This window comes from Flavobacterium sp. CG_9.10, from assembly GCF_015752245.1.
GTDB lineage: Bacteria > Bacteroidota > Bacteroidia > Flavobacteriales > Flavobacteriaceae > Flavobacterium.
On record NZ_JADOVD010000005.1, the window covers coordinates 57,672 to 173,014 of the forward strand.

107 protein-coding genes and 5 tRNA genes (2 of these 112 cut by a window edge) are annotated in these 115,343 nt (G+C 34.1%); 63 read left to right on the forward strand and 49 right to left on the reverse strand.

Going from position 1 to position 115,343, the window contains the following annotated elements:
• On the forward strand, window positions 1-169 hold the final stretch of the coding sequence (locus IWX84_RS05595; protein WP_196849767.1) for a T9SS type A sorting domain-containing protein. It extends 2,630 nt beyond the left edge of the window; 169 of the gene's 2,799 nt are visible here — the last part of the coding sequence; the start codon falls outside the window, past its left edge; its stop codon occupies window positions 167-169.
• Between the two features lie 63 nt (window positions 170-232).
• On the opposite strand, the gene IWX84_RS05600 is transcribed toward IWX84_RS05595, so the two are convergent.
• The 10 genes from IWX84_RS05600 to IWX84_RS05645 form a co-directional block, all read right to left on the reverse strand.
• Window positions 233-1,066, reverse strand: coding sequence for a class I SAM-dependent methyltransferase (locus tag IWX84_RS05600; RefSeq protein WP_196849768.1), 834 nt, complete (start codon window positions 1,064-1,066; stop codon window positions 233-235).
• A 91-nt stretch (window positions 1,067-1,157) separates the two neighbouring features.
• Entirely contained in the window at window positions 1,158-1,532 is a 375-nt protein-coding gene (locus tag IWX84_RS05605; RefSeq protein WP_196849769.1) for a GxxExxY protein, read from the reverse strand.
• A gap of 73 nt (window positions 1,533-1,605) precedes the next feature.
• The gene (map, locus tag IWX84_RS05610; RefSeq protein WP_196849770.1) at window positions 1,606-2,424 is read right to left on the reverse strand and encodes a type I methionyl aminopeptidase; all 819 of its coding nucleotides are present in this window, start codon (window positions 2,422-2,424) and stop codon (window positions 1,606-1,608) included.
• Between the two features lie 42 nt (window positions 2,425-2,466).
• The gene (locus IWX84_RS05615) at window positions 2,467-3,855 is read right to left on the reverse strand and encodes a TolC family protein (RefSeq protein WP_196849771.1); all 1,389 of its coding nucleotides are present in this window, start codon (window positions 3,853-3,855) and stop codon (window positions 2,467-2,469) included.
• A complete protein-coding gene (locus IWX84_RS05620; protein ID WP_196849772.1) occupies window positions 3,855-5,201 on the reverse strand; it encodes an HlyD family secretion protein in 1,347 nt (448 codons plus the stop codon). The genes IWX84_RS05615 and IWX84_RS05620 overlap by 1 nt, the downstream gene beginning before the upstream one ends.
• A gap of 2 nt (window positions 5,202-5,203) precedes the next feature.
• Window positions 5,204-6,871, reverse strand: a complete 1,668-nt coding sequence (locus IWX84_RS05625) for a peptidase domain-containing ABC transporter (protein ID WP_196849773.1) — start codon at window positions 6,869-6,871, stop codon at window positions 5,204-5,206.
• A 45-nt stretch (window positions 6,872-6,916) separates the two neighbouring features.
• On the reverse strand, window positions 6,917-7,588 hold the full coding sequence (locus IWX84_RS05630) for a TetR/AcrR family transcriptional regulator (RefSeq protein ID WP_196849774.1): 672 nt from the start codon (window positions 7,586-7,588) through the stop codon (window positions 6,917-6,919).
• Window positions 7,589-7,723: 135 nt separating this feature from the next.
• On the reverse strand, window positions 7,724-9,241 hold the full coding sequence (gene gpmI, locus IWX84_RS05635) for a 2,3-bisphosphoglycerate-independent phosphoglycerate mutase (RefSeq protein ID WP_196849775.1): 1,518 nt from the start codon (window positions 9,239-9,241) through the stop codon (window positions 7,724-7,726).
• 141 nt (window positions 9,242-9,382) lie between these two features.
• A complete protein-coding gene (locus tag IWX84_RS05640) occupies window positions 9,383-11,800 on the reverse strand; it encodes a DUF5916 domain-containing protein (RefSeq protein WP_196849904.1) in 2,418 nt (805 codons plus the stop codon).
• A gap of 200 nt (window positions 11,801-12,000) precedes the next feature.
• Window positions 12,001-14,388 (reverse strand): DUF5916 domain-containing protein, encoded by a 2,388-nt coding sequence (locus IWX84_RS05645; RefSeq protein ID WP_196849776.1) that lies wholly within the window; start codon window positions 14,386-14,388, stop codon window positions 12,001-12,003.
• Between the two features lie 188 nt (window positions 14,389-14,576).
• Here IWX84_RS05645 and IWX84_RS05650 point away from each other — a divergent pair, with 188 nt between their 5' ends.
• The 3 genes from IWX84_RS05650 (at window position 14,577) to IWX84_RS05660 (ending at window position 16,037) form a co-directional block, all read left to right on the forward strand.
• Window positions 14,577-15,299: a murein L,D-transpeptidase catalytic domain family protein gene (locus IWX84_RS05650; RefSeq protein ID WP_196849777.1), complete on the forward strand. Its 723-nt coding sequence runs from the start codon at window positions 14,577-14,579 to the stop codon at window positions 15,297-15,299.
• A 541-nt stretch (window positions 15,300-15,840) separates the two neighbouring features.
• Window positions 15,841-15,913 (forward strand) — tRNA-Gly (locus tag IWX84_RS05655).
• Between the two features lie 48 nt (window positions 15,914-15,961).
• A tRNA-Gly gene (locus IWX84_RS05660) sits at window positions 15,962-16,037 on the forward strand.
• Window positions 16,038-16,174: 137 nt separating this feature from the next.
• Here IWX84_RS05660 and pepE read toward each other — a convergent pair.
• The gene (pepE, locus tag IWX84_RS05665) at window positions 16,175-16,882 is read right to left on the reverse strand and encodes a dipeptidase PepE (protein ID WP_196849778.1); all 708 of its coding nucleotides are present in this window, start codon (window positions 16,880-16,882) and stop codon (window positions 16,175-16,177) included.
• A 216-nt stretch (window positions 16,883-17,098) separates the two neighbouring features.
• On the opposite strand from pepE, the gene IWX84_RS05670 reads away from it, so the two are divergent.
• From IWX84_RS05670 to IWX84_RS05700, 7 genes are all read left to right on the forward strand, one after another.
• Window positions 17,099-17,821 carry a carboxypeptidase-like regulatory domain-containing protein gene (locus tag IWX84_RS05670; RefSeq protein WP_231385424.1) on the forward strand — a complete coding sequence of 241 codons (723 nt, stop codon included), beginning with the start codon at window positions 17,099-17,101 and terminating at the stop codon, window positions 17,819-17,821.
• Window positions 17,808-18,536: a carboxypeptidase-like regulatory domain-containing protein gene (locus IWX84_RS05675; RefSeq protein WP_196849780.1), complete on the forward strand. Its 729-nt coding sequence runs from the start codon at window positions 17,808-17,810 to the stop codon at window positions 18,534-18,536. Before IWX84_RS05670 ends, IWX84_RS05675 begins: the two co-directional genes overlap by 14 nt.
• The gene (locus IWX84_RS05680) at window positions 18,526-19,281 is read left to right on the forward strand and encodes a carboxypeptidase-like regulatory domain-containing protein (RefSeq protein ID WP_231385425.1); all 756 of its coding nucleotides are present in this window, start codon (window positions 18,526-18,528) and stop codon (window positions 19,279-19,281) included. The genes IWX84_RS05675 and IWX84_RS05680 overlap by 11 nt, the downstream gene beginning before the upstream one ends.
• 302 nt (window positions 19,282-19,583) lie before the next feature.
• On the forward strand, window positions 19,584-20,087 hold the full coding sequence (locus IWX84_RS05685) for a DUF6702 family protein (RefSeq protein ID WP_196849781.1): 504 nt from the start codon (window positions 19,584-19,586) through the stop codon (window positions 20,085-20,087).
• Window positions 20,088-20,152: 65 nt separating this feature from the next.
• Window positions 20,153-22,396: a M1 family metallopeptidase gene (locus IWX84_RS05690; protein ID WP_196849782.1), complete on the forward strand. Its 2,244-nt coding sequence runs from the start codon at window positions 20,153-20,155 to the stop codon at window positions 22,394-22,396.
• Window positions 22,397-22,506: 110 nt separating this feature from the next.
• Window positions 22,507-22,833 (forward strand): twin-arginine translocase TatA/TatE family subunit, encoded by a 327-nt coding sequence (locus IWX84_RS05695; RefSeq protein ID WP_196849783.1) that lies wholly within the window; start codon window positions 22,507-22,509, stop codon window positions 22,831-22,833.
• Window positions 22,833-23,402, forward strand: coding sequence for a phosphatase PAP2 family protein (locus tag IWX84_RS05700; RefSeq protein ID WP_196849784.1), 570 nt, complete (start codon window positions 22,833-22,835; stop codon window positions 23,400-23,402). Before IWX84_RS05695 ends, IWX84_RS05700 begins: the two co-directional genes overlap by 1 nt.
• Window positions 23,403-23,558: 156 nt before the next feature.
• Here the strand turns inward: IWX84_RS05700 and IWX84_RS05705 are convergent, their stop codons facing one another.
• Window positions 23,559-24,200 (reverse strand): O-methyltransferase, encoded by a 642-nt coding sequence (locus IWX84_RS05705; protein WP_196849785.1) that lies wholly within the window; start codon window positions 24,198-24,200, stop codon window positions 23,559-23,561.
• Between the two features lie 80 nt (window positions 24,201-24,280).
• Between IWX84_RS05705 and rlmN the strand changes: the two genes are divergently transcribed.
• Window positions 24,281-25,324, forward strand: coding sequence for a 23S rRNA (adenine(2503)-C(2))-methyltransferase RlmN (gene rlmN, locus IWX84_RS05710; RefSeq protein ID WP_196849786.1), 1,044 nt, complete (start codon window positions 24,281-24,283; stop codon window positions 25,322-25,324).
• Between the two features lie 53 nt (window positions 25,325-25,377).
• Here the strand turns inward: rlmN and IWX84_RS05715 are convergent, their stop codons facing one another.
• Window positions 25,378-26,262, reverse strand: a complete 885-nt coding sequence (locus IWX84_RS05715; protein ID WP_196849787.1) for a hypothetical protein — start codon at window positions 26,260-26,262, stop codon at window positions 25,378-25,380.
• 227 nt (window positions 26,263-26,489) lie between these two features.
• On the opposite strand from IWX84_RS05715, the gene IWX84_RS05720 reads away from it, so the two are divergent.
• The 5 genes from IWX84_RS05720 to dnaG all read left to right on the forward strand — a co-directional run bounded on the left by IWX84_RS05720 (window position 26,490) and on the right by dnaG (window position 32,763).
• On the forward strand, window positions 26,490-27,467 hold the full coding sequence (locus IWX84_RS05720) for a polyprenyl synthetase family protein (protein ID WP_196849788.1): 978 nt from the start codon (window positions 26,490-26,492) through the stop codon (window positions 27,465-27,467).
• Window positions 27,468-27,723: 256 nt separating this feature from the next.
• Window positions 27,724-28,284 carry an RNA polymerase sigma factor gene (locus IWX84_RS05725; RefSeq protein WP_196849789.1) on the forward strand — a complete coding sequence of 187 codons (561 nt, stop codon included), beginning with the start codon at window positions 27,724-27,726 and terminating at the stop codon, window positions 28,282-28,284.
• Window positions 28,271-29,011: a hypothetical protein gene (locus tag IWX84_RS05730; protein ID WP_196849790.1), complete on the forward strand. Its 741-nt coding sequence runs from the start codon at window positions 28,271-28,273 to the stop codon at window positions 29,009-29,011. Before IWX84_RS05725 ends, IWX84_RS05730 begins: the two co-directional genes overlap by 14 nt.
• A 48-nt stretch (window positions 29,012-29,059) precedes the next feature.
• Window positions 29,060-30,655: a hypothetical protein gene (locus IWX84_RS05735; protein WP_196849791.1), complete on the forward strand. Its 1,596-nt coding sequence runs from the start codon at window positions 29,060-29,062 to the stop codon at window positions 30,653-30,655.
• A 131-nt stretch (window positions 30,656-30,786) separates the two neighbouring features.
• The gene (dnaG, locus tag IWX84_RS05740) at window positions 30,787-32,763 is read left to right on the forward strand and encodes a DNA primase (protein WP_196849792.1); all 1,977 of its coding nucleotides are present in this window, start codon (window positions 30,787-30,789) and stop codon (window positions 32,761-32,763) included.
• Between the two features lies 1 nt (window position 32,764).
• Here the strand turns inward: dnaG and IWX84_RS05745 are convergent, their stop codons facing one another.
• Window positions 32,765-33,394 carry a response regulator transcription factor gene (locus IWX84_RS05745; protein ID WP_196849793.1) on the reverse strand — a complete coding sequence of 210 codons (630 nt, stop codon included), beginning with the start codon at window positions 33,392-33,394 and terminating at the stop codon, window positions 32,765-32,767.
• A 101-nt stretch (window positions 33,395-33,495) separates the two neighbouring features.
• Complete coding sequence (nadE, locus tag IWX84_RS05750) at window positions 33,496-34,287, reverse strand: NAD(+) synthase (protein ID WP_196849794.1); 792 nt, start codon at window positions 34,285-34,287, stop codon at window positions 33,496-33,498.
• A gap of 97 nt (window positions 34,288-34,384) precedes the next feature.
• Here nadE and gldB point away from each other — a divergent pair, with 97 nt between their 5' ends.
• Complete coding sequence (gene gldB / locus IWX84_RS05755; RefSeq protein ID WP_196849795.1) at window positions 34,385-35,341, forward strand: gliding motility lipoprotein GldB; 957 nt, start codon at window positions 34,385-34,387, stop codon at window positions 35,339-35,341.
• Entirely contained in the window at window positions 35,341-35,676 is a 336-nt protein-coding gene (gene gldC / locus IWX84_RS05760) for a gliding motility protein GldC (protein ID WP_073204010.1), read from the forward strand. The genes gldB and gldC overlap by 1 nt, the downstream gene beginning before the upstream one ends.
• A gap of 88 nt (window positions 35,677-35,764) precedes the next feature.
• Here the strand turns inward: gldC and yihA are convergent, their stop codons facing one another.
• The gene (gene yihA, locus IWX84_RS05765; protein ID WP_196849796.1) at window positions 35,765-36,385 is read right to left on the reverse strand and encodes a ribosome biogenesis GTP-binding protein YihA/YsxC; all 621 of its coding nucleotides are present in this window, start codon (window positions 36,383-36,385) and stop codon (window positions 35,765-35,767) included.
• A 26-nt stretch (window positions 36,386-36,411) separates the two neighbouring features.
• Window positions 36,412-37,188, reverse strand: coding sequence for an alpha/beta fold hydrolase (locus IWX84_RS05770; protein ID WP_196849797.1), 777 nt, complete (start codon window positions 37,186-37,188; stop codon window positions 36,412-36,414).
• Window positions 37,189-37,560: 372 nt separating this feature from the next.
• Here IWX84_RS05770 and mraZ point away from each other — a divergent pair, with 372 nt between their 5' ends.
• From mraZ to IWX84_RS05850, 16 genes are all read left to right on the forward strand, one after another.
• Window positions 37,561-38,034 (forward strand): division/cell wall cluster transcriptional repressor MraZ, encoded by a 474-nt coding sequence (mraZ, locus tag IWX84_RS05775; RefSeq protein ID WP_196849798.1) that lies wholly within the window; start codon window positions 37,561-37,563, stop codon window positions 38,032-38,034.
• Window positions 38,009-38,917 carry a 16S rRNA (cytosine(1402)-N(4))-methyltransferase RsmH gene (gene rsmH / locus IWX84_RS05780; RefSeq protein WP_196849799.1) on the forward strand — a complete coding sequence of 303 codons (909 nt, stop codon included), beginning with the start codon at window positions 38,009-38,011 and terminating at the stop codon, window positions 38,915-38,917. Before mraZ ends, rsmH begins: the two co-directional genes overlap by 26 nt.
• 14 nt (window positions 38,918-38,931) lie before the next feature.
• Window positions 38,932-39,279: an FtsL-like putative cell division protein gene (locus IWX84_RS05785; RefSeq protein WP_196849800.1), complete on the forward strand. Its 348-nt coding sequence runs from the start codon at window positions 38,932-38,934 to the stop codon at window positions 39,277-39,279.
• Complete coding sequence (locus IWX84_RS05790) at window positions 39,270-41,273, forward strand: penicillin-binding protein (RefSeq protein WP_196849801.1); 2,004 nt, start codon at window positions 39,270-39,272, stop codon at window positions 41,271-41,273. Before IWX84_RS05785 ends, IWX84_RS05790 begins: the two co-directional genes overlap by 10 nt.
• A complete protein-coding gene (locus IWX84_RS05795) occupies window positions 41,270-42,733 on the forward strand; it encodes a UDP-N-acetylmuramoyl-L-alanyl-D-glutamate--2,6-diaminopimelate ligase (protein WP_196849802.1) in 1,464 nt (487 codons plus the stop codon). Before IWX84_RS05790 ends, IWX84_RS05795 begins: the two co-directional genes overlap by 4 nt.
• Window positions 42,734-42,755: 22 nt before the next feature.
• The gene (mraY, locus tag IWX84_RS05800) at window positions 42,756-43,985 is read left to right on the forward strand and encodes a phospho-N-acetylmuramoyl-pentapeptide-transferase (RefSeq protein WP_196849803.1); all 1,230 of its coding nucleotides are present in this window, start codon (window positions 42,756-42,758) and stop codon (window positions 43,983-43,985) included.
• 1 nt (window position 43,986) lies between these two features.
• Window positions 43,987-45,318, forward strand: coding sequence for a UDP-N-acetylmuramoyl-L-alanine--D-glutamate ligase (gene murD / locus IWX84_RS05805; protein ID WP_196849804.1), 1,332 nt, complete (start codon window positions 43,987-43,989; stop codon window positions 45,316-45,318).
• Between the two features lie 70 nt (window positions 45,319-45,388).
• Window positions 45,389-46,678 carry an FtsW/RodA/SpoVE family cell cycle protein gene (locus IWX84_RS05810; RefSeq protein ID WP_196849805.1) on the forward strand — a complete coding sequence of 430 codons (1,290 nt, stop codon included), beginning with the start codon at window positions 45,389-45,391 and terminating at the stop codon, window positions 46,676-46,678.
• Between the two features lie 56 nt (window positions 46,679-46,734).
• Window positions 46,735-47,823 (forward strand): undecaprenyldiphospho-muramoylpentapeptide beta-N-acetylglucosaminyltransferase, encoded by a 1,089-nt coding sequence (murG, locus tag IWX84_RS05815; RefSeq protein WP_196849806.1) that lies wholly within the window; start codon window positions 46,735-46,737, stop codon window positions 47,821-47,823.
• Between the two features lie 36 nt (window positions 47,824-47,859).
• Window positions 47,860-49,209 carry a UDP-N-acetylmuramate--L-alanine ligase gene (gene murC / locus IWX84_RS05820; RefSeq protein ID WP_196849807.1) on the forward strand — a complete coding sequence of 450 codons (1,350 nt, stop codon included), beginning with the start codon at window positions 47,860-47,862 and terminating at the stop codon, window positions 49,207-49,209.
• Window positions 49,196-49,918 carry a cell division protein FtsQ/DivIB gene (locus tag IWX84_RS05825; RefSeq protein ID WP_196849808.1) on the forward strand — a complete coding sequence of 241 codons (723 nt, stop codon included), beginning with the start codon at window positions 49,196-49,198 and terminating at the stop codon, window positions 49,916-49,918. Before murC ends, IWX84_RS05825 begins: the two co-directional genes overlap by 14 nt.
• Before the next feature lie 6 nt (window positions 49,919-49,924).
• Window positions 49,925-51,310 (forward strand): cell division protein FtsA, encoded by a 1,386-nt coding sequence (ftsA, locus tag IWX84_RS05830; protein WP_196849809.1) that lies wholly within the window; start codon window positions 49,925-49,927, stop codon window positions 51,308-51,310.
• A 91-nt stretch (window positions 51,311-51,401) separates the two neighbouring features.
• A complete protein-coding gene (ftsZ, locus tag IWX84_RS05835; protein ID WP_196849810.1) occupies window positions 51,402-53,348 on the forward strand; it encodes a cell division protein FtsZ in 1,947 nt (648 codons plus the stop codon).
• 344 nt (window positions 53,349-53,692) lie between these two features.
• Complete coding sequence (locus IWX84_RS05840; protein ID WP_196849811.1) at window positions 53,693-54,142, forward strand: GatB/YqeY domain-containing protein; 450 nt, start codon at window positions 53,693-53,695, stop codon at window positions 54,140-54,142.
• Window positions 54,143-54,191: 49 nt separating this feature from the next.
• Window positions 54,192-54,265, forward strand: a tRNA-Arg gene (locus IWX84_RS05845).
• Window positions 54,266-54,388: 123 nt separating this feature from the next.
• Window positions 54,389-55,195 carry a zinc-dependent peptidase gene (locus IWX84_RS05850; protein ID WP_196849812.1) on the forward strand — a complete coding sequence of 269 codons (807 nt, stop codon included), beginning with the start codon at window positions 54,389-54,391 and terminating at the stop codon, window positions 55,193-55,195.
• A gap of 108 nt (window positions 55,196-55,303) precedes the next feature.
• Here the strand turns inward: IWX84_RS05850 and rpe are convergent, their stop codons facing one another.
• The 5 genes from rpe to IWX84_RS05875 all read right to left on the reverse strand — a co-directional run bounded on the left by rpe (window position 55,304) and on the right by IWX84_RS05875 (window position 60,612).
• Window positions 55,304-55,966 carry a ribulose-phosphate 3-epimerase gene (rpe, locus tag IWX84_RS05855; protein WP_196849813.1) on the reverse strand — a complete coding sequence of 221 codons (663 nt, stop codon included), beginning with the start codon at window positions 55,964-55,966 and terminating at the stop codon, window positions 55,304-55,306.
• A 470-nt stretch (window positions 55,967-56,436) separates the two neighbouring features.
• Window positions 56,437-57,300, reverse strand: coding sequence for an RNA polymerase sigma factor RpoD/SigA (locus tag IWX84_RS05860; RefSeq protein WP_007137700.1), 864 nt, complete (start codon window positions 57,298-57,300; stop codon window positions 56,437-56,439).
• Between the two features lie 164 nt (window positions 57,301-57,464).
• Window positions 57,465-59,606, reverse strand: coding sequence for a polyribonucleotide nucleotidyltransferase (locus tag IWX84_RS05865; protein ID WP_196849814.1), 2,142 nt, complete (start codon window positions 59,604-59,606; stop codon window positions 57,465-57,467).
• Window positions 59,607-59,755: 149 nt separating this feature from the next.
• Complete coding sequence (gene rpsO, locus IWX84_RS05870; protein ID WP_196849815.1) at window positions 59,756-60,022, reverse strand: 30S ribosomal protein S15; 267 nt, start codon at window positions 60,020-60,022, stop codon at window positions 59,756-59,758.
• Window positions 60,023-60,150: 128 nt separating this feature from the next.
• A complete protein-coding gene (locus IWX84_RS05875; RefSeq protein WP_196849816.1) occupies window positions 60,151-60,612 on the reverse strand; it encodes a GAF domain-containing protein in 462 nt (153 codons plus the stop codon).
• 74 nt (window positions 60,613-60,686) lie between these two features.
• On the opposite strand from IWX84_RS05875, the gene xrtF reads away from it, so the two are divergent.
• From xrtF to IWX84_RS05915, 8 genes are all read left to right on the forward strand, one after another.
• Window positions 60,687-61,235 (forward strand): exosortase family protein XrtF, encoded by a 549-nt coding sequence (xrtF, locus tag IWX84_RS05880; RefSeq protein ID WP_196849817.1) that lies wholly within the window; start codon window positions 60,687-60,689, stop codon window positions 61,233-61,235.
• Window positions 61,213-61,653, forward strand: a complete 441-nt coding sequence (locus tag IWX84_RS05885; protein WP_196849818.1) for an exosortase F system-associated membrane protein — start codon at window positions 61,213-61,215, stop codon at window positions 61,651-61,653. The genes xrtF and IWX84_RS05885 overlap by 23 nt, the downstream gene beginning before the upstream one ends.
• A 60-nt stretch (window positions 61,654-61,713) precedes the next feature.
• Window positions 61,714-62,544, forward strand: a complete 831-nt coding sequence (locus tag IWX84_RS05890; protein ID WP_196849819.1) for an ATP cone domain-containing protein — start codon at window positions 61,714-61,716, stop codon at window positions 62,542-62,544.
• 41 nt (window positions 62,545-62,585) lie between these two features.
• Window positions 62,586-63,941, forward strand: coding sequence for an MBL fold metallo-hydrolase RNA specificity domain-containing protein (locus IWX84_RS05895; RefSeq protein ID WP_196849820.1), 1,356 nt, complete (start codon window positions 62,586-62,588; stop codon window positions 63,939-63,941).
• Between the two features lie 53 nt (window positions 63,942-63,994).
• The gene (locus IWX84_RS05900; protein ID WP_196849821.1) at window positions 63,995-64,396 is read left to right on the forward strand and encodes an HYC_CC_PP family protein; all 402 of its coding nucleotides are present in this window, start codon (window positions 63,995-63,997) and stop codon (window positions 64,394-64,396) included.
• A 73-nt stretch (window positions 64,397-64,469) separates the two neighbouring features.
• Window positions 64,470-66,479: a TonB-dependent receptor plug domain-containing protein gene (locus tag IWX84_RS05905; RefSeq protein ID WP_196849822.1), complete on the forward strand. Its 2,010-nt coding sequence runs from the start codon at window positions 64,470-64,472 to the stop codon at window positions 66,477-66,479.
• Window positions 66,480-66,542: 63 nt separating this feature from the next.
• Entirely contained in the window at window positions 66,543-66,884 is a 342-nt protein-coding gene (locus tag IWX84_RS05910) for a heavy-metal-associated domain-containing protein (RefSeq protein WP_196849823.1), read from the forward strand.
• 297 nt (window positions 66,885-67,181) lie between these two features.
• Complete coding sequence (locus IWX84_RS05915; RefSeq protein ID WP_196849824.1) at window positions 67,182-67,862, forward strand: DedA family protein; 681 nt, start codon at window positions 67,182-67,184, stop codon at window positions 67,860-67,862.
• Window positions 67,863-67,940: 78 nt separating this feature from the next.
• Here IWX84_RS05915 and groL read toward each other — a convergent pair whose 3' ends face one another.
• From groL to miaB, 7 genes are all read right to left on the reverse strand, one after another.
• The gene (gene groL / locus IWX84_RS05920) at window positions 67,941-69,569 is read right to left on the reverse strand and encodes a chaperonin GroEL (protein ID WP_196849825.1); all 1,629 of its coding nucleotides are present in this window, start codon (window positions 69,567-69,569) and stop codon (window positions 67,941-67,943) included.
• A gap of 68 nt (window positions 69,570-69,637) precedes the next feature.
• On the reverse strand, window positions 69,638-69,913 hold the full coding sequence (gene groES, locus IWX84_RS05925) for a co-chaperone GroES (RefSeq protein ID WP_035670228.1): 276 nt from the start codon (window positions 69,911-69,913) through the stop codon (window positions 69,638-69,640).
• A gap of 137 nt (window positions 69,914-70,050) precedes the next feature.
• Complete coding sequence (gene secG / locus IWX84_RS05930; protein ID WP_196849826.1) at window positions 70,051-70,395, reverse strand: preprotein translocase subunit SecG; 345 nt, start codon at window positions 70,393-70,395, stop codon at window positions 70,051-70,053.
• Window positions 70,396-70,398: 3 nt separating this feature from the next.
• Window positions 70,399-71,250: a tetratricopeptide repeat protein gene (locus IWX84_RS05935; RefSeq protein ID WP_196849827.1), complete on the reverse strand. Its 852-nt coding sequence runs from the start codon at window positions 71,248-71,250 to the stop codon at window positions 70,399-70,401.
• Window positions 71,251-71,331: 81 nt separating this feature from the next.
• The gene (locus IWX84_RS05940) at window positions 71,332-71,835 is read right to left on the reverse strand and encodes an LptE family protein (protein ID WP_196849828.1); all 504 of its coding nucleotides are present in this window, start codon (window positions 71,833-71,835) and stop codon (window positions 71,332-71,334) included.
• A 71-nt stretch (window positions 71,836-71,906) separates the two neighbouring features.
• Window positions 71,907-73,166: a sigma-54 interaction domain-containing protein gene (locus tag IWX84_RS05945; protein ID WP_196849829.1), complete on the reverse strand. Its 1,260-nt coding sequence runs from the start codon at window positions 73,164-73,166 to the stop codon at window positions 71,907-71,909.
• Between the two features lie 85 nt (window positions 73,167-73,251).
• Complete coding sequence (gene miaB / locus IWX84_RS05950; protein WP_196849830.1) at window positions 73,252-74,697, reverse strand: tRNA (N6-isopentenyl adenosine(37)-C2)-methylthiotransferase MiaB; 1,446 nt, start codon at window positions 74,695-74,697, stop codon at window positions 73,252-73,254.
• A 575-nt stretch (window positions 74,698-75,272) separates the two neighbouring features.
• Between miaB and IWX84_RS05955 the strand changes: the two genes are divergently transcribed.
• The 9 genes from IWX84_RS05955 to IWX84_RS05995 all read left to right on the forward strand — a co-directional run bounded on the left by IWX84_RS05955 (window position 75,273) and on the right by IWX84_RS05995 (window position 85,709).
• A complete protein-coding gene (locus IWX84_RS05955) occupies window positions 75,273-75,500 on the forward strand; it encodes a hypothetical protein (RefSeq protein ID WP_196849831.1) in 228 nt (75 codons plus the stop codon).
• 154 nt (window positions 75,501-75,654) lie between these two features.
• The gene (locus tag IWX84_RS05960; RefSeq protein WP_196849832.1) at window positions 75,655-75,804 is read left to right on the forward strand and encodes a hypothetical protein; all 150 of its coding nucleotides are present in this window, start codon (window positions 75,655-75,657) and stop codon (window positions 75,802-75,804) included.
• Window positions 75,805-76,100: 296 nt separating this feature from the next.
• Window positions 76,101-78,629: a type I DNA topoisomerase gene (topA, locus tag IWX84_RS05965; RefSeq protein ID WP_196849833.1), complete on the forward strand. Its 2,529-nt coding sequence runs from the start codon at window positions 76,101-76,103 to the stop codon at window positions 78,627-78,629.
• A 4-nt stretch (window positions 78,630-78,633) separates the two neighbouring features.
• On the forward strand, window positions 78,634-79,785 hold the full coding sequence (locus IWX84_RS05970) for a formimidoylglutamase (protein WP_196849834.1): 1,152 nt from the start codon (window positions 78,634-78,636) through the stop codon (window positions 79,783-79,785).
• Between the two features lie 127 nt (window positions 79,786-79,912).
• A complete protein-coding gene (gene gldK / locus IWX84_RS05975; RefSeq protein WP_196849835.1) occupies window positions 79,913-81,319 on the forward strand; it encodes a gliding motility lipoprotein GldK in 1,407 nt (468 codons plus the stop codon).
• Window positions 81,320-81,369: 50 nt separating this feature from the next.
• The gene (gene gldL, locus IWX84_RS05980) at window positions 81,370-82,020 is read left to right on the forward strand and encodes a gliding motility protein GldL (protein WP_196849836.1); all 651 of its coding nucleotides are present in this window, start codon (window positions 81,370-81,372) and stop codon (window positions 82,018-82,020) included.
• Window positions 82,021-82,065: 45 nt separating this feature from the next.
• On the forward strand, window positions 82,066-83,613 hold the full coding sequence (gene gldM, locus IWX84_RS05985) for a gliding motility protein GldM (RefSeq protein WP_196849837.1): 1,548 nt from the start codon (window positions 82,066-82,068) through the stop codon (window positions 83,611-83,613).
• A 51-nt stretch (window positions 83,614-83,664) separates the two neighbouring features.
• On the forward strand, window positions 83,665-84,555 hold the full coding sequence (gene gldN, locus IWX84_RS05990) for a gliding motility protein GldN (protein ID WP_196849906.1): 891 nt from the start codon (window positions 83,665-83,667) through the stop codon (window positions 84,553-84,555).
• Between the two features lie 101 nt (window positions 84,556-84,656).
• Entirely contained in the window at window positions 84,657-85,709 is a 1,053-nt protein-coding gene (locus tag IWX84_RS05995) for an NAD(P)/FAD-dependent oxidoreductase (RefSeq protein WP_196849838.1), read from the forward strand.
• 2 nt (window positions 85,710-85,711) lie between these two features.
• On the opposite strand, the gene IWX84_RS06000 is transcribed toward IWX84_RS05995, so the two are convergent.
• Window positions 85,712-86,095 carry a DUF983 domain-containing protein gene (locus tag IWX84_RS06000; protein ID WP_196849839.1) on the reverse strand — a complete coding sequence of 128 codons (384 nt, stop codon included), beginning with the start codon at window positions 86,093-86,095 and terminating at the stop codon, window positions 85,712-85,714.
• Window positions 86,096-86,159: 64 nt separating this feature from the next.
• Here IWX84_RS06000 and IWX84_RS06005 point away from each other — a divergent pair, with 64 nt between their 5' ends.
• Complete coding sequence (locus IWX84_RS06005) at window positions 86,160-88,067, forward strand: ABC-F family ATP-binding cassette domain-containing protein (RefSeq protein ID WP_196849840.1); 1,908 nt, start codon at window positions 86,160-86,162, stop codon at window positions 88,065-88,067.
• Between the two features lie 167 nt (window positions 88,068-88,234).
• On the opposite strand, the gene IWX84_RS06010 is transcribed toward IWX84_RS06005, so the two are convergent.
• A complete protein-coding gene (locus IWX84_RS06010) occupies window positions 88,235-89,200 on the reverse strand; it encodes an App1 family protein (protein WP_196849841.1) in 966 nt (321 codons plus the stop codon).
• Between the two features lie 62 nt (window positions 89,201-89,262).
• Here IWX84_RS06010 and IWX84_RS06015 point away from each other — a divergent pair, with 62 nt between their 5' ends.
• Window positions 89,263-90,132 carry a diacylglycerol/lipid kinase family protein gene (locus IWX84_RS06015; RefSeq protein ID WP_196849842.1) on the forward strand — a complete coding sequence of 290 codons (870 nt, stop codon included), beginning with the start codon at window positions 89,263-89,265 and terminating at the stop codon, window positions 90,130-90,132.
• A 14-nt stretch (window positions 90,133-90,146) separates the two neighbouring features.
• On the opposite strand, the gene IWX84_RS06020 is transcribed toward IWX84_RS06015, so the two are convergent.
• On the reverse strand, window positions 90,147-91,295 hold the full coding sequence (locus IWX84_RS06020; protein ID WP_196849843.1) for a GNAT family N-acetyltransferase: 1,149 nt from the start codon (window positions 91,293-91,295) through the stop codon (window positions 90,147-90,149).
• Between the two features lie 94 nt (window positions 91,296-91,389).
• On the opposite strand from IWX84_RS06020, the gene IWX84_RS06025 reads away from it, so the two are divergent.
• Window positions 91,390-91,668, forward strand: coding sequence for a 4a-hydroxytetrahydrobiopterin dehydratase (locus tag IWX84_RS06025; protein ID WP_196849844.1), 279 nt, complete (start codon window positions 91,390-91,392; stop codon window positions 91,666-91,668).
• A 56-nt stretch (window positions 91,669-91,724) separates the two neighbouring features.
• Here IWX84_RS06025 and IWX84_RS06030 read toward each other — a convergent pair whose 3' ends face one another.
• Window positions 91,725-92,207 (reverse strand): DUF1761 domain-containing protein, encoded by a 483-nt coding sequence (locus IWX84_RS06030; RefSeq protein ID WP_196849845.1) that lies wholly within the window; start codon window positions 92,205-92,207, stop codon window positions 91,725-91,727.
• A 180-nt stretch (window positions 92,208-92,387) separates the two neighbouring features.
• Here IWX84_RS06030 and IWX84_RS06035 point away from each other — a divergent pair, with 180 nt between their 5' ends.
• Window positions 92,388-93,242, forward strand: a complete 855-nt coding sequence (locus IWX84_RS06035) for a leucine-rich repeat domain-containing protein (protein ID WP_196849846.1) — start codon at window positions 92,388-92,390, stop codon at window positions 93,240-93,242.
• Between the two features lie 239 nt (window positions 93,243-93,481).
• Here the strand turns inward: IWX84_RS06035 and IWX84_RS06040 are convergent.
• Window positions 93,482-93,554, reverse strand: a tRNA-Met gene (locus IWX84_RS06040).
• Between the two features lie 34 nt (window positions 93,555-93,588).
• Window positions 93,589-93,661, reverse strand: a tRNA-Met gene (locus tag IWX84_RS06045).
• A 118-nt stretch (window positions 93,662-93,779) separates the two neighbouring features.
• Here IWX84_RS06045 and era point away from each other — a divergent pair.
• Complete coding sequence (gene era / locus IWX84_RS06050) at window positions 93,780-94,661, forward strand: GTPase Era (RefSeq protein ID WP_196849847.1); 882 nt, start codon at window positions 93,780-93,782, stop codon at window positions 94,659-94,661.
• A 299-nt stretch (window positions 94,662-94,960) separates the two neighbouring features.
• Here era and IWX84_RS06055 read toward each other — a convergent pair whose 3' ends face one another.
• On the reverse strand, window positions 94,961-95,458 hold the full coding sequence (locus IWX84_RS06055) for a hypothetical protein (protein WP_196849848.1): 498 nt from the start codon (window positions 95,456-95,458) through the stop codon (window positions 94,961-94,963).
• 108 nt (window positions 95,459-95,566) lie between these two features.
• On the opposite strand from IWX84_RS06055, the gene der reads away from it, so the two are divergent.
• Both der and IWX84_RS06065 read left to right on the forward strand, forming a co-directional pair.
• Window positions 95,567-96,877 carry a ribosome biogenesis GTPase Der gene (gene der, locus IWX84_RS06060; protein ID WP_196849849.1) on the forward strand — a complete coding sequence of 437 codons (1,311 nt, stop codon included), beginning with the start codon at window positions 95,567-95,569 and terminating at the stop codon, window positions 96,875-96,877.
• 78 nt (window positions 96,878-96,955) lie between these two features.
• Window positions 96,956-97,747, forward strand: coding sequence for an SDR family oxidoreductase (locus IWX84_RS06065; protein WP_196849850.1), 792 nt, complete (start codon window positions 96,956-96,958; stop codon window positions 97,745-97,747).
• A 98-nt stretch (window positions 97,748-97,845) separates the two neighbouring features.
• Here the strand turns inward: IWX84_RS06065 and IWX84_RS06070 are convergent, their stop codons facing one another.
• From IWX84_RS06070 to IWX84_RS06095, 6 genes are all read right to left on the reverse strand, one after another.
• On the reverse strand, window positions 97,846-98,085 hold the full coding sequence (locus IWX84_RS06070) for a hypothetical protein (protein ID WP_196849851.1): 240 nt from the start codon (window positions 98,083-98,085) through the stop codon (window positions 97,846-97,848).
• A gap of 241 nt (window positions 98,086-98,326) precedes the next feature.
• The gene (locus IWX84_RS06075) at window positions 98,327-99,139 is read right to left on the reverse strand and encodes a TPM domain-containing protein (protein WP_196849852.1); all 813 of its coding nucleotides are present in this window, start codon (window positions 99,137-99,139) and stop codon (window positions 98,327-98,329) included.
• Window positions 99,139-99,576, reverse strand: a complete 438-nt coding sequence (locus tag IWX84_RS06080) for a TPM domain-containing protein (protein WP_196849853.1) — start codon at window positions 99,574-99,576, stop codon at window positions 99,139-99,141. Before IWX84_RS06080 ends, IWX84_RS06075 begins: the two co-directional genes overlap by 1 nt.
• An 88-nt stretch (window positions 99,577-99,664) precedes the next feature.
• The gene (locus tag IWX84_RS06085) at window positions 99,665-100,252 is read right to left on the reverse strand and encodes a LemA family protein (RefSeq protein ID WP_196849854.1); all 588 of its coding nucleotides are present in this window, start codon (window positions 100,250-100,252) and stop codon (window positions 99,665-99,667) included.
• A 12-nt stretch (window positions 100,253-100,264) separates the two neighbouring features.
• Complete coding sequence (locus IWX84_RS06090; RefSeq protein ID WP_035670311.1) at window positions 100,265-100,597, reverse strand: MerR family transcriptional regulator; 333 nt, start codon at window positions 100,595-100,597, stop codon at window positions 100,265-100,267.
• Between the two features lie 98 nt (window positions 100,598-100,695).
• Complete coding sequence (locus IWX84_RS06095) at window positions 100,696-101,673, reverse strand: M23 family metallopeptidase (protein WP_196849855.1); 978 nt, start codon at window positions 101,671-101,673, stop codon at window positions 100,696-100,698.
• Window positions 101,674-102,006: 333 nt separating this feature from the next.
• On the opposite strand from IWX84_RS06095, the gene alaS reads away from it, so the two are divergent.
• From alaS to IWX84_RS06115, 4 genes are all read left to right on the forward strand, one after another.
• Complete coding sequence (gene alaS / locus IWX84_RS06100; protein WP_196849856.1) at window positions 102,007-104,667, forward strand: alanine--tRNA ligase; 2,661 nt, start codon at window positions 102,007-102,009, stop codon at window positions 104,665-104,667.
• 241 nt (window positions 104,668-104,908) lie between these two features.
• Entirely contained in the window at window positions 104,909-105,679 is a 771-nt protein-coding gene (locus IWX84_RS06105; RefSeq protein ID WP_196849857.1) for a hypothetical protein, read from the forward strand.
• Window positions 105,680-105,811: 132 nt separating this feature from the next.
• Window positions 105,812-106,768, forward strand: coding sequence for a GSCFA domain-containing protein (locus tag IWX84_RS06110; RefSeq protein ID WP_196849858.1), 957 nt, complete (start codon window positions 105,812-105,814; stop codon window positions 106,766-106,768).
• 2 nt (window positions 106,769-106,770) lie between these two features.
• Window positions 106,771-107,391, forward strand: a complete 621-nt coding sequence (locus IWX84_RS06115) for a DUF4230 domain-containing protein (RefSeq protein WP_196849859.1) — start codon at window positions 106,771-106,773, stop codon at window positions 107,389-107,391.
• 59 nt (window positions 107,392-107,450) lie between these two features.
• Here the strand turns inward: IWX84_RS06115 and IWX84_RS06120 are convergent, their stop codons facing one another.
• From IWX84_RS06120 to IWX84_RS06150, 7 genes are all read right to left on the reverse strand, one after another.
• Complete coding sequence (locus tag IWX84_RS06120) at window positions 107,451-109,208, reverse strand: aromatic amino acid hydroxylase (protein WP_196849860.1); 1,758 nt, start codon at window positions 109,206-109,208, stop codon at window positions 107,451-107,453.
• Between the two features lie 389 nt (window positions 109,209-109,597).
• The gene (locus IWX84_RS06125) at window positions 109,598-110,731 is read right to left on the reverse strand and encodes an esterase-like activity of phytase family protein (protein ID WP_196849861.1); all 1,134 of its coding nucleotides are present in this window, start codon (window positions 110,729-110,731) and stop codon (window positions 109,598-109,600) included.
• Between the two features lie 68 nt (window positions 110,732-110,799).
• A complete protein-coding gene (locus IWX84_RS06130; RefSeq protein WP_196849862.1) occupies window positions 110,800-111,186 on the reverse strand; it encodes a group III truncated hemoglobin in 387 nt (128 codons plus the stop codon).
• Window positions 111,187-111,248: 62 nt separating this feature from the next.
• On the reverse strand, window positions 111,249-111,782 hold the full coding sequence (locus tag IWX84_RS06135; protein ID WP_196849863.1) for a DUF4136 domain-containing protein: 534 nt from the start codon (window positions 111,780-111,782) through the stop codon (window positions 111,249-111,251).
• A 49-nt stretch (window positions 111,783-111,831) separates the two neighbouring features.
• Window positions 111,832-113,868, reverse strand: a complete 2,037-nt coding sequence (locus tag IWX84_RS06140) for a urocanate hydratase (protein WP_196849864.1) — start codon at window positions 113,866-113,868, stop codon at window positions 111,832-111,834.
• Between the two features lie 233 nt (window positions 113,869-114,101).
• Window positions 114,102-114,290 carry a DUF5522 domain-containing protein gene (locus IWX84_RS06145; protein ID WP_196849865.1) on the reverse strand — a complete coding sequence of 63 codons (189 nt, stop codon included), beginning with the start codon at window positions 114,288-114,290 and terminating at the stop codon, window positions 114,102-114,104.
• A 269-nt stretch (window positions 114,291-114,559) separates the two neighbouring features.
• Window positions 114,560-115,343, reverse strand: partial view of a LamG-like jellyroll fold domain-containing protein gene (locus IWX84_RS06150; protein ID WP_196849866.1) — the 3' portion only. Its footprint extends 4,106 nt past the window's final position; the window shows 784 of its 4,890 coding nt (coding positions 4,107-4,890); the start codon falls outside the window, past its right edge; its stop codon occupies window positions 114,560-114,562.

Genomic DNA, 115,343 nt, shown 5'->3' on the forward strand with positions numbered 1-115,343 from the left:
TGCTAAGATTTCAGGAGAATTATTTGATATTATGGGAAAATCAAAAGCCAAAATTCAAATTAAAGATAATAGAGCTTCATTTTTTGTTAGTGGTTTAAATAAGGGAGTTTATGTTTTAAAAATTTATATAAATGGTAAAATAGAAAGCCATCAAATTGGAGTTAAATAAACCAATTTATTTATAAACTAAAAACCTGCTAAAGTTGAATTCAGCAGGTTTTTTTATGGTGAATTATTTAAAACAAACCGGGATAATTTCCCCTTTGGCCAAGCAATATTTTTCTACTAATTCGGGTGCAATTTTAGTGGTATACTCTTCTTCGATTACTTTAAAACCAATACTTCGTAATTTATCAAAATAATCGCGTCCATAAATCCGAACATGATCATATTGTCCGAAGATTTTGGCGCGTTCTTTTTGATCTGTGATTGTATCATCAGCAAAAGTAGTCGCTCTGGATAAATCTTGCGGAATTTGTAAAATGGCCATTCCGCCAGGTTTCAAAACTCGATATAATTCTTGCATCGCTTTGGTATCATCCGGAATGTGTTCTAAAACGTGATTACAAAGAATAACGTCATATTGATTGTCCTCGAAAGGCAAATCACATATATCCGCTTTTACATCGGCAAGAGGTGAAAATAAATCGGTTGTGGTATAATCCAGATTTTTTTGGTTTCTGAATAATTTATAGAAAGCTTGTTCCGGCGCAAAATGCAACACTTTTAATACTGAATTTATATCAGCATCTCGCAATTTAATTCGGTTTGAACTTGAATTAGGAGAACCTGAAATGAGTTCAGGTTTAAAAAAATCAGTTTGTTCATTCAAATACAACCACAATAAACGGTGTCTTTCCAGAGAAAGTGTACTTGGTGAAAGTACGTTGTTCCGTTGTGTTTCATATCCATAAGGCAACATCGATTTGAAACTTTTCCCATCAATAGGATCAGTGAATGTAGAACCTTTTAAAGTAAATGCAATGATAGGACGTGCCACATAACTCAACCTGATTAATAGTGGGCGAGGGATGGTATTAAGTATAAGTTTGAAAAGTTTTTTCACGATTTGGAAGTAAATTTAAACACGAATTTCACGAATTTTCACAAATTAATAAAAAATGAAAAACATGGATTTTATTAATTTTTGATTGTTGTTAAAGAATTATTCTGCGATATTTTAGGCTGTCTTCTCCAAAATTAACCAATAATCCTAGTTTATTTTGTGAAGCTGCCAGATAATTTAAAGTTTGTTTTATTTCACTACTAGTTAGACTTTGAATTGCTTTTAATTCCAAAATAATTTCATCAAAAATAATGAAATCTGCAAAATAATAACTCGGTAATATGGTGTCTTTGTATACTATGTTGTATTTAGATTCTCTATTATAAGGAATTTCATTTTTTTTTAATTCGTATTCTAAAGCATCGCCGTAAACAATTTCACTATGTCCTTTTCCAAGAATTTTATGCACTTCCATGCAAAGTCCAATAATCTTAAAAGCTTCTTCTTTTAAATAAAGATCGTCCATACAATTGAATACTTTAGTTTGTTATACCTGGTTTCATTTAAAGTTTAATTTGTGGAAATTGGTGAAATTCGTGTTATATTGTAAGAGGCTCTCTTCTAAATTCATCTTCTTCAGTACTCACAATTCCCAATGCTTTATATACATAGGCAAAAGTGGACAATATTTCTGGTTTCCCATCAATTATAGCTACATCATGTTCAAAATGCGCACTTGGTTTTCCATCAGCAGTAAGAATTGTCCAACCGTCTTTTAATTGTTTGATGTTTCTAGTTCCCATGTTAATCATAGGTTCAATAGCTACAACCATTCCTTCTACAAAAAGTTTTCCTCTTCCTTTTTTGCCATAATTAGGCATTTCAGGATCTTCGTGCATTTTTTGCCCCAATCCATGTCCCACTAGTTCTCTAACTACACCATAACCGTGCGCTTCTGTATATCTTTGAATGGCATTGCCAACATCTTCCACGCGGTTTCCAAGTTTTAATTCTCGGATTCCAACGTACAATGATTCTTTGGTTATTTGTAATAATTTTTTAGTTTCCGGAGCCACTTCGCCAATTTCAAAACTATAGGCATGATCGCCGTGGTATCCGTTTTTGTAAGCACCACAATCTACCGAAATCACATCGCCACTTTCTAATGGTTTGTTGTTTGGAATTCCATGAACTACTTGAGCATTTGGACTCATGCAAAGTGAATTTGGGAATCCATATAAACCAAGGAAACTCGGTTCGGCTCCGTGGTCACGGATGAATTCTTCCGCTAATTTGTCAAGATATAAAGTGGTAACTCCTTCTTTTATTTCAGAAGCAATCATTCCTAATGTTTTCGATACTATTAAGGCACTTTCGCGCATTAATTCTATTTCTTCACGTGATTTTACAATAATCATAATTCTTATTTTCAGTTTGCAAAAGTACAATTTTATAATTATTTAATCTGGATTGGCCATAATTTTAAAAAGTTCCGAATTGGATATATAAAATCGGTTCTCCAACGCTATTTTCGAAAGTTGTGCACTGATTAAATTATTTTCGCGGGTATTGATTAAAAACAAGGAACTTTCGCCAAAAGAAAACAATCTTTCCTCAGAATTCAACATCAACTGATTATCATTCGCCAAACTTTTGATTAACTCCTTTTGTTTCAAAAGCGATTCGATTTCGATTTTCTGCGCATTGATTTTATTGGTCAATTGCACTTTTTCTAAGTCTAATAAAAATTCGGTTTCCTGTACTTTGTATTTTGCCAATTTTAAGCTACCGCGTTCTTTTCTCAGAAACAAAGGAAAATATAGATCCAATCCAATTTTGTAATCCTTGAATTGATAATTGTCAATATAACTGGGTTCAGACAAATAGGAGTAACCCACATCAATTTTTGGTAAAAGCATATTGGCTTTTAATTTCTTTTCCACATTCAGTATGTCAATTTTACTTTGTAGCGCATTTATTTTTGGATGATTCAAGATGGAGAAATCTTGTTGCAACAAATCATTGGTTTTCAAACTTTCCTGAATCGTGAATTCCAATTGCGTTTCTGGAATCAGTTCATCGGATATTTCGAGCGGAATGTTGTTTTCCAACCAAAGAAAATTAGAAAGCTCTAATTTGGCTTTAGCCAATTTCAGATTAGCATCTTCCAAGTTCAAAATTCTGTTTTTTACAATAATTCCGGCTTCAATACTATCAATTGCCGGTTTGTCCCCTTGACTGATTAACGATTGAATTCCTTTAAACCGAATTTGTGCATTGCGATTGTATTCTTCATACAATTGCACTTCATTGAAGTTTTTCTTCCAATTAAAGTACGCTAGCGATGCGTCATACAAAACGGCAATTGCTTGCAGTTTCCTTTCGGATTGGCTTAGTTGCATTTGCATTTTTGCTTTTCGAACATCCGCCATTCTTTGATTGATAAACAATCCCTGTCCAAGCGGAACCGTTACTCCAAGCGAAGTCAGTCCTTGATTGGGCAGTGTGTTTTGAGGATTTAAATAAATTCCTTCATTGTTGTCAAAACCCGCTTTAATCTCAATTCCATACCAAGTTGGTATTTTGAAACTGCTGTTTAAAATCGAATAATATTCCTTGTCTTTGAATTGTTTTTTGCTGAAATCTACTTCGATTTTTGGATCAAATCCTCCGCGGGCCATCATCAAATTAGCTTGAGCTTTGTTGATTTCTAAATTGGCATTTTTTACTAATGGATGGTATTTTTTCACATAACCCAGAAACTCATTATAGGTGAGTTCTTTTGGTTTGTTTTCTTGTCCAAAAACAGAAAATCCAAACAGTATGAAAACTATAAATAGCTGTTTCATTATTTTTTTTCTTTAACGGTTTTGCTTGTTTGTTTATAATAATTGGGAGGGAATCCGTTTAATGTTCTCCATATTTCAAACCAGATTGGAACCGTATCAAGTAAAGCGATCGTTTGTGCTCCTGAACCTATGCTGATTTGTTTAGGCCATTTGTCCTCGTTTTTGTCTGGAGCGATTAAGACTCTGTATTTCCCGTTTTCACTGATGAAATTTTCTATGGCAACAACTTCACCTCCAAAAGTTCCGTATGACATATCAGGCCAGCCAGAAAAGACAATTGTAGGCCAGCCATCAAACCAAACCCTTACTTTTTCGCCTTTTTGAATCAATGGTAAATCAATAGGATTTACATAGGTTTCAACAGCAATATCGTATTGAGATGGCATGATGGTCGCAATAGCAGTTCCTTCTTTTATGGTTTCTCCAATACCGGATTGTAAAGCTCTATTTATGTATCCGTTTTGCGCCGCTTTGATGTAATACATTCCGTTACGAATACTGTAATTTGCATACTGATTCTCCAGTTTGTCCACTTGTGCTTCCGTATCGAATTTATTGCTTAATGCCGTGAATTGATCACTTTGTGCTTTTGAAACTTTTTCAGAATATTCCGCAACAATTCTATTTGTTTCTACTTTAGAATTGATATACTCATTTTTACTGCTTAATAATTTGTTTTCCTGTGTTATAATTTTCGCCTCAACTTCTTGAAGTTTTAGTCTTTTGTCTTCCACATCAGTAAGCGGTTTTAATCCTTCTTTATTGAGTTTTAGAGAGCGATTATACTGCGTGTTGGCAATTCTTATTTGTGTTTTTACTGCCACTAAATCCATACTGTCGCTTTTTATTTTCAAAAGCGATTGTTTAATTTTATTTTTCGCTTGTTCTAATTTTAATTCCTTTTCGTTTTCAATGGATTGAATTTGAGTAGAAAGGGTATTTACTTTAGAGTTGTACGACTGCACAGATTGTTTTTTTGCATTGACTTGATTTTTCGTGTTTTTCACTAGATTTGGATCCATGTATTCTTCTTTTATTTCTGAAATAAAAAGAATCGTATCTCCTTTATTGACAAAATCCCCCTCCTGAACATACCATTTTTCTATTCTTCCCGATATTACACTTTGGATGGATTGCGGTCTTTGGTTGGGTTTTAAAGTGGTTACAGCTCCTGTTCCCGAAACATTTTGTGTCCATGGTAAGAAAAGTATAATGATTCCCACTATTGAAACTCCTGCAATAATCTTATTTAAAATTTTATAATGAGGTCTGTTTTCTAAATTTTTCACCGTTGCATATCGATTTAGTGACTGCAATTTTGTTTTGTTATCAGATATGTTTAGCATGACTAATTGTTTTTTAAATCAAATTGAATAGCTCCGTTTTGAATGATGATTGTACGGTCGCATTTTGTTATCCAATACGGATTTTTTGAAGAAACAATAATGGTCCATTTGTTTTTTTCTGAAGTGATGAAATCAATTATTTCATTAGCTACTTTTTCATCCATAGTGTCAGTGGGATCTTCATAAAATAGTATTTTTGGCCTATGGATAATACTTCTGGCCAAAAGGATTTTCTGTGCATTGGAAGACGATAATTGCCTTCCTTCCGGAAAAATTTTCGTGTTCAACCCCTTTGGTAATGTTTTAATTAAAGATGTTAATTGAACACCAGTGATAGCCCACTTTAAATCTTCCTGACTTATATTTTTATCATTGAAAGTCAGGTTTTCTAAAATTGTTCCTTCAAATGGGGTCTCATCATTAATAATACTTCCTATTTGGGATCGATACTGCTTTAAATCAATCTTTCTAAAAGTATCGTCATTTATGAAAAATGAACCGGATGTGGGCTGCAACAAACCAGATAATATTCGGATAAGTGTCGTTTTTCCAGAACCATTTTCACCTTCAATGAATATTTTTTCTCCTTGATTAATTTTTAAAGAAATAGCACCTAATATAGTTTCATTTGAATCAGGAAATTTAAATTTTACATTTTCAGTTTCTAATGTAATGTCAGTGAGATAATTTAGATTTTCTAGATCCGTTTCTTGTATTTCCTCTAAATTCATGTCGGTTATCTGTCCAATTTTTTCGATGGAAGTTAAAACATCATAAAAAGTTTCTAAACCAATAATGATTTTTTCGACAGAGTTAATTACTAATAAAATAATGATTTCTGCCGCGACAAATTGTCCAATGTTCATTTGCTGACTTAAAACTAGAAAGCCTCCAATGGATAGTAAACTTGCCGTTATTATAATTTTAAAAATAATAAGTTGCGTAAACTGCCTTTTTATGACACTAAAATGTTTTTCACGATAAGTAAGATAATCAGCAACCAAACCATCATTTTTTTGTAGAGCAAAATTGTAATTAATTTCCTTTCGAAAACTAAAATTATTCCGAGCTATTTCTTGCAACCAACTTGCTATTTTGTATTTGAATTTAGATTCTTTTAAACTTGTTTCTAATCCAGAATGATACGAAAATTTGAAGATGAAATACAATAAAAACAGTAGCAGTATTCCAAAAACAATAAAGTAAGGATGATATAATGACAAGAGAATAATTCCAAAAGTAATTTGTAGCAATGCTGCTGAAAAATCAATTAGTAATTTTGACGTCCCCTTTTGAATGGTCATCGTGTCAAAAAAACGATTTGCTAATTCTGGAGGATAACTATCATATAATTCCTCGAATTTTATTTTTGGTAAGCGTGCCGCAAATTCAAAAGAGGACCGAACAAATATCTTTTGCTGCAGGTTTTCAGTGATTCGCAATTGCATTAAAGACAAAATCCCTACCAAAGCCACGCCAAAAACAACTAAAACAATAAGTACAATCCAAGAAGCACTTACTCTTCCTGACTGAATAAAATTGATAATAGCTTGTATTCCTAAGGGAAGCGATAAACTAATTAATCCCGCAAAAATGGCGTAGAAAAATATTTGGGAAACATCTTTTTTGTCTAGTTCCAGTAAATTGTAAAATCTTTTTAGTGGTGTCATATGTTTATGTGCAATGAGTTTATTTTATAATTTTAAAGTTACTATTTAGCTCAAAACCTTCTCTACAAGATCAATGTAAAAGTCAGTTGGCGAAATAGTTTGACTGCAATTAGTTATAGTTTTTAAATGATCCTTTAAAAAATGTTGATGTAATGCTCCTTCAACGATTGTGGAAACAAGTGATTTGGCAAAAGGATATTCGGGATTAACCTCATTTACAAAACCTACAATTCGATTAATCACCCTTTTATAAATAAGGAAAAAGCCTTCTTTATTTTCTTGATCTACTTCTTTAGTGTGTAATGTTTTTGTAAATTCAGCAATGATAATTTTGTTCAAAACTGCTTCATTGATGTGTTCCGTTTTGTGGTCATCATCCACTTTTTCGGTTACAATAGTTAATGCTTTCCTTAGTTTTTCTTTTGGATTACTGATGTTTGTTGTAGTAAAAACAAGTTTGTATTCCATCCAACTCCAATACCAAGAGGATAAATAAACCAATAATTTATGTTTATTTTCAAAGTAACGGTAGATAGAGCTTTCATTGGAACCTATTTTTTCTCCTAATTTTTTAAAGGTAAAATTATCAAAACCAATTTCATCTATCAAAAGGATGCTTTGTTCTATGATTTTTTTGCCCAAAGCAGAAGTTTCAGGGTCTTTAACGTAGATTTTTTCGTTGACTTGTATTTTCAGATTGGATAGGATTGTATTCATAAGTAATTATATTTCACGCAAAGATAACAGTATTACTATTAATTATGAAATTTTAACTTTTATTTATAAAAAAAGCTGCCTCAATTGAGACAGCTTCCATTTTAAATTATATAAGTTGTGGAACTACAATACCTTTTATAGTAACGAATGACAAGTCATAACGGCTGGTTTTTCAATTCCCATCAACGTTAATATCGTTGGAGCAATGTCTCCTAAAACACCATCGTGTATTTGTTTCAATTCTTTGTCAACCAAGATAATAGGCACCGGATTTGTTGTGTGCGCTGTGTTTGGACTGCCATCAGGATTAATCATGGTTTCGCAGTTTCCGTGATCGGCAATTACAATTGTAGTGTAATCATTTGCTAATGCTGCGGTAATCACTTTTTCAACACATTTGTCAACGGCTTCACACGCTTTTATTGCGGCACTCATGATACCGGTATGACCTACCATGTCACCATTGGCAAAATTAAGGCAAACAAAATCGACTTCTCCTTTATTGAGTTCAGGAACCAATGCATCTGCAAGTTCGAAAGCGCTCATTTCTGGTTGTAAATCATAAGTGGCCACTTTTGGAGAGTTTTTTAAGATTCGGCTTTCTCCTGCAAAAGGTAATTCTCTTCCACCTGAAAAGAAGAAAGTCACGTGTGGATATTTCTCTGTTTCGGCAATGCGAATTTGTTTTTTATTGGCTTTTTCTAAAACTTCTCCTAATGTTTCGGTAATGTTGTCTTTATTGTAAACGACTTTTATGTTCTTATAAGTTTCATCATAATTTGTAAGCGTTACATAATACAAATTGAGTTTATGCATGTTTTGCTCATGAAAATCTTCTTGCGACAATGCTTCGGTAAGTTCACGACCTCTATCTGTCCTGAAATTGAAGAAAATTACAACATCATCTTCCTCGATAGTGGCTAGTGGTTTATCATTTTCATCCACGATAACCGTTGGATTAATAAACTCGTCAGTTACATTGTTTAAATAACTTTCTTCAATTGATGCAACAGCATTTTTTGAATGTTTTCCTGTTCCGTTCACCAATAAATCATAGGCCAGTTTTATACGTTCCCAACGTTTATCTCTATCCATAGAATAGTAGCGACCAATTATCGAGGCAATTTTAACAGGAGTATTTGCGATGTAATTTTCAAGAAGCTGTATATAATTAACACCTGACTTTGGATCAACATCGCGACCATCGGTAAAGGCATGAACAAACACGTCTGTCAATCCGTATTGTTGTGTAGCATCAATCAATCCGCGTAAATGCGAGGTGTGAGAATGGACACCGCCATCAGAAACCAAACCTAAAAAATGTACTTTTTTGTGATTTTCTTTCGCATAAGTAAATGCATCCACTAGCACTTGTTCTTTTGCCAACGTATTATTGGCGACTGCCAGATTTATTTTAGGCAAATCTTGGAACACAATCCTTCCGGCACCCAGATTCATGTGTCCTACTTCACTATTTCCCATTTGCCCTTCTGGTAATCCTACATTCAAACCATCGGTTCGAAGTTGAGCGCTTGGGTAATTTTTGTATAAACTATTTATAAATGGAATAGTAGCATTATCAATTGCAGATACTTTAGGATCAGGAGATTTTCCCCATCCGTCCAATATCATCAGAATTACTTTTTTGTTCATTGGAATATATTTTAAGCAAAGATAAAGTATTTCTAAAAATGTTCGAATGATTCAAAACTACTATTATTCATTCGTTGCATAACGATAACATATAATGACAATTTTAATGCGTAAGAGGCTTTTTTTTAAAATTAACGCAAATTAGAATATGTTTTTTGCAGAATTGTAATCTATAAAATAACGAACACTGATGGAGAATACATGTTTTAGTTGGTCGTTAGTCAATAAATTAGTTACGTTTTTACCAAAATCCTTATTGATGTCCCGTTCAAAGTTGGCAGCATTGTTCCTATATAAAACCGAGACCTGACTTCCTGGGGCAAACCACCACGAATAAGATAAATCAGCATTCCAGGAATAGAAACTGGAGTTCTTGTTTTGGGTGTAATTCATGTAATCAGCCAGTCTTCCGTTTTGTTCCAATGATAAAAAGTTTTTATTTTCCGCATAAGACCAATATTGGCGTAAAGCGATATTAAAAGTCATTTTACTGTTGAGTGAATATTTTCCCGAAAGTGTGTTGGAATAAGTGAGTACGTTTCTATTGGCGAAGATAATAGCGTTTGGCGTCTCTGCATTCTGGTCCTCATCAATACTGTCTACGAAACCTTTATTGTTGTTTATTCTAAAAAAATTAAAATTGTAAACCAAAGAAAATTTGTCGTTGAAGCGATATCTGGGACCCAGCGAAAATCCCCTAGAATTTCTTCCGGATTCACTTAGTTTAGCATATGAAGTACTAACATCAACCGCAAATTTGTTGTTGTAATTGGAGGAAAAATAGATGTTAGTGCCAATTTTTTTTGGAAAAATTAAATATCTGTTTGCAGTTCGGGATTCATAATAGTCAAATGATTCAATAGGAATGGCATTCATACTTAAGCCAAAAGAATGGTTTTTTTTATTTGATGCGTTAATGTTAAAATTGATATTATTCCCTTGTATTTTCCCTGTCTCTTTTTGAAATTGCGAGTACATATTTAAATTCACATTAAAGGAATTGAAATATTTTGTTGAATTTAGAATTCTGTAATTCGTATTTCCGTAAAAACTGTAATAATTAGTTTCGAAATTAATGCCTAAATCATTGCTGTTAAAATCTTTAGAAACTACTTCTGTTCCAAAACTGTATCGATATTTCCCACTGGTTTCCCCAAAGTTTAAAGAGTAAAACAACCCTTTTTTATCTTCGGTATCGTTAATATAACTGTATTTTAAATTCCCCGAAAGATTATAGGTGTTTTTTGTAGTATTTAGATCCCAAACTAATGCCGATACATTTGCATCACGAAAACTTCCGTTTCGAGTTACATTGGTATTTATAAATGACACCGAAGAATTTTTATGAAAGCGTTGATCCAGTACTACTACATTGTAATTAGCATAAGGCTCGACAACCTCTTTTCTAATTTCCCCAGTGTTATTATTTTGTATTGTTGCGTAGGTTTTTTCGGTTACGGCGTTTAAAATTCCTATTCCTAAACCGTCTTTTGTTCTTCCCGAAATTTTCAACGCATTGATTAAATTTACGGTTGCAGGGTTATCAATAATTGTTTCAGTAGATGAAGCTGTTGGATAATTTGTTGGGCTTCCACCAATTCTTCTGGAATACAGTAGATTTCCTTTGCTGAACAAATCCGTGCCTTCGGTAAAAAAAGGTCTGTTTTCATTGAATTGTTGTTCGAAAGGACCTAAATTTAAAATTTTATCATCGTATTTTGTTTGACCAAAATCCGGAATAAGGATCATATCGAGCGTAAAAGCATCGTTTATTCCGTACTTTATATCTAAACCACGTTTTAGCGTGCCGTAGGTTTTTTGACCCTTACTGGCATTGACATAAAAAGAGGAGTAGGGCAAAAGAAAAAGACGCGTAGGTGTTTTTATATTCTCAATGCCTTCTAGTACTCCTGTCTGTTGCGTGAAAGTACCTAATTTTGAATCAATAAAATTCCAAGTGTATTTATGTTTGTCTCTTTTTATTTCTCTAAAAAAGTTGAGTCCCCATTTTTGTTTGTTTTCACTAGAAAATCTTAACGCTGCATACGGAATTCGCATTTCTACAACCCAACCAAAATCAGTAATTACAGCTTTGCTTTTCCATACCGCATCCCAAGAATAATCCTCACCATTTGAATCGGTTACGATACAATCTGCTTGGCCATCGGATGCCGAAACGTAAAATTGAAAATCTTGTTGACCATCATTAAAACCATTTATAAAAACCCCAAATAAGTCAGAAGTACCGTTATTATCTCTTTGCGTTATTTCTTTTAAGATTTTTTTAGGCTCATTATCATACATTAATGCGGCAACGTAAATCGCGTCATTGTCATATAATACCTTTATTTCGGTTCTTTTATTTTCGGGAATTGGCTTGCCATTATCGGGTTGAAACATGATAAAATCAGTAGCAATTGGAGCTGATTTCCAGATGTTTTCATCTATTTTCCCGTCAATGTTTATGTTGTCCGAAATGAATTTAGTTTGTAATACTTTTTTTTGGCTATAGCCAAGAATTGAAAATAGAAATACGCAGCAATAAAGTATTTTGTGCATCATTTTTTGATTGATTGTGATGATTGATGAAAATAGATTCAAAAAACCTAATTTCACTAATAGTCTATGCTTTTAAATATTTGTTACAATTATTTTGAATAAAAACGAATATTTACTTTACGGTAGGATTCATACGATTGAATAATTATTGTTTTTCGATCATATTTTGAAGAGATGAACTTGTAATCTGAAATTTAAAATTAGTTTTTTATCACATTATAATCAATAAAATAGCGAAGACTTACGGAAACCACATTTGTTAGATTGCCATTAAAAACACTTTTAAAGTTTGTAGATAAATTTTTCTCAACAGTGCTGGCTCTTTCAAGGGAATAATTTCGATACAAGAACGAAATTTCACTTCCGGGTGCAAACCACCATGAATAGGATAAATCAAAATTCCATGAATTAAAATTCCGATCTTTATTTTTGATATAATTAGGATTCGGAATTAAATAACCGTTGTTTTGGAGCGTGAAAAATTCATGATTTTGGGAATAGGACCAATAATATCTTGCGGTAAGATTGATTGTCATTTTATTGTTTAATGCATATTTACCCGTAAGGTCATTTTGTAATATTTCCCTGTTGCGTTCTGCGAAAATAATTCCGGCATTATCAAATGCCACCCATCCTATATCATTTTTTTTGTTGGTGTAATCTAATACATAGAATAAGGAAAATTTATCATTAAACCTGTATTTGGGACCAACGGCAATTCCGTAATTACATCTTTCTTTTTGGTCATATTTTTTAAAGCTTAAAGTAAAATCAAAAGTAAAAGCATTGTTGCGATTAAATTCTACACCTAAATAGGAGTTCACATTTTTAGGTAATTGTAAATAACGACCATCGACCCTAGGTTCATAAAAATCGTATGCTTCAAAAGGTTTGATATCTAAACCAAATTCGTAATAATTATTGTTCTTTGTCGTAGCTGCGATTGTTGGTTTGTACAGTCCTTCTTGTAGCTTTCCAGTTGTATTGTCAAATAATAAATTGAATTCATTTTGAAATTTGAAGGTGTTGAAATTTTTTGTAGGATTTAATATTCTGTAACTTAATTTTGTGTAAAGGTTATAGAAATTAGTATAATAATTTATTCCAAGGTCATTGTTGTCAAAGCTTTTTGAGGTATATCTCCCAGTAAAGGAATATCGATATTTTCCACTTGTTTTTGCAAAGGTTAATGCCGTCTTAAAGCCTGTATAATCTTCGATTGTGTTTATGGAACTGTATTTAAAATCACCAAATAAGCTATAAGTATTTGCTTTTGTATTCAAGTCAAATAATAGTGCGGAAACATTTGCGTCTCTAAATTCTCCATTACGTCTCGTATTTGTATTTACAAACGAAACAGATGAGTTCTGATTAAAGCGCTGGTCAAAAACTAATACATTATAATTCGTTAAGGGTTCAATAACTTCTTTTCTGGTTTCGTTGGTGTCATTATTTCTAATAGTAGCAAACGTTTTTTTAGTAATAGCATTCAAAAAACCAATTCCTAAACCTTTCTCCGTTCTACCTGATACTTTTACAGCATTGATTAATTTTACGCTACTAGGATAATTTGTGATTTCTTCGTTAGCTTCAATTTGTGGTTCTGTACTCGGTGCCCCACCAATTCTTCTGGAATAAAATAATCCGCCTTTATTAAATAGATCCGTTCCTTCAGTAAAAAAAGGGCGGTTTTCATCAAGTCTTTGTTCGAAAGGCTCGAGATTTAAAATAGCATTGTCAAATTTTGTCTGTCCAAAGTCAGGAACTAAAATGGCATCCAGTGTAAAGGAATCATTAATTCCGTATTTTATATCTAAACCAGCTTTGAATGTTCTGTCAGAAGCAAAAGCATCTTGTTGATGGTATGCTGAAATATAGGGTATTAAAAAAAGGCGGGTTGGAGTGTTAATATTTTCTATTCCTTCAAGGATTCCAGCTTGTGGAATTACTGCGCCAATCTTGGTGTCCACTCTATTCCAAGTGTATTTTTGAACATCGCGTTTTATTTCACGCATAAAATTGATGCCCCAAGTTTGTTTTTCAGCATTCGAAAATCGTAAAGCTGCATAAGGGATTTTCATTTCTACGACCCAACCAAAGTCAGTAAGGGTTGCTTTACTGTCCCAAATGGCGTCCCAAGTAAAATCTTCATTGTCTTCGGTTGCCAAACAATCCATTTGAACACCTGCTGAACTTACGAAAAATCTAAAATCTTGCTGTCCATCATTGAATCCGTTAATATAAACCGAAAAAACATCAGATACACCAAAAACATCGCGATTGGTTATTTCTTTTTTTATTTTTTCAGGCTCGTTATCGTATAATATAGCAGCAATATAAATGGCATTGTTATCGTACAATACTTTTACTTCTGTTTTTTTATCAGCACTAATTGGTTTTCCGTTATCAGGTTCGTACATGACAAAATCAGTGGCTACGGCGCTATTTTTCCAAATCTCTTCGTTGATTTTGCCGTCAATAGTAATGTTCTCATTTATGGATTTAGCATGAAGAACTTTTTTTTGGCTATAAGTTGTAATGTTGCAAATAATGAAAAAAAGCAAAGGCAAATACTGATATTTCGTCATAAATTAGGATTGTAAGCAAACAAAAATAACAAAATTAACATACAAAGTGATTATTTTGTGACAATAAACTCAATAATTAAGATGATTTTGCGTTCTATAAAGATTAAATTTATCTTAATTTTAGTTTCGACTGTATAATTTTGCGTACGTTTGCCATCTCAAATTAATGTTTAACTTAAAGCTATTCAATGATTTATAAGATATTCCCTGCAATTCTATTCTTGCTTTTTTCATTTACTCCAAGCAAAACAAATTTTTCTGAGCCAAAGAGCATTAAACCTGCAGTTTATGCTAAAGTAACAACCTCTAGCATAGATGCTAAGATTGAAATGGTTTACAGTAGTCTGCATTCCAACCAATTTGGCTTGCCTAAATTGGAAAGTTTCACGGAAGCCCTGAAAGGTTTTTATTTGTTGAAAGAAAAAGGATTAGTTCAAAAAGACATTTTGACTTTAGTAGATTTTAGTTTGTCATCGAGTACCAAAAGACTTTGGGTAATCGATTTGACAACAAATACTATATTGTATAACTCTCTTGTTGCACATGGAAGAAATACTGGCGATGATTTTGCTTCTTCTTTTTCCAACTCGGCAGAGTCTTTTAAAAGTAGTTTAGGGTTTTACTCAACAGGTGAAATTTATAACGGCAAACATGGAATGTCTCTTAAGCTTGATGGATTAGAAAAGGGTGTAAATGATAATGCTAGAAATAGAGGCGTGGTTATGCATGCTGCGGATTATGTTTCTAATTCATTTGTAAAGAGCAACCATAGGTTAGGAAGAAGCCAAGGTTGTCCTGCTATACCGGTAGAGTTATCTAAGGATATCATCAATGCGATAAAAAACAAATCATGTTTGTTTATCTATCATCCTTCAAGAAGTTTTAAATTGAGGTCGGAATTAATTTCCTGATTTTTTTGAACATAATAAAATATTCTCGAATATTTTCGATTTAAAATGGTATACTATTTTTAGTATGCCATTTTTTTTTATCAAAAAAAAAGTATCGCTCACAATGAATAATGAATGCTTTATCTAATCCTTTCGTTCTATAATTTTTCAAAGTGCTATTCCTCGAATTAAATAGCGATTTTTTGTTCGAATAATACTTTGAAATTCTTATAAAACGAGATTACTCCTGCTACTTGCTCATTGTGTAAACCAGCATAATGAAGGGTGGTCTCTAAATTTCAACCATCAAAATGACAACTTTTCAGTTTGAATTACAAGTTGGTCTGCTGAAAAAGTTTCTTTTGCAGCTATTTCTTAGCTGTTTTACATTTTTTTTCAAAATAATTTTTCTGCAATATAAAGGTATAATAATTTCATATTAAATTCTTTATGTATAAGAGATGCTTTATTAAAAGGCTTTTGGAAGTGAGTTTGTGATTTTTTTCAAAAAAAAAACTTGCATTGAACCTATTTTATTCTCTATATTTGCACCGTTGTTAATGCGAAAGTAGCTCAGTTGGTAGAGCTCCAGCCTTCCAAGCTGGTTGTCGCGAGTTCGAGCCTCGTCTTTCGCTCTAAACCTCAAATTTTTGGTTTGAGGTTTTTTATTTTATTGTTTTAATGCGAAAGTAGCTCAGTTGGTAGAGCTCCAGCCTTCCAAGCTGGTTGTCGCGAGTTCGAGCCTCGTCTTTCGCTCCAAAAACCTCAAACTTTTGTTTGAGGTTTTTTATTTTAAAGTTGTGCGAGAAGTTTATCCCTTGAACGAAGGGATACGGGAAGCCTCGTCTTTCGCTCTTTTTAAAAAACCGTCTCATTTTACAACAAGACGGTTTTTTTTATTTTATAAAACTTAAATCGGTTCCGCTTTCTAATTCTACCGGAATTTGGTTTTGTCTAAAAAGCCGGGCTGATAAATTCCCTTTCAAAATAATTGTTGACCCTTTTACATCTAGCCAACTTCCTTCTCGCAGTCCCAATACAGGAACCGAGTTGAAAGCATGAAATTCTTGTATTCTGGTTTCGCGAGTTTCCCCCATATGTTTCGATTGAACATCGGCATCTAGATAATGAGGATTCAAATTAAAAGGAATTAGTCCCAAAGTTTTAAAACTTGGCGGATAAACAATAGGCATGTCATTAGTGGTTTGCATCGTTAATCCACAAATATTGCTTCCTGCGCTAGTTCCTAAATATGGAGTCCCGTTTTTCACCGTTTCTGCAAGAACGATCATGCTGTTGTTTTTGTACAATTGGGATACCAATAAAAACGTATTGCCACCACCGGTAAAAATTCCTTCCGCGTTTTGGATTGCTGATGCCGCATTTTCAAATTCATGAATTCCTTTCACGGCTATATTTATTTTGGCGAAAGCCAAAGTAACTTTTTCAGTGTAATCCTCATGTGAAATACCTCCGGGACGTGCATAAGGAATAAAAAGAATTGTTGCGCATTCCTTGAAATGTAACTGTAATTCAGGTAAAATATAGTCTAAATAGTCTCCACCGTGAAGAGTGGAGGTACTGGCGATAATGCTGTTTTTCATTTTATGTGGTAATAGATAGTTTTGGGATAAAGATATTAAATCATGCTTTTTAAAGTTGCTTTCTTAAGTTTTTAATTAACATATTTTTACCAAGTCATTAGTAATTAATTTAGAATATAGTAAGATACTTTTACTGAACTACAATTATTGGAATTTGACTGTAAACTGATGACTAGAGCCCTTTGTGTTTTTTTTATTTTAATAGCTACTAAGGCAATGGCGCAAGAAACAATTCCAGTACAATTGAATGGAAAAGTTAGTACGGGTTTGTCCAACCTCGAGGGGGTTTACGTCATCAATTTGAAAACTGAAAAAGCTGCAATTACTGATAAGGATGGCTATTTTTCCATTCCCGCAGCAGTTGGCGACACACTAATGTTCTCAGCCATTCAATTTAGAGCGATAAAGGTTAATTTAACCAAAATTTTTTTTGAACAAGATTTATTTTCTGTGATGATGATGCCAATTGTGAATCAATTAAAAGAAGTCATCGTTAAAAATCACAGCAATATCAATGCATTATCGCTGGGAATTATTCCAAAAGGACAAAAGTCATATACGGAGGCAGAGCGTAAATTGTATACTGCTACCGATCTTAATGCCTCTTCAAGTGCAAGTGTGAGGGGAATGGCTGGTGGTTCGATTTCTGCGGATCCTTTATTAAATTTTCTTTCCGGAAGGACTAAAATGCTAAAAAAAGAGATTGAAGTCGAAAAAAAGGAATCATATTTGAGAAAATTAGAAAATATGTTTGATATGGATTATTTTATGAAGAAGTTAAAAATACCTTCGGAATATGTGAAGGGATTTGAGTATTATGCGGTAGAAAATGAAAAGTTTATCAAAATTCTAAATTCAAATAATATAACCGTAACCGAATTTTTACTAGGAGAATTAGCGGCTAAGTTTAACGAAATTACCGCCAGTGAAAATAAATAATACACTACTGTTAGTTTTATTGCTACTGACTCAAATTGTTTTTGGGCAAAATAGCAACGGAAAAGAAATTCAAGGAAGAATTATTGCTGATTCTACTGCTGTTGAAGGAGTGAATATATCAAATTCAACAAATCAAATAACGACTACTTCTGATAAAAACGGTCTCTTTTCACTTTTTGTAAAAGAAGGCGATATTTTGGTGATTTCAGCAGTTAATCTCGTAACTTTACGTAGGAAAGTCAGTAAGAAAGAATTAGTGTCAAATGAAATTCAAATTCGTATGACATCCAAAAGTATTGCTTTAAAAGAAGTTGTTGTCAATGAGAATTCACAAATCACGGCAGAAAATCTTGGAATTATTCCTTACGGACAAAAAAAATACACCCCAGCAGAACGAAAATTGTACACTGCTACTTCTGGGGGAGGTATCGATGGTTTACTAAACACAATTTCCGGGCGCAAAGCAATGCTTAAAAAAGAAATTGTGGTGGAAAAAAAGGAACATTCGTTGGCTCGAATGGAAATCCTTTTTGATGATAAGTATTATATTGAAACCCTGAGAATTCCGTATGATTACATCCGGGGATTTCAATATTATTGTGTTGAAGATGCTAGGTTTTCAGAGGCATTGGAAACGAAAAACAAAACATTAGTCATGTTTTTGATTGTCACTCTAGCTGAAAAGTACAATAAAACTATTGAAAATGAAAAATAAAATAGCAATCCTAGTTTTGTGTTTATTTTGTCAATTTTGTTTGGGTCAGGTATTGACAAGAAAAACGGTTCATGGTCGGATCGTAAATGATTCTATTAAGTTAGAAAATGTCGTTGTTTTTAATGTAAATTCAAAAACAGGAATTCTTATTGGTTCGAATGGGTTTTTTAGTATTTTGGCAAAAGTCAATGACACCTTGGTTTTTTCGAGTTTAACATTCAAATCGAAAAAAATTGTTCTTACTGAACGAGAAATTTCGGCGCCCATTTTAAGAGTGAAATTGGATGCTTTTACAAATCTATTGGGCGAAGTGATTGTGCCTCCAAAAAAAATCATAAAACCAGTAAGCGCAAACACGCAGGCAATTGTTGACAAGCAATATTTTGATGATGAAAAGTCTTCGCCAAAGAATAGAACAATGCTTTCCGATGGAACAATAGAAAACGGAACAAACTTTGTACGCCTTTATAAAGATGTTATAAAAATACTAAGAAAAAACAATCCGGAGATAATAGATTTTACTCAAAATAAAAGTTTTACCGAAGTTGCTTTGAAAAGAATTGGGTATGATTTTTTTTCCACTACATTGCAATTAAATGATGATGAAATTAGACTTTTTCTTATTTTTTGTGAGAACGATCCCAAATCTAAAATGCTTCTTAAACCTGAAAATGAATTTCAATTGATGGATTTCTTGGTTACTAAAAATAAGGAATATAAAAAAATTACCGCTTTTGAAAACTAAATCGGCATGGATTTTGCAAAAATCTATAAAACGATTGCGAAGTTGTTACATAGAAAATCCTGTAAAGATGGATAAATCTAATTTCATGAAAATTTTCACCAAAAAGTCTATAAATGTATTACCATAATTTTTTTTTACTTGAACCGTAAAGCTTTAAAAAGAAGAATTGGGGCTTTTTTATAATTTTTTGTAAAAAGTGTTTCTAAATCTCAATCTTTTTTTAAATCTGAAAATAAATTATAACTCATTGATTTTTTGATTACAAAAAACGAAGAGTTTAAAAGAATTACTACTTTTGAAAAATGAAAAAAACAATCTTGTTTGCCTTTTTAGGAATTTTATTTCTAACAACATCAGCTTTTAATTTCCATAAATTCTATATGGGAATATATCAGGTAAATTATGCGCCCGAAAAGAAAATGTTGCAAATTACCTCCCGCATTTTTTTGGATGATTTAAACAAAGCACTTGAAAAAAAGAACAAGAAGAAGCTCTATTTAGGAACTGAAAAAGAAACAGCTGAAGAGGTCGTCTTGTTGAAAAAATATCTTGCAGAAAATTTTTCCATTAAAGTAAACGGGCAATCCAAACCTATGACTTTTTTGAGTAAAGAGTTGGACGGCGATGTGCTTGTATGTTATTCCAATATCACTGGAATTTCCAAAATTAATTCTCTAGGTATTTCTAATTCCCTTTTGATGGATTGGAACTCAGAACAACAAAATATTACACATGTCACGGTGTTTGGTACAAAAAAGAGCATACTCTTTACTGATTCTTCCAGATCTGGAATGTTAAAGTATTAATATAGCGAGAATGTTTTGTTAAAAAGCATTATTTTCACAAACTGAAATAACCACCATTTACATTTATGAAAAAATTATCTTTATTGTTTTTTCTTCCGGCAATTATATTTGCACAAGAAAAAACTCCTGCAGTAACACCAAAACAAACAGGAAAATACGACACCAATAAATTTAGCCAGATGTACGATTTATTAGCAACGCCTAATATGTTTCGCACGGCATCTGGAGCTCCAGGACCCGCTTATTATCAGCAACAAGCAGACTATAAAATAGATGTGGAATTGGACGATAAAAACGCAAAATTGAGTGGTTCTGAAACTGTGACGTACTATAACAATTCTCCCGATAGTTTAGAGTACTTATGGGTGCAATTAGATCAAAATCAGGCAGCTAAAAATTCTCAGTCGCCATTAGCAGAAAGTCAAAAAATAGAACAAGTATTGCCTGCGGAAAAATTCGCAAATCAGTATTTGAAACAAGGAATGGATCGTGGATTTAACATTGAATATGTAAAAGATGCCAAAGGCAATCCTTTATCCTATACCATCAACCAAACCATGATGCGTATCAATCTGGTTACTCCTATGAAACCAGGTGAAAAGTTTGTTTTTTCTACAAAATGGTGGTACAACATTAATAATTACATACAGGATGGAGGTCGCTCTGGTTATGAGCCTTTTGAAAAGGAAGGAAACAAATTGTACGTAATCGCGCAGTTTTATCCAAGAATGGCGGTTTATAATGATGTTGAAGGTTGGCAAAATATGCAATTTTGGGGAGGTGGAGAATTTGCTTTGCCTTTTGGAAATTTTGATGTGAACATCACCGTTCCGGCGGATCATATTATGGATGCGACAGGAGAACTAATGAATAGAAGCGAAGTGTTTACACCTGAGCAAGTAAAAAGATACCAGTTAGCGCAAAAATCATTTGATAAACCGGTTGTAATTGTAACTCAAGCGGAGGCTGAAGCCAATGAGAAAGGTTTTTCTAATAAGAAAAAAACATGGAAATTTAGCGCTAAAAACGTGAGAGATTTTGGTATTGCTACCTCAAGAAAGTTTATCTATGATGCAATGGCAGTGCAGTTGTCTAATAAAGTGGTGATGGCAGAATCAGTGTATCCTAAAGAGGCTAATCCGCTTTGGGGAGAAACGTCTACCAGAACCGTTGCTCATACTTTGAAAAGTTATTCGTCTCACACATTTGATTATCCTTATCCAAAAGCCGTATCAGTATCGGCAGAAGATCAAGGAATGGAATATCCTATGATTTGTTGGAATTTTGGTCGTCCAGATGAAAATGGAGTGACTAGTGAACAAACGAAAAACGGAATGATTGGAGTGGTTGTTCATGAAGTAGGGCATAACTTTTTTCCTATGATTGTCAATTCTGATGAACGTCAATGGACTTGGATGGATGAAGGATTGAACTCATTTATGGAATTTATGGCGGAGCAGGAATTAGGTACAAATTTCCCATCAAGACGTGGTCCTCCAAAAAACATTGTACCATACATGAGCGGTGATCAAAAAATGTTGGAGCCTATTATGTCAAACTCTGAAAGTATTATTCAGTTTGGGAACAATGCTTATGGAAAGCCAGCTACTGGACTAAATATTCTTAGAGAAACAATTATGGGTAGAGAATTGTTTGATCATGCATTTAAAGTGTATGCCAACCGATGGAAATTCAAACACCCTACTCCTGAAGATTTTTTTAGAACCATGGAAGATGCTTCGGCTGTAGATTTAGACTGGTTCTTTAGAGGTTGGTTTTACTCTACTGATTTTGTTGACATTGGAATAAATGAAGTAAAACAATATTATGTTACTGAAACGCCAACTGCGGAATTGAAAGAGGTTAAGGTAAGAAAAGGACGTTTTGGTTTAGATAAAGGACCATTTGTATATCTAGTTTCAGACACAAGTAAAGAATTAAATTCCTCTTCAAAGAAACCAATGAAAGTTGAAGAAGTAAAATTATTATCAGAATATGTGGATCAAAAATTGACAGCCGAAGAAAAAGCAAACCTAAAAACACCGAAATATTTCTACGAAGTAGAATTTAATAAACCGGGAGGAATGCTAATGCCTATTATCGTTGAAATTACATATGACGATGATACAAAGGAGACTTTCAAATATCCAGCACAAATTTGGAGAAAAAGCAACGATACGGCTAAGAAAGTCTATGCAACTCAAAAAGCAATCAAGAAGATTCAGGTTGACCCAAAATTGGAAACAGCTGATATTGATGTGACCAATAATACTTGGCCAAAAACAGAAGTAAAATCTAAATTTGATTAAGAAATATTAAAAATAAAAAAAGACTCCATTGGGAGTCTTTTTTTTATGAAAAAATTAAAACACAAAGATTTAAAAAAAATATATCTTTGTAACATTAAAAAACAAGAAATATGTTTGGCATCGGGGGAGGAGAATTAATTTTTATCATGTTCATTGTACTCATGCTTTTTGGTTCTGATAAAGTGCCTGAAATAGCACGTACTATGGGCAAAGCAATGGCTCAGTTGAAAAATGCAACGAATGACATAAAAAGCGAAATTCAAAAAGGAGCTGAGGCTAACGGATTTGATGCTAAATCATTGACGGATATTACAGGAAATATCAATTCAGAAATCAACAAAGCTAAGGAGAATATGCTAGGAGAAACAGCATCCCAAATTGAAAAAACAAAAGAGGCAATTGGCGATATTACAGGTCCAATAAAACGCCAAATGTAATGTTGGAAAAACTACTCTCTCTTGACACGGAATTATTTATCTATTTGAATGGTTTAGGTTCTTTAACATTTGACCCGCTTTGGTTAATGATTACCAAACAACTCAATTGGTTGCCATTTTTTTTACTTTTGGCTTATTTAATTTTTAAAAAGTTAGGAACAAAACAAAGCTTGATTTTACTTTTGTTTGTGGCTGTTTTAATAACTTTTACAGACCAAACGACCAATTTATTCAAAAACGGATTTCACCGATTGCGGCCTTGTAATAATCCAGATATAAACACTTTTATTCGAGTAGTAAAAAAGAGCTATTCCTTTAGTTTTTTCTCCGGTCACGCCGCTAATACAATGGCTGTAGCTACTTTTTTATATTTTAATTTTAGGACTAAAATTAAATACTTCGGTTTTCTTTTCTTATGGCCGTTAATATTTGCTTACAGTAGGATATACTTAGGATTACATTACCCAATAGATATTCTTACGGGGTACTTTTTCGGATTTATTTTCGGATTTATGATGTTCAATATCTATGGACTTGTACAGCAAAAATATTTTCCACAGTCAAAATAATTAGCAATTTTAGGAGCTATTTCCCGCTGTTCGCTATATCTTTTTATTGTCATTCTTCCTTCGTCAGAATAACAATAAAAAGGATGCCGCTTCCATCAGGGCTAGGGCATCAGTTTCCAAAATGTCTTTTTAATTTTACATTGTCTGATCTTAAATTTAAAGCACCCTGCTCACCGTCAATCCATCACGAATAGGTAGCAAAACGGTTTCTACTCTACGATCGTTTTTTAATAAGTCATTGTATTCCATTATTATTTTGGTGCTCAGGTCATTGGGTTGTAAAGGCTCCAGAACCTTTCCACTCCACAAAACATTATCGGATAAAATAATCCCGCCCTTATTCATTTTTGGAAGAATCAGTTCAAAATAATTGAGGTAATTTTCTTTATCGGCATCAATAAAAACCAAATCAAATTTTAAGTCAAGTGTTGTAATAATATCAATCGCTTCTCCAAGATGTTGTACAATTTGCTTTCCCCAAGGCGATTTGTCAAAATGTTTTCTCTGAAAATCCACCAATTCTTCCTTGATGTCAATCGTATGAAGTTGACCGTTTTCCTGCATTCCCTCGCACAAACACAGTGCCGAATAACCCGTGTAAGTGCCAATTTCAAGAATATTTACTGGCCGAATCAATTTAGCCAACATGCTTAAAACGCGACCTTGAAAATGTCCGCTCAACATACGAGGCAGCAGAATTTTTTGATAGGTTTCTTTGTTTAACGCGGCTAATAATTCAGGCTCTTTTTGTGAATGTTGTTCGATATAATCTTCTAATTCTTGAGAAATGAAATGCATTTTTGTTGTTTTTTCAATTTGGAACAAAGTTATCAAATTATCAAATCAACAAATCAACAAAAAGTCATTAAATTTGCACCATGCAAATCGAGAAAAAAGACATACGAGCCTTATCCAAAGACCAATTACGAGATTTTTTTGTTACCAATGGCGATAAAGCCTTTCGTGGAAATCAAGTTTATGAATGGTTGTGGAGCAAAGGCGCACATAGTTTTGAAGACATGACGAATGTTTCTAAAGAAACAAGAAATATGCTTGAAACCAACTTTGTTATCAATCATATCAAAGTGGATACCATGCAGCGCAGTGAAGATGGAACGGTGAAAAATGCGGTTCGTTTGCACGATGGTCTAGTGGTAGAATCAGTTTTAATCCCGACAAATACCAGAACAACTGCTTGTGTTTCCAGCCAAGTTGGTTGTAGTTTAGATTGTAACTTTTGCGCCACAGCGCGATTAAAAAGAATGCGAAACCTGGAACCCGCAGAAATTTACGATCAGGTAATTGCGATAGACAAAGAAAGTCGGTTGTATTACAACCATCCGCTATCAAATATTGTTTTCATGGGAATGGGCGAACCGCTGATGAATTACAACAATGTTTTGAAAGCGATTGAAATGATAACCTCGCCGGAAGGTTTAGGGATGTCACCAAAACGTATTATGGTTTCTACTTCAGGAGTGCCAAAAATGATTAAAAAACTCGCTGATGACGACGTGAAATTTAAATTGGCTGTTTCGCTACATTCTGCGATCGATGAAATTCGTTCTCGAATCATGCCTTTCAGTGAGAATTTCCCTTTGGCGGATTTACGGGAATCTTTGGAATATTGGTACAGAAAAACTAAAAGTAAAATTTCCTACGAATATGTTGTTTGGAAAGATATTAATGACAATAAAGCTTCTATAGATGCTCTTGTGAAATTCTGTAAATATGTTCCTTGCAAAGTAAATTTGATAGAATACAATCCTATTGATGATGGTGAATTTCAACAAGCCTCCGAAGAATCAATAAATGAATATATTAAAGCTCTTGAATCGAATGGGATTGTTGTAAAAGTGAGACGAAGTCGCGGAAAAGATATTGATGCCGCCTGTGGTCAACTGGCAAATAAAGAAGCATAAAAAAATGGAGTTCATAATTGAACTCCATTTTTAGTTTTAATCTTTTCTATAATTTAATTTCCTAAGACAATTGGTGTTGCTGTACCGCCATCAATAGATTGCATCGCTAAATTATCACATTCTCCATTTCCATAGTCAATTGTGGCGTAATGAGAATTTTTAGTTAATTTTAATTTACCGGATACTGGAAAAGGCATTGGATTTGCAGATAAACTACAAGCAGTTTTATTGATTAATGGAGTTGCCATTTCGATTAAGGAAGTGAAAATTGATCCATTTGGGTGCGCCGTTGTGAAGGTACCATAAGTGGAATAGATGTCGTCAGTAGGACTCAAACGTGTGGCAAAACCAGCAGTCATTTCTCTTGTTCTTTCTCCGTTACGAGTGTAAACTCCTGCAGTCGTGGTCCATGTCATACTTGTCATCGTAAAGGTGGTTTTAGGATGCAAGGCGGTTCCTGTTCCAATCATTTCTCTCTTCCAAGTTGAAGTTCCGTCCAGTTTGTTATCATTTATGTAGAAATTATTATAAGTAACGGTCATAATTTTAGGGAAAGTAGTTCCTATGGTTCGTGTTATAATGATCTGTCCTTTTAATGAATGCCCTCTAAATGAGCAAGTAGGAGTATTTGGGTTTCCAAAGGTAATCGTTATTTTGCGAACGGTAGTTGTTGATCCTAATTCACTTATTGTGGCGCAGGCAGGTAATAACGAATAATAATTCCCGGTGCTTTTACCAGTTAACGATCCTTCGCTTACTTCATATTGATCGTCAACAATAAGCAAAACATCATCGAAGGCAATATCCATTTTTTGTGTAACTGCAACATCATTTGTAGTCACCATTGCTTCTGATGTTGAAGAATTCGATTCGTTCGTGCAACTTGTAAATGCAAGAATACTAAGAGTCATTCCGAGTAATAAAAATTTTGATTTCATAATAACGTGGTTTTAGGTTTATTTAAATTTGATAGGTATTTGGGGAAAAGGTTTAATTCAAATGTTAAAATGGTTGTTAAAAGTACAAATAAAAGGTTAAATAAGTGTGTAATCAATAGTAGAAAGAAATAATTTCACTGAAATAAAGAAGAATAATTCCTAAATAAAATACTTCCTTAAATTTGATAACGTTTTTTTTGTTTCAAAATAGTATCTTTGAAAGGCAAATGAATGTCACTTCTAAAATAAAACAGCCCATTTTTGATGAGATGGAACTTTTTGAAAAAAAGTTCTATGAATCAATGACTTCACAAGTGGCTTTGCTTAACAGAATCACTTATTATATTGTCAATAGAAAAGGGAAACAAATGCGTCCTATGTTTGTTTTTCTAACTTCTAAAATGGTCTCCGGCGGGATTGTAAACGAGCGAACCTATCGAGGCGCTTGCGTTATAGAACTGATTCATACCGCAACATTGGTTCATGATGATGTTGTGGATGACAGCAATCGCAGAAGGGGTTTTTTCTCCATCAATGCACTTTGGAAAAACAAAATTGCAGTACTTGTTGGCGATTATTTATTGTCAAAAGGCTTATTGCTTTCTATCGATAATGGCGATTTTGATTTGCTTCGAATTATTTCGGTCGCTGTACGCGAAATGAGCGAAGGCGAATTACTTCAAATAGAAAAAGCCCGAAGACTAGATATCACAGAAGATGTTTATTACGAAATCATTCGAAAGAAGACAGCGACACTTATTGCTGCCTGTTGTGCTCTTGGTGCAAAATCAGTTATTGAAGATGAAGTTCAGGTAGAGAACATGCGAAAATTTGGTGAGCTCATCGGAATGGCTTTTCAAATAAAAGATGATTTATTCGATTATACGGATGAAGCCATTGGAAAACCAACAGGAATTGACATCAAAGAACAAAAAATGACTTTGCCACTTATCCACGTTTTGAATACTTGTACCCCAAAAGAAAAAAGCTGGTTAATCAATTCCATAAAAAACCACAATAAAGACAAAAAACGAGTTAAAGAAGTTATTGCATTCGTAAAGAATAATAATGGATTGCTTTATGCCGAAAATAAGATGGTCGAATTTCAGCAAGAGGCACTTTTACTTTTGGATAATTATCCTAATTCTGAGTTCAAAGATGCGCTGATTCTGATGGTTAATTATGTAATTGAAAGAAAAAAATAATTTTTTTTATTTTTTTGTTCTTTCGCAAACCATTGAATTTACTAGCTTTTTTTATAGAATTTAATTTTTAAATAAAAAGAATTAAAATTAGATACAACCTTTTTGCCTCCGCACTCGTCTATGCTAATAGAAGACTGATTCAATGTAAATAACAATTTCAAAAATCAATACTAATAAAAATAAAAAATTTTCCATCATCATTGAAATTGCCATTGAGCTTTGAAATTGAAATTGAATTTTACCATTGAAATTATTTATGAAAGTAATCAACTTACATCAACAGGAAAATGAAATAATCCAGTTAGCGGTGGAAAGTAATCGGCAGGCGCAACAGAAGATTTATTCGCAGTTTTCTCCAAAAATGTTGAGTGTTTGCCGCCAATACATTAAAGACATTCATCAAGCAGAAGATATTATGATTACGGCTTTTATGAAAGTGTTTGTCAATCTGAAAAATTTTCAACACAATGGAAGTTTCGAAGGTTGGATTAGAAGAATTATGGTGAATGAATGCATTTCTTTCATTAGAGTGCAAAAAAAGATAAAATATATCGAGGATGAAGACTTTTTCGAGGAAAGTTTTAATGATATCGAAAGTCAATTTTCATTAGATGATATTCAGTTTTTGATTGATAATTTGCCGGATGGTTATAAATTGGTTTTCAATTTATATGCAATCGAAGGGTATAAACATCATGAAATTGCAATTATGTTAGGGATTAATGAAGGAACGTCAAAATCGCAATTATCGCATGCCAGAAAGATGCTGCAAAGACAGATCAACAAGTTAAAAAATAACAGTAATGGAACCGAATAAATTTGAAACACAATTCAGAGAGAAGTTGAATTCTCGAGAGATCAAACCATCAGAAATGGCTTGGAGCAAATTGGATGCGATGCTTTCCGTTTCTGAAAAACCAAAGCGTAAAAATTTTACTTGGATTTATATTGCGGCGAGTTTTGTAGGTTTTTTATTGATTGGAACTTTTTACTTTAATCAAAAAGACAATGCCATAGAAATCAAGAGCAATGAAGTAGTTCTCGAAAATGAAGTTGAGCCACAAAGCACTAATAGTCCTGTTAAGAGTTTAAAAGCTAAGGAAGAGAAAGAAAAGGGCTTAGTTCCCATCGTTGCGCCAAAATTAATTTCTGGAACTAATAGAATTTCAATTTTAAAAGTAAAACTCGTAAACAACAATTCAAATCAAAATCAAGTTGTTCAAGCTTCAATTAAAGATCATTCAATAGAGAATAATTCAATAGTTAGTGCTTCTGCAAATAAGAATTACGAATTAACAACCAAATGCAAATACATTTCAGCAGAAAAGTTATTATCAGAAGTTAGTAATACTAAATATGAAACAAAAGCTTATGATAAAACAACGGAAAGAACTAGAAAAGGTATTGAAGTAAATGCAAATAGTTTGTTGTCAAATGCTGAAACAGAATTAGATCAATCTTTTAGAGATTCTGCACTACAGAGGTTGAATAAAAATTTTAATGCTATCAAAACAGTTTTAGTGAATAGAAATTACGAAGAATAAATATAAATCAATCATCAATCATCAATCATCAATCAAAAAACGAAAATCATGCAAAAAATTATTTTAATTACAACGATTATGTTACTTGCTTTGGTAAGTAAGGTAAATGCTCAAGGCGTCGATGCGATACAAAATAGCTCCGAATGGAATTATAGAGGTTCTATGCCAGATAGTTATGAAATGGGACCAGAGACGGGTAATGACCTAAACAATCAAAATGTTTTTAAAATTAAATCGCTTCAAAGTAAAATTAATGGCTTTGGAACCATTATGAAAACGATAAAACCTGATGCGTATTTGGGAAAAACAGTTAAAATGACGGGTTATGTAAAAAGTGAAAATGTAAAGTCGTGGGCTGGACTTTGGATGCGAGTAGATTATTACACGGCAGCTGTTCTGGCATTTGATAACATGCAAAGGAGAGCGATAAAAAGAACTACCGATTGGACAAAATATGAAGTTGTTCTATTTGTCCCTCTTGAAGCAACATCTATTTCTTTCGGTGTTTTATTGCAAGGAACGGGAAAGATTTGGTTTAAAGATGTAACGCTAGAAGTAGTTGATGATTCTGTAACTGAAACGGGTGTTACGAAAGGAAGAGATCATAAAGTAATTTCATTTGAAACAAAAGCAAAAGCTATCGGCAATGAAATTAAAGCTATATCAGAGAGCCAAAAGAGTGCTTTAAAAGTAGAAATAGAAGTTCTTGATAAAGAAGTTGAGAAAAAAATAATGTCCAAAGAACAAGCGGATGCCCTTAAACTAAAAAAAGCAGAAGAACGCGCAAATGCAATTGAGACAAAAGTCGCTATTGAGGAAGCGAAGTTAATTCAATTAGTTCAAGATAACGTGGATGGAAAGTTTGAGGATGAGAAGGACCATAAAGGTGGCGGAAGAATGATTGTGTTAGGAAATAATACAGATTCTATTGGAACCAGTCAGAGAGAAATAAACATCACCTCAATGAAAGTTTACAATGGCCAGAAAGATAAAGAGAATCGTCAATCAAAAAGAACCACTAGTCAGTTGGTTTTTGCTGCAGGCTTGAATAATGTTTTAACAAAGGGATCTGTTAACAAATCAGATTTTAGATATTTAGGTTCTCATTTCTATGAATGGGGGTTTACGTATAATACAAGAATTTTAAATAAAAATAATTTGTTGCATGCAAAATATGGTTTATCAGTGATGTACAATAATTTGCGTACTACCGATAATAGAAATTTTGTAGTGGATGGAAATCAGACTAATTTAGAATTAAATGGCGTGCATCAAGAGGACTCTCGTTTTAAGAATGTAAATTTAGTATTTCCAGTACACTTAGAGTTTGACTTCACAAAAACCAGAGAAAGAGATGGGAAAACGTATTTTAAATCGCATGATAGTTTCCGTTTCGGATTAGGAGGATATGTTGGCACAAATTTAAAATCGAAACAATATGTAAAGTATGATATTGATGGGTATAATTCAATAGAAATATCAAAAGGAGATTTCAATACCACTAATTTTATTTATGGTTTGAGTACTTATTTTGGTTACAAAACCGCAAGTTTATACATGAAATATGACTTTAACCCTTTATTTAAAGATAATGTAGTAAAGCAAAATAATGTTTCTTTAGGAATACGTTTCGATTTCAATTAAAAATTGGTTTAGTTAGTTTTGTACTTTAAAAAGCACTTCGAGAGAGGTGCTTTTTTATTTAAGAAGTTGATTTAAGAAGTTTGATTTGTGTATTTTTGCATTCTTTCAATTCTTAAATTGTTTATTATATTTTGATTTCAAAAGCCACTATAGATACTGTTTTCGAAACTGCTCGAGTAGAGGAGGTTATCGGTGATTTTGTACAATTGAAACGTGCGGGAAGCAACTTCAAGGGATTAAGCCCTTTTTCTGAAGAGCGCTCGCCATCGTTTATGGTTTCTCCCGCTAAGGGAATTTGGAAGGATTTCAGTTCTGGTAAAGGAGGTAATTCAGTGGCTTTCTTGATGGAACACTCGCAATTTACATATCCGGAAGCCATTAGATATTTAGCCAAAAAGTATAATATCGAAATTGAAGAAACAGAGCAGACAGATGAAGAGAAAGCCAATACTGATGTGAGAGAAAGTATGTATTTGGTTTCTGAGTTTGCAAAAACGTATTTCCATAATACCCTTTTAAACTCGGAGGAAGGGAAAGCTATAGGTTATTCTTATTTCAAAGAACGAGGTTTTACTAATGAAACGATAAAGAAGTTTGGTTTGGGTTATTCTCCTGAAACTTGGGATGCTTTTACAAAAGAAGCATTAGGAAATGGATATAAAATGGAATTTCTTGAAAGTACCGGTTTAACAATAGCCAGAGAAGACCGGCCATTTGACCGCTTTAAAGGACGGGTGATGTTTCCTATACAAAGTATGTCCGGAAGGAATCTAGGTTTTGGAGGTCGTATCCTTACTAATGATAAGAAAGCGGCAAAATACCTGAATTCTCCCGACAGTGATATTTACCATAAAAGCAAAGTGTTGTACGGTATTTATCAGGCCAAACAGTCTATTGCTAAACTCAATAATTGTTATTTGGTCGAAGGATATACGGATGTGATTCAGTTCCATCAAGCGGGAATTGAGAATGTAGTAGCTTCTTCTGGAACCGCATTGACACCTGATCAAATAAGATTAATAAACAGACTTACAAAAAATATTACTGTTCTTTTTGATGGTGATGCTGCTGGATTACGCGCTTCTATTCGTGGAATCGATTTGATTCTAGAGGAAGGAATGAACGTAAAAGTATGTACTTTTCCTGATGGTGAAGATCCAGATAGTTTTGCTAAGAAAACGTCTTACGACGATTTGGTGGCTTATCTCGAAAATAATGCAAAAGATTTTATTCAGTTTAAAGCTTCACTTTTGATGAATGAAGCCAAGAATGATCCTATTAAAAAAGCAGATTTGATTCGGGATATGATCGTGAGTATTTCTAAAATTCCGGATAGAATTCAGAGGGAAATCTATATTCAGGAATGTTCCAGAATCATGGATATTTCAGAACAGGTTTTGGTAAGCACTTTGGCACAATTAGTTCAAAAAGATATTTCTGAGGTTGGTAAAAAGAAAATTCAAGAATATAAAGCACTAGAAATTGTAAAAACAGAAAATCCTGCTGATGTAGAGAAAGTTGATGTTTTATATCGTTTGGAAAGAAAAATTATTGAAATTCTATTGTTGTACGGGAATAAAACAGAAGAATTTGAAGACGCATTTTTGAAAACAAATGCAGAAGGTGAAATCGAAAATGTTATTGAAAAGAAAGAATACAAAGTATATCAAAGAATCTATTTAAGCTTGCAGGAAGATGAGGTTGAGCTTGCGAATCCTTTATTTAGAGATATATTTAACGATATAATTAACTTTTACCATCAAAACGAAAATTTCAGTTTAGAGAAATACTTAATGCATTTACAACCGGATTTTGCACAGGAAGTTACTGATATTTTAATGGAAGATGAAAGAATAGTTTTGCATAACTGGGAAGGACAGAATATTTTTCCAAAGTCTAAAAGCGAATCTATAAGTCAAAATGTGTCGGAAACGATTCTGACATTACGTTGGTTTCTTGTGGGCAAAATTATCGAAGAATTAAAAAGCTCTCTATCATCGGAACCTGGTTCAGATAATACAGAGCCTCTCTCTTTAACAATGGATTACAACACATTAATCCATTCGTTTTCCAAAAAATTAGGAAGAGTAATGTCTAGATATTACTAGACTAAACTATTTCTAGTGTTTTCGCTTTGTTTACCAAATCGACTAAATTTGTGACATTTAATTTTGTCAAAAGACGTAATTTATACGTACTTATTGTTTTTTCGTTAAGACCTAGAATTTCAGCAATCTCGTGATTCTTTTTTCCATCACTTAAATAACGTAAAACTTCTACTTCACGGTTAGAAAGCTTTCGATATAATCGTTCGCTCTTACTTTGTTTTGCAATTAATGCTAGGTTTTTCTTAACCGTTTCATTCATGATTATTTTTCCTTGGTGGACTTTAATAATCGAAATGCCTAAAGTTTCTAGTTTTTCTTTTTTGTGAATAAATCCAGAAACACCGGCTTTAATAGCATTAGGTGCATAAATTTGTTCTGAAAGACCACTGAAAATAATAATCTTAGTCTTAGGGAAGTTTTTCAAGACATTTTTAACTTCAAAAATACTCGACAGACCTTCCAATTCCAGGTCTATTATTAATACATCAATGTCCTTAGTAAGGAGTATATCCCGAACCATCAAAAAATTACCTACATTAGCAACTATTGATATTTCTGCGTGATCTTTAAAGTAAGATTTTACTCCAAAATGCACTACGGGATAATTGTCGGCAACACATACTTTAATCATAGTTTTATTTTTTAGCGTTGTTTATATTTTGGATAGTAAATTTAATAAATATTTTCTGTAAATAACTGAAAATCAGCATAAAATGTAAATATTTTGTTCATTTAAATTAAACAAACGGGTATTGGTTTCATTTTATGTTGATTAATTGTATTTAATCGTTTGTAAATTTCGAAAACGATTTGTTCTCTTCCTGAAAAATCATTGGCTGATTTTCCTGATTCGTCTTGAATCATCGCCCATTCCAGTTCGTCATAACTGGCTCCTAATTGATCTTCGTCTGTTCTTTCGTCTCCAAATAATCCATCAGATGGCGAGGCGTTTAAGATCGAATCCGGTATTTTTAAATAACTCCCTAAAAGATATACCTCGGATTTCATTAAATCGGCAATTGGGCTTAAATCGACACCACCATCACCGTACTTGGTATAAAAACCAACACCAAAATCTTCCACTTTATTTCCAGTTCCAGCAACCAATAATCCGTAAATACCGGCAAAATAATACAGTGTGGTCATTCGTAAACGAGCGCGAGTATTAGCTAAGGATAAATGAAGTTTATGTGTTTCAACATCATCTGGAACTACTTTTTTAAATGATTCAAATACCGAAGTTAAATCAGCTTCAATACTGCTCACATTAGGAAATTTCATTTTTAATTGGTCAATGTGTTCCCGTCCGCGGGTAACATGGCTATGCGCTTGATGTATAGGCATTTCCACACATAAAACTTTCAACCCGGTTTGTGCACATAACGTTGAGGTCACCGCTGAATCAACTCCGCCTGAGATTCCTATAACAAAGCCATTGACATTGGCATTTTCGGCATATGTTTTTAACCAATTTACAATATGTATATTTATTTTTTCAACTTGCATAGTGGTATTTTTAATCATAATAGTTTAGGTATTAAAAAGTAGGAATGTATATTTGCAAATCAATTCGTGGTTTATTCGTTTACTATTACTTTGGCTACAAATTTACTTAATAAATATGAAAATACATCTATTGTCCATAGCCTTTTGTTTAGTTTTTTTATCTTGTGATAAAAAAAGTAAAACGGAAAAGGCAGTTGATGCGATTCCTTTAGAACTTAAAATTGAACGATTTGACAAAATATTTTTTGAAACTCCCTCCAAAGATTTGGGGAATTTGAAAAAAGAGTATCCCTATTTTTTCCCTCAAGGCAATGATGATAGTGTTTGGTTAAATAAGATGCAAGATCCCTTATGGCGCGAGTTATATACCGAAGTTGAAAAGAAATATTCAAATTTCGAACCCGTAAAAGTGGAACTTGAGGAGCTTTTTAAACATATTAAATATTATTTTCCTAACACTAAAACGCCAAAAGTTGTTACCATAATTTCTGAAATGGATTATAACAATAAGGCTATATACGCTGATAGTTTGGTAATTGTTTCTCTTGAACTGTATTTGGGTAAAGAACATAAATTTTATCAGTTTCCAAATTATATCAAGCAGAATTTGGAACAAAGTCAAATAATGCCAGATATTGTTTCTAGTTTTTCGGCACGTAAAATTGCCCCTGCTTCAGATAAAAATTTGCTGAATCAAATGGTTTATTTTGGAAAACAGTTATATTTAAAAGACTTACTTTTGCCAAATTATAGTGATGCAGACAAAATGGGTTATACACCTGAACAAATAAAATGGTGTCAAGAAAATGAAAGTTATATGTGGCGGTATTTTATAGAAAAGGAAATGCTCTACAGTGATGATCAAAAGCTGTTGCCGCGATTTATCAGTCCGGCTCCGTTTTCTAAATTTTATTTAGAAATTGATAATGAGTCGCCAGGACGCGTTGGCGCTTGGATTGGCTGGCAAATTGTTCGTTCTTACATGAAAAATAACGAGGTACCTATCACCGAGTTATTAAAAACAGATGCAAAAGAAATATTTGAAAAATCAAAATACAAACCTAAAAAGTAATGTCAGATAAAAATACATCAGAAATTAAATTTCTAATCGAATTAGACGATAACCGTGTTCCGGAAAAATTAATGTGGTCTGCTAAAGACGGCGGAGTGGAAGCGCAGGAAGCTAAAGCTATTATGTTGTCTATTTGGGACAGTAAAGCTAAAGAAAGCATGCGTATCGATTTATGGACTAAAGATATGCCAGTCGATGAAATGAAAATTTTCTTTCATCAAACTTTAGTGGCTATGTCTGAAACTTTTAAACGTGCCACCGATGATGAGAAAATGGCCGATACCATGAAAGATTTCTGTGATTATTTTGCAGAGAAATTAGAGTTAACAAAGTAGATTTGTTTCTTTTCTAAAACAAAAATCCCAAAACTTTTATTTAAGTTTTGGGATTTTTATTTGTTTAAAAATGTGAAGTAGAGCCTTTCTAAAACTGATCGTTATTTTTGAATACTTCTTGATTCACTTCATCGATATAGGAAAGTAATTCTTCTTTTCCCGTAGATTCTGTTGCAGATGTTACGAAATAGTGAGGCATTTCGGCCCAGTTATTAGCAAACATTTTCTTTTTGTAAGCGGCAACGTGAGAATCGATTTTTACCTTACTGATTTTATCTGCTTTAGTGAAAACAATGCAAAAAGGGATTTCGCTTTCTCCCATGTACGACATGAATTCAATATCGATGGTTTGTGCCTCATGACGAATATCAATCAACACAAAAGCACAGACTAATTGCTCTCTTGTTTCAAAATAATCAGTGATAAATTCCTGAAAAACAGATTTTGTTTTTTTAGAAACTTTTGCATAGCCATAACCTGGCAAATCGACTAAAAACCAATTGCTATTAATTAAAAAATGATTAATTAATTGGGTTTTTCCAGGTCTTCCAGATGTTTTGGCTAATTTTTTGTGATTCGTTAGCATGTTTATCAACGAGGATTTTCCAACATTTGATCGGCCTATAAAAGCATATTCCGGCAAAAAGTCTTTGGGACATTTGGCTACATCAGAGTTGCTAATTATAAATTCGGCAGTATTAATTTTCATGATTTGCGTATCTAATTATTCTTTTTTTAAGCGTGTACTTGTAAATGGGTTACTGATAACCATTCTTCCAGTAAACGATTAAATTCTTCCGGCTGTTCCATCATGGCAGCATGGCCACAGTGGTCAATCCAATATAAGGTTGAATTTGGCAATAATTTATTAAATTCTACAGCAACATCCGGAGGTGTTACCTTGTCATTTTTGCCCCAAATGATGCAGGTTTGAACATGCATTTTTGGTAAATCCTTTGCCATATTATGACGAATGGCGCTTTTGGCAATCGTCAATGTTTTTATTAATTTTATTCGGTCATTCACGGAAGCATATACTTCGTCAATAAGTTCCGGAGTGGCGATTTTTGGATCGTAAAAAACATCTTCTGCTTTTTTCTTGATGTATTCATAGTCACCTCTTTTTGGATAACTATCGCCCATCGCACTTTCGTAAAGACCAGAACTTCCGGTTATTACAAGACCCGCTACTTTTTCAGGATACATTTTTGTATGATAAAGTGCAATATGGCCCCCTAACGAATTTCCTAAAAGAATTACTCGTTCTAAACCTTTGAATGTAATAAAATCTTTAACGTAGCGAGCAAAAGCCTTAACGTTAGTTTTTAAAATGCTTTGTGTATATATTGGAAGATCGGGGATTATTATTTTGTAACCTCTGGTAGAAAAATAACTAGCAACGGCGTCAAAATTACTTAATCCTCCCATCAAGCCGTGAAGGATGACGATTGGGATTCCTTCTCCAGCTTCATAATAGCTGTATTTACCTTCTTTTTTATAGTGTTTTTCCATTTTTCTAGAATGCGGATTTTCAATTTTGACAAATATATGATTTAATAAATAAATATAATTTTTTACAACAATTTTAATTGTTTTTAAATCTCCAGTTAATATTGCTATTTTTTGGTTTTTTATGATGCGAATTGTTAATTATTTGCTCTTTTTGCCAAAATTAAAATTGAATTCGTATAATGTTTTACGGGCTTCTTTTTTATTGATGTTATCTTTCTTACAAATAAAATAAAATAGCTCTAACGTTCTGATTGTCCAAAAATTAAGGGTTTTTAGTCTAAAGTGGTGAAACTTATTAACAAAGTGGTATATAGTGGTAAAATGTGGTAGTTTTTTTTCTATTTTTGCTCTACACCATTTAATACATTTTGCTTGGACACAATTATTGGAACATATGAATGTAAAGTTGATGCTAAAGGAAGGCTGCTTTTACCAGCGCCTTTAAAAAAGCAATTGGCTTCTTCTCTTCAAGACGGTTTTGTTTTGAAGCGTTCCTTATTTCAGCCATGTCTAGAATTATATCCTATGAAAGAATGGGATTTGGTGATGCAAAAAATCAACAAGCTAAATAAGTTCGTAAAGAAAAACAATGACTTTATTCGAAGGTTTACCGCCGGAGTTAAGGTGGTTGAGATTGACGCTTTGGGTAGATTATTAGTGCCAAAAGATTTAGTGCAATTTGCAACTATTGCAAAAGACGTGGTATTCTCATCAGCAGTAAATATTGTTGAGATTTGGGATAAAGATCTGTACGAAAAATCAATAAGCGGCGACGATTTTGATTTTGCAGATTTAGCAGAGGAAGTAATGGGAAATATAAATGACAATGAGTATGGAATATCATAATCCGGTTTTGCTTCAAGCATCAGTAGATGGTTTAAATATTAAGCCAGACGGCATTTATGTAGATGTGACTTTTGGTGGCGGTGGTCATTCAAAAGAGATTTTAAAAAGACTTGGTCCAAACGGAAAGTTATTTGCTTTTGATCAGGATGAAGATGCTTTAGCGAATGCTTTGCCAGACGAAAGATTCACGCTGATAAATGAGAATTTCAGATTTATAAAAAGATTTTTACGCTTTTATGGTGTAAAAAGTGTTGATGGAATTTTAGGGGATTTAGGCGTTTCTTCACATCAGTTTGATGTGCCAGAAAGAGGTTTCTCTACTCGTTTTGATGCGGAATTAGATATGCGAATGAGTCAGAAAAATGATTTAAATGCATATCGTGTGGTTAATGAATATGATGAAGTAAATCTAAAAAGAGTGTTCTTGGATTATGGGGAATTGAAAAATGCACCAGCTTTGGCAAGAACAATTGTCGAAGCCAGAGAGGAGCGTCCAATCAAAACAACAGATGAATTGAAAGAGGTTTTAACGAAATATTTACCGGAAAGAGTCAGAAATAAAATTTTAGCTCAAATCTATCAGGCTATCCGTATTGAAGTGAATCAAGAGATGGATGTTTTGAAAGAGTTTTTGGAACAGTCATTAGAAATATTGAATCCAAATGGAAGATTATCTGTTATCTCTTATCACTCATTGGAAGATCGATTGGTGAAACGGTTTATGAAAAATGGAATGTTTGAAGGGGAACCTGAGCGTGACTTTTTTGGTAATTTTTCTGTTCCATTTAAAACTATTGGAAAATTAATAGTTCCGGATGCTGCTGAGATAAAAATTAACAATAGAGCTCGAAGTGCAAAATTAAGAATAGCTGAAAAGAGATAGTTAGTTATATGAAAATGAAAAACAGAGTTCACAGTGTATTAAAAGCGAGGTTTCTTATAGATGATGATGCAGTTAAGAATTGGCGCTTTATCGTTTTTGTTATTGTTTTGACTTTAGTTATGATTGCAAACACGCAGCGTTTTGAGCAAAAAGTTTTTAAAATTTCTGAGTTGACAAATCAAGTAAAAGAATTACGTTCGGAATTTGTTGACAGACGATCTGAGTTAATGAAATTGAAAATGGAATCGACTGTTTCTGAAAAAATGGTTGAAAAAAATATTTTTCCATCAACAGTTCCACCAGTTAAAATAGAAGTTAAAAAAGAAGAAGAAAAAAGTTTCTTTAAAAAAATATGGCAGTAGAAGATAAACACATATCATACAGAATTTATCTGGTCGCTTTCGCTATCTTTTTGATGGCCATTGCGATTGCTGTTAAGTTGACAAATATTCAGTGGGTAGAAGGGGATTATTATAGAAAGCTAGCCAAAGAAAGAACGGTAAGAAATTTTTTGATTCCTGCTAATAAAGGAAACGTTTACTCTGCTGACGGCAGCCTTTTGGCAACTTCTATTCCTAATTATGAAATTCGTTTTGATGCTGTTACTCCAAAAGCGGAATCATTCGAAAAAAATGTTAAACCATTATCGGATTCATTAGCTTTAATTTTAGGAAAACCGTCTACTTATTTTCAAAATGAATTAAGAAAAGCAAGAGCAAACAAAAATAGATATTATTTGATTGCACGAAATTTAAGCTACACAGAATATTTTAAAATTAAAGGGTTTCCATTGTTTAATTTGGGAAGCAATAAAGGCGGAATTATCATTGAACAAGAAACGGTTAGGAAACATCCAATAGGAAAAATTGCAGAACGTACCATTGGCTATGAAAGAAGAAATTCAAACGGATCTTCAGACGGTAAAGGGATAGAATGGGCTTACCGTAATTATCTTAATGGTAAAGATGGGAACATTTTAAAACAAAAAATTGCAAAAGGACAATGGAAACCTTTGCGTGACATTAACGAAGTGGACCCACAGGACGGATACGATGTGATCTCTACAATTGATGTTTTTATCCAGGATATTGCTCATCATGCATTATTAAAACAATTAGAAGATTATCAAGCAGATCACGGTTGCGTGGTCGTTATGGAGACCAGTACAGGACAAGTAAAGGCAATTTCGAATTTAGGAAGAGGTAAGGACGGAACCTATTATGAAACTACTAATTATGCAGTCGCCGAGTCTCACGAGCCAGGTTCTACGTTTAAACTGGTTGATTTAATGACTATTCTTGAAGATAAAGTGGCGGATACGAGCACTGTTTATGATAGTCAGGGTGGTGAAATTAGGTATTCAGGAAAAGCAGTACGGGATTCTCATAAAGGAGGTTATGGCAAAATATCTTTGGCTCGTGGATTTGAAGTTTCTTCAAATACAGTGATGGTACAAGCAGTCTATAATAACTACAAAAATAATCCTTCAAAATTTGTAAATCATGTTGATTCATATGGTTTGAATAGAAAATTAGGTCTTGATTTAAAAGGAGAAGGAATGCCCAGAATACCCCAACCAAAGGATAAAAACTGGTCTAATATTTCTCTCCCTTGGATGGCTTTTGGTTACGGCGTTTCGGTAACACCTATGCAAACGCTTACGTTTTATAATGCAGTTGCTAATAACGGAGTGATGGTAAAACCTCAGTTTGTTTCGGAAATAAAAGAATGGAATAAAACGATCAAAAAAATTGACAAAGTCGTTTTAAATCCTAGAGTATGTTCGCAAGAAACTATTTTGAAACTAAAAGCCGTTTTGTTGAATGTTGTTAAAAAAGGGACGGGTGCTAAGCTTTACTCTAAAGATTTTTCTATGGCGGGTAAAACAGGAACGGCCCAAGTAAATTATGCAAAAGATGGTGGAGCAGGAAAATATTACGCCTCTTCATTTGTTGGTTATTTTCCAGCAGAGCATCCAAAATATTCTTGTATAGTTGTCGTTCATAAGCCTAGTACGATAAATAATAATTATTATGGTGCAGATGTGGCAGGTCCCGTTTTTAAAAGGATTGCGCAAAAGATTTTTACTGATGCTCCTTCGACTAATAAGATTAAGAATTTGGATAGAAAGATACCAAAGCAGGAAAGTAATTATGATTCTTATTTTGTAAAATCACAAAATAAAGCTCAATTGATACCTGATGTAAAAGGAATGTCAGGAATGGACGCCTTAGCTTTATTGGAGAATTTAGGTGTAAAAGTGAAAGTTGTTGGAATAGGAAAAGTAAAAAAACAATCGCTTCAGGCTGGCCAAAACATTGTGAAAAACGCAACTATACTATTAGAATTATCATGAGTATATTAAAAGACATATTATACAAAGTAGCTATCATTGCCGTTAATGGTTCGACAGATATTGCTATTGACAAAATGGATTTCGATTCTAGAAAAATCGAAAAAAATGATGTTTTTATAGCGATTCGCGGTTCTATTTCAGACGGACATGATTATATAGAAAAAGCAATTCAGCAAGGAGCTTCGGCAGTTATTTGCGATACACTTCCAGAAGTTCTTGTCAAAGGAATTACCTACGTTCAGGTAAAAGACACTAATTCAGCCCTAGCATATATGGCTGCAAATTATTTTGGTGACCCTTCTGAAAAGCTGAAATTAGTTGGTATTACAGGAACAAATGGTAAAACGACAATTGCTTCGTTGTTGTATCAATTGTTTAAAAAAGCAGGTTTTAAAGTTGGATTATTATCTACTGTAAAAATTTTGGTGGATGAGAAAGAATATAAAGCGACACATACCACTCCGGATTCAATCACAATTAACCATTATCTGAAAGAAATGGTGGAAAACGGTGTTGAATATTGTTTTATGGAGGTGAGTTCACATGGGATTCATCAAAAAAGAACAGAAGCATTACATTTTGTTGGGGGTATTTTTACCAATTTATCTCACGATCATTTGGATTATCACCCCACGTTTGCAGAATATAGGGATGTTAAGAAGTCGTTTTTCGATAATTTGCCTAAAGCAGCTTTTGTATTAGTAAATATTGATGATAAAAATGGGCAAGTAATGTTGCAAAATACAGCAGCCAAAAAACTTACGTATGCCTTAAAATCGTATGCAGATTATAAAGCGCAAATCCTGGAAAATCAATTGTCAGGTTTGTTGTTGAAAATAAATGGAAATGAAGTATGGGTTAAGCTTATAGGTACATTCAATGCTTATAATTTATTGGCGATCTACGGAGCTGCAGTTCAATTGGGTTTAGAAAGTTTGGAAGTATTGCGATTGTTATCTGATTTAGAAAGTGTTTCAGGTCGTTTCCAATTTATTGTTTCTACAACCAATATTACTGCAATTGTGGATTATGCTCATACGCCGGATGCTTTAGAAAACGTACTAAAAACTATAAATGATATTCGCACAAAAAACGAACAATTAATTACAGTTGTGGGTTGTGGAGGAGATAGAGATAAAGCAAAGCGACCAATTATGGGCGGTATCGCGTCTGAACTTAGTGATAAAGCAATCTTCACTTCGGACAATCCAAGAGGTGAAGATGCCGATGTTATCATTAGCGAAATGGAACAAGGTGTTGCGCCTCAAAACTATAAAAAATTGCTAACGATTAGCGATAGGAAACAGGCTATAAAAACAGCTTGTCAATTGGCTCAGCCAAATGATATTATATTAATTGCCGGTAAAGGACACGAAACTTACCAAGAGATTAAAGGCATTCGTCAACATTTTGATGACATGGAAACGGTTAAGGAAATTTTAGAACAACTTAATAAATAACCAAATAAACACATAACCGAATATGCTATATTATTTATTTGAATATTTAGACAAAACATTAAATGTATCTGGAACGGGTGTTTTTCAATACATAACTTTTAGATCCGCTTTAGCATTTATGCTTTCGCTACTATTGTCCACGATTTATGGGAAAAGAATCATTGCATTCCTTCAAAGACAACAAGTAGGAGAAACAGTGCGCGAGCTAGGCTTAGCTGGTCAAAATGAAAAAGCAGGTACACCTACGATGGGAGGTTTGATTATCATATTTGCCACTTTGGTCCCTGTTATACTTTTTGCAAAACTGCATAATATCTATATTGTTTTATTGATTGTCACAACGCTTTGGATGGGAACGATTGGTTTTATAGATGATTATATAAAAATTTTCAAAAAAGATAAAGAAGGTCTAAAAGGAATCTTTAAAGTTTTTGGACAAGTTGGTTTGGGATTAATTGTAGGCTCAGTACTTTATTTTAGTCCGGCGGTTACGGTAAGACAAGATACAAGTAAAACGGATATTTTTAAAACACCAACAGAAAATGTGATTGTTCAAGCGCCAGTTGAAGAAAAATCTACTGCAACGACAATTCCTTTCTTTAAAAACAATGAATTTGATTATGCTGAATTATTGGCATGGACAGGTGAAGGGTATGAAAAATGGGCGTGGTTAGTTTTTATTCCTATAGTTATTTTTATTATTACTGCTGTTTCTAATGGTGCTAATTTAACCGATGGAATTGATGGGTTAGCCGCGGGAACTTCAGCGATTTCGGTCTTGGCGCTTGCGATTTTCACTTTCGTTTCTGGAAATATTATTTTTTCTAACTATTTGAATATAATGTATATCCCTAGTTCGGGGGAAATGACGGTGTTTATCGCTTCGTTTGTGGGAGCATTAATTGGTTTTCTATGGTATAATTCCTATCCGGCTTCTGTTTTTATGGGGGATACGGGAAGTTTAACAATAGGCGGAATTATTGCCGTTTTGGCAATTGCAGTTCGAAAAGAGATGCTAATCCCTCTATTATGTGGAATTTTTCTTGTCGAAAATTTATCTGTCGTACTACAAGTTAGCTATTTCAAATACACCAAAAAACGCTTTGGCGAAGGCCGAAGAATCTTTCTAATGTCACCATTGCATCATCATTATCAGAAAAAAGGCTATCACGAAAGTAAAATAGTCACTCGATTTTGGATTGTTGCTATCATGCTCGCCATATTATCAATTGTTACTTTAAAACTAAGATAGTATGAGATTAGTTATTTTAGGAGGAGGAGAAAGTGGTATTGGCACTGCTATTCTGGGTAAGAAAAAAGGATATGATGTATTCGTTTCTGATTTTGGAAAGATAAAAGCAAATTACAAAGAAGTTCTTATTATTAATGGAATAGCATGGGAGGAAGAGCAGCATACGGAAGCTCTGATTCTAAATGCTGATGTGGTGATGAAAAGCCCTGGAATCCCTGAAAAATCTCCAATAGTAAAGAAACTTATTGAGAAAGGAATTGCAGTGATATCAGAAATTGAGTTCGCAGCACCCTTTACGGATGCGACAATTATTGGAATAACAGGAAGTAACGGGAAGACCACCACTACTATGCTGGCTTATCATTTGTTGAAATCTGCCGGTTTGAATGTAGGATTGGGAGGAAATATTGGAAAGAGTTTTGCTTGGCTAGTCGCTGATAATAAATTTGATTCATATGTGCTGGAGTTGAGTAGTTTTCAGTTAGATGGAATCAAAGATTTCAAACCGCATATTGCAATTATTACGAATATCAGTCCGGATCATTTGGATCGATATGAATATAAATATGAAAATTACATTGATTCAAAATTTAGAATTACTATGAATCAAACGGAGGAAGACTACCTCATATACGACGCAGATGATGAAGCCATTGCGGGATGGTTTAAAACGCATACAACTAAAGCTAAATTAATTCCTTTTTCATTGACTAAAACTTTCAGCGAAGGAGCTTATATAAAAAACAACAAAATGGAAATAACCATCAATCAAGAAGAGTTTAAAATGGATACAGAGCATATTGCCTTGGAAGGAAAACATAACATGAAAAACGCAATGGCAGCAACCTCTGTAGCGAAACTGATGCAGATTAGAAAATCTACAATACGTGAAAGTTTATCTAATTTTCAAGGAGTAGAGCATCGTCTTGAAAAAGTCTTGAAAATTCAAAATGTGCAGTACATCAATGACTCCAAAGCAACCAATGTCAATGCAACTTTTTTTGCATTAGACAGCATGAATACACCTACAGTTTGGATTGTGGGTGGTGTTGATAAGGGAAATGATTATAACGAATTGATGTCACTAGTTCGTGAAAAAGTCAAAGCGATTATCTGTCTTGGGGTCGACAACAAGAAAATCATAGATGTTTTTGGGAATGTAGTTGATATCATGGTGGAAGTGGATAACATGAATGATGCAGTAAAAATGGCACAACGTCTAACAGAAAAAGGAGATACGGTTTTATTGTCGCCAGCTTGCGCCAGTTTCGATTTGTTTGAAAATTATGAAGACAGAGGGAATCAATTTAAACAAGCGGTTAAGAATTTATAAAAAAGTTTCTTCGTTCTAAGTTGGCCAACTTTAAACTTTAAACGAAAAAAACTTTAAACAAAAAGAAAGAATGAAAAAACTAATAGGCAATTTAAAAGGAGATAAAGGGATTTGGTCATTTGTGGCCTTATTGGCCTTGTTTTCGTTTATGCCTGTTTTTAGTGCAAGTAGTAATTTGGCTTATATAGGTCAAGGAAACGGAAATACATTGGGGTATTTGGTAAAACATCTGGCTCACATTTGTATTGGTTTTACCATTATTTACTTGGTTCATAAAGTGCCGTATCATTATTTTAGAGCAATTTCTAAAGTAGGATTACCTGTTGTTTGGATATTACTGGCCTATACATTAATTAAAGGAACAGTTATAGCTGGCGCCAATGCCAGTCGATGGATTCAAGTACCATTTATTGGGATAACATTTCAAACGTCGACATTAGCCTCTATTGTGTTATTTATATTTGTAGCTCGTTATTTGTCCAAAACTAGAGAAGAACCTATAACATTCAAGTCCTCTTTATGGGAGCTTTGGTTGCCCGTATTTTTTACTTTAATCTTGATTTTACCTGCCAATTTTTCTACAACAGCACTGATTTTCTCAATGATATTGATGTTGGCTTTTATAGGTAAATATCCTTTAAAATATATTGGAATTATTATAGGAACAGGAATAATATTTCTTGCTTTTTTTGTGCTGCTTTCTAAGGCTTTTCCAGATTCCAGATTTTTTAGCAGGGTCCATACTTGGGAAAGCAGAATAGATAATTTTAGCACGGATAAACCCGATGAAGATGATTATCAAATCGAGAAGGCTAAAATCGCAATTGCATCTGGTAAAATATATGGTTTAGGTCCAGGTAAAAGTGTTCAGAAGAATTTTTTACCACAATCTTCTTCGGATTTTATTTATGCCATTATTGTGGAAGAATATGGACTACTAGGAGGTTTAGGAGTGCTTGCTTTATATTTATTGTTGTTGTTTCGATTTGTTATTGCATCTCATAAAGCGAAGACGTTGTTCGGCAAATTAGTGGTTATAGGATTAGGTTTTCCAATGATATTTCAGGCAATGATTAATATGGCAGTTGCAGTAGAATTATTACCGGTTACGGGACAAACATTGCCGTTGATAAGTAGTGGAGGAAGTTCCATCTGGATGACTTGTTTTGCACTTGGAATAATAATAAGTGTAACCAAAAAAGAAGAAGAAATTGCTCAGGAACTAAAAGACTCTGCTTTGAGAGAAGAGGCCTTGCAAAAATTAATTGACAGAGAATTAGAGGAGGAAGAGACTAAAAATAATGATTATTCCATTGTGGATAAGGCTAAGAATCCAATGAATGCAGTTTTAAATAAGTAATCAATTTTAGGATTAAATAATTTTTGAAAACATAGGAACTCAGTAACATTATAAAAATGAAACAATACAAATTCATATTAAGTGGCGGCGGAACTGGAGGACATATTTATCCTGCGATTGCGATTGCCAATGAATTAAAATCTCGTTTTCCAGATGCTGAATTTCTTTTTGTAGGAGCTCAGGATAAAATGGAAATGCAAAAAGTCCCTCAAGCTGGTTATAAAATTAAAGGACTTTGGATTTCTGGTATTCAACGACGATTGACATTTGACAATTCACTTTTTCCACTTAAGTTATTTGCAAGTTTATTAAAATCCAGAACAATAATCAGAGAGTTTAAACCAAATGTTGTTATAGGAACTGGAGGTTTTGCAAGCGGACCATTATTACAAGTCGCTGCGATAGCTAAAATTCCCACCGTGATTCAAGAACAAAACTCGTATCCGGGAATTACAAATAGATGGCTAAGTAAAAAAGCAAACAAAATTTGTGTGGCTTATGAAAATCTGGAGCGTTTTTTTCCTAAAAGCAAAATGATTTTGACAGGGAATCCGGTGCGTCAAGATTTAATTGGAATTGAAAACAAAAGAGTAGAAGCAATACTGAATTTTAATTTGGATACCAACAAAAAAACATTGTTGGTTCTTGGAGGAAGTTTGGGTGCGAGAAGAGTAAATCAATTAATTGAAAAAGAATTAAATAATTTACTTTCTCAAAATGTTCAGGTTATTTGGCAATGCGGGAAATTATATTTTGAAGATTATAATAAATATAATGAAGGTGATGTTCAGGTAATGGCTTTTATCGAAAGAATGGATTTAGTTTATGCTGCCGCTGATATCGTTATTTCTCGTGCAGGTGCATCGTCAGTGTCGGAGTTGTGCATTGTGGGAAAACCTGTAATTTTTATTCCTTCGCCTAATGTTGCTGAGGATCACCAAACTAAAAATGCTCAATCAATTGTTGATAAAAAAGGAGCGATTATGTTGAAGGAAAGTGAACTTGATTCGCAATTTGGTCTTGTTTTTGAAGCCTTACTGAAAGACCAGGGAAAACAAAATCAACTGAGTGAAAATATAAAACAATTAGCAATGCCTGAAGCAACAAAACAAATTGTTGATGAAATTGTAAAGTTAATTAGATAAAAAAAAGAATAGATAATAGAGTAAAGACCTAAATAAATGAACTTAAATCAAATACATAACGTCTATTTTATAGGAATTGGAGGCATCGGTATGAGTGCTTTGGCTCGTTATTTCAAAAATATCGGAAAGCAAGTTTCGGGTTATGATAAAACACCAACTATGCTTACCGATGAATTAATAGAAAGCGGTATTTCAATTCATTTTGAAGATAATATTGATTTGATTCCAAAAGATTACTTCTTGGAAAACACGTTAGTTATTATTACTCCAGCAGTTCCTAAAGCTCATTCCGAGTGGAATTATTTCTTGGAAAGAGAGTATAATGTTAAAAAAAGAGCAGAGGTATTAGGAATAATTACTAAGGACACTTTTTGCTTTGCAGTAGCTGGGACTCATGGTAAAACAACAACTTCAAGTATTTTAGGCCATATTTTATATGAAAGTGGTGCTGATGTTACTGCTTTTATTGGGGGAATTGTAGAGAATTATAATTCAAATTTAATAGGAAGCGGTAAAACAGTCACTGTTGTTGAAGCAGATGAATTTGATCGTTCGTTTTTGCATTTACATCCTAATATTGCCTGTATTACCTCGATGGATGCCGATCATTTGGATATTTATGGAACAACAGCAGCAATAGAAGAATCATTTATAGAATTTGCATCTAAAGTAGAAGATAAAAGTAATCTATTTATAACGAAGGAATTACATATTGAAGGAGTTACTTGTGCGGTCAATGAAGAGGCTGTTTATAAGGCTTTTAACGTTCGAATAGGAAATGGAAGTTATGTGTTTGATGTGCAAACTCCAACCGAAATTATAAAAGATTTACAATTTGGATTACCTGGAAGACACAATTTAATGAATGCATTAATGGCTATGGCAATGGCAAAATTATTCGGCACCCCAACCGATGCCATTGCAAAAGCCATAGCATCATTCAAAGGAATAAAGCGACGGTTTTCCTACCAAATCAAAACAGATAATTTAGTTTACATTGATGATTACGCGCATCATCCAACGGAAATAAATGCGGTGCATCAGGCAGTTAGAGAATTGTATCCAAATCAAAAAGTTTTGGCTATTTTTCAACCCCATTTATTTAGCAGAACCAGAGACTTTGCAGATGATTTTGCGAAAAGTTTATCTGCTTTTGACGAAGTTGTTTTGTTGGATATTTATCCTGCTCGTGAATTACCGATGGAGGGAATAACATCGCAATGGTTGATGGATAAAATGACGAATGATAATATAAAATTGGTAAATAAAAATGATTTAGTTCCAACCATTTTAGCCAGCGATGCAACAGTTATTGTAACTATTGGCGCGGGAGATATTGGAGAACTGGTACCAACAATTAAAAAAGCGATAAATGAAACTCTTTAATTGGACAAATATTCGATTAGTACTCATGTTTGCATTGGTGATTTTTCTGTTTTCGTTTACTTCGAATCGAAACGCGAATAGAAAAGTGAGTAAATCTGTGGTTGTTTTTGTAGGAGATGACGCTCCTTTTGTAAGACAAGAAACGGTTAATAAATTGTTAATAGAAAATAAAAAAGATGCATCGAGCATTCAAAAAGTTAATTTAGATTTGAATAAGCTGGAAAGAATTCTAGATGCACAAGAAATGATTGAAAAATCAGATGTATTTGTGAGTATCGACGGTGTTCTAAAAGCAGTGGTGAAACAAAAGACTCCTATAGCCAGAGTTTTTAATGATGAAGGGTCTTTCTATATTGATTACAAAGGAAGTAGAATGCCATTGTCAACAAATTTTACAGCTAGAGTTCCACTTGTTTCGGGGGGGATTAATAAAAAAAATAACGAAGATTTAGCCGATTTATTTCGCATAATCTATGACGATGCGTTTTTGAAAAAAAACATCATTGGGATTCAAATTATGCCGAATGGTAGCTTATTAATGCTCAACAGAAATTTTGATTACCAAATTGATTTTGGCAGAATGATAAATGTTGAGCGTAAATTTAAAAATTATAAAGCTTTTTTTCAAAAAGCAGTTTTAGATAGTTCGTTGTATAAATATAAAAAAATAGATCTCAGATTTACGGAACAAGTAGTTTGCACTAAATAATAGATAATGGAAAAAGAGAATATTGCAGTAGGTCTAGATATTGGGACAACCAAAATAGTTGCCATGATAGGCAAGAAAAATGAGTACGGAAAATTAGAGATTTTGGGTATTGGAAAATCCAAAAGCTTGGGTGTGGCAAGAGGTGTTGTGAATAACATTACTCAAACTATTCAATCTATCCAACAAGCAATTCAGGAAGCTGAAAATAATTCAGGTTATAAGATTAAAGATGTCGTTGTTGGGATAGCTGGTCAGCATATTCGTAGCATTCAACATACAGATTATATTAGCAGAAATAATCCCGAAGAAGTAATTGGAGGGAATGATATTCAGCTTTTAATTGACCAAGTAAATAAATTGGCCATGTTACCTGGCGAAGAAATTATACATGTATTACCACAGGAATTTAAAATTGACGGGCAATCGGAAATTAAAGAGCCTATAGGAATGTATGGCGGAAGATTAGAATCGAGCTTTCATGTTGTAGTAGGTCAAGCATCATCGATACGTAATGTAGGGAGATGTATTCAGAGTTCGGGAATTGAATTGTCCGGTTTGACATTGGAGCCATTAGCGTCTGCTGATGCTGTTTTAAGTCAGGAAGAAAAAGAAGCTGGAGTTGCACTTATCGATATCGGTGGCGGAACAACGGATTTGGCCATTTTTAAAGATGGTATTATTCGTCATACTGCTGTAATACCTTTTGGAGGAAATGTAATTACAGATGATATTAAAGAAGGTTGCTCTATAATTGAAAAACAAGCGGAGTTATTGAAAGTTAAATTTGGATCTGCTTGGCCAGGAGAAAATAAAGACAACGAAATTGTTTCTATTCCAGGATTGAGAGGTAGAGAACCAAAAGAAATTTCTTTAAAGAATTTGTCTAAAATAATTCACGCTCGTGTAGTAGAAATTATAGATCAGGTTTTCACCGAAGTAAAAGCGTACGGTCATGAAGATCCTCGTAAAAAATTAATTGCTGGGATTGTGCTTACCGGTGGAGGTGCTCAATTGAAACACATCAAGCAGTTAGTGGAATACATAACTGGAATGGATACCAGAATTGGATATCCAAACGAGCATTTAGCTGGAGATTCTGATGAGGAGATTTCAAGTCCTTTATATGCAACGGCAGTAGGATTGGTGATGAATAGCATTCAAAATAATTCTCAAAGTGCAGTACGAATGGATGCTATTGAGCCTCCAAAAACTATTGTTTACAGACCGCCAGTTATGCAAAATACTGAGGTGGAAGTTCCTAGAATAGAGATGGAAGAGGAAGTAAAAAGCTTTAGAGGTAAACAAGAAGAGTCTACCGGGGATAAAATCCAAAGATCGTTTTTTGACAGATATGTTGATAAAATTAAAGATTTCTTAGATAACGCAGAATAACAGCAAAATAAATAATATTTTAAATCTCCTTTTTGCCCCAAGCTTTTAGTAGAGAAAAAAGAATTAAACAAGAATTTAAAAACCAAATAAAATGATGAGCAACTCAGAATTTGGAAGTATTTCATTTGATTTACCAAAGAATCAATCAAATGTAATAAAAGTAATTGGTGTAGGTGGAGGCGGTAGTAACGCTATAAATCACATGTTCAAACAAGGGATTAAAGGCGTAGATTTTATCGTCTGCAATACTGATTCACAAGCCCTCCAAAGTAGTTCAGTTCCTAATAAAATACAATTAGGAGTGCATTTGACTGAAGGACTTGGTGCTGGAGCAAACCCAGATGTAGGTCAACAATCCGCTATTGAAAGTATTGCCGAAATAGAAAAAATGTTGGATCGCAATACTAAAATGGTTTTTATCACTGCAGGAATGGGTGGTGGAACTGGAACTGGAGCAGCTCCCGTAATTGCGCAATTGGCTAAAGAAAGAGATATTCTTACGGTAGGAATTGTGACTTTACCTTTCTTATTTGAAGGAAAGGTGCGTCAGGAACAAGCCTTAATCGGAATAGATAAATTGCGTAAACAAGTCGACTCGTTAATTGTTATCAATAATAATAAATTAAGAGAAGTGTACGGAAATCTTGGTTTCAAAGCTGGGTTCTCAAAAGCTGATGAAGTTTTGGCAACAGCCTCAAGAGGAATTGCTGAAGTAATTACACATCACTATACTCAAAATATAGATTTAAGAGATGCTAAAACAGTATTGTATAATAGCGGAACGGCTATTATGGGATCTTCTGTGTCTTCAGGCGAGAATAGAGCTAAAGAAGCAATTGTTTCTGCTTTGGATTCTCCTTTGTTAAATGATAATAAAATTACCGGTGCCAAAAACGTATTGTTGCTTATCGTTTCTGGAACTAATGAAATTACAATTGACGAAATTGGAGAAATTAATGATCATATTCAAATCGAAGCAGGTCATAATGCCAATATTATCATGGGGGTTGGTGAAGACGAATCACTTGGGGATGCTATCGCAGTTACTATAATTGCGACAGGATTTGATATTGAACAACAAAATGAAATTGTAAATACAGAACCTAAAAAAATTATTCATACCCTAGAGGACGAGCAAAGAAGTGTTCATAATCTAAGTAATAAAACAGTTGCTGCATTCGATTTAAATAGCGAAACGCCAGCATCTAGTTCTAACGAAAGAATTGTTTTTGATTTATTAGAAGATACAACTTTAGTTGCTGAACCAGTAGTAGCTCCTGCGCCAGTCGTTACGGCTCCAACAATTAATAAAGAAGAATTGACGGTTATGTCTGAATTTATAAAAAATTTAGATGTGACTTTTGAAATCGTTTCACCAATTAAGGATATTGAATTTACTTTCACTGCACCAGAAGTTAAAGCGGTACAACCAAAAATTATAGAAAGACAAGAACAAACTGCTTTCTCTTTTGACCTGCCACTTTTCAAAACGGAACCAGTAGCTCAAGTGGAAGAAAATAAAGTTTTGTTTGAACTAACGAATGAAACTCGTGAGATTAAAGTAAACGAAGCAGTTCAATTTGTGCCAGTAACAGAATTGTCTGACAGAGGAATTATCAAATATTCTCTTGAAGAGTATATGGAAGTTGAGAATGATTTTGCAGCCAAACCAATTGCGAAAGCAGTTGAAGTTCCTGTTCCAGCCGAGTTAAATATCACGATGAAACAAGTAGACGCATCTACAAATGCACCAACTCATTTCGAAAGTATTTCTCCAATGGAAATGACAATTGAGGAAACGTTGAAACTTAGAGCGGACGAAAGAAGAAAAAAACTAAAAGAATTCAATTACAAGTTTCATAATAATGTTTCTAAAATTGATGAGTATGAGAAAGAACCTGCCTACAAAAGATTAGGTATTGATATCTCAAACAATCAACCAAACAATACAAATTCGAGAATTTCTGTGGGGACAGACAGCAACAATGATTTACAGTTGCGTTCAAACAATTCGTATTTACATGACAATGTAGATTAACTAACTCAAACCAAAATGAGATAGCCCGAAAATTCAATTTAATTTTCGGGTTATTTTTTTTGTGTAACGAGATGAAAGCAATCTATTGTTAATTCCAGTTAATTTCTTTAAATTTGTCAGGCCTTAATCCAGCTGTCGTTTCAAGCTTTTTCTCGAAAATGGTTTTTTCTAAGCCCTTAAAAGAGCTTCCGCTTGTCGCTTTTTAAGTTCAAGAAAAAATACAATTTCTCCCAAAAAGGCTTTTTACTACCATCTGGGGCAATTTTTAAGTGCTCTGTTGCAGTGTTCAGTTTTTCAGGTGGAATGGGAAATCTAATATCAAGAATCTAATATCTAAAATTAATATGAGTTTATCAATAAAAATCATGGACGAGCTTAAAGCCGCCATGAGAGCCAAAGATACTGTTGCATTGGAAGCACTAAGAGCTATTAAATCTGAAATTCTTTTAGCACAAACGGCTACAGGTTCAAAAGAAGAAATTACGGAAGACGACGAGGTTAAATTGCTTCAGAGATTGGTAAAAACCCGTAAGGAAAGTGCTAGAATTTTTACAGAACAAAATCGTTTGGATTTAGCTGAACCAGAATTGGCACAAATCGCAGTAATCGAAAAATTCTTGCCAGCACAATTAAGCGAAGCAGAAGTTGAAGCTGTAATTGCAAAAATCATTGCGGAAACTGGAGCGTCAGGTATTGCAGCGATGGGAAAAGTGATGGGATTGGCCTCTGCACAATTAGGAGGAACTGCCGAAGGGAAAACCATTTCTACAATAGTAAAAAAGCTATTGACATAAAATTTAGATTTAAGGTTGACGATTTTATATCAACAATCTTAAATCAACTGGCTGCGTAGTTCAACTGGATAGAATATCAGATTTCGACTCTGAGGGTTGCAGGTTCGAACCCTGTCGCGGCCACTAATAAACTTTGATTAGCCATAAAATAGTAAAGCTCGCTTTAGCTGTTTTGTGGCTTTTTTTTGTTTTCAAACTAGAGTTTTGTAGTTTAGGTGTGTCAACCTATGCTAGGCCATAAAACAGATGGATACATTTCAAATTTTCATGATAGTATTTTTCAGCATTTTGATAGCTGGATGGGCTTTTAGTATTATCATCGAACCTTTGTATGTGCTTGTTTTTAATAAACCGCTTTACATTCATTGGTACCCAATAGCGCGCAAACTTACTCCTTCACAAAAATATATTCTCGAACAGGAATTTACCTTTTACCAAAAGTTATCCATTAAAAGAAAGCAATTTTTTGAGCATCGTGTGGCGGCATTTATTGCCAAGTACGATTTTGTAGGGAAAGGAGATTTTTTTGTTACTGATCAAGTGAGGATACTCATTTCTGCTACTTTCGTAATGCTGACTTTTGGAATGCGGCATTATTTAATCAATGTTTTTGATCGAATTATTGTGTATCCGGAATCCTATTTTTCTACCATTAATCAAGAATACCATAAAGGAGAATTTAATCCGAGAATGAAAACCGTAGTTTTGTCCTGGAAGGATTTCTTGGAAGGATTTGAATTTGAAAGTGACAATCTGAATCTTGGCTTGCATGAGTTTTCACACGCTTTATATTTTCATGGGTTGAAAGGAAGGGATCAAAGTAGCATTGTTTTTTCGGATGCTTATGTTGAAATAAAAGAATATTTAGTCCAACCCTATGTTCTTAATAATCTTGTTGCATCAAATTATTTCAGGATTTACGCTTACACTAATCAGATAGAATTTATGGCCGTAGTTTTAGAGCATTTTTTCGAAACACCTCATATTTTCAACAAAGAATTTCCTGAACTTTTTGAAAAAGTAAGAACAATGATTAATTACACGGATAAATAATCGAGTTCTGGATTTGTTGTGTCCTCATTTTAGAATATTATAACAATAAAAAAAGTCCCGTTCTGATAATTTAGCAGAACGGGACTTTTTTATTGGAGACTAGTCTTTCTACAAAGCTGTCAATTGTTTCAAATCAGCAATCGTTTTTGTTGGATTTTCCGCTTTAAATACAAAGCTACCAGCAACAAGAACATCTGCTCCTGCTTCTACCAATTGTTTTGCATTTTTATTAGTAACGCCACCGTCAACCTCTATAAGTGTAGTCGCCCCTTTTATATTGATTAAGTCTTTTAACTTTTTAACTTTTGCGTAGGTGTTTTCAATAAAAGATTGACCTCCAAAACCTGGATTTACGCTCATGATACAAACCAAATCGATATCATTGATTACATCTTCTAATAAGTCAATATTAGTATGTGGATTAATGGCAACACCGGCTTTCATACCTTCGGCTTTAATCGCTTGTAAGGTTCTGTGAAGGTGCGTGCAAGCTTCGTAATGTACGCTTAGAATATTAGCTCCTAATTCAGCAAAAGTTTTAATATAGCGGTCCGGGTCGATAATCATTAAATGAACATCGACTGTTTTTTTAGCATGTCTTGTAATCGCTTCCAAAACTGGCATTCCGTAAGAAATATTGGGAACAAAAACGCCGTCCATGATATCAATGTGAAACCAATCGGCTTCGCTGTTGTTAATCATTTCGATGTCGCGTTGCAGATTAGCAAAATCAGCTGCAAGTACTGATGGCGCAATTATTGTGTTTTTCATTGTGTTGTTTGTTACGTTGAGATGCACTGCAGTGCGTCTTTACAAAGTTGTAGTTTCTGCAAAAGTAACTTTTTTACAATTAATGCGAAAGTTTTTTTATCGGGATGGCTCGTTAGGGACAGCTCGAGCTGTCCGTACTATATATGCGTGAGGGATAGAGGTGGTATCCTCGTAGCGTAGCGGAGAGATAAAGCCGAAAGCCCGACCCGAAGTTTTTACGAAGGGGCACGCCCAAATCAAATCCAAAAAGCATTTTTTTTTTAATAGAAAGAAAGATTAGAAGTTTCTAATTCCCCCTTCGGGGGTTAGGGGGCTAAAAAGCAAAACTCCGGTAATCAGCCGGAGTTTCAATCATCAATCAAAAAACGAACAGTCAATCAAACTGTTGTTTACTGTAAAATCTCAACATTCGAAATTCCAAACTCCAAAAAATAAATTGGGATTTGGAATTTCAAATATTGGGATTTGTTTTATCCTAAATAGGTTTTTAATATTTTACTTCTTGAAGTGTGTTTTAATCTACGGATTGCTTTTTCCTTGATTTGACGCACACGCTCACGAGTTAGGTCGAAAGTTTCTCCGATTTCCTCTAATGTCATTGGGTGTTGATCACCAAGACCAAAGTACAAACGAACTACATCAGCTTCTCTTGGAGTTAATGTTTCTAATGAACGCTCGATTTCAGTACGTAAGGATTCGTGAATTAATTCTCTGTCCGGATTTGGAGATTCACCTGAACGTAAAACGTCATATAAGTTAGAATCTTCTCCTTCTACAAGAGGTGCGTCCATTGATAAGTGACGACCAGAGTTTTTCATACTCTCTTTTACGTCATTTACGGTCATGTCAAGCTCTTTTGCAATTTCCTCAGCAGATGGTGGACGCTCGTTAGATTGCTCTAATAAAGCGTACATTTTGTTGATTTTGTTGATAGAACCAATTTTGTTCAAAGGCAAACGAACGATACGAGATTGTTCAGCCAATGCTTGTAATATCGATTGACGAATCCACCAAACGGCATACGAGATAAATTTGAAACCACGTGTTTCATCAAAACGTTGTGCTGCTTTAATCAATCCTAAATTTCCTTCGTTAATTAAATCAGGAAGTGTAAGTCCTTGATTTTGGTATTGTTTTGCTACCGAAACAACGAAACGTAAATTTGCTTTTGTCAATTTTTCTAGGGCTTTTTGATCCCCGGCTTTAATCTTTTGTGCTAATTCTACTTCTTCGTCAGCGGTAATAAGGTCAACTTTTCCAATTTCTTGTAAATATTTGTCTAATGATGCAGTTTCACGATTAGTTACCTGCTTGGTGATTTTAAGTTGTCTCATGTTTTTGTCTCCTCAATTTTTTAAGTGTACAAATGGTTATACGTATGGGGTTTCAAAAAAGTTACAATTGTTTGTAAAATATTTTAATTAAAAGCGAAAAACCCCAATTCAAATACATGAATTGGGGTTTTCTATAAATAAACCTTTAGTAAACTAAGATCTGATTACTCTTTTCTTTCCTCACGTGGAGGTCTTGGTAAAAGTGCTTTTCTTGACACTTTTTCTTTTCTTGTTTTTGGATCCATACCTAAGTACTTCACTTGAAAAACGTCACCCATTTTCACAACATCAGAAACATTTTCTGTGCGTTCCCATGCCAACTCAGATACGTGAAGTAATACTTCATTTCCAGGAGCTTCTAGGTATTCTACTACTGCACCAAAATCAAGCATTTTGATTACTTTCACATCATAGGCTTCATTCATTTGTGGTTTGAAAGTGATTGACTTGATTTTAGCCAATACTGCTTCAATTCCAGCAGGATCTGTTCCTAAGATTTCGATAACACCTTCTTCAGTAGTTGGATCTTCGTTGATAACAATTGTTGTTCCTGTTGTTTTTTGTAATTCTTGAATCACTTTTCCACCAGGTCCAATCAACGCACCAATAAATGCATTAGGAATTCTTCTTGTAATAATTTTTGGAGCGTAAGCTTTAACATCTTCTTTAGGCGATGCCAAAGTTTCAATTAATTTTCCAAGGATATGTAAACGACCGTCACGAGCTTGCGCCAATGCTGCTTCCATAATCTCATATTTCAATCCGTCAATCTTGATGTCCATTTGGCAAGCTGTAATTCCTTCAGAAGTTCCAGTTACTTTAAAGTCCATATCTCCTAAGTGATCTTCGTCACCAAGAATATCAGACAATACTGCAAAACGTTCTCCGTCAGTAATCAATCCCATTGCAATCCCAGAAACTGGACGAATCATTTGGATACCTGCGTCCATCAATGCTAATGTTCCAGCACAAACTGTTGCCATAGAAGAAGAACCGTTAGATTCTAATACTTCAGATACAACACGGATTGTGTAAGGACAATCAGCAGGAATCATGTTTTTTAAGGCTCTTTGAGCTAAGTTTCCGTGACCAACTTCTCTTCTTGAAGTTCCTCTTAAAGGACGTGCCTCACCAGTTGAGAAAGGAGGGAAGTTATAGTGTAAGTAGAAACGCTCTTCACCTTGTTGAGATGGAGAGTCAATTTGGTTTGCTTCTCTAGAGGTTCCTAAAGTAGCTGTTGCCAAGGCTTGAGTTTCTCCACGTGTAAATAATGCAGATCCGTGTACAGATGGTAAATAATCTACTTCACACCAGATTGGTCTGATTTCTGTAGTTTTTCTTCCGTCTAAACGTGTTCCTAAATCTAGGGTTACATTACGAACTGCTTCTTTATTTGCTTTATAAAAGTATTTAGAAACTAAATCGCCGTTTTCAGCCAATTCTTCTTCTGTAAATAACGCTTTTACTTCATCTTTTACTGCTGCAAATTGAGCTGTTCTTTCTTGTTTTGCTGTTCCTTGTTTTGCGATAGCATAACACATATCGTAAGATGCAGCTTTTACTTTAGCATAAATTGCTTCGTCTTCTCTCTCTCCTTCGTAAGTACGAGTTTCTTTTTTTCCAAAAGCAGCTTGTAAACGTAGTTGAGCAGAAATTTGATTTTTGATATGTTCGTGAGCAAATTTAATTGCTTCAAGCATTTCTGCTTCTGAAATTTCTTTCATCTCTCCTTCTACCATTGCGATAGAATCCATAGAAGCCCCAATCATCATATCGATGTCAGACAATTCTAATTGAGCACGACTTGGATTGATAATGAATTTTCCGTCAACTCGACCAACTCTAGCTTCAGAGATTAACGTTTCAAATGGAATGTCAGACAAAGCTAAAGCTGCTGATGCTGCTAAACCTGCTAATGCATCTGGCATTACGTCTTCGTCATGAGACATTAATTGAATCATTACCTGAACTTCTGCATGGTAATCATCTGGAAAAAGTGGACGTAAAACACGGTCAACTAAACGCATTGTTAATACTTCGTTATCACTTGGTCTTGCTTCTCTTTTGAAGAATCCACCAGGGAAACGTCCTGCCGCAGCAAATTTTTCACGATAATCTACCGTAAGCGGAAGAAAATCGATTCCTGGACTTGCTTTTCTTGAAGATACAACTGTTCCTAAAATAACAGTTTTACCTATTCTTACTACTACAGATCCATCCGCTTGTTTGGCTAAACGACCTGTCTCGATTGTGATGTTTCTGCCATCACCTAAATCGATACTTTCTACAAATAATTGTGGAATCATAAATTTAATTTATTAGTTAAACATGGGTTCTAGTTGTGTTGTAGTTGTTGTTTGCGTAGTTAATGCCTAAAACCCAATGAAAAACCAAACTTTTTTTATTAATGTATGTAAAAACAAAAAGAGGCACTTTCGCACCTCTTTTGTATTGATTATTTTCTGATATTCAATACTTTGATAATCTCACGATATCTGTTGATTTCTGTTTTCTTCAAGTAATCCAACAAAGATCTTCTTTTACCTACTAGCAATACTAATGAACGCTCTGTGTTATAATCGTGACGATTTTTTTTCAAGTGCTCAGTTAAGTGGCTAATTCTGAAGGTGAACAAAGCAATTTGACTTTCTGATTTTCCTGTGTCTGTAACATTTCCGTGTTTAGCGAAAATTTCTTCTTTAATCTCTTTAGTTAAATACATTCCAATATTTGTTTAATGATTTTTATGTATGTCATACATCTATTGTAAGACGGGTGCAAAGATAATCTTTATTTTTAAAAAGGCAAGAGAAAATTTCTCTAAGCTTTAAGAATTTAATTTGCAGTGTGTTATACTGTATATAATTTTGCAACTTCTTGATTTACAAATTCTAAAAATTTCTCGTCAGCTTCTGTAAATGGATCGATAACATGACTGTCGATATCTATTTGTCCTATGTTTTCTCCGTTTACAAAAAGCGGAACTACGATTTCTGATTTTACCGTAAAACTACAAGCAATATAATTATCTTGAGCTGAAACATCTGGCACCACAAAATTCTCATTAGAAACCGCCACTTGTCCACAAATCCCTTTTCCAAAAGGAATTACCGTATGATCCGTTTCAGCGCCAACATAAGGTCCAAGATGTAGTGTTTTAGTGTCATGATTGGCAAAATAGAATCCTACCCAATTGTAATATTCTATTGAGTCGCTCAAAAGCTGACAAATAGCTTTTAGTTTTTCGTCTCTTGAAAAAGTTGTATCTAATGTTATTTCGGTTACTTTTGGTTGTAATTCTTGAAATGTCATGGTTTTATTTTTATTTATGCAAAAGTATTTAAAGCCGGTTTTATAATTTGTATAAATTTGTTAAAAAATTGATTTTGAAAAAATATTTTATTCGATATAAACCTTTTTTGCTTTTTTTAGGCACCTTTTTTTTTACTTACATAGTATTAACTGTGCTTTATCAAGGGTATCTAAATAGTTTTGGAGAAAATAAATTAGATACTATTACAAGAATGGTCGGCGAGAACACGAATCAATTATTGCAATTTTTTGGTGTTAATTTTACAATTGAAGATAATCAATCTCATTCCTTTATTAAGTTGATTTATAATCAAAAATATGTAGCTCGAATTATTGAAGGTTGTAATGCAATCAGCGTAATTATTTTGTTTGTTTCTTTTGTGGTCTCATTTTCTGGGAAGCTAAAGCCTACTTTGCTGTTTATTTTTGGCGGAAGCCTATTTATTTATGTTTTAAATGTTATTCGAATAGCTTTACTGTGCATGTTGATATTTCATTTTCCAAATCAAAAGCAAATTTTACATGGTGTGCTTTTTCCATTATTTATATATGGGATAGTTTTTATTTTATGGGTAATATGGGTACGTAATTTTTCAAAATATGCTTCGAAAAATATTAAATAATAAAATCAGATTAGCCTTATTCCTTCTTTTGGTAGGATTGTTGGTGCTTATTCGTGCATTTGAAGATCAATTATTCTACGACCCTTTTTTGGATTTTTTTAAAAGTGATTTTACAAATTTTCCTTTGCCAGTCTATGATCCTCTTCAATTATTTGGTGGATTATTGTTTCGTTATGCATTGAATTCTATTATATCATTAGGAATCATTTATGTTCTTTTTAAAGAAATCGAAATGGTCAAATTTGCTTCCATTTTATATATCGTTTTCTTTTTGATTTTAATTATTATTTTCTTCGCTATTCTCTTCATTAATGTGGAACATCATTATTTAACCCTTTTTTATGTTCGAAGATTTCTCATTCAACCCATTTTTGTTTTGTTGTTTGTTCCTGGATTTTTTTATCAAAAACAAAATTAAGTAGCCTTTTATCTGTATCTTTAGTTTATGTAATTTGTTTATTATCAAATAAATAATGAGATGAAGATAGTCAAACATTCTGGGGTTATTGTTGATTTTAATCCTGACAAACTTAAAAGTTCGCTTTTGAAATCTGGGGCAAGTGTTAACGTGGTTGAAAGTATTCTGCAATCGATTCAAAACGAGATCTACGAAGGAATTTCCACTAAGCAAATTTACAAAATGGCTTTTGGATTATTGAAAAAAACGGCTAATTCTCATGCAGCACGTTATAATTTAAGGGAAGCAATCCGATTATTAGGTCCTGCAGGTTTTTTCTTTGAAAAATATATTGCCCGACTTTTCGCCTCAGAGCATTATACCACAGTGACTAATTTGACTTTGTTTGGAAAGTGCGTGTCCCATGAAATTGATGTATTGATAAAAAAGAATGATGTTATTTCGATGGTGGAGTGTAAGTTTCACGTAGGAAGAGATTTGGCAACCGATGTGAAAATTCCCATGTATATTTTGTCTCGATTTAATGATTTGAAAGATAGAAAGCATCCTATTTTCACGATGAAAGATATGGTTTCCAGTTGTTGGATTGTCACTAATAATCGGTTTACATCCGATGCAGTTGATTTTTCAAAATGTTCTGGATTGAATTTGTTAAGTTGGAATTATCCGGTTAACAATAATTTAAAGACAAAAAACGACAATAATTTTCTTTATCCAGTAACTTGTTTAACGACTTTAACTCTAGCCGAAAAAGATAAATTATTGATATTGGATGTGATTTTGGTAAAAGAAATAGCAAATAATCCTGATTCTCTGGAAAGAATAGGATTGAGTTCAAATCGTATAAAAAATGTTTTAAAAGAAGCGTCAGAATTGTGTAGATACATTTAGAAATAGAGATTACTGATTTGTTTAATTTTAAAAAGGATCAAATGAAAGTCAAATTTATTGGTGGAGCGGGAACCGTTACCGGTTCAAAAACATTAATTGAAAGCAATGGCGTTAAAATATTGATAGACTGTGGACAATTTCAAGGGATTAAACCTTTGCGGGAGCTCAATTGGGAGCCATTGCCCATTTTGCCATCCACAATAGATTTTGTTTTGTTGACTCATGGACATTTAGACCACTGTGGCTGGTTGCCCAGATTAGTCGATCAAGGTTTTAAGGGTAAAATTTATTGTACCAGTCCCACTAAAGATATCACCAAGCTAATTCTATTGGACAGTGCTAAAATTCAAGAGGAAGAAGCAAATATAGCCAATAAAGGAAAATTTTCTAAACACGAAATTGCCCAACCGCTTTATAATGTTGCTCAAGCCGAAAAAGTTTTTCCTCTTTTTAGAGTTATAAAAACGAACGAATCAATTCCTTTGGATGCCGAAATTACTGCGGTTTATACGAATGCTGGACACATCCTTGGAGCATGTACCATTGAATTGCAGCTTGAAAATAAAATCTTAGTTTTTTCAGGAGACATTGGCCGTGATAATGATGTGCTAATGTATCCGCCAACCAAGCCCAAAAGAGGCGATTATATATTTTTGGAAAGCACCTACGGAGATCGTCTTCATCCTGATACGGATGTCAAAGCGGAACTGGAAATGTATATTAACAATACGGTTGAGAAAGGCGGAACCATCATTATTCCCAGTTTTGCTGTAGAGCGTGCGCAAACCGTTATGTATTTATTATGGCAACTTAAAGAAGAAAATAGAATTCCTAATATTCCTTACATTATTGATACACCAATGGGAATAAGTGTTTTGGAAATTTTCGAAAACAATAGAAATTGGCATAAATTGCCCGAGCATGAATATATTGCCATGTGTAAAATGTTTTCCATGATTACAGATTATCAGGAAACTATTGAAACTATCTACAATAAACAACCTAAAGTGGTAATTGCTGCCAGCGGAATGATTACTGGCGGTAGAGTGTTGAGTTATTTAGAACGATATATAGGTTTGCCGGAAACTACTGTAATTATTATTGGTTTTCAAGCCGAAGGAACGCGTGGAAGAAAATTATTGGAAGGAGCCAAAGAAATTAAAATTCATGGAAAATATTATCCGGTATTGGCAAATATTGTCGAAATTGAAAGTTTGTCGGCTCATGGAGACCAAAAGGATTTGCTTAACTGGCTATCGGCATTAGAAAATAAACCTACGAAAGTATTTTTGGTTCATGGCGAAAATGAGCCGCTGGATGAACTTCGTATAAAAATTAATGAACAATATCATTTTGATTGTAAAATTCCTTTAATGGGACAAGAATTTGAATTGTGATTTTTAACACTATTTTTAGATTTAAGAGTCACTTTATTAACTAATTTTGTGTCATGAATATTAAAAAATGCACTAGTTTATTTTTGGCCTTTCTACTATTGGTTTCCAATGTAGGGTTGGCTTTTAATGTGCATTATTGTGGAAAAGAAATTGCGTCAGTTTCTTTAAATACAATTGTTTCTCAACCAACAGAAAAAGGATGTTGCGAAAAAATAGTTGCCAAAAAAGACAGTTGTTGTAAAGATAAAGTAGTTAATTTTCAAAAAAAATCGGATAATGCAACTATTAAAGCGTTTTCCTTTGATTCCCATTTTTCTTTTCTGATTCAGGAATGGCAAATGATTGTTTTTTCTTCGAATAAAAATTTCAAAAGTACTCAAACGGCTGCTTATTTTTGTGATGCTAATGCGCCGCCACTTTTTAAGTTGTATAACCAATATATTTTCTACGCTTGATTTTAATGTTTTAAAAGTCAAATCACTTCTTGTGGTTTTAACCTACTTTTTATAAACATTAAAATATTGTATTATGCAAAAAATAATAACGCTTTTTGTTGTGATTTTTCTTTCGATTCCTGTCTTTTCTCAGGAAAATCTGGAAGAGGTAAAAGTCGTAAAAAAGCGAAAAGGAATTCAAAAATCCTATACAGTAACAGGAAATACTACACTCATAACCAGCAAAGAATTGCTGAAAGCCGCTTGCTGTAATCTTGCTGAAAGCTTTGAAACAAACCCTTCTATTGATGTCAATTTTTCAGATGCTTTGACGGGAACAAAACAAATCAAAATGCTCGGATTGACAAGTCCGTATTTAATGATAACCGAAGAAAATGTTCCATCTGTTCGGGGAGCTTCGCAAGCGTACGGCTTGTCATTTACGCCCGGAACTTGGGTTGAAAGTATCCAAATTACAAAAGGTGCGGGGAGTGTTGTCAATGGATATGAAAGTATTTCGGGTCAAATTAATACGGAGTTAATCAAACCCTTAAATGACATTCCGTTTTTCTTGAATGCCTATGGCTCGACAGATTCCCGATTTGAATTGAATACTCATTTCAATACGAAACTTTCGGATAAATGGAGTAGTAGTCTGTTCCTTCACGGGAATGCGCGCGTGGCTAAACTAGATATGAATGACGATGGTTTTCTGGATAATCCATTGGCAAAACAAATCAATATTCTCAATAGATACCAGTATTATAATGCTGAAAAAGGCTGGGTAAGTTTTATCAATTTCAGATACATGAATGATAAAAAACAAACAGGAGAATTAAATTTCAGTCCAGAAAGAGATAAAGGAACAAGCAATTATTGGGGTTCTGAAATCAATACCGAACGTTTAGATGTTTCCACAAAAGTAGGATATGTTTTTAAAGATTTACCGTATCAAAGTATAGGTTTCCAAAATGCTTTTAACAGTCATGATCAACGTTCTTACTTTGGTTTAAATCAATATAATATAAAGCAAAGCAGTTATTATTCGAATTTGATTTTCAATTCGATCATCAATAATTCCATGAATAAATTTTCGGCGGGTTTGAATTTTACTTATGACAAATACCAAGAATTTGTTAATGTAAACGATTATAGCAGAATTGATAATTCAGTTGGTGCATTTTTTGAATACACCTATGATAATGCAGATGATTTTAGTATAATTCTTGGCGGAAGAATCGATAATCATAATCGGTTAGGTACATTTCTAACACCACGATTACACGTTCGATACAATCCCTGGGAAAAAGGAGTTTTGCGATTTTCAGCGGGAAGAGGAAAGCGTTCAGCAAATATTTTTGCCGAAAACCAACCGCTTTTTGCCAGTTCGAGAACCTTTGACATTTTAGATTCCAACGGGAAAATTTATGGTTTAAATCCTGAAATTGCGTGGAATTACGGTTTGAGCTTTGCGCAAAAATTCTCTCTCTTTGGTAAAAATGCCGATGTTGGATTTGATTTCTACAGAACCGATTTTCAAAATCAGGCTGTGGTCGATGTGATGCAAAGTGCTCAACAGGTTTTGTTTTACAATTTGAACGGAAAATCGATTGCCAATAGTTTACAATTGGAGTTCAATTATGAGATTTTTAATCATTTCAATTTGCGTTCAGCCTATAAATTTTATGATGTAAGAACCGATTATCTTTCTGGGAATTACCAAAAGCCATTACAAGCCAAACATCGTTTTTTTGGTAATTTAGAATATGAAACACACATTGGTGAAAATGGAAAGCAGTGGAAATTTGATTACACTTTCAATTGGATTGGTCAGCAACAATTGCCTACTACAGCTTCAAATCCTGTAAATGATAGATTACCTGAATTTTCAAAATCGTATTCTTTAATGAATGCGCAAATTACCAAAACTTTTTCTTCTACATTTGAAATGTATATTGGAGGAGAGAATATTGGAAATTATACCCAAGAAAAAGCTATTCTTGGAAGTGAAAACCCTTTTGGCTCTAATTTTGATGCATCAATTGTATATGCACCAGTTTTTGGACAAATGTATTATGCAGGATTGCGATTTAAAATAAAATAATTCAAAAGTCAGTTTCAAAAATCAATTTCAAAGGTCAAAAATATAAATATTAAAAAAGAAAATATGAAAAATATAATTGTAGTTCTCCTTGTAACATTTATTGGGTTTTCGGCTCATGCCCAAGATAAAAAGAATAAAAACGCTAAGTACGTTACTGAAGTAAACGGCAATTGTGAACAATGCCAGAAGCGAATTCAAAAAGCAGCTTATTCAGTGGTCGGAGTGAAATCGGCAGTTTGGAGTATAGAAACACATCAATTGGCTTTGATTATGAATGAAGAGAAAACTACTCCTTTAGATGTAAAAAAAGCGATTGCAAAAGTTGGCCATGATACTGATGAAGTGAAGGCAACAAAAGAAGATTATGAAAGTCTTCATAGTTGCTGCTTATATGAGCGCAAATAATTTTGAAACCCGAAGTGAAAGCTTTGGGCTTTTAATTTTGTTATTTAGATGGAATTTAAAGTGAATTTTTTTATTACTGACAAGAGGTAGCGTTTCTAATAAATATTTTTTTTGACTAAATCTACCATCGGCAAATTACATATGAATTGAAAGCTATATTTGGATTATGTTGTTAATTATGATCGTCGCTATAATGCTTTCGAGCGTTAATTAAACTTTAAAGTATATCAATAAATTGCGGTTAAGGTAAATTATTCTTACTTTCACGACCAATAAATTTAATTACAAAGCTGCTCTATGAATAATTTTGATTGGACACAATTACTTAATCCAGAATTTTATATTACCCTTCAAATAGGAGGAGTTCAAATAGGTTTATATATAGTTTTATTTATAATTTTTGCCGAAACTGGTCTTTTCGCCGGTTTTTTTCTTCCTGGAGACAGTTTGCTTTTTCTTGCGGGAATCTACAGTAGAGATTTAGTTCAAAATTTAATATCTATCGAGAGTGATTTCATAAATGTTACCATATTATCTCTTTTGGTTGCAATAGCAGGGATTTTTGGGAATACGGTCGGTTATTGGTTTGGAGCGAAAAGTGGCTATTATTTATTTAAAAAAGAAGATACTTTCTGGTTTAAGAAGAAATACTTGATACAGTCCAAAGATTTTTTTGAGAAGTATGGAGGAAAAGCTATAATATTTGCCCGTTTCCTACCTATTTTTAGAACCTTCGCACCTATTGTTGCCGGAATAGTATCTATGGATAAGAGCAAATTCATGTTTTTTAATATTTTGAGTTCTTTTCTATGGTCATTCATTTTAATTTTTTCAGGTCATTATTTGTATGGCATCTTTTTGGATGAATTTGGAATTGACTTAAAAAAGAATATAGAATATATTATAATAATAATTGTTTTGATAACTACGGTTCCCGTTTTATTCAAGCTTTTGAAAAAAAATATACATTTAAAATAATCCTGAATCCTAATCATAAAAAAACTCCGTCTCGTTGCAATAACGAGACGGAGTTTTTTATTTAACTTGGAACAGATTTTACATCATTCCTGGCATACCACCACCCATCTGGTTTCCGCCACCATTTTCTTCTTTAATATCGATCAAAGCACATTCAGTAGTTAATATCATCCCCGCAACCGATGCTGCATTTTCTAATGCTACACGAGTTACTTTTTTAGGGTCAATAATACCAGCTTTTAGCATATCAACGTATTCATCTGTTTTAGCATTGTATCCAAAGTCACCTTTTCCTTCAGCCACTTTTGCAACAACTACCGAACCTTCAAGACCTGCATTCTCAACAATAGTTCTTAAAGGAGATTCTACAGCACGAGAAACAATTTGAATTCCTGTTGCCTCATCAGCATTGTCAGCTTTAATAGCGCTTAGTGCGTTTTTGGCTCTTAATAACGCAACACCACCACCAGCAACTATTCCTTCTTCAACAGCAGCACGAGTTGCATGAAGCGCATCGTCCACTCTGTCTTTTTTCTCTTTCATTTCTACTTCAGAAGCAGCACCAACATAAAGTACAGCTACACCACCAGCTAATTTAGCCAAACGTTCCTGTAATTTTTCTTTGTCATAATCAGAAGTGGTAGCTTCCATTTGACCTTTGATTTGGTTCACACGATTTTTGATCATATCAGCTTCACCAGCACCACTTACAATAGTCGTGTTGTCTTTGTCGATAGTAACTTTTTTCGCAGTTCCTAACATTTCTAGTGTAGTGTTCTCAAGAGTATAACCTCTTTCTTCTGAGATTACAGTTCCACCTGTTAAGATGGCAATATCTTCTAACATTGCTTTTCTTCTGTCTCCAAAACCAGGGGCTTTTACTGCAGCAATTTTCAATGCTCCACGTAATTTATTTACTACCAATGTAGATAACGCTTCACCATCAACATCTTCAGCAATAATCAATAAAGGTTTTCCCGATTGTGCAACAGGCTCTAATACCGGCAATAATTCTTTTAATGAAGATACTTTTTTGTCATACAAAAGGATGTAAGGATTCTCCAATTCCACTTCCATTTTTTCTGGATTGGTAACAAAATAAGGAGAAAGATATCCTCTGTCAAATTGCATTCCTTCCACAACATCTACATAAGTATCTGTTCCTTTGGCTTCTTCAACAGTGATGACACCTTCTTTTCCAACTTTTGCGAAAGCAGCAGCGATTAATTCACCAATTACTTCGTCATTATTAGCTGAAATCGAAGCAATTTGCTTTATTTTTTCAGAATCACTTCCTACTACTTTTGCCTGCTTAGCTAAGTCAGCTACTATTGCTTCTACCGCTTTGTCAATACCGCGTTTCAAATCCATTGGATTTGCACCTGCAGCTACATTTTTCAAGCCTTCTTTTACGATAGCTTGAGCTAAAACAGTTGCAGTTGTTGTTCCATCTCCAGCTAAATCATTAGTTTTTGAAGCAACTTCTTTAACCATTTGAGCACCCATATTTTCTAAGGGATCTTTTAACTCAATTTCTTTTGCTACTGTAACACCGTCTTTAGTAACGGTTGGTCCACCAAATGCTTTTCCAATAATTACATTACGACCTTTTGGTCCAAGGGTTACTTTTACAGCATTTGCTAATGCATCTACGCCACGTTTTAATCCGTCACGTGCTTCTATATCGAATTTTATATCTTTTGCCATTTTAAATTTTGTTTAGTGTTTAAGGTTTTAAAATCTTAATACTTAATACTTTTTTATCTTAATTCTAATTATATAATTGCAAGAATATCGTCTTCTCTCATTATCAAATAATCTTTTCCTTCCAGTTTCAATTCTGTTCCAGCGTATTTTCCATAAAGGACAGAATCTCCAATTTTAACAGTCATTGTATGGTCTTTTGTACCGTTTCCTACAGCAACAACAGTTCCTTTTTGTGGTTTTTCTTTAGCTGTGTCCGGAATAAAAATCCCTGATGCAGTTTTAGTCTCAGCAGCAACTGGTTCGATAAGAACTCTGTCTGAAAGAGGTTTGATGTTTAAAGCCATGATTTTATGTTTTAAATTATTTTTTTAATGAATGCTAATAGGATTTCAGAAATTGTGCCAGCCTATTAAAACTGACACATTTTCTTATAAAAAATGCCAGCTTTGACAGGCTGGCATTTAGAATAAGGGGAAATATTTTATTTTGCTGGATTTGTTGCAGCAGGTGTATTTTGAACTGGAGAAGCTGGAGCAGCAGTAGTTGGTGCAGTAGTTTCTGTTTGCTCAATAATTTTTGAATCGTTATCACTTAATGCTCCAGTAAAGCTTAAACTTGAAAGAAGTATCAGTACAATTAAAATAGTAGCAAGTGTCCATGTGCTTTTGTCTAAAAAATCAGTTGTTTTCTGTACACCACCTAACATTTGAGAGCCACCTATTGTAGAAGACAATCCACCACCTTTAGGGTTTTGAACCATTATAACTACGATTAATAGAAAACAAACTATTGTTATTAAAACTAAAAAAATTGAAAATGTGCTCATTGTTTAATTATTATTTTGTTGTAAAATCTTAATATCCGCTATGCGGTCTGCAAAGAAACTACTTTTTTCTGGATATTTCAAAATTAATATTTGATAAGCTTGAATCGCTTTTAGATATTTTTTTTGTTCCAAATAAACTCGCGCCAAAGTCTCGGTCATCAAATAGGAGTTGTCATCTTTATTTAGGTCGAAAGTTACGGTAGAGGGAACGCCATGTTTCACTGGCGAAATTTTAGGACTAGTTTCTATAAACTTGTCGATTAATTCCGCTTTTTTCTTTTTGTTCTCATCTATTGGCAGCGTTTTTGGGCTAATCTTATTTTCAGATTCTCTATTAATAGGTAGCGTTCGCGATAGTTGTAGCCATTCTTGAAAAGAATGTTGTTCATTTACAGAAAAATCCAAAGGTTGACCGATAGCTAATTTTTCTTCTGCAGTTTTGTTAGTGTCATCATATTCTAATGGTAAAGCTTCCCTTATAGAAGTAAGAATGGAGCGCTCTGATGTATTTGTTTTGTGCTCCAATTTTTCTTCGTGCACAATTATTTCACTATCGATTACATTGATGTCGAGAAGTTCAAGCGTTTTTTTATCGTAGAATTCTTTTTGTATCGCAGTAAAAGTGTCTGATGTAATGAAATCAAAGAGCACTGCTCTATCTGTTGTATGCGCTGCAGTAACTTTCAAAGCAAAATTATACCTGAAACTATTTTGGTTATAAAGCCCTTTTAATTGTAATGCTCTGGCGCTTTGAAAATAAGGAAATTCATCTAGTACTTTTTCCAATGCGACCGTTTGCTTCTCATTAACAGCATTTGGTTTGTTAATCAAATAAGTATAATCGGTTACATTCATAAAGGTTATTCGTTTATTTGGTTATTCGTTTATTTGTTCTTCGATTAACGGAATCAACAAATGACCGAATCAAAACCTTATTTACCATTTGGCCAAAGATTCATTAAAGATATCTTGCGTAATTCGGTCAAAAATTTCTTTTAGAGCATTGTTTAAAGTAGATCCTACCAGTTGTTGTTCAGCAGGATAATCATAGTAAAATTCGAATGTTTTTTCAAAATCATCCTTTTCTTTATTTTTATTGGTAAAACGGACATTTATTCTTATTTTTAAACGGTTTTGTGCCGCTTTTTGGTCGGCGGTAGCCGTCATCGGACTTATCCGATAATCTACAATTTCACCTTCGTAAGTTAAATCAGCACTGTTTTTTACCAAATTCAAATTGGTTTGATTCTGAATTAAGTCCTGTAATGCGAGGGTAAATGTTCTGTCTATTCCAGGTTCAATTATTTCAGCATTATTTTGAAAAAAATTGACTTGAAAAGTTTTGGCGTCAATTTTTCCGGTCCCAGTAAAGTTATAAACCGAACAACTGTTTAACGTGAAAATAATTGTAATAGCGAAGATGTAATGTAAGTGTCTCATTTTATATTTGAAAAAACCAAAGATATTCATTTTATGCAAATCATTTGTGACTTTATAACGTATTGAAAAAATTACAAATCAAATTGTTTAATTTTTCGGTATAAAGTTCTTTCGGAAATTCCCAATTCATCAGCTGCAGCTTTTCGTTTTCCTTTATTTTTTTCCAATGATTTCTTAATCATTTCAATTTCTTTTTGCTCCAGTCTCAATATTTCTTCTTCCTCTTCGATAGTTTCTGCAAACAAGTAATTATCGTCATTTTCCTGATATTGTTCTTCTTTATTTTGTGCCGTAATCAGATTGGTTCTTGGTTCTTCTTCAAAATCTATCTCACTATCATTTTCTTTAGAACCGTAAATTTTAGTGATTAGTTTTTTATTGGTTTCCTGTACTTTAGAACTGCCGTTTTCCATCAACTCTAAAGTAAGTTTTTTTAAATCATGCAGGTCGCTTTTCATATCGAAAAGCACTTTGTACAAAATTTCTCTTTCGTTACTAAAATCACTATCACTTTTTTTATCTTTTATCACAGATGGTAAATTAGTTCCTTCTTGTGGTAGATAAGACTGCAATGTTGCCGCCGTAATTTCACGATTAGTTTCCAAAACGGAAATCTGTTCCGCTACGTTTCTCAATTGACGAATGTTCCCGCTCCAACGGAATTTTTGCAACAATTGAATGGCAACTTCATCTAGTTTTAAAGGAGGCATTTTGTACTTATGAGCAAAATCAGCAACAAACTTTCTAAACAACAAATGAATATCTTCTTTTCTATCTCTCAAAGGCGGTAAGTTAATATCCACCGTGCTTAATCGATAATACAGATCTTCTCTAAATTTCCCTTTTTGAATAGCATCAAATAAATTGACATTGGTCGCAGCTACAATTCGAACATCCGTTTTTTGTACCTGACTAGAACCGACTTTTATAAATTCGCCATTTTCTAATACGCGCAACAATCGAACTTGAGTGGTCAGAGGCAATTCACCTACTTCATCAAGAAAAATGGTTCCACCGTCAGCCACTTCAAAGTATCCCTCACGTGTTCCGGTTGCTCCTGTAAATGCTCCTTTTTCATGTCCAAAAAGTTCACTGTCAATAGTTCCTTCCGGAATGGCTCCGCAGTTTACAGCGATATATTTTCCGTGTTTTCTATGGGAAAGTGAATGAATAATTCTCGGAATGTTTTCTTTCCCAACACCACTTTCACCTGCCACTAATACTGAAATATCAGTAGGAGCAACCTGAATCGCTTTTTCTATTGCACGATTGAGCTTCGGGTCATTCCCGATAATCTCAAATCGTTGTTTAATGTTTTGAACTGTATCCATGTTCTATATTGTTTAAAGTTGTTTTTGTTTAAAGTTTAAAGTCAGCCAATTGAGGTAAACTTTAAACTTTAAACTTTACACTTTTTTAATTCATTTCAGATAATCCAACAGCCAAACCTTTAAGTGTGCCTGAAGTGCAACTTATAATTTTTACATTCACAAATTCCCCAATTTTATAATTTTCTTTTGGGAAAACCACAGTGATACTTTGTGAATTCCTACCGGAAAATTCTTCAGTTGATTTTTTTGAAACTTTCTCTACCAAAACTTCAACCGTTTGCCCGATGAATTCCTCAGAGCGCAACCAAGCATGTTTTTGCTGTAGATCGACAATTTCCTGCAATCTTCTGGCTTTGGTTTCTTCCGTAACATCATCTTCCATTTTTCTTCCTGCCAAAGTTCCCGGACGCTCTGAATACGAATACATATAACCAAAATTATATTTCACATATTCCATCAAACTCAACGTATCTTGATGATCTTCCTCCGTTTCGGTAGGAAAACCCGATATCATATCCTGCGAAATAGAACCATTGGGAACAATGCTTCTAATTTTATCAATCAAAGTCATGTATTGTTCGCGCGTATGCAAACGGTTCATTTCCTTCAAAATTCTGTTGCTTCCAGATTGTACCGGTAAATGGATGTGTTTACATATATTAGGATGCTTCGCAATTACATGCAAAATGCTTTCGTGCATATCCTGAGGATTGGATGTCGAAAATCGGATTCTCATTTTTGGAAAACCAACCGCTACCATTTCTAGTAATTGGTCAAAATCAACTGCAGTAGCTTTTTGCATTTCAGAGGCATTTTCGAAATCTTTCTTCAATCCGCCGCCGTACCATAAATAACTATCCACATTTTGACCCAAAAGGGTAATTTCCTTAAAACCTTTATCCCACAAATCCTGAATTTCCTTCATTATACTTTGTGGTTCTCGGCTGCGCTCGCGTCCTCGGGTAAAAGGCACCACGCAAAACGTACACATATTATCACAACCACGCGTGATAGAAACCAAGGCCGTAATTCCGTTGCTCATTAATCGCACCGGTGAAATGTCTCCATAGGTTTCATCTTTCGATAAAATCACGTTGATGGCATCCCGTCCTTCCTCGACTTCCGCCAATAAGTTCGGTAAATCTTTATAGGCATCAGGACCTACAACAAGGTCTACAATTTTTTCTTCTTCTAGGAATTTGTCTTTCAATCGTTCTGCCATACAACCCAAAACCCCAACTTTCATCTTTGGATTAATACGTTTTACAGCATTGTATTTTTCTAAACGTTTACGAATCGTTTGCTCTGCTTTGTCGCGAATCGAGCAGGTATTCACCAAAACTAAATCGGCTTCTTCCAGAATTTGCGTCGTATTATATCCGTTTCCGGATAATATAGAAGCTACAATTTCACTGTCCGAAAAATTCATTGCACAGCCGTAACTTTCTATAAAAAGTTTCTTCGTATTCTCGGGTTTATGTTCTAGAACAAGACTTTCGCCTTGTTTGCTTTCTTCAATAATCTTCTCCATTACTTAATTTAAAGTGCAAAGATAACGCAATTCCAATAAATATGACAAGATGTCAGACTAAGATTTAACATTGTTTTAGGCATTCTGCGCAGTTGTATTTTAAGAGCTGTTTTCCGTCTAGTCCATAAGACGAGATTACAATACCAGCGCAAAAAAAGTACAGTTTCTAAAGTTACAAAAAGAGCTTCTTGCGGTCGCTTTTTTAGCACAAGAAAATAAAACTTTTTTTTACTTTGGGATTTTCACTTCAATCGCGGCAGTCGTAAAATTATTTACCAGGTAGAGATTAAAAGTCTGAAATCGTGAATTCAGAACAATCAGTAAAACCACATTAATTACTATATGAAATGATTAAAATGATAGGAGTAAAACATTTTGCGGTGGAAAAAGTGGAAAATCTGCTTTGGAAAATCTGCTTTTTATTTAATCATATATGCAGGGTTTTAAGTTAAAAAAACATGAATTGTATAAACTTTTTGTTTAATTGTGTAATATAATCGCAAAAAAATAATATTATATTTGTAATAGTAAAACCATTAACAATATAATAATCATTAATTTAAAAATTTTTCAATATGAAACAATTATTAGACATTAGCGCAACATCAAAAAAGTATTTAGCAATCGCAGCACTTTTCTTTTCTCAAAGTATTCTATGGGCACAAGATAAAACAGTAGATGTAAATTTGAATGTAGATAAAGGCGGAAGCGATTGGTATGCGCAACCATGGATTTTGGTTGTAGGTGGTGCAGTTTTTATCATAATAATAGTAGCTCTTTTAAGGGGAAATAGCAGCAAGTAGTGACAAGGTACTCTGTTCAATGAGTACGGTTCTTCATTTAATAACAGGTATAAATAACGCTTTAAATAGTGCATTTATACCTGTTTATATTTTGGATGGGAACTAGCTAAGGTAATTAAAAGCATGCGTAATGTTTTAATCTTTTATTTCGTTAATGGAATGGCAAAAAAAAGATTTCATTTCCGGAAGGCTGACTAGTGAATTGGCTTTAATCAGTAATAAACTATTGTTTCAAATTATAGCTATAGACCTAAAAGATCCTGAAGGTGTTGGTTTTCCTGAATTAATAGTATTGTTGAGTTGATTTTGCGCGAGGGATAGAAGCGGAAATCCTTATTTAGGCTTTTTAGCCAAAATAAGATTGCAGCGAATAGCCCGACCCTTGCGGGCGCGCCCAAAACACATTTAATTTATTTGTTGATCTTCGTGAGTTTAATACGGACGATAAAATGAGCGTCTATTTTCCTGTTTTAAAGTGTTTAAAATTATATTTATCGAGCTTGCATTTTGTGCATTTCAACGAGAAATTTGACTTTTAAAATTTAAAAAACTCAAAATTTAAAAAAATCATATACTTTTGCCGACATAAACAATCGGGACATGGCAAAGAATTTAGTTATAGTTGAGTCACCTGCAAAGGCAAAAACAATTGAAAAATTTCTGGGAAGTGATTTCCAAGTGGAGTCAAGTTATGGGCATATTGCCGACTTGCCTTCCAAAGAAATTGGGGTAGATGTAGAAAATGGTTTTAAACCTAAATATGAAGTTTCTGCTGATAAAAAAGCGTTGGTTTCCAAATTAAAGACGTTAGCCAAGAATGCCGAAATGGTTTGGTTAGCAAGTGATGAGGATCGCGAGGGGGAAGCTATTTCTTGGCATCTTGCCGAAGAATTAAAATTAAATCCGGCCAAAACAAAACGAATTGTTTTTCACGAAATTACGAAAACAGCGATTCTAAAAGCGATTGATAATCCACGTGAAATCGATTATAATTTAGTCAACGCACAACAAGCGCGAAGAGTTCTTGATAGATTAGTAGGTTATGAATTGTCTCCTGTTTTGTGGAGGAAAATAAAAGGAGGTTTGTCTGCTGGTCGTGTACAATCCGTTTCTGTTCGATTGATTGTGGAGCGCGAAAGAGAAATTCAGAATTTTAAAGCTGTCGCTACTTATTCTATTGTAGCAGAATTCACTAACGAAGCAGGAAAAGCATTCAAAGCAAAACTGCCGAAGAATTTCAATACAAAAAAAGAAGCCGAGGATTTTTTAAATAAAAATATCGGTTCTACATATAAGGTAGCAGATTTAGAAACTAAACCTACTAAAAAATCACCAACAGGACCTTTTACCACTTCGACTTTACAACAAGAAGCGGCTAGAAAATTGTATTTGCCGGTTGGTATTACGATGCAACTCGCACAACGTTTATACGAAGCTGGACTTATTACTTATATGAGAACGGATAGTGTAAACTTGTCGAAAGATGCGATGGATGCTGCTCAAGCAGAAATCATCAAATCCTACGGAAAGGAATTCTCTAGACCTCGTACTTTTGTCAATAAAAGCAAAGGAGCGCAGGAAGCACATGAGGCGATTCGCCCTACGGATATGTCGCGTCACACCGTGGATATCGACAGAGACCAAGCGCGGTTGTATGATTTGATTTGGAAAAGAACCTTAGCTTCGCAAATGAGTGATGCGCAATTGGAACGCACAAACGTGAAAATTGAAGCAAATAATCACGGTGAAATATTCACGGCATCTGGAGAAGTTTTGCTTTTTGAAGGATTCTTGAAAGTGTATTTGGAAGGTCATGATGACGATGAAGAGGAGCAAGAAGGAATGTTGCCGGCGATGAAAGTCAATGAGAAATTAGGAAACAATTACATCACGGCTACCGAAAGATATTCTCGTGCAGCTGCAAGATATACGGAGGCTTCTTTAGTAAAAAAATTAGAAGAATTGGGAATCGGTCGTCCTTCTACTTATGCGCCAACGATTTCTACGATTATCAACAGAAATTATGTTGAGAAAGGAAATTTGGACGGTCAGGAACGTAATTATACGCAATTGACTTTGCAATCTGGAAAAGTAGGGGAGAAGTTACTTAAGGAAAATACAGGTTCTGATAAAGGAAAATTAGTTCCTACAGATATTGGAACGATTGTAACGGATTTCTTGGTTAAGAATTTCGGAAATATATTAGATTATAATTTCACTGCAAAAGTGGAACAGGATTTTGATGAAATTGCAGAAGGAAATATCGTTTGGACAAAAATGATGCAGGAATTCTACGATCAATTTCATCCAAATGTGAAAGATGTGGAAGCCAATGCGGAGCGAGAAAGTGGAGAAAGAATTCTGGGAATAGATCCAAAAACAGGGAAACCAGTTTCGGTTCGTTTAGGAAAATTTGGACCGATGGCTCAAATTGGAGCTGCGGATGATGAAGAGAAAAAATTTGCCAGTTTAATGGCAGATCAAAATATTGGGAACATCACATTGGAGGAAACGCTGAATTTATTTTTGTTGCCAAAAAATCTTGGAAATTACAAAGATGAAGAAGTAGAGGTGAGTAATGGTCGTTTTGGCCCTTACATTCGTCATGGAGCAGCTTTTGTTTCTTTGCCGAAAGGAGAAAATCCACTAGATGTAGATTTCGAAAGAGCAAAGGAACTAATCGATGAAAAAGCAATTGCCGATGCGCCTATCGCTATTTATAAAGGCGAAGGAGTGCAAAAAGGTGTTGGTCGTTTTGGTCCTTTTATCAAATGGGACGGTTTGTTTATCAATGTAAGTAAGAAATTTGATTTTGATAATTTATCACAATTAGATGTTGAAGCTTTGATTGAAGATAAATTGCAGAAAAATATTGATAAGGTTTTGCATAATTGGGAAGATGAAGGAATTTTGGTGGAAAAAGCCCGTTGGGGTCGTTCCGTTATTACCAAAGGAAAAATCAAAATTGAATTGAGTAAAGATGTCGATGCTACAAAATTGACATTAGCAGAAGTTCAGGAAATGATTGCCAAGAAAACGCCCGCTAAAAAAGTGGCTGCAAAAAAGGCGCCGGCAAAGAAAGCGGTTGCGAAAAAAGCAGTAGTTAAGAAACCAGTTGCAAAAAAATAATTAAATGGAATTTGATTTTCTAAGGCCGATAGACAATGAAATCCTACATTATATAAATGGATTGACTTCCCAGCAATTGGGAAGTAAAATTGTTTTGCACACGAACGAACAATTTCCGGATTTAAATAAGATTAAAATTGCAATTATTGGCGTTTTTGAAAACCGGGGCGATAAAAATGCGATTTCAGATATCGATTTAATACCGGTAAGAAAAGAATTGTATGGATTGTTTCCTGGCAATTGGGATACTTCGATAGCTGATTTAGGAGATATTCTAGCTGGGAATTCTATTGAAGACACTTATTTTGCATTAAAAAAAGTAGTAGCAAGTTTAATCAAGAAAAAAATTATCCCTATCGTTATTGGTGGTTCTCAAGATTTAACCTATGCACTTTATAGAGCCTATGATGATTTGGAACAGATGGTTAACATGGTTTCTATTGATAATAAGTTCGATTTTGGAAAAGAAAGTGAAGAAGTTTCGGCCTCTTCTTATTTGACAAAAATAATTATTGACGAACCCAATAATCTGTTTAATTACTGTAATATTGGTTATCAAACCTATTACAATTCCCAAGAGGAAATTGATCTGATTGAAAAATTATTTTTTGATGGGTACCGATTGGGTGAAATATCTAATAATATTTCTCTTTCGGAGCCGGTTTTTAGAGATGCGGATTTGGTGAGTATTGATTTGAGTGCTGTTAAATCCTCAGATTCAGGAAATTTCATTTCGTTTACACCTAATGGATTTAATGGAAAAGAGATTTGTTCTTTGGCTAGATATGCAGGAATAAGTGATAAAGTATCTTTGTTTGGGATATTTAATCATAATAATTCAGCACAAGAATCAGCGATAATAGCACAAATAATATGGTATTTTATTGAGGGTTTTCATTATCGTTCTTATGAATATCCTTTTGGAAGCAGAGACAATTATATTAAGTACATAGTTCCACTGGAAGAGGAAGAACTTGTTTTCTATAAAAGTGACAAAACGGACCGTTGGTGGATAGAAATTCCTTTTATTTCGAATGGAAGTAATAAACTAAAAAGAAATACGTTATTACCATGTTCTTACGACGAATATTTGTTGGCATGTAATCAAGAATTGCCAGAAAGATGGTGGAAAGCCCAAAGGAAAAACATATTATAGGTTTTTTGGGGCTTTAAAGAAGATATTTAATAAAAAACAACTTGTTTAGTGTGAAAAAATTGTTTTTTAAATAAATAATAAATAGGTTTACACACTTAAAAATAATGAATAGATAATCCAAATTTATATGAAGAAGTTCATTGCATTTACGGCAATTTTGACCTTGTTAATTAGCTGTGGTAAATCAAGCGATAAAGGGGAATTAGTTGGTGCGGCTGGAGGGAAATGGCATCCTGAGAAACCTTATGGTATGACTTTAGTGCCTGGTGGTGCTTTTATAATGGGTAAATCGGATGACGATTTAGCTGATGTTCAGGACGCGCCTACTAAAACGGTTACTGTTCGTTCTTTCTACATGGATGAAACTGAAATCACAAATAGTGAATACCGTCAATTCGTAGAATGGGTAAAAGATTCTACGATGAGAGTTCGTTTGGCAATTCTTGCTGACGAAAGTGGACAAAAAGCTGGTGATGGAAAGGGTAAACGTAAAAACGCCGGTAGTATTGGCGATTTTGCGTTTAATGATTCTGATCCTGAAAAAATGACTGCTTACGACAAATATATGTATGATAACTATTATAGCGTAGGAACGGCTGATGATCCTTACGCTGGAAGGAAATTAAACAAAAAAGTAAAACTTATTAAAGATACTAAGTTGTATCCAGATGAGTATTACAGTGAAGTAATGGATTCTATGTATTTGCCTATAGAAGCTTCTTATAATGGATTGCGTACTATTGATGTTAATAAATTAAAATTTCGTTATTCTTGGATGGATATTCAAGCTGCAGCGAAAGCAAAAGTTGGAAAAAGAAAAGATTTCATAAAAACAGAGGAAGTGAATGTTTATCCTGACACAACTGTTTGGATAAAAGATTTTGCTTACTCGTACAATGAGCCAATGCATAATGACTATTTCTGGCATAAAGCATACGGAGATTACCCTGTTGTTGGAGTTAAATGGACCCAAGCTAAAGCATTTTGTGCTTGGAGAACTTTAAATAAAAACACGTATATAAAATCTAAAAAGAAAGGTCGTGAATTGATAAATTCTTTTAGATTGCCTACTGAAGCAGAATGGGAATATTCCGCTAGAGGTGGTTTAGAATCTGCTACATATCCTTGGGGAGGTCCTTATACTAAAAACGATAGAGGCTGTTTCTTAGCGAATTTCAAACCAAATAGAGGAGATTACGCTGCCGATCAGGCCTTATATACAGTGGAGGCGAAGTCGTATGAGCCAAATGGTTACGGTCTTTATAACATGGCTGGAAATGTTTCTGAGTGGACGGATTCGTCTTATGATCCAAATGCTTACGAATATGTTTCTTCAATGAATCCAAATGTTTTGGATGCTTCAAACAAACGTAAAGTAGTTCGTGGCGGTTCGTGGAAAGATGTTGCTTATTTCCTACAAGTAAGCACGAGAGATTTTGAATATGCTGATTCTGCAAGAAGTTTTATTGGCTTTAGAACTGTTCAAGATTACATGGGATTGCAAACTACTGGAAACGGTGCAAAGAAAAAATAAATAAACTGACCAATTCAAATCTATCAAATAAATCTTTAAAAAAAAACATTATGGCATTACTTAGCAAAAAAACAATGAATTTCGCTTACGGGATGGGAGCGGCAGTTGTAATTATTGGAGCATTATTCAAAATTACACACCTTGAATTTGGGGTTATTACTGGAAATTTAATGTTAACCATTGGATTGGTTGTTGAGGCTGCAATTTTTGCTCTTTCTGCATTTGAACCTGTTGATGACGATTTAGACTGGACTTTGGTTTATCCTGAATTGGCTAATGGTGTTAAAGGTGCAGCTCCGAAGAAAAAAGTTGAAACTCCTTCAGATGCTCAAGGCTTATTGTCTCAAAAATTAGATGCTATGTTAAAAGACGCTAAAATTGATGGTGAATTAATGGCTAGTTTAGGTAGCAGTATTAAAAATTTCGAATCAGCTGCTAAAGGTATTGCGCCAACTGTAGATTCTATAAATTCTACAAAAAAATATAGCGAAGAATTAACTTTGGCTGCGGCACAAATGGAATCTTTGAATAGCTTATATAAAATCCAATTGCAAAGTGCTTCAAGAAATGCACAAATAAATGAAGAAGTTGCTGAAAATAATTTAAAATTAAAAGACCAAATGCAATCTTTGACTTCTAACCTTTCATCACTTAACAATGTGTATGGTGGAATGCTTTCTGCAATGAATAATAAAGGATAATTAGTTTCGAACTATATAAAAACAATAAACTAATTAGTAGAAAATATGGCAGGAGGAAAACAAACCCCTAGACAGAAGATGATTAACCTAATGTACTTGGTTTTTATCGCAATGTTAGCATTAAATATGTCCAAAGAAGTCTTATCGGCTTTTGGGATTTTAAACATTAAAATTGTAGAGTCGAACTCTATTACAGATACTAGAAATCAATCTTCCTTTGAGCAATTGTCTCAGAAAGCTGTAGATCAACCAGGTCAATTTGGTGACAAGAAAATTAAAGTAGAGAAGATTAGAGCAGTATCCAAAGAGTTTAATGATTATATTGAAAACTTAAAAACGGATGTAACCAAGAAATTTGTTAGAGACGCTGAAGGGAATTTGCCTTACGAACAAATGGATAAAGGGGATTTAATTGATAGAAAGTTTTTTACTGGTGATAGAGTTTCTAAAGAAGGTCAAGAATTTTTGAATAAAGTTAATAACTTTTCAGTCCAAATAAAAAAGATTGGTGGTAGTTCAATTGCTGAATCAGAAATGAAAAAAATTGAAGCGAGATTTGCTACAAATCCAGTTTATTCTGAAAAAGCGGGTGCAAAATTACCTTGGATAGATTATAATTACAAGGGATATCCACTTATTGCAACTATTACAAAATTGTCTCAATTGCAAGCTGATATTAAAACTACAGAAAGTGATGTTATGACGGGGATGTTCCAATCGGATTTGGTTGCGGCAGCTTCACTTACAGCTTACCAACCGATAGTTGTTCTTGAAAAATCTGTTTTCTTTCAAGGTGAGGCGGTAAAGGGAAAAATTATTTTGGGTAAATTTGATCCTTCTTTAAAAGCTAAATCGGTTATTGTAAATGGTTCAAGTGTTGCGGCACAAGCAGGTCAGGCTAATTTCTCTTTTGGAGCAGGTAATATTGGGGAACACCCAATAGGAGGTTCTTTCAATTTTGATGAAAATGGTAAGGTTGTAAGTTTGCCTATAAAAGATAAATATGTTGTTGTTGCCAGACCAAAATCGGCAACTATCTCTGCAGATAAAATGAATGTTGTGTATAGAGGTGTTGTAAACCCTATGACAATCTCTTTTGCAGGAGTTTCAGCAGATAAAGTTTCAGCTTCTGCTCCTGGATTAAGCTCAGTTGGTGGTGGAAAATATAACATGAGTCCAGGTGGAGGAACAGAAACAGTAATTAATGTTACTGCAACACTTCCTGACGGTTCTAAAGTTTCTGATAAAAAATCTTTTAGGATTAAAGGTATTCCTGGTCCTACTGGAACAATTAGAGGAGAAATGGGAGTGGTAAAAGGTCCTAAATCAAATTTAGAAATTGCAACAATTGGAGCAAAATTAGTTGATTTTGATTTTGAAGTTGGTTTAAATGTTGTTGGATTTAATTTTAAAGTTACTGGCCAGCCTACAGTTGTTGTTCCAGGTAATAAATTGAATGCACAATGTAAAGCAGTTCTTTCTAAAGTAGGAAGAGGAGATCAAGTTACCATTTCTGAAATTAAAACTAAACTAGTAGGTGCAGGTAGTTATTTATTACCAAGAACTGCTCCAGTTATTTTTGAAATACAATAATAAGTACGTTTAAAGCAAAACCTACTTCAATATCTTATTATGAAAACCATGATGAACGTAAGAAATTTTTTAATAGCTATTATCTCTGTTACTTGGAGTTTTGCATCTGTAGCACAATCTAATTTGCTTAATGCTAAGACCCCGGATCAAATAGGGCTTAAATCCGCTGCACAACTTATTTCGGATAATGACAAACCTTTAGAATATGGTTATGTTCACGATAGAGATGTTTTGATGGGTAAAACAACTTGGGAAATTATTGACTTAAGCGAGAAAATTAATTTTGCTTTATATTTTCCAATTGATACTGCAAATATTGGTTCGGATAGACGCTCATTGTATGATGTGCTTACTAAAGCGATGAAAAATGGCAAAATCACTGAAGTTTACACGGATAGTTATTTTAATACAAAAAAATCTCTAAAAGACATTCAGGGTTCACTTTCTCGTATTGATACTACAGATGTAGGGAGAGAACAAATAAATGCTGGTCAAGCAGTAGCAGCAGAGAATATTTTAAAACAAGATCTTACGGCTCAAGATGTAACCCAATATAAAATTAAAGGATATTGGTATTTTGATAAACGCCAAAGTGAATTGAAATATCGTTTACTAGGTATTTGTCCAGTAACTCCAGATGTTTACACGATGAACAGCGATGAGAAAGATTACATCGATTTATTTTGGGTATTTTTTCCATCGGCGAGAGAGGTTTTGCATGAGGCGAAAGCTTTCAATGACAAGAACTCTGCGATGCCAATTTCTTTTGATCAAATTCTAAATTCAAGGCGTTTTAATAGCACCATTTATAAAGAAGAAAATATGTATGGTGATAGAGAGATTAAGGATTATATGAAAGATAACGCACAGAATCAATTGTTAGAGTCAGAAAGAGTGAAAGAAAAAATTCGCAATTTTGAACAAGATATGTGGAATTATTAAATTTCATTTTAGGAATAAGAGAAACTCTTACTGTAATGGTAAGAGTTTTTTTGTTTTAATACCCTTACCTTTGAATAATTTTAAAAAAGGTACCACTTCAAATGATAGATTACTTAATAATTGGATCAGGTTTAGCAGGAATATCATTTGCAGAAACGGCTTTGCAAAATGACAAATCCATTTTTGTTCTAGACAATAATTCTCAAAATTCTTCTAAAATTGCCGGGGGACTTTACAACCCTGTTATTTTAAAACGCTTTAGCGAAGTGTGGCAGGCTCAGGAACAATTGCTTTTGATGAATGAATTTTATACTAATTTAGAAGAAAAAATAAAATGCAAAGTTGATTTTAAAAAGCCGATTTTGAGGAAATTTTTCTCAATTGAAGAGCAAAATAATTGGTTCGCAGCTTCTGATAAATTTGCATTAGCTCCTTTTTTATCTACTGAAATAATTTCGAAAAAGTATAAGGGAATTGATTCGCCGTATGGTTATGGTGAAGTACTGCAAACAGGTTATGTGGATACAGCATTGTTGCTGGAAAAGTACAAGGAATATCTTAGAAACGATGATTTGTTTTTAGACGAATCTTTTGATTATACTGCATTGCAAATTGAAAGCAATGGCATTCGCTATAAAAATATTCAGGCAAGGCATGTTGTTTTTGCAGAAGGTTTTGGGATGCATGCTAATCCTTATTTTAAAAATTTGCCGTTGGACGGAACAAAAGGAGAGCTTTTTATTATAAAAGCGCCGGAATTAGAATTGGATGTAATCGTCAATACTAGTGTTTTTATTCTTCCTCTTGGAAATGATTTGTTCAAAGTTGGCGCAACCTACAATTGGAAAGATAAAACAGATTTACCTACTGAAGAAGGAAAAACAGAATTAATCGAAAGAATAAAAGAAATTATCGCATGTGAATTTGAAATTGTAGCTCATTTTGCTGGAGTCCGGCCCACTGTCAAAGACAGAAGACCATTGGTTGGAACTCATCAAGATTACAAGACAGTACACCTACTTAATGGTTTGGGCACAAGAGGTGTTATGCTGGGACCTTCAATGGCCAAAGCTTTATTTGAATTTATTGAATTTCAAAAACCTTTAGATATTGTGATTGATATAAAAAGGTTTTTAAATAAAGTCAAAAAATAATATTATTTCAAACCACTTTTAGGGTCGTAAGAAACAAACATATTGATGTAAATATTCCTAGACCATCGTAACACAAAAGGGAATAAAACGATAAGGGAGACGATGATTGAGATAAATGCTACTTTTATGTCGGAATTAAAGATTACGTAGGAGATTATGAAAGCGGCAGTTCCAATGGCAACATTTAATCCGTAACTCACATACATTGCACCATAAAAAAACGAAGGTTCAATTTGATATTTAAAGCCACAATGGCTACAATTTTCATGCATTTTTAAAATCTTACTCAGATGTAACGGATTTTTATCCAAATACATACTCTCATTCTGACATTTAGGACAACTTCCTGTTAAAATACTATTTAGTTTGGATCCTTTTTTTAACATTTGCAAAAATTTTTAACAAAGGTACAGTTTTTGAAACCCTACCGATGTAACATTATCACAAATTATGCTCAATATACACAATCTATCTGTTTCGTTTGGCGGTTCTTATTTATTTGAAGAAGTTACCTTTCGTTTAGGTGCTGGAGACCGTGTTGGTCTCGTAGGTAAAAACGGTGCTGGAAAATCCACCATGCTTAAAATTTTAGCAAAGGATTTTGCTCCTGACTCGGGAAGCATCGCTCAAGAGAAAGAAGTTCGAATGGGATTCTTGCGCCAAGATATTGATTTTGAGCAAGGAAGGACCGTTCTTGAAGAAGCGTATGAAGCTTTTACAGATATTAAAATTGTAGAAAAAAAACTGGCAGAAATCAACCATTTGCTTGTGACTCGTACTGATTATGAAAGTGAGGAATACAGCCAAATAATTGAAGATTTATCCGACTACACACATCGTTTTGAATTATTAGGTGGGTATAATTATGTTGGAGACACAGAGAAGATTCTTTTGGGATTGGGGTTTAAAAGAGAGGTGTTCAACAATCAAACGGAGACATTTTCTGGAGGTTGGAGAATGCGTATTGAATTAGCCAAATTATTATTGCAGGCCAATGACGTTTTGTTGCTGGATGAGCCTACGAATCACCTGGATATCGAGAGTATCATTTGGTTAGAAAGTTTCTTGCGCAATTATCCTGGAGTTGTGGTGATTGTTTCTCACGATAAAATGTTTTTGGATAATGTGACCAATAGAACTATCGAAATTTCACTTGGTAAAGCGTACGATTTCAATAAACCATATTCTGAATATTTAGAATTGCGTCATGAAATTCGCGAAAAACAATTGGCAACACAAAAAAATCAAGCTAAAAAAATTGAAGAAACCGAAAAATTAATCGAGAAATTCCGTGCCAAAGCTTCCAAAGCTTCCATGGCACAATCGATGATTAAGAAACTCGATAAAATAGAGCGCATTGAAGTTGATGAAGATGACAACTCAGTTATGAATATTACGTTTCCTGTTTCAAAAGAACCAGGTAGAGTAGTTGTGGAAGCCGAAAATGTGACTAAAAGCTACGGTGACAAAACCATCTTGAAAGATATTAATCTATTAGTGGAACGTGGAAGCAAAATTGCTTTTGTGGGACAAAATGGACAAGGAAAATCAACGTTTATAAAAGCAATAGTTGACGAATTTGAATATCAAGGAAGCATAAAGCTGGGTCATAATGTACAATTGGGTTATTTTGCACAAAATCAAGCAGAATATTTAGACGGTGAAATTACGTTGTTACAAACGATGGAGGATGCAGCTGCCGATACCAATCGCTCCAAAGTACGCGATATGCTAGGTTCATTCTTATTTCGTGGCGATGATGTAGAGAAAAAAGTAAAAGTCCTTTCTGGGGGTGAAAGAAACCGTTTGGCGCTATGTAAATTGCTTTTGCAGCCCATAAATGTTTTGTTGATGGATGAGCCAACCAATCACTTGGACATTAAATCCAAAAATGTTTTGAAAGCCGCTTTACAAAAATTTGGCGGAACTTTACTGTTGGTTTCTCACGATAGAGATTTCTTGCAAGGCATGTCAAATTTGGTGTATGAATTCAAAGATCAAAAAATAAAAGAATATTTAGGCGATATCAATTATTTCTTGGAACAACGCAATATGGAAAATATGCGTGAAGTCGAGAAAAAGGATGCACTAAAAGCTTCGGCGCCAAAAGAAAGCAACAAAGCTTCCTACGAAGATCAGAAAAAAGGGAAATCACTGCAAAATAAGTTGAGTAAAGTCGAAAGCCAAATCAAACAATTGGAAAAAGACATTCAAAACGATGATAAAATGTTGGCTTCAAACTATGATAAAAATATCGAAGACGCTAAATTTTTCATGGCTTACAACAAGAAAAAAGCAGAATTAGATAAATTATTGTTGGAATGGGAATTGGTTCAGGAAGAAATTGATAATTTGTAGCCAATCCAGCTTTACGTTTCAATCTTTCAAGGAAAAAACTTTTTTTGTTAGACCTTGCAGGAGCTCCCTCTGGTCGCTCTGCAAAATCAGCAAAAAATAGTTTTTTTCTTAAAAAGATTTCCACTTCAATCCGGGCTAAAAAAAAATCGGAATACACAAGATTTTCTTTAAATCAATCCCATCATTTCTGAGTGGGCAATGGCTTCTTTGCTATTTTTGAAATAACAAACCGATACTTGCAAACTCTCCAGATTTTTCAATACAGTCTCTACTTTTTCTTTTTTATATTCTCCAGTTTGTCTAATATAAACTGCTTTTACGGTGACTGGAAATATTTTACAAATAGCTTCGTATAAAAAAGGATCATGTTGCGAATCATCACCCAACAACACATATTCCAAATTTGGATAAAATTCCAGAATGTGTTTTATCTTGTCAAACTTATGATTATGGTTGCCTCTTCCAGTCATAAAGAAATCAGTAAGACTAGTTTTAATATCCTTCAATAATAATACAGCCCTTGGCAATTGATGAATTTCCGTAAATTTCACAATAAAGCGGTACAGATTCCATTCGCTACTTGAAACATAAAAAAAGGCATTTTGTTCCTCTTTGTTATTTCTTCCGGCTGAACTCAATGCTTGGTAATGAGGGACAACATCTTCAAAAACTTTTCTCTTATCAATATTTTTAAATAATAAAATATATAATTTCATCAATGGATTTTCAGTATTCGACACTAAAAAGGTATCGTCAATATCAGATATAATTCCTAAATTTCCTTTATTTGGACGGATGTAACTTTCTGTTGTTACTATTGTTTCGTTTTTGTAAATAATACTCACTGAATAATCAATCCAGCCATATTTCGTGAATTGGTCTAACGGCACACAAAATTTGAAATAGCCGTCATTCAAAGTTTTAGTATGGATCTTCACATTGTTATGCTCTAAATAAACATCAGCGTTTGCTTGTGTTTTAACTCTAAATAGCCGGATTACGGAGGCGGCATTTTTAAAATTTTTTTTCTGAAAATTATAATCTTTTGCACTCGTTGGTCTAAAAACATGTCCCATTACAATTAATTCCTGCTCGTTTGCATACCCGCGATATAATTTTAAAATTGGCTTCATTTATTGTACTTTTGATAAGTATTGTAAATTAAATGTTTTTAACCAATAAATGTAGCTAAATTTTGAGAAAGAATATCATAATGATTGTAAATCCTATTTCAGGAGATCTGGATAAATCAGAACTGACTGATGCTGCATTTTCTTTTGCGGAGGAAGAAAATCTTAATCTTGTGATTTACAATACTTCGGGAGTAAACGATATTATAAACATTCAGGCGCTTTATCTAAGTTATAAACCAGAAAGAATTATTGTTGCTGGTGGGGATGGAACTATTAAAATGGTCTCGGAGGCGCTGCAAAAAGAGGACGTAATATTAGGAATCTTGCCTGCTGGCTCTGCCAATGGCCTAGCTGTAGATTTAGATTTAATGTTGACTCTTGAAGAAAATCTTCAAATTGCATTTCAAAATGATTTTATGGAAATAGATGTCATTACTATAAATGACAAAATTAGTTTGCATTTGAGTGATTTAGGTCTTAATGCGGAACTTATTAAAAACTATGAAAATGCGACAATTCGTGGGAAATGGGGTTATGCTTTGCAAGCCGTAAACACGCTAATTGATTTCGAGGGACCTTTTACCGCGACAATAACTGCCAATGATGAAACTATAAATTGTGTTGCACGAATGATTGTAATTGCCAATTCTAAAAAATATGGTACCGGTGTCGTGATTAATCCTGAAGGAGAAATGAATGATGGAAAATTTGAATTAGTAATTTTGAAAAATTTAGATCTTTATGTTTTTGGGCAAATCGTAACAGGAAATATGCCAATTGAATCTAATGATGTTGAGATAATATCAACAAATCAAGCATTTATAAAAACTAATTTCCCGGTAAGTTTTCAAATGGATGGCGAATATTGTGGTACAGAAACAGAATACAATGTTGAGATTTTGCACAAACAGATGAAAGTAGCAATACCGTAATTTGTTATTTGAAATTATTTAAACGGATTTCGTTCCTGCCAAATGGTTTCGGGTTCTAAATATTTGAAAAATTTAGGCATATAAGAATTAATCAATGCATTACTATGTTCTATAAATCCAAACATTTTTACTGGTTTTGCACCTACTGAGCTCTTTATTTCAAGAGCAGTTCTGGCGAAAACAATTTCCTTAAAACCTTTGTTGATTGAATAGGCAATCATGTCATACAGCATATTTAAATACAACATTTTTTCACGTTGAATGCTTTCGTCATAACCCAAAAAATAAGTATCCATTACTTCACCATTTTTGATTAAAGTATTGAATCCTATCAATTTGCCGTCGATAAAATACCCATAAAAAAGAATCTTGTCTTTAAAAATTTCCTTGAAGGTTCTAAAGTGATTCTTTGGAAGGAAAAAAGTATTAAATGGAGCATTTTTTGCCACATGAAAATACAAATCGTAAATAGTTTCTTCGTATTTGATGATGTCTTCTAAATGCAACTTTCTTTTTTCAATCAAATCCGCTTTTTTTCGAGCTCTTTTGAATTGATCTCTATATTTTTTTGAAAGCGAGTCTATATAGTCTTGTTCTGATTTCCAATTTTCATTTATGGTAAATACCATGTTGGGCTGCGTAGAAAATTGATAATTATTTTTAAACTCTGAAATTTCAAAGTTTTTAATTTCCTCTTCATCAAAATCTTTAAACGAAGTGATGTGTGTTTTTTTACCTTTGGATCTAAATAATTCATTTAATGCTAAAGAAGCTGTTTTCAATGTTCTAATAGCTTCCTTTTTATCAATTTCATCTGAAAAAGCAAAAGCATTTTGTCCAGTCAGCATATTATTTCCAATCAGTAAAACATTGGAAGAGAAATTTTTGAAAGCAAAATTTCTCATTGCGGTTTTAATGCACTTATCACGTTCACCAAAAGATTCTAGTTTGTTCAAATCTAAAAATTGAGAAACAGCAATGCCTTCTAAAAGATCATTTTTGAAAATTCCTATAAAATGACAAATCATATTTTCCGGAGAAGATTTTTCTAATACTTGCAGGTATTTTTTGGATAAAAAAATAGTTGATGTAGCTAGATCATCCCAGTTTGTTGGAAGTTCAGCTGTGGAGGCGTAAATTTTATAGGAAAAAGATGGATTCAAATTGAATTTTAATATTTGTCAAATTTAGTTAATTAAGTTAAAGTATTTTTATATGATTTGAAATTAACTAACTTTAACTACTAAATAGAAAATTATGAAAAAGTATACTGATGAAGAAATTCAATCCCAATTAAAAGACTTGAAAGACTGGGAATTTATTGATAATGCGATCGAGAGGAAATTTAAATTTTCGGATTTCACGCAAGCGCTGGGGTTTATAGTTCAAGTAGGATTGATGGCCGAGAAAAGAAATCATCATCCGGAACTTTTCAACGTATATAATAAGGTTAACATCCGATTGAATACACATGATGCTAACGGAGTTACGGAAAAAGATTTTGACTTGGCAAAAGCTATCGATCTAATCAAATAAAAAAATCTCGTCTTATTTTAAAAATAAGGCGAGATTTTTTTTAAAATATTTTATTGTTATTTCCATGCACAAATAATTCCGCCCATAATCATAAAACATACAATCCAGAAGCCACCGTTTACTAAAGTATATTTAAAACTTTTTCTTTCAAACAATGCATTGGTACCAATAATCGGCAATGCTAAAAATAATCCAGCCATAAAACCGTGTAAGACACCGTGTTTGAAGGTTCTAAATGCCATTCCGTAATCTGCCATAAAAGCGACATAGGATGGTTTAGCTATGCTGGCATCTCCGCCAACCATGCCTAAAGCACCTGTTTGATGGATTGTGAGGTATTGAAGAATGACACTGATGAGAAACGCGTATAGAAAGGAAGCACCAAATATCATTAGCATATTTCCTCCTTTCATCTTTTCTTCTGTCATTCCTGATTCTTTCATCCAGATAGTTCCAAAAACTTTTGGGTTGTACCAAATAAATCCAACAACAAGTGTTGAAAATGCCGCAACTAATAGCGCTATAAAATTCATTTCCATAAATTAATTTTTTAGAGGTTGATAAATCAAATTTACAATTTATTATTAACGACAATAAATTATTTTTTTTGTAGGAAATATACGTTTTGAATATAAATTTAGATGCATTTCATCGATTATATTTGCCGATGAAGTAAATTGAGTGTAAGTTTATAAGTGTCAAAAGTAATATTTCAATTTATGAAAAATTTATCTACTCTGTTTTTAACTGTTTTGTTTTCCTTTTCGATGTTTGCGAATGTTTCTGTTACTGAGAGAGATGCATTAGTGAAGTTGTATGAAAAAACAAATGGAAATCAGTGGATTACAAAATGGGATTTGACAAAACCCGTATCTAGTTGGTATGGAGTTACAGTACAAGATGAAAAAGTAGTTTCAATAAATTTAGCAAATAATAATTTAGTTGGAGAAATCCCAAATGACATTGTGAATTTAGTGAATTTAGAAGAATTGGATTTGCATAAAAATCATATCTCTGGTACGGTTCCTTCATTAGTTGGGAATTTAAAAAATCTTACCACATTAAATATCTCGTTTAATAATTTGTCGGGGACAATTCCAGAATCCGTTTGTGAAATATATAAATTAAAGCAATTAGAGCTTTACATGAATGACCTTTCCGGAGAATTGCCGCAGCAAATCGGGAATTTGAAAAACTTAGAAATACTTTCTTTGTTTAATAATGGATTAACGGGGCAAATACCAAGTTCACTTTATAATGCGAAGTCATTGAAGGTATTACTTTTAAATAGCAATAAACTGAACGGAGAATTGGGCCATGAAGTGGCAAATTTAAAATCTCTTGAAAATCTTAGTTTATTTGATAATAAAATGAATGGGGAAGTTCCAGTTGAGTTGGAAAAGCTGAATAATCTGAAAGAAATGAATATTTCTTACAATATGTTCAACGGACTAGTTTCTAAAAGCTTGGTCCTATTAGATACATTAAATATGACGATGTTAAATGATAAAGGAATTACTGTTTTATTAGATGTAAATGATAGTGAATATAAAGCTATCGTTTCTGAAGATTAACATAAGTTGAAAATACCCTGTTTAATTGTAATTAGTTTTAATAATTTTAGTTTTTTTTAAGTAAGTTTTAATTAATTTAGTTGTTTGAAGCCTGTAAAGTTTACTTTACAGGCTTTTTTTTTGGATAATAAAACAACTACTATTTGTACAGCACTTTGCTTAATTACAAGTTTATTAAAGCATATAAATTATATGATATAAACAAAAAAGCCTCAGATTTCTCTGAAGCTTTGTCTTAGTAGCGGGAACAGGACTCGAACCTGTGACCTTCGGGTTATGAGCCCGACGAGCTGCCTACTGCTCTATCCCGCGATGTGCGTTTTGTAATCTCAATAAGGCTACTTAGTAGCGGGAACAGGACTCGAACCTGTGACCTTCGGGTTATGAGCCCGACGAGCTGCCTACTGCTCTATCCCGCGTTGTTTCGGGTGCAAATGTACAACTATATTTAAGAAACCCAAACATAAATTTAATAAAATGTTTTATTTCATCTATTGACTTGATATAACTACCTTTGCAAAATAAATTATAATAAAAATGTCACATAAAGCAGGTTTTGTAAATATCATAGGAAATCCAAACGTTGGGAAGTCAACATTAATGAATGCCTTCGTAGGGGAACGATTGTCAATCATTACATCTAAAGCACAAACAACTCGTCATAGAATTCTTGGGATTGTAAACGGAGAAGATTTTCAATTAATCTTATCAGATACACCAGGAATCATCAAACCAGCATACGAAATGCAGGAATCCATGATGAATTTTGTAAAGTCGGCTTTTGAAGATGCTGATATTTTGATTTACATGGTCGAGATTGGCGAACAAGATTTAAAAGATGAAGCTTTTTTTTATAAAATTATTCACGCTACAATTCCGGTTCTTCTTTTATTGAACAAAATTGATACATCAAACCAAGTGCAACTGGAGGAACAAGTTGCTTTTTGGGCAGCTAAGGTTCCTAATGCTGAGATTTTCCCAATATCAGCCTTGCAGAATTTTAATGTTCCTGAAGTTTTTGGGAGAATAATAGAATTGTTGCCGGAATCACCAGCTTATTATCCAAAAGATCAACTTACCGATAAACCGGAACGTTTCTTTGTAAACGAAACCATTCGGGAGAAAATCTTGCTGAATTACAGCAAAGAAATTCCATATGCAGTAGAAATAGTTACCGAAGAATTTTTTGAAGATGAGAACATCATTAGAATCCGTTCTTTAATTATGGTCGAACGTGAAACCCAAAAAGGAATCATCATTGGTCATAAAGGAGCTGCTTTGAAAAAAGTAGGGACCGAGTCCCGTGCTGATTTGGAGAAGTTTTTTGGTAAACAAATATTCATAGAACTTGTAGTGAAAGTGAATAAAAACTGGAGGAGTAATACCAATATGTTGAAACGTTTTGGGTACAATCAGTAAAGACAGTAGCTCTAAAAAGCTTTGCGTTGTTCTAATCCGATTCATTTTTAGTTAAAACGATTGAAAAGGGGTTTGGATTTTTTTAAAATTTGAATGGAACTTTAAAAAAAAAATATAAAATCAATATTGGAATTTGTTTTCCGATATTGATTTTTTTTTAGCCCAGATAGAAATGAAAACCCCGCAGCCAGAAGTTGTCGTTTTTCTTGTCGTGAAAAAGCTATCAACGAAAGCTCTTTTTGCGGCTTAGAAAGACACAACTTCTGGTGAGGAGTTGCAATGAAGAGCTGGATTAGCTGCTAAGAATTTAATATTTCTTTGTATAAATCTTCTAAATATTTCATTTGGTTGTTGCCATTTCTTCTGATTTGTGTGGCGATGAAGTACAACAGAAACCAAACGATAACCATTAGAATCATAACGATGAAATCGAAAGTAGTGTCGAATGTTAAGATGTAATTGGAGTAGGCGATTCCGCCAAAAATTAAAAATATTCCAGCAGTAATAAAATGAAGAAACATAAAAAACGTCCACAAGTTTGGGTCTGGTCCAAATAAACCTCTGATGTTTGTTTCTGTGGGGCTTGTGGGTTCTAATTCAAGATGTAAGTGAGGCGAGTAATATTTTTTTTGTGGGCCTTTTAGGTTCAACCAAATGTGGTACCCTCGTATTTTTACGAAATAATCATTGGATTTTATTTGGGTATAATTAGCAAATTTTTGGCGTAATACATCTGCATTTTCCGGAATATCTTTATGAAAACGTAAACGAAGGCTAATTTCATTATTAATATCCATAAGATTAATTTTATTTGGTTAGAAAAATTTTGGTATTGCTAATATATTAAAAATATTGATATTCAAGTTATTTAACCCTACCTTTGCAAAATATTTGAATTAAGGATTATGAACAACATAGTTGCCATTGTAGGAAGGCCAAACGTAGGAAAATCGACGCTTTTTAATCGATTGATACAAAGAAGAGAAGCGATTGTAGATTCAGTTTCGGGAGTTACCCGTGATAGAAACTACGGGAAAAGTGAGTGGAACGGAAAAGAATTTTCTGTAATTGATACGGGAGGATATGTTCGTGGATCGGATGACGTTTTTGAAGCAGAAATCCGTAAACAAGTAGAACTTGCTATTGATGAAGCGGATGTAATCATATTTGTGGTTGATGTTGAAGAAGGTATTACTCCAATGGATGATGCTGTTGCAAGATTGTTGCGTAAAGTGACTAAGCCGGTTTTACTTGCTGTAAATAAGGTGGATAATGCGATGCGTGAGAAAGATGCAATTGAGTTTTATAATTTGGGTTTAGGTGAATATTATACTTTTGCAAGTATTTCTGGAAGTGGAACAGGCGATTTATTGGATGCATTAATTGATGCTTTTCCTGTAAAACCAGAGCCAACTCAAGAAGAAATTGTATTGCCTCGTTTTGCAGTTGTAGGTCGTCCTAATGCTGGAAAATCAAGTTTTATCAATGCTTTAATTGGTAAAGAGCGTTACATTGTTACTGACATTGCGGGTACTACTCGTGATTCTATTGATACAAAATTTGACCGTTTTGGTTTCGAATTCAACTTGGTTGATACTGCTGGAATTCGTCGTAAAGCAAAGGTAAAAGAAGATTTAGAGTTTTATTCAGTAATGCGTTCAGTACGTGCGATTGAACATGCTGATATTTGTATCTTGATTATTGATGCAACACGTGGATTTGAAGGGCAGGATCAAAGTATTTTTTGGTTGGCTGAAAAAAACAGAAAAGGGGTTGTGATTTTAGTTAATAAATGGGATTTAGTCGAAAAAGAAACGATGTCAACCCGTGATTATGAAGAAAAAATTAGAGAAGAATTAATGCCATTTACGGATGTGCCTATTCTTTTTGTTTCTGCTTTAACAAAACAACGTTTATTAAAAGCATTAGAAGCAACAGTAAAAGTTTTCGAAAATAGACAACAACGCATTGCAACTTCAAAATTCAATGAATTTATGTTGAAAGTGATTGAAGCCTATCCACCACCCGCAACCAAAGGAAAGTATGTGAAAATTAAATATTGTATGCAGTTGCCCACACCAACGCCTCAGTTTGTATTTTTTGCCAATATGCCACAATATGTAAAAGAACCTTACAAACGTTATCTGGAAAATAAAATTAGAGAAAACTGGGACTTTTCAGGAGTGCCAATCGATATTTATATCAGAGAGAAGTAATTTTTATTTCCGCTGTTCTATTATAAAGTTTATTGAGTTTGCAAAAACTCGGTAAACTTTTTTTATTTTTATAAAAAAATGAAATCAATAAATGGTAAAGTAGTTTGGATTACTGGAGCTTCAAGCGGGATAGGGGAAGCTTTGGCTTATGAACTTAGCAAGAGAGACTGCAAGCTCATTTTGTCTGCACGAAATATTGAAAATTTGGAAAGGGTAAAATCTCGGTGTGTAAATGCATCAGTAGTTCTCCTGCCTTTTGATTTAACTGATTTTGATGATGCCAAAAAACATGTTGAAAGTGCTATTTCTGCTTTCGGAAAAATTGACGTTCTTGTAAATAACGGTGGAGTAAGTCAACGTTCACTTTTAGCGGAAACTGATTTTGAAGTGGATAAAAAACTGATTGAAGTAGATTATCTGGGAACTATTGCTTTAACAAAGGCTTTGTTGCCCCATTTTATCAAAAATAGAGAAGGACATTTTGTAACCATAACCAGCTTAATGGGAAAGTTTGGTTCTCCATATCGTTCCGGTTATTGTGGTGCGAAACATGCCTTGCATGGTTTTTTTGACGTACTGCGGATGGAACATCAAAAAGACAGTATCAATGTCACCCTAATTTGTCCTGGATTTATTCAAACTAATGTAGCTATAAATGCTCTTACTGCCAATGGATCGAAGCAAAATATCGATGATGAAGCTACTTTAAATGGTATGCCAGTGGCTGTTTTTGCTAAAAAATTAATCAATGCCGTTGAATCTACAAAGTTTGAAGCTTACATCGGTGGAAAAGAAGTTTTTGGTGTTTATTTGAAGCGATTTTTTCCTAAATTGTTACACCGGTTTGTTTTGAAAAGCAAAGTGAGATAAATTTTAATAGTAGCTGATGAAAATTTAAATCAGAAATTCATATGAATAGAAAATCCCGAGCAATGGGGATTTTTTTAAATTAAGATGGATTCGAACGATTAGCTTTCTTCTTCTTCTTCTAAAGTTTCCATTGGATGATCCTCATACCAATCCTTAAAAGTTTTTACTGTTCTGTAATCATCATGTAAAACGGTATATATCATAAACAAGATTAATGGTATACCAATGCAATACAAGGTCATTATTACCGGCAAAGAAACATTAGTTTGACATAAACCAGCAAAAATAAAAACATATAAAGTGGTAAACCACACGAGTTTAATTGCAGAATTTTTCATGGCTTTTTCTATTAAAGTTACATTAAGTTTGATTAAAATAGAGTTAAAGTATTCATAATCAATGTATATTTATGTAAATTTCAAGAATGATGAATTTATATAAAATGGTATGTATTTATTTTTTGAACTGATATCGCCAATATGAAAAAGAAATTCCCTGTACAATAGTTAGAAAGTCTCGAACAAAAAAAGCTGCAACTTGCAGCTTTTTATTTAAGATTGTAATTGTAAAATATATTTGTTACCAATCGCCACTGGAACCACCACCAGAGAATCCTCCGCCACCAAATCCACCACCAAAACCGCCGCCTCCGCCGCCAAATCCGCCTCCAGATGAACCACCAAAACCTCCGCCACCGCTATTTCTGCCGAGACTGCTCAGTAATATTATATCCAGTAAACTCGGACCTCCTCCTGAATTGCCGGAATTTCCGCCACCGCCTCTTCTGTTTTTGGAAATTAGAATTAAGATAATAACGATAATAACAATGAAAGGTAAGATCGGGAATCCTTTATCTTGTTTGGTTTGTTTTCTTTCGCCTTTGTATTTGCCTTTGAAAACATTTATTATGGCATCGGTACCTTTGTCAAGTCCGCTGTAGTAACTTCCTGCTTTAAATTCGGGAATGATGATATTTCTAATTATTTCGCCTCCAATTCCTGCCGTCAATCGATCTTCTAATCCATAACCTGGATTTATAGCTATTTTTCTTTCGGCTTTAGCCAATAAAATAATTACACCATTGTCGTCTTTTGCGGTTCCTCCAATACCCCAGGTTTGTCCCCATTTAGTCGCTAGCTGGCTAACATCTTCGTTTTTGAGACTTTCTATGGTAACAATCACAATTTGAGTAGTGGTGGAATCGGAATATTTAATGAGTTTTTCTTCTAATTGCGTTTTTTCGGTCGCGCTTAATACATTCGCATAATCATAGACAGAAGTTTGCAAACTTGGTTTTTCAGGAATTGTAAATTGGGCAAAACTAATTTGTGTAAATAAAAAACAAACGAGTAGTTGTAGGACGATTGGGGAATTCTTTTTTAGTAAAATCATTATCCTTTAGATATTTCGTTTGATAATTCATTGTTGTCATCTGCTGACCATGGAAAATGTTTTTTCAATTGTTCTCCTGCCATCAAAATGCCATCAATAAGCCCTTGTTTGAAATTGTCTTTTTTGAATTGTGTAGCCATCACATCTTTGGTAGTATCCCAAAAATCATTTGCAACAACATCATCGATGCCTTTGTCTCCGCAAATCACAAATTTTTTGTCAGCAACGGCAAAATATAATAAAACACCGTTTTTAAGTTGCGTTTCGTTCATTTTCAATTCATTAAATACTTCCAAAGCCCTGTCGAACGGAACTTTGGAAGTTGTTTTTTCTATATGTACCCTAATCTCGCCAGAAGTATTTTTTTCGGCCATGCGAATAGCTTCCACAACGGCTTGTTCTTCTTCTTTGGTTAAAAAATCTTCTACTTTTGACATGGGAAAAATTTTTAAATGAAGATTAACGATTTTTGATTGCAGTATATTCTACAATCAAAAATCGTTAATCGAAAATCTGAAATCGTTTTTAGAATTTTACTTCAACAGGTTTATCAGCTCCTTCAACAGAATTGAAATATGCTTTTTCTTTGAAACCAAACATACCAGCAAACAAGCTATTTGGAAACGTTTTAATGTGAGAGTTGTATGGTTTTACTGCCTCGTTAAAACGTGTTCTAGCGGTAAGAATTTGATTTTCCGTACTAGCTAATTCATCTTGTAGTTTCAAGAAATTCTGATTGGCTTTCAAATCAGGATATTGCTCTACGGTTACTAATAATCTAGACAAAGAACTGCTTACGCCACTTTGTGCTTTATTGAATTCGGCTAATTTTTCCGGTGTAATATTCGTTGGGTCAACAGTTGTTGAAGTTGCTTTGGCACGGGCTTCAATTACAGCTGTTAAAGTGCTTTTTTCAAATTCGGCGGCTCCTTTTACGGTATTTACTAAATTACCAATAAGGTCGTTTCTTCGTTGGTAAGCAGTCTGTACGTCTCCCCAAGATTGCTCAACGGTTTGATTTAATGCAACAGCAGTATTGTTAATTCCTTTAACCCAGCTGTAAATTCCAATGATAACAACTGCTACGATAATCCAAGGCAAAAATCTTTTCATGTTTATTTAATTTTAAAGTTGATTTTTAATATTTGTTAATTGTGTTCTTATTGTTTCTAGTTTGCGTATAATTTCAAATTTATCCAAGGTTTTTTTCTGTCCTTCTTTCAAATGTGTTTTGGCACCTTCCAGCGTAAAACCTCTTTCCTTCACTAAATGAAAGATGAGTTGTAAATTCGTTACGTCTTCGGGCGTGAACATTCTGTTGCCTTTGGCGTTTTTTTTAGGTTTTAAAATGTCAAATTCATTATCCCAAAAACGGATAAGCGATGCATTCACATCAAATGCTTTAGCTACTTCGCCAATGCTGTAATATCTTTTGTCTTTAGAAAGTTCAATATGCATATTATTTTTATTTTTTGTCAAGTTGAATAGTCACTGAATACTATTTTATGATCTTTTATCTGAAAACTGCGAACCGAACACTGAATACTATTTTTGTATTAGTCTAATGATTGATTTTCTTGGTTTGCTAATTTTGATATCGCAACATACTCAATCGCAGAAATATTGCCATAATAAAAATTAAGCGGATTCACCACTTTCTCATCTTTGTGCACTTCATAATGTAAATGAGGACCTTCAGACCTTCCGGTACTCCCTACATATCCTATAACATCGCCACGTTTTATCCTTTGGCCGGCTCTACAATTGTATTTACTTAAATGGGCATATAATGTTTCATAACCGTAACCGTGCCTTAGTAAAATATGATTTCCGTATCCTGATGCTGTATTGTCTGCTTTTTCAACAACTCCATCACCAGTTGCATAAATTGGAGTTCCTATTTTTGCAGAAAAATCCATGCCTTCATGCATCTTTCTTACCTTAGTAAAAGGATCCGTTCGATAACCAAAACCGGAGGCTAAACTTTTCAAATTCTCATTCCTTACGGGTTGAATAGCAGGAATAGCAGCTAATAATTTATCTTTTGCTTTAGCCAATTTCAAAATATAATCCAGTGATTTAGACTGGATGGCTAGCTCCTTGCTCAGCACATCAACTCTTTTGGTGGTATTGATTACCAACTGAGAATTGTCATATCCTTCCAACGCTTTGTACCGATTGATTTTACTGAAACCTGCCTTTCTTTCTTCAGCAGGAATTGGTTTAGCATTAAAATAAACCCGGTATATATTATTGTCCCGGTCTTCAATAGCTTCGATAACATCATCTACCTGATCCATTTTTTTATTTACAATGGAATAATTTAATTTCAAATTTTCAATTTCACGCGCTTGCAAACGATCTTTTGGTGTTTCAAAATAAGGAGTGTTCAATAATACAATGAAACATAAAAATCCAAACAATGCTGATGCTATAAGAAATAGAGCTGCAACGCCAAATTTCTTTCTTTTTCTTATTTTTATTTTTCGGTATGCTAGATTTTCGGAATCGTAATAATATTTTACTTTCGCCATGATTTAAAATACCCTATTTTTGCACCTAGTAAAAGGTTAGTCGAACAAATTTAATAAATGTTTCATTTGTTCTGCTCTTTTTTAAGGAATAAATATAATAATGTGCCTATTCCAGCTATTCGTTGCAAGTTCTCGTATTGAAATCTTTTTTTCTAATGAGCCAGCAGGAGCTTCCTTCGGTCGCTCTGCCATCTCAAGAAAAAATAAATTTCAAAACCGCGAAGCTTTTCACTAGTATCTGGGGCAAAAAAATGTTGATTCGTTGATTTGGTTATTCGTTTATGCGATGCAGCCGATTAACCAAATTAACAAATAACCGAACAAACAATAAAAATGAAATCACAAGACGTACGTAAACAATTTCTGGATTTTTTCGCATCAAAAGGGCACTTAATTGTTCCTTCAGCACCCATAGTTCTAAAAGATGATCCAACCCTGATGTTCAACAACTCTGGAATGGCGCAGTTCAAAGAATATTTCCTTGGGAATGCCACGCCAAAAAGCAATAGAATTGCCGATACACAAAAATGTCTTCGTGTTTCAGGAAAACATAACGACCTAGAAGATGTAGGTTTTGATACCTATCACCACACCATGTTCGAAATGCTTGGAAACTGGTCATTTGGTGATTATTTCAAAAAAGAAGCCATCAACTGGGCTTGGCAATTATTAACTGAAGTGTATAAAATTCCAAAAGAAAACCTATACGTTTCTGTTTTTGAAGGAAACCCGGAGGAAAATGTACCCTTCGATCAAGAAGCGTGGGATATTTGGAAGGAACTTTTAGATGAAGACCGAATCATTCTTGGAAATAAAAAAGACAATTTCTGGGAAATGGGCGATCAAGGTCCTTGCGGTCCATGTTCAGAAATACACGTTGACATTCGTTCTGCAGAAGAAAAAGCACTAGTTTCAGGAAAAAGTTTAGTCAACAACGATCATCCGCAAGTTGTTGAAATTTGGAACAACGTATTTATGGAATTCAACCGTAAAGCCGATGGTTCTCTTGAAAAATTGCCTGCGCAACACGTGGATACCGGAATGGGGTTTGAGCGTTTGTGTATGGCATTGCAAGGCAAAACATCAAACTATGACACCGATGTTTTTACGCCACTTATTGAAAAAGTCGAACAAATTACGGGAACAAAATATACATCCAATGAAGTGTTGAATGTAAGCGAGGAACAAAATCAAACCAACATTGCCATTCGTGTAATTGTGGATCATGTTCGAGCAGTGGCTTTTGCTATTGCTGACGGTCAATTGCCATCAAACACCGGTGCTGGTTATGTAATTCGTAGAATTTTGCGTCGTGCGATTCGTTACGGATTTACGTTCTTGAATACCAAAGAACCTTTCATCAATCAATTGGTAGCAGTTTTAGCCAATCAAATGGGAGAATTCTTCCCGGAAATCAAATCGCAGGAAGCTTTTGTAACCAATGTAATTCGCGAAGAAGAAGCTTCTTTTTTGAGAACATTAGATCAAGGCTTGCAATTATTGGACAACGTGGTTTCTAAAACAACAGGTACTGAAGTTTCAGGAGCTAAAGCATTCGAATTATACGATACTTTCGGTTTTCCAAAAGATCTGACAGCCTTAATCTTGAAAGAAAAAGGAATGTCTTTCAACGAAGCCGAATTTGACGCTTCCATGCAAGCGCAAAAAGCGCGTTCTCGCGCCGCATCTGAAGTTTCTACGGAAGATTGGTCGGTTTTGATCCCGAGACTTCGGGACGGAAATGTGGAAACATTCGTGGGTTACGACCAAACCGAAAATGAAGTAAAAATCACAAGAATTCGTAAAATTGATAGTAAAAAAGACGGGATTTTATACCAAATCGTTTTAGATAATACACCATTCTATCCGGAAGGAGGAGGGCAAGTGGGTGATAAAGGTACTTTGGTTTCTGCAAATGAGACTATTGATATCATCGACACCAAAAAAGAAAATAACCTAATTCTGCATTTTGCAAAACAACTTCCAGAGAATGTTGAAGCTAGTTTTGTGGCAAAAGTGAACACTAATTTAAGAACTTCAACTTCAAGAAATCACTCGGCTACGCATTTAATGCACCAAGCCTTGAGAAGTATTTTAGGAACGCACGTAGAACAAAAAGGTTCCTTGGTGAATCCAAATTATTTGCGTTTTGACTTTTCGCATTTTGCTAAAATGACGGAAACCGAATTGCAACAAGTCGAAGATTTTGTAAATGCAAGAATACAAGAACAATTACCATTAATTGAGAGAAGAGATATTCCTTTTGCCCAAGCAGTAGCAGAAGGTGCAATGGCATTATTCGGAGAGAAATATGGAGATCACGTTCGTGCGATTAAATTCGGCGAAAGCATGGAATTATGCGGAGGAATCCACGTGAAAAACACCGCTGAAATCTGGCATTTCAAGATTGTTTCTGAAGGAGCTGTTGCTGCGGGAATTCGCCGTATTGAAGCGATTACAAGCGATGCGGTAAAAGCATTTTTTGCTTCTCAGGAAGATATATTGAATGAAGTAAAAGTAGCTTTGAAAAATCCTCAGGATATTTTGAAAGCCGTTCAGTCGATGCAAGAAGAAAATGCCAAACTTTCTAAACAAATTGAGGCTTTGGTAAAAGACAAAGTTAAAAATTTGAAAGCAAGTTTAATTGCTGAAATACAGGAAATAAACGGCGTTCAATTCTTGGCAAAACAAGTTGATTTGAACCCGGACGGAGTAAAAGATTTGGCGTATGAATTAGGGAATTTAGGGACTAACCTGTTCTTGGTTTTGGCTACAGTGAATCCCGAAGCTTCGGGAGATAAACCAATGCTAACCTGTTACATCTCAAAAGAAGTGGTTGCTGAGAAAAACCTGAATGCAGGTACAGTAGTACGCGAATTGGGTAAATTTATCCAAGGAGGCGGGGGAGGACAACCGTTTTTTGCTACAGCAGGAGGGAAAAATGTTGCAGGAATTCAGCAAGCCTTAGAAAAAGCAATTGAATTTGTAAAGTAGAACACATTTATTTTTTATCGTAGAAACCCTTTTAGAGCATAAGTTCTAAAAGGGTTTTGTTTTTTTGCGGAACGCACTATTCATGAGGTCTTCACATAGTGTTAAGGGAGGTTTGGAAATAGTAGTTTAACCGAATTATAGGGATTGCAACGATGAATATTGTCGCTTTTAGTTTATTTATCTAGGTTTGATTCATGTTACACCTGAAGGTTTGAAAAGGTGAATCGATTTATTTATTATAATGAAAAAAACAAAAAACATATTTTGGTTATTATCAGTTTTTGTGTTGGCACTTTATTCGTGTTCAAACGATAATGACGACAGTTTAAAATTGCTAAAGAAAGTCGTTGAGACTTCAGAGGGCGGTACATCAGAAACAACTTTGTTTACTTATAATGGAAATGAAATAGTTAATATGGACGGTGCCAAGAAGCGTAAGGATTTTACTTATACGGATGGTTTAATTACGAAAATTGTACAGTTAAATAAAACAAATCAGCTTCTGGAGACTATTGATTACACGTACCTTGAGGGCAAATTAGTTGAAGTTGTATCTTTGGGAAATTATAGATTTAAATACATTCATAAATCAGATAAAACGGTTTCTTATGAAAATTTTTCGATTGGTTCTGGGAACCAAGAAGTAAAAGTATACCATGGAACATTGTATTTTGAAAATGATAATTTAATCAAAGACGAAAGAATTTTAGACAATACAGCAGTTGGAGTCACTTCAAATTACAGCATAAGTTTTGATTATGATGCTAAAAATAATCCGCTGTATAGTATAACGGGATACAAAAAGCTATTAGATCAAAATCAAACAATCTCATCAAATAATAGTCTAATAATTACAGAGATGACGCGTGTTACTAACGGCGACCAGATCATTTCTTCAGCTACTTTTTATAAATGTAGTTTCAAATATGATTCAGACGGTTATCCTACGGAGCAAATCACTGAAAATGCTAATGGTAATTCGGGTTACTTAAAATCGGAATATTTTTACTAATAAAATAGCTGTTTTTGCAACAACCCTTTCAGCGTATAAGACGATGAAAGGGTTTTTTAATACCAATGAAAAAAGAATTAAATCCCTTTTAATTCGCTAAAATTATTCAAATTTGTAGTAAATAAAATAGCAATGCAATTCAGAACTCCAATTCCCATTTCTAAAAGTAATTATCCCATTGATTACAATTCAAAAATTGTGTCTTTGGGTTCTTGCTTTGCGGTAAATATGTCCGAGAAATTAGACTATTTTAAATTTCAAAATAGTTGTAATCCATTTGGAATTTTATTCCATCCGTTAGCGATTGAAAAGCTAATTGATTTTGCAGTTTCTGGAAAGCAATTCACAGATAACGATGTTTTTTTTTACAATGAACGTTGGCATTGTTTTGATGCGCATTCAGATTTGAGTAATTCAAATAAGGATGAATTATTAAAATCATTAAACACAATAATCGAATCAACAAAACAGCAATTAGAACAAGCTTCACACATCATTGTCACTTACGGAACTTCTTGGGTGTATAAAAGTATAGAAAGCAATTCTATTGTAGCCAATTGCCATAAAGTGCCACAAAAGTTGTTCAATAAAGAATTGCTTTCTGTTGAAGAAATAAAAAAAAGTATTAAAAATGCAGTAAAATTAATTTATGCTGTAAATCCTAATTGCAACATTATTTTCACGGTTTCGCCAGTAAGACACATCAAGGATGGTTTTGTCGAAAATCAAGTAAGCAAAGCAAATTTAATTTCGGCTTTGTTCAGTGCTTTGCAAGTTCCCCCTTCGGGGGCGGAGGGGGCTTACTTTCCCAGCTACGAGATCATGATGGATGAACTACGCGATTATCGATTTTATGCCGAAGATATGTTGCATCCTAGCCAAGTGGCAATAGACTATATTTGGAAACGTTTTAAGGAAACGACGATTTCGGAAACTGCTTTCTCAACAATCGATGAAGTGGAAAGTCTTCAAAAAAGTCTTGCACACAAACCTTTTAACCCAGATTCTGAAAGTCATTCAAAGTTTGAGGCCAAAGTCAGAGAAAAAATCACTAAATTGGAATCTCAATATTCATTCATGAAATTTTAATTATGCTTAAAAGAATACTTATCGGAATAGGAGTGATTTTCGGAATATTTTTATTATTCAAATTTTGTGATTTTAAAAAAAATGATGACGAAGATATCACCTATAACACAAATCTCATTCAGCAACAAATTCTAAACGTGGGTAAACTAGTGGTTACTGAAGGACATTTTTCAGAAGTCATTACCTATAAAAATCAGCAAAAATATTTATTGGACATGCTGTCTTTTGAGAAAAAAGCATTAGTTATTGTAAATGCTGATGTGACAGTTGCCTATGATTTGCACAAAATGAAATACGATATAGATGAAAAAAACAAAACCATCACAATTATTAGTATTCCAAAAGAAGAGATAAAAATTAGCCCAGATATTCAATTTTATAATGTGGAACAAAGTAAATTGAATCCTTTTACGGGGGATGATTACAATAAAATAAACAAATCAGTAAAAGCGAATTTGGCTAAGAAAATTGAAAAATCAAGCTTGAAAACAAATGCTCAGAATCGATTGATTAGTGAATTATCCAAAATATTGATACTCACTAATACGATGGGATGGAAATTGCAATATGAAGGAACAGTTATTCAAAGCGAGAAAGACTTTGGACAGAAAATAAAATTGTAGTGTATAAAAAAACGTATCTGATCAGATACGTTTTTTTATATAAGTATTTCTGTAATGAACTACGCTTTTTCTTTATCAAAAATCAAATCCAAACCGCCGGCAATCAAATGCGCTACTTCGGGTCTTTGGTGTTTTAAACTTTCAAGATAATTTAAAACTTCTTCCAGCAGTTGAGGTTCATTTCTATTTTTTAGAAATTCTGTGATTTCAATAGCCAATAACCAGTCATTTGGATGATCTGTTTTAAGCTTTTGAAAAATAGGATCCAAAGATGCTGTTGTGTCTTTTGTTTCTCTAATTCTTCTAACAGTATGATATAATAATTCTAAATCATCGCGTTCTGCAGTATGCTTTGCTTTAATCGTTTTGCTGGAAGGCATATGCGTAATTAAATCAAAACTTTTCACATCAGCAGGTCCTGAAAATGCCGAAACCACTTTTTTACCTATCGCCATATCGTAGTTTCCCCATTCTGGTTGAAACAAAATTGTCTCTCCATGAGTGACTGTACAATTTTTTAAACTGATTAAAATAATTTCGCCATGCAGGTTTCTAGAGCCAGTAATAATTTCCCCTTTTACGGTAATATCTCCTTCAAATTCTAGGGTAACGGTTTTGTTTTCTGTGATAGAATAGGCGTTTAAATCTCTTGGACTCATATCTTCAATCGCAAGATTGATGCCTTTCAGTTTCCCAATAGGACTTCCAAAACCTTCCGGATGTTTGATGGTTCCATGACCTACTAGTTCTTTTTCTCGGTAAGATAAAGCCGTTTTACCTGTTGTTTGGATATATACTGGTTTTCCTTCGGCTTCAATAACATTGGTGAAAACGCCTGATATTTGAATACCCGTACTCAATTCAATTGTTCCCAAAGCGTTCGAGTGGATTAATTTGTTAATTCCAGACAATCCGCCTGTTCGCAACGCCATTTTATTGGCAAATTCTTCCAAGACTAAACTTAAATAAGCAAAATCTGGAGTGACATAAAGTTGAGGCTGTAGCTTCGTGATATCAAAACTCTGATTCGCTGCCGATATATCGTAAGGAATTTTCTTCACGTTGTCCGTCATACACCAGGCGCTTTCGCCAATTGATGAAAGCAAGCCGGCGCCATAAATTTTAGGGTTTTCAATGGTACCAATCAAACCATATTCTACAGTCCACCAGTGCAGGTTTCTAATTTGAGCCATTTCCGATAATTCCCCCATGTTGTTCTGCAAATCTTCCACTGCTTTTTCGGCAGCATCGATATCCGCTTGTGGCGTATCTTCGGCTTCTTTCAAGATTGAAAGCAGTCTGATGGCTTCATACATTTCGTAATCCTTATGAGACGAGATTGCTTTACAGCCTATTTCTCCAAAACGGCGCAAGTATTCCGCGTATTCCGGGTTCGCAATAATGGGCGCATGACCAGCGCCTTCGTGAATAATATCCGGTGCGGGTGTGTATTCAATATGTTCAAGCTGACGAATATCTGAAGCTATGACAAGTACATTATACGCCTGAAATTCCATAAAAGCATTTGGCGGAATAAATCCGTCAACAGCAACTGCTGCCCAACCTATTTCGGTCAAAATGCGGTTCATACCGTACATACTGGGGATGTTATCAATTTCGATTCCCGTTTTCTTCAATCCTTCTAGGTAAGAACTATGCGCCACTTTCGAAAGATAATCCACATTTTTGCGCATCACATAACGCCAAACCGCTTGATTTATAGGCGTGTAATCGCTATAATCTTGAGGTTTAATAAATTGCTTTAAATGTTTTGGCAATCGGTCTAGTAGCGGATTGCTTTCTATAGTAGTATTCATATCGAAAACGTTGTAGTTCAACTGCAAAAGTACGAATTTCAGGAGCTATATCCAGCTTTTCATTGCAAGTTTTTGCGAACCCGTTTGTTTTTCTAATGTTCCCGCAGGAGCTTCCTTTGGTCGCTCTGCAACAACAAGAAAAACCAAAACGGCTTTCGCAAAAAGCTTTTCATTATAATCTGGGCTACGGGAGATGTGGTTGTCGGAAGTTTAGTGGACTTAATTGCTAATTCCAGTACTCAGTTTGTCTTTCCTAAGAAGGAGGTATATTATGAAAACTATTCCTCAATACTGTGAGATTCCTCCTTTGTCGGAATGACAATTAGCCGATAGTATTTTTGATGTAAATCAAAAAATAAGACTGTGTTTTCAAAAGTACAATGACGTTACTATTCCTGCAATTCAAAAACTAATACTTGAGTTTTTTGCTTCTCAGAGAAATTATTATCCGAAATAAATACTAGCGAACGATGTCCGTTGGACAATTTTGGTCCAAAAGTAAGGCCTTCGATATTATCGATAAAAATTCCCAAATCATCCATGTTTAGAATTAATTTTTTAGAAGCTAATTCCAATTTCTGGTTTTGTAAGGAGTTGTAATTTTTAACACTAGTCGCTTTTTTCAAATCACACAAAAACACTTTTACCGTGCAGGCTTGTGTACCGGTAGAGTAGGAGCGTTCCACCACAAGCAATTGATTTTTTGCATAATACTGAATTGCCGAAACCCCATTTACGGCAAAAGCCTCTTTAGGATTGGGCTCAAATGCAATTGGTTCTAGTTGGTACCCGTATTGGGCAGTGTTCTCTTTTGTTTTGGCATCAAATTTATACAATCTGATCAAGCCTCCTTTGCTGGTGTTGGCTTGGTTGCCATCTTCAAAAAGCGGCTCTTCAATATTGGTATAAATGTTTTTGTAATTTTTATCAAAACTTATCCCTTCTAATGTTCCATTATTTCTAGGTCCTTTGTTTTCTTTCTGCATTTCTAAATTCGCAGGCAATTTAACTTCGCCTTGAAAATTTCCTTTTAAATCAATAAAATTAATCCACGGATTTTGCAGAACATTTTTGTCAATTGTTAGTACGCGGGCTCCTTCGCTACTCCAAACCAAGGAATTTGTTTTAGGATTAAATCGGATGTCTTCTGGATCGGCAGAGGTTGTTGGGCTTGTATTCCAATTATCATACTTTTTTCCCGCTACATCTTTTAAAGTAATGACATTTGTAAAATCTACGGTTTCCAATTTATTTTCGACTAGACGAATTTTTACGGTATAAAACCTGGAGTCATTAAATACGGATCTGTCGTCACTCATGAGATAGTAAAGATCCTTTTTTTTATCATAATCTATTCCTGATAGGCCGCCCACCTTAGTGTCTTGAAAAGTTTTATCAAAAGGAATTTCAATAGTGCTGACTAGTTTTAATTTAGGAGTTACGGTATTTCCAGTAGTCGGTTTTAAATTGGAACAAGAAAGAAAAATGGTTTGTATAATGACAAGGAAAAGTATTTTACGCATAGTTCTATTTTGATGATTTGGTATGAATATGAGTTTGCATCTAATTGTGAAATTGTTGAATACTAATTTTAGTTTTTTTCAGCATTCCTGAAATACTCAATTTTATAGTTGAACATTTCCGCCATATTTTTAGCACGTAGTTTAGCTTCTTCGGCCAATGGGCCTGTAAATAAACTATCGGTGGTTTCTGTGAAAATTTCCATCCAGCGCTCAAAATGTTCTTTAGCCACCGGTAATTGTTTGTGTGGAGGAAAAGGGCTTCCGGAATAGGTGTGTACTTCGAGTAAAATAGTTTGCCAAAAGCGGTACATCTTTTCTAAATGTTCGGGCCAGCGATTGCCTATTTTTTCGTTGAATATAGGTCCGATAAATTGGTCTTTTTGAACTTTCGAATAGAAAGTGTCAACAAGTAATTTGATGTCTTGTAGGGTTGTAATGTCTGTATGGATTGTCATAATTTGGTATAAAAAAAGCCTACGCAAAGGTAGGCCATTTATATAGTAAAATGAATTTTCAGTTATTTAGATTTGGGAGGAAATTGGGCTAAAATTTTAGCGACAAATTCGTTTATCCGACTTTCTTTTTTAGAACGATCTTCGGTCAAGTATCCTACGCCTTCGCCTTCCCATACGAGTTCTTTTTTCTTGGCATCAATTAAATCAATGTAAAGCGTTCCTTCTGTTGTTGACGAAATGTAGGTTCGTCCGCCCCATAAATAAGGATTCCATCCGTAGCCCCATCCATAACCCCATCCGGCATTGTATTGATCCACGTCGATGCGTTCTCTTTCTTTGGTTAATATATTAACAAGCAAATCAGGATTTTCACTTTTGGTCATTCCTTTTTTACTAAGTTCGGAATCAATGGCGTTAAGAATTCTTTTCTTATCAAATTCTGAGATTTCAACTTTGTCAATGCCTTTTTTATGGAAAGCAAAGGTTTTGTATTGGCTGAAATCTACATTTTTGTCATAATCAGAATTTACTCTTACCGAGCTGCAGGAACCCAATATAAAAAGGAAAAATATCGGAATAAATTTAATTGCTTTCATGTTATAAATATTTGATTATTAATTCTTTACTAAAGATACGTCCAAATTTTTAAAAATCCAACAAATTGTCGGCAACTAAATTAGGAAGAGTTACCTTTAATAATGGCTGTGCTTCCATGGCTCTTTTTATGGCAAAAATGGCTCCGTCGTTACGGGCCCAACTTCTTCTTGAAATTCCATTGTTGACATCCCAAAAAAGCATTGATTGTAAGCGTTTTGACGCTTCTTTTGTACCATCAAGAACCATTCCAAATCCTCCATTAATTACCTCGCCCCAGCCAACGCCACCGCCATTGTGGATAGAGACCCAAGTGGCACCACGAAAGCTGTCTCCAATGACGTTTTGTATCGCCATGTCGGCGGTAAAACGGGAGCCATCATAAATATTTGAAGTTTCTCTGTAAGGCGAATCCGTACCGGAAACATCGTGGTGATCCCGACCTAAAACTATGGTTCCAATTTCTCCTTTGGCAATTGCCTGATTAAAAGCTTCCGCAATTTTCACGCGCCCTTCGGCATCAGCATATAGAATTCTGGCTTGAGAACCAACGACCAATTTATTTTCCTGTGCGCCTTTAATCCAATGAATATTATCCTGCATTTGTTGTTGGATTTCTACTGGAGCAGTTTTAGCCATTTCTTCCAAAACCTGGCACGCGATGGCATCGGTTTTTGCCAAATCTTCCGGTTTCCCAGAAGCACAAACCCAACGGAATGGACCAAAACCATAATCAAAACACATGGGCCCCATAATGTCCTGAACATAGCTTGGATATCTGAAATCAATATGATTTTCAGCCATGACATCTGCACCGGCGCGGGAAGCTTCCAGTAGGAAAGCATTTCCGTAATCAAAAAAATAGGTTCCTTTAGCAGTATGTTTGTTGATTGCCGTGGTATGACGGCGCAATGTTTCCTGTACTTTTTCTTTGAATAAATCGGGATTATTAGCCATCATTTCATTGGCTTCTTCAAAAGAAATATCAGCGGGATAATATCCTCCAGCCCAAGGATTGTGTAAGGAAGTTTGATCTGAGCCCAAGTCGATATGGATATTTTCTTGGTCAAATTTTTCCCAAACATCCACCACGTTTCCGAGATAGGCGATAGAAACAATTTCATTATTGGCTTTCGCTAAAGCGACTCTTTTTACCAATTCCTCAATATTTTCGATCACTTCATTGATCCATCCTTGATTATGACGAATATGTGTGATTTTTGCGTTTACTTCGGCACAAACGGTGATACAGCCTGCGATATTACCCGCTTTCGGTTGTGCGCCACTCATGCCGCCTAATCCTGAAGTTACGAATAAACCACCTGAAGGACTGCGCTTTATTTTACGGAAACCATTCAGAACAGTTATTGTAGTTCCGTGAACGATTCCTTGCGGACCTATGTACATGTAACTTCCCGCAGTCATTTGCCCGTATTGCGAGACGCCCAGTGCATTCATTTTTTCCCAATCGTCCGGTTTAGAATAATTAGGGATTACCATTCCGTTTGTAACGACAACGCGTGGAGCTTCTTTATGCGAAGGAAACAATCCCATTGGGTGACCGGAATACATTGTTAATGTTTGCTCATCGGTCATTTCCGATAAGTATTGCATTGTCAATAGATACTGTGCCCAGTTTTGGAAAACAGCACCATTGCCGCCATAAGTAATCAATTCATGGGGATGTTGCGCTACGGCATAATCCAAATTATTTTGAATCATCAGCATGATCGCTTTTGCCTGTTCGCATTTTCCTGGATATTCATTTATGGGTCGTGAGCGCATTTCGTAATCCGGGCGAAAGCGATACATATAAATGCGGCCGTATGTTTCTAATTCTTGTCGAAATTCTTGTATTAGTTCCCCATGATGTTCGGATGGAAAATAACGTAAAGCATTGCGAAGCGCTAATTTTTTCTCTTCGGCCGAAAGGATTTCTTTACGCTTTGGAGCATGATTAATGTCTGACTCATATGGTTTAGGCTGAGGCAATACAGTTGGAATTCCTTGTTTGATTTGTTCTTGGAAGAGCTCCGTTGCCTTTAACTGGGGGGTTGTATCGGATGTTATATTAGTTTTGGTATTCATATCTATAATGGTGTAAATGTAATTCGTCTATCATTTAGAAAAAAATTTGGGTACCAACTCTATTTCTTGGATTATGTGCAGTAACTAAAATACTATGGATAACGAATATCCGACCGGTGTGGTAGGATTTATGAATTTTAACTCTGTATTTCTGAAAACGAATATCCATTTTGTTTTTTTGGATTTAAAAACTTAAACTGTTATTCTTACCCTTTAGCGTAAAACACTATTTATCATTCATAGTTTTTCCTCTTGGCTCCTTTGGGGGTTAGCGGGCCTCCATACGGACAATGACGGCAACCGCTTTTACAACAATACCCTCTTTTTAAGTGGTGTTTTTCGGTAAAGCATTTATAACCTTCTGGCGTGTAATAAAAATCTTCGCCTTCAATTAATTTATTTTCATTATTCGATTCAATCATGTGTTGGGTATTCTATTGAAATTTTTTTGAACATAATCCATTTTAAACGTTCTACTCAAACGATTGAGTTTTCCTTAAAATTGAATTATTTTAGTGGTACAAATTTATAAATTTTATAATGAATGATGCTTATTGTTACTGAATATTTAATTCGAAGAAGGTTAGGATCGTTTTTTTACCAAATTAAATTGGTTTGATTGCTGTTGGTTATTAGATATTAAAAAAGCCACTCGGTTAGGAGTGGCTTCTACAACAGTTATACTTTTTAATTAGTATATTATTTTTTTTGAAACAACTGTGTCGTCTTCTAAAGTGATTTTGACGATTAAACCTGCGGTGGTTTTATTTAAATGACTCAAGGAATATTTTAAAGCGTTTACTTTTTTATAACTGTCAATTTTTCTGCCCAGTAAATCATAGACCACTATATTTTTTATCAGTTGGTTTGAAGACTGAACGGTCACGTTTTGATTTCCAATTACATTTACTTCATCAGCTTTAGCTAAATTGAATGTATCCGTTCCTAATGTTTTATCTGTGAAACGAAGAGTGAAACGATCGTTGAAAGTTCCTGCTGCCAAAGTGACTTCATACGGATCTTTGTTTATGGTGTGGTACGTATCTGTTTCTGCGTCGTGAATAAAAATGGGCTGACTTTCATCAAAGTTTTCTAAAGCATCTATGCCAAAAGATACTTTTCCTGCACTTTCAGTTCGCACACCAATAGGGTAGGAGGCAGCTGCATCAAAATACCCTTCTCCTTCTATTGCTAATTCATTTTCACCATTTATTAAGTACATATCACTTGGCGCATCATCTATGTTCACGGCATCATAACCATCATTCATATCGCTATCCGCTTTATCTTCCATAAAAGCGAGTAGCACTTGTCTATGAAACTCTTCATTATAAGAATTGAAACCTAAACGAATCTTCTTATGAGTTTTTTTAGCAACTGGGTCATCACCGGTAAAAGTCCAGTGTCCAGCAATTTTTGGATCTACTGGTATCCTGTATGTTGTTTGGGAGAAAGCATTATCTTCTTTAACAAAA

Bases quoted from the DNA above. Each gene is read 5' to 3' on its own strand.
- IWX84_RS05605 (WP_196849769.1), bottom strand. From the start codon at position 1,532: ATGGACGATCTTTATTTAAAAGAAGAAGCTTTTAAGATTATTGGACTT.
- map (WP_196849770.1), bottom strand. From the start codon at position 2,424: ATGATTATTGTAAAATCACGTGAAGAAATAGAATTAATGCGCGAAAGT.
- IWX84_RS05615 (WP_196849771.1), bottom strand. From the start codon at position 3,855: ATGAAACAGCTATTTATAGTTTTCATACTGTTTGGATTTTCTGTTTTT.
- IWX84_RS05620 (WP_196849772.1), bottom strand. From the start codon at position 5,201: ATGCTAAACATATCTGATAACAAAACAAAATTGCAGTCACTAAATCGA.
- IWX84_RS05625 (WP_196849773.1), bottom strand. From the start codon at position 6,871: ATGACACCACTAAAAAGATTTTACAATTTACTGGAACTAGACAAAAAA.
- IWX84_RS05630 (WP_196849774.1), bottom strand. From the start codon at position 7,588: ATGAATACAATCCTATCCAATCTGAAAATACAAGTCAACGAAAAAATC.
- gpmI (WP_196849775.1), bottom strand. From the start codon at position 9,241: ATGAACAAAAAAGTAATTCTGATGATATTGGACGGATGGGGAAAATCT.
- IWX84_RS05640 (WP_196849904.1), bottom strand. From the start codon at position 11,800: ATGCACAAAATACTTTATTGCTGCGTATTTCTATTTTCAATTCTTGGC.
- IWX84_RS05645 (WP_196849776.1), bottom strand. From the start codon at position 14,388: ATGACGAAATATCAGTATTTGCCTTTGCTTTTTTTCATTATTTGCAAC.
- IWX84_RS05650 (WP_196849777.1), top strand. From the start codon at position 14,577: ATGATTTATAAGATATTCCCTGCAATTCTATTCTTGCTTTTTTCATTT.
- pepE (WP_196849778.1), bottom strand. From the start codon at position 16,882: ATGAAAAACAGCATTATCGCCAGTACCTCCACTCTTCACGGTGGAGAC.
- IWX84_RS05670 (WP_231385424.1), top strand. From the start codon at position 17,099: ATGGCGCAAGAAACAATTCCAGTACAATTGAATGGAAAAGTTAGTACG.
- IWX84_RS05680 (WP_231385425.1), top strand. From the start codon at position 18,526: ATGAAAAATAAAATAGCAATCCTAGTTTTGTGTTTATTTTGTCAATTT.
- IWX84_RS05685 (WP_196849781.1), top strand. From the start codon at position 19,584: ATGAAAAAAACAATCTTGTTTGCCTTTTTAGGAATTTTATTTCTAACA.
- IWX84_RS05690 (WP_196849782.1), top strand. From the start codon at position 20,153: ATGAAAAAATTATCTTTATTGTTTTTTCTTCCGGCAATTATATTTGCA.
- IWX84_RS05695 (WP_196849783.1), top strand. From the start codon at position 22,507: ATGTTTGGCATCGGGGGAGGAGAATTAATTTTTATCATGTTCATTGTA.
- IWX84_RS05700 (WP_196849784.1), top strand. From the start codon at position 22,833: ATGTTGGAAAAACTACTCTCTCTTGACACGGAATTATTTATCTATTTG.
- IWX84_RS05705 (WP_196849785.1), bottom strand. From the start codon at position 24,200: ATGCATTTCATTTCTCAAGAATTAGAAGATTATATCGAACAACATTCA.
- rlmN (WP_196849786.1), top strand. From the start codon at position 24,281: ATGCAAATCGAGAAAAAAGACATACGAGCCTTATCCAAAGACCAATTA.
- IWX84_RS05715 (WP_196849787.1), bottom strand. From the start codon at position 26,262: ATGAAATCAAAATTTTTATTACTCGGAATGACTCTTAGTATTCTTGCA.
- IWX84_RS05720 (WP_196849788.1), top strand. From the start codon at position 26,490: ATGAATGTCACTTCTAAAATAAAACAGCCCATTTTTGATGAGATGGAA.
- IWX84_RS05725 (WP_196849789.1), top strand. From the start codon at position 27,724: ATGAAAGTAATCAACTTACATCAACAGGAAAATGAAATAATCCAGTTA.
- IWX84_RS05730 (WP_196849790.1), top strand. From the start codon at position 28,271: ATGGAACCGAATAAATTTGAAACACAATTCAGAGAGAAGTTGAATTCT.
- IWX84_RS05735 (WP_196849791.1), top strand. From the start codon at position 29,060: ATGCAAAAAATTATTTTAATTACAACGATTATGTTACTTGCTTTGGTA.
- IWX84_RS05745 (WP_196849793.1), bottom strand. From the start codon at position 33,394: ATGATTAAAGTATGTGTTGCCGACAATTATCCCGTAGTGCATTTTGGA.
- nadE (WP_196849794.1), bottom strand. From the start codon at position 34,287: ATGATTAAAAATACCACTATGCAAGTTGAAAAAATAAATATACATATT.
- gldB (WP_196849795.1), top strand. From the start codon at position 34,385: ATGAAAATACATCTATTGTCCATAGCCTTTTGTTTAGTTTTTTTATCT.
- gldC (WP_073204010.1), top strand. From the start codon at position 35,341: ATGTCAGATAAAAATACATCAGAAATTAAATTTCTAATCGAATTAGAC.
- yihA (WP_196849796.1), bottom strand. From the start codon at position 36,385: ATGAAAATTAATACTGCCGAATTTATAATTAGCAACTCTGATGTAGCC.
- IWX84_RS05770 (WP_196849797.1), bottom strand. From the start codon at position 37,188: ATGGAAAAACACTATAAAAAAGAAGGTAAATACAGCTATTATGAAGCT.
- rsmH (WP_196849799.1), top strand. From the start codon at position 38,009: ATGACAATGAGTATGGAATATCATAATCCGGTTTTGCTTCAAGCATCA.
- IWX84_RS05785 (WP_196849800.1), top strand. From the start codon at position 38,932: ATGAAAAACAGAGTTCACAGTGTATTAAAAGCGAGGTTTCTTATAGAT.
- IWX84_RS05790 (WP_196849801.1), top strand. From the start codon at position 39,270: ATGGCAGTAGAAGATAAACACATATCATACAGAATTTATCTGGTCGCT.
- IWX84_RS05795 (WP_196849802.1), top strand. From the start codon at position 41,270: ATGAGTATATTAAAAGACATATTATACAAAGTAGCTATCATTGCCGTT.
- mraY (WP_196849803.1), top strand. From the start codon at position 42,756: ATGCTATATTATTTATTTGAATATTTAGACAAAACATTAAATGTATCT.
- murD (WP_196849804.1), top strand. From the start codon at position 43,987: ATGAGATTAGTTATTTTAGGAGGAGGAGAAAGTGGTATTGGCACTGCT.
- IWX84_RS05810 (WP_196849805.1), top strand. From the start codon at position 45,389: ATGAAAAAACTAATAGGCAATTTAAAAGGAGATAAAGGGATTTGGTCA.
- murG (WP_196849806.1), top strand. From the start codon at position 46,735: ATGAAACAATACAAATTCATATTAAGTGGCGGCGGAACTGGAGGACAT.
- murC (WP_196849807.1), top strand. From the start codon at position 47,860: ATGAACTTAAATCAAATACATAACGTCTATTTTATAGGAATTGGAGGC.
- IWX84_RS05825 (WP_196849808.1), top strand. From the start codon at position 49,196: ATGAAACTCTTTAATTGGACAAATATTCGATTAGTACTCATGTTTGCA.
- ftsA (WP_196849809.1), top strand. From the start codon at position 49,925: ATGGAAAAAGAGAATATTGCAGTAGGTCTAGATATTGGGACAACCAAA.
- ftsZ (WP_196849810.1), top strand. From the start codon at position 51,402: ATGATGAGCAACTCAGAATTTGGAAGTATTTCATTTGATTTACCAAAG.
- IWX84_RS05840 (WP_196849811.1), top strand. From the start codon at position 53,693: ATGAGTTTATCAATAAAAATCATGGACGAGCTTAAAGCCGCCATGAGA.
- IWX84_RS05850 (WP_196849812.1), top strand. From the start codon at position 54,389: ATGGATACATTTCAAATTTTCATGATAGTATTTTTCAGCATTTTGATA.
- rpe (WP_196849813.1), bottom strand. From the start codon at position 55,966: ATGAAAAACACAATAATTGCGCCATCAGTACTTGCAGCTGATTTTGCT.
- IWX84_RS05860 (WP_007137700.1), bottom strand. From the start codon at position 57,300: ATGAGACAACTTAAAATCACCAAGCAGGTAACTAATCGTGAAACTGCA.
- IWX84_RS05865 (WP_196849814.1), bottom strand. From the start codon at position 59,606: ATGATTCCACAATTATTTGTAGAAAGTATCGATTTAGGTGATGGCAGA.
- rpsO (WP_196849815.1), bottom strand. From the start codon at position 60,022: ATGTATTTAACTAAAGAGATTAAAGAAGAAATTTTCGCTAAACACGGA.
- IWX84_RS05875 (WP_196849816.1), bottom strand. From the start codon at position 60,612: ATGACATTTCAAGAATTACAACCAAAAGTAACCGAAATAACATTAGAT.
- IWX84_RS05885 (WP_196849818.1), top strand. From the start codon at position 61,213: ATGCTTCGAAAAATATTAAATAATAAAATCAGATTAGCCTTATTCCTT.
- IWX84_RS05890 (WP_196849819.1), top strand. From the start codon at position 61,714: ATGAAGATAGTCAAACATTCTGGGGTTATTGTTGATTTTAATCCTGAC.
- IWX84_RS05895 (WP_196849820.1), top strand. From the start codon at position 62,586: ATGAAAGTCAAATTTATTGGTGGAGCGGGAACCGTTACCGGTTCAAAA.
- IWX84_RS05900 (WP_196849821.1), top strand. From the start codon at position 63,995: ATGAATATTAAAAAATGCACTAGTTTATTTTTGGCCTTTCTACTATTG.
- IWX84_RS05905 (WP_196849822.1), top strand. From the start codon at position 64,470: ATGCAAAAAATAATAACGCTTTTTGTTGTGATTTTTCTTTCGATTCCT.
- IWX84_RS05910 (WP_196849823.1), top strand. From the start codon at position 66,543: ATGAAAAATATAATTGTAGTTCTCCTTGTAACATTTATTGGGTTTTCG.
- IWX84_RS05915 (WP_196849824.1), top strand. From the start codon at position 67,182: ATGAATAATTTTGATTGGACACAATTACTTAATCCAGAATTTTATATT.
- groL (WP_196849825.1), bottom strand. From the start codon at position 69,569: ATGGCAAAAGATATAAAATTCGATATAGAAGCACGTGACGGATTAAAA.
- groES (WP_035670228.1), bottom strand. From the start codon at position 69,913: ATGGCTTTAAACATCAAACCTCTTTCAGACAGAGTTCTTATCGAACCA.
- secG (WP_196849826.1), bottom strand. From the start codon at position 70,395: ATGAGCACATTTTCAATTTTTTTAGTTTTAATAACAATAGTTTGTTTT.
- IWX84_RS05935 (WP_196849827.1), bottom strand. From the start codon at position 71,250: ATGAATGTAACCGATTATACTTATTTGATTAACAAACCAAATGCTGTT.
- IWX84_RS05940 (WP_196849828.1), bottom strand. From the start codon at position 71,835: ATGAGACACTTACATTACATCTTCGCTATTACAATTATTTTCACGTTA.
- IWX84_RS05945 (WP_196849829.1), bottom strand. From the start codon at position 73,166: ATGGATACAGTTCAAAACATTAAACAACGATTTGAGATTATCGGGAAT.
- miaB (WP_196849830.1), bottom strand. From the start codon at position 74,697: ATGGAGAAGATTATTGAAGAAAGCAAACAAGGCGAAAGTCTTGTTCTA.
- IWX84_RS05955 (WP_196849831.1), top strand. From the start codon at position 75,273: ATGAAACAATTATTAGACATTAGCGCAACATCAAAAAAGTATTTAGCA.
- IWX84_RS05960 (WP_196849832.1), top strand. From the start codon at position 75,655: ATGGAATGGCAAAAAAAAGATTTCATTTCCGGAAGGCTGACTAGTGAA.
- topA (WP_196849833.1), top strand. From the start codon at position 76,101: ATGGCAAAGAATTTAGTTATAGTTGAGTCACCTGCAAAGGCAAAAACA.
- IWX84_RS05970 (WP_196849834.1), top strand. From the start codon at position 78,634: ATGGAATTTGATTTTCTAAGGCCGATAGACAATGAAATCCTACATTAT.
- gldK (WP_196849835.1), top strand. From the start codon at position 79,913: ATGAAGAAGTTCATTGCATTTACGGCAATTTTGACCTTGTTAATTAGC.
- gldL (WP_196849836.1), top strand. From the start codon at position 81,370: ATGGCATTACTTAGCAAAAAAACAATGAATTTCGCTTACGGGATGGGA.
- gldM (WP_196849837.1), top strand. From the start codon at position 82,066: ATGGCAGGAGGAAAACAAACCCCTAGACAGAAGATGATTAACCTAATG.
- gldN (WP_196849906.1), top strand. From the start codon at position 83,665: ATGAACGTAAGAAATTTTTTAATAGCTATTATCTCTGTTACTTGGAGT.
- IWX84_RS05995 (WP_196849838.1), top strand. From the start codon at position 84,657: ATGATAGATTACTTAATAATTGGATCAGGTTTAGCAGGAATATCATTT.
- IWX84_RS06000 (WP_196849839.1), bottom strand. From the start codon at position 86,095: ATGTTAAAAAAAGGATCCAAACTAAATAGTATTTTAACAGGAAGTTGT.
- IWX84_RS06005 (WP_196849840.1), top strand. From the start codon at position 86,160: ATGCTCAATATACACAATCTATCTGTTTCGTTTGGCGGTTCTTATTTA.
- IWX84_RS06010 (WP_196849841.1), bottom strand. From the start codon at position 89,200: ATGAAGCCAATTTTAAAATTATATCGCGGGTATGCAAACGAGCAGGAA.
- IWX84_RS06025 (WP_196849844.1), top strand. From the start codon at position 91,390: ATGAAAAAGTATACTGATGAAGAAATTCAATCCCAATTAAAAGACTTG.
- IWX84_RS06030 (WP_196849845.1), bottom strand. From the start codon at position 92,207: ATGGAAATGAATTTTATAGCGCTATTAGTTGCGGCATTTTCAACACTT.
- IWX84_RS06035 (WP_196849846.1), top strand. From the start codon at position 92,388: ATGAAAAATTTATCTACTCTGTTTTTAACTGTTTTGTTTTCCTTTTCG.
- era (WP_196849847.1), top strand. From the start codon at position 93,780: ATGTCACATAAAGCAGGTTTTGTAAATATCATAGGAAATCCAAACGTT.
- IWX84_RS06055 (WP_196849848.1), bottom strand. From the start codon at position 95,458: ATGGATATTAATAATGAAATTAGCCTTCGTTTACGTTTTCATAAAGAT.
- der (WP_196849849.1), top strand. From the start codon at position 95,567: ATGAACAACATAGTTGCCATTGTAGGAAGGCCAAACGTAGGAAAATCG.
- IWX84_RS06065 (WP_196849850.1), top strand. From the start codon at position 96,956: ATGAAATCAATAAATGGTAAAGTAGTTTGGATTACTGGAGCTTCAAGC.
- IWX84_RS06070 (WP_196849851.1), bottom strand. From the start codon at position 98,085: ATGAAAAATTCTGCAATTAAACTCGTGTGGTTTACCACTTTATATGTT.
- IWX84_RS06075 (WP_196849852.1), bottom strand. From the start codon at position 99,139: ATGATTTTACTAAAAAAGAATTCCCCAATCGTCCTACAACTACTCGTT.
- IWX84_RS06080 (WP_196849853.1), bottom strand. From the start codon at position 99,576: ATGTCAAAAGTAGAAGATTTTTTAACCAAAGAAGAAGAACAAGCCGTT.
- IWX84_RS06085 (WP_196849854.1), bottom strand. From the start codon at position 100,252: ATGAAAAGATTTTTGCCTTGGATTATCGTAGCAGTTGTTATCATTGGA.
- IWX84_RS06090 (WP_035670311.1), bottom strand. From the start codon at position 100,597: ATGCATATTGAACTTTCTAAAGACAAAAGATATTACAGCATTGGCGAA.
- IWX84_RS06095 (WP_196849855.1), bottom strand. From the start codon at position 101,673: ATGGCGAAAGTAAAATATTATTACGATTCCGAAAATCTAGCATACCGA.
- alaS (WP_196849856.1), top strand. From the start codon at position 102,007: ATGAAATCACAAGACGTACGTAAACAATTTCTGGATTTTTTCGCATCA.
- IWX84_RS06105 (WP_196849857.1), top strand. From the start codon at position 104,909: ATGAAAAAAACAAAAAACATATTTTGGTTATTATCAGTTTTTGTGTTG.
- IWX84_RS06110 (WP_196849858.1), top strand. From the start codon at position 105,812: ATGCAATTCAGAACTCCAATTCCCATTTCTAAAAGTAATTATCCCATT.
- IWX84_RS06115 (WP_196849859.1), top strand. From the start codon at position 106,771: ATGCTTAAAAGAATACTTATCGGAATAGGAGTGATTTTCGGAATATTT.
- IWX84_RS06120 (WP_196849860.1), bottom strand. From the start codon at position 109,208: ATGAATACTACTATAGAAAGCAATCCGCTACTAGACCGATTGCCAAAA.
- IWX84_RS06125 (WP_196849861.1), bottom strand. From the start codon at position 110,731: ATGCGTAAAATACTTTTCCTTGTCATTATACAAACCATTTTTCTTTCT.
- IWX84_RS06130 (WP_196849862.1), bottom strand. From the start codon at position 111,186: ATGACAATCCATACAGACATTACAACCCTACAAGACATCAAATTACTT.
- IWX84_RS06135 (WP_196849863.1), bottom strand. From the start codon at position 111,782: ATGAAAGCAATTAAATTTATTCCGATATTTTTCCTTTTTATATTGGGT.
- IWX84_RS06140 (WP_196849864.1), bottom strand. From the start codon at position 113,868: ATGAATACCAAAACTAATATAACATCCGATACAACCCCCCAGTTAAAG.
- IWX84_RS06145 (WP_196849865.1), bottom strand. From the start codon at position 114,290: ATGATTGAATCGAATAATGAAAATAAATTAATTGAAGGCGAAGATTTT.